This is a genomic window from Mucilaginibacter pankratovii (assembly GCF_014773265.1).
GTDB lineage: Bacteria > Bacteroidota > Bacteroidia > Sphingobacteriales > Sphingobacteriaceae > Mucilaginibacter > Mucilaginibacter pankratovii.
In genome coordinates this window covers 575,814-691,156 of record NZ_JACWMY010000002.1, presented here as the reverse complement: position 1 = coordinate 691,156, position 115,343 = coordinate 575,814, and the positions used below count along the sequence as shown (strand labels likewise).

87 protein-coding genes (2 of these 87 cut by a window edge) are annotated in these 115,343 nt (G+C 46.1%); 67 read left to right on the top strand and 20 right to left on the bottom strand.

The window, feature by feature from the left end:
• From IDJ77_RS05595 to IDJ77_RS05560, 8 genes are all read left to right on the top strand, one after another.
• A protein-coding gene (locus tag IDJ77_RS05595) for a polyketide synthase (RefSeq protein WP_191187936.1) crosses the window boundary here: on the top strand, positions 1–824 show its 3' end. The gene continues 5,866 nt to the left of window position 1, outside the view; 824 of the gene's 6,690 nt are visible here — the last part of the coding sequence; its start codon lies beyond the left edge, outside the window; the stop codon is at positions 822–824.
• 23 nt (positions 825–847) lie between these two features.
• On the top strand, positions 848–4,870 hold the full coding sequence (locus IDJ77_RS05590) for a non-ribosomal peptide synthetase (RefSeq protein WP_191187935.1): 4,023 nt from the start codon (positions 848–850) through the stop codon (positions 4,868–4,870).
• 41 nt (positions 4,871–4,911) lie between these two features.
• Positions 4,912–5,652, top strand: a complete 741-nt coding sequence (locus tag IDJ77_RS05585; protein WP_191187934.1) for a 4'-phosphopantetheinyl transferase family protein — start codon at positions 4,912–4,914, stop codon at positions 5,650–5,652.
• A gap of 135 nt (positions 5,653–5,787) precedes the next feature.
• Positions 5,788–8,856, top strand: a complete 3,069-nt coding sequence (locus IDJ77_RS05580) for a sensor histidine kinase (protein WP_191187933.1) — start codon at positions 5,788–5,790, stop codon at positions 8,854–8,856.
• A 62-nt stretch (positions 8,857–8,918) separates the two neighbouring features.
• Positions 8,919–9,551 carry a response regulator gene (locus tag IDJ77_RS05575; RefSeq protein ID WP_191187932.1) on the top strand — a complete coding sequence of 211 codons (633 nt, stop codon included), beginning with the start codon at positions 8,919–8,921 and terminating at the stop codon, positions 9,549–9,551.
• Positions 9,552–9,628: 77 nt separating this feature from the next.
• Positions 9,629–11,242, top strand: a complete 1,614-nt coding sequence (locus IDJ77_RS05570; protein ID WP_191187931.1) for a hypothetical protein — start codon at positions 9,629–9,631, stop codon at positions 11,240–11,242.
• Between the two features lie 47 nt (positions 11,243–11,289).
• Complete coding sequence (locus IDJ77_RS05565) at positions 11,290–11,826, top strand: outer membrane beta-barrel protein (RefSeq protein WP_191187930.1); 537 nt, start codon at positions 11,290–11,292, stop codon at positions 11,824–11,826.
• A gap of 24 nt (positions 11,827–11,850) precedes the next feature.
• A complete protein-coding gene (locus tag IDJ77_RS05560) occupies positions 11,851–12,582 on the top strand; it encodes a hypothetical protein (RefSeq protein ID WP_191187929.1) in 732 nt (243 codons plus the stop codon).
• A 67-nt stretch (positions 12,583–12,649) separates the two neighbouring features.
• Here IDJ77_RS05560 and IDJ77_RS05555 read toward each other — a convergent pair whose 3' ends face one another.
• Together IDJ77_RS05555 and IDJ77_RS05550 are read right to left on the bottom strand one after the other, a co-directional pair.
• Positions 12,650–13,966: a zinc dependent phospholipase C family protein gene (locus IDJ77_RS05555; RefSeq protein WP_191187928.1), complete on the bottom strand. Its 1,317-nt coding sequence runs from the start codon at positions 13,964–13,966 to the stop codon at positions 12,650–12,652.
• 154 nt (positions 13,967–14,120) lie between these two features.
• Positions 14,121–15,509, bottom strand: coding sequence for an alpha-L-fucosidase (locus tag IDJ77_RS05550; RefSeq protein WP_191187927.1), 1,389 nt, complete (start codon positions 15,507–15,509; stop codon positions 14,121–14,123).
• Between the two features lie 193 nt (positions 15,510–15,702).
• Here IDJ77_RS05550 and IDJ77_RS05545 point away from each other — a divergent pair, with 193 nt between their 5' ends.
• The 13 genes from IDJ77_RS05545 to IDJ77_RS05485 all read left to right on the top strand — a co-directional run bounded on the left by IDJ77_RS05545 (position 15,703) and on the right by IDJ77_RS05485 (position 27,524).
• Positions 15,703–16,122 (top strand): MerC domain-containing protein, encoded by a 420-nt coding sequence (locus tag IDJ77_RS05545; protein WP_224750980.1) that lies wholly within the window; start codon positions 15,703–15,705, stop codon positions 16,120–16,122.
• A 1-nt stretch (position 16,123) separates the two neighbouring features.
• Positions 16,124–16,558, top strand: a complete 435-nt coding sequence (locus IDJ77_RS05540) for a Fur family transcriptional regulator (RefSeq protein WP_191187926.1) — start codon at positions 16,124–16,126, stop codon at positions 16,556–16,558.
• 230 nt (positions 16,559–16,788) lie between these two features.
• On the top strand, positions 16,789–18,243 hold the full coding sequence (locus IDJ77_RS05535; protein WP_224750979.1) for a PhoX family protein: 1,455 nt from the start codon (positions 16,789–16,791) through the stop codon (positions 18,241–18,243).
• 67 nt (positions 18,244–18,310) lie between these two features.
• On the top strand, positions 18,311–20,134 hold the full coding sequence (locus tag IDJ77_RS05530) for a cytochrome c peroxidase (RefSeq protein WP_191187925.1): 1,824 nt from the start codon (positions 18,311–18,313) through the stop codon (positions 20,132–20,134).
• A gap of 95 nt (positions 20,135–20,229) precedes the next feature.
• A complete protein-coding gene (locus tag IDJ77_RS05525) occupies positions 20,230–20,928 on the top strand; it encodes an HAD family hydrolase (protein WP_191187924.1) in 699 nt (232 codons plus the stop codon).
• A complete protein-coding gene (locus IDJ77_RS05520; RefSeq protein ID WP_224750978.1) occupies positions 20,928–21,773 on the top strand; it encodes a phosphoribosyltransferase family protein in 846 nt (281 codons plus the stop codon). Before IDJ77_RS05525 ends, IDJ77_RS05520 begins: the two co-directional genes overlap by 1 nt.
• A complete protein-coding gene (locus tag IDJ77_RS05515) occupies positions 21,763–22,317 on the top strand; it encodes a TerD family protein (RefSeq protein ID WP_191187923.1) in 555 nt (184 codons plus the stop codon). The genes IDJ77_RS05520 and IDJ77_RS05515 overlap by 11 nt, the downstream gene beginning before the upstream one ends.
• Positions 22,318–22,422: 105 nt before the next feature.
• The gene (locus tag IDJ77_RS05510; protein ID WP_191187922.1) at positions 22,423–23,037 is read left to right on the top strand and encodes a TerD family protein; all 615 of its coding nucleotides are present in this window, start codon (positions 22,423–22,425) and stop codon (positions 23,035–23,037) included.
• Between the two features lie 28 nt (positions 23,038–23,065).
• Positions 23,066–24,214, top strand: coding sequence for a toxic anion resistance protein (locus IDJ77_RS05505; RefSeq protein WP_224750977.1), 1,149 nt, complete (start codon positions 23,066–23,068; stop codon positions 24,212–24,214).
• Between the two features lie 273 nt (positions 24,215–24,487).
• Positions 24,488–25,168 (top strand): hypothetical protein, encoded by a 681-nt coding sequence (locus IDJ77_RS05500; RefSeq protein ID WP_191187921.1) that lies wholly within the window; start codon positions 24,488–24,490, stop codon positions 25,166–25,168.
• An 89-nt stretch (positions 25,169–25,257) separates the two neighbouring features.
• Positions 25,258–26,235: a hypothetical protein gene (locus IDJ77_RS05495; RefSeq protein WP_224750976.1), complete on the top strand. Its 978-nt coding sequence runs from the start codon at positions 25,258–25,260 to the stop codon at positions 26,233–26,235.
• A 12-nt stretch (positions 26,236–26,247) separates the two neighbouring features.
• Positions 26,248–27,066 carry a TerC family protein gene (locus IDJ77_RS05490; RefSeq protein WP_191187920.1) on the top strand — a complete coding sequence of 273 codons (819 nt, stop codon included), beginning with the start codon at positions 26,248–26,250 and terminating at the stop codon, positions 27,064–27,066.
• Positions 27,067–27,077: 11 nt separating this feature from the next.
• The gene (locus IDJ77_RS05485; protein WP_191187919.1) at positions 27,078–27,524 is read left to right on the top strand and encodes a phosphatidylglycerophosphatase A family protein; all 447 of its coding nucleotides are present in this window, start codon (positions 27,078–27,080) and stop codon (positions 27,522–27,524) included.
• Between the two features lie 18 nt (positions 27,525–27,542).
• Here IDJ77_RS05485 and IDJ77_RS05480 read toward each other — a convergent pair whose 3' ends face one another.
• The 6 genes from IDJ77_RS05480 to IDJ77_RS05455 all read right to left on the bottom strand — a co-directional run bounded on the left by IDJ77_RS05480 (position 27,543) and on the right by IDJ77_RS05455 (position 32,267).
• Positions 27,543–29,195, bottom strand: a complete 1,653-nt coding sequence (locus IDJ77_RS05480; RefSeq protein WP_191187918.1) for a hypothetical protein — start codon at positions 29,193–29,195, stop codon at positions 27,543–27,545.
• A 38-nt stretch (positions 29,196–29,233) separates the two neighbouring features.
• A complete protein-coding gene (locus IDJ77_RS05475; RefSeq protein ID WP_191187917.1) occupies positions 29,234–29,494 on the bottom strand; it encodes a hypothetical protein in 261 nt (86 codons plus the stop codon).
• A 232-nt stretch (positions 29,495–29,726) separates the two neighbouring features.
• Complete coding sequence (locus IDJ77_RS05470) at positions 29,727–30,395, bottom strand: response regulator transcription factor (protein ID WP_191187916.1); 669 nt, start codon at positions 30,393–30,395, stop codon at positions 29,727–29,729.
• A gap of 5 nt (positions 30,396–30,400) precedes the next feature.
• Positions 30,401–31,198 (bottom strand): sensor histidine kinase, encoded by a 798-nt coding sequence (locus IDJ77_RS05465; protein ID WP_191187915.1) that lies wholly within the window; start codon positions 31,196–31,198, stop codon positions 30,401–30,403.
• The gene (locus tag IDJ77_RS05460) at positions 31,162–31,818 is read right to left on the bottom strand and encodes a hypothetical protein (protein WP_191187914.1); all 657 of its coding nucleotides are present in this window, start codon (positions 31,816–31,818) and stop codon (positions 31,162–31,164) included. Before IDJ77_RS05460 ends, IDJ77_RS05465 begins: the two co-directional genes overlap by 37 nt.
• 65 nt (positions 31,819–31,883) lie before the next feature.
• The gene (locus tag IDJ77_RS05455; RefSeq protein WP_191187913.1) at positions 31,884–32,267 is read right to left on the bottom strand and encodes a hypothetical protein; all 384 of its coding nucleotides are present in this window, start codon (positions 32,265–32,267) and stop codon (positions 31,884–31,886) included.
• A gap of 416 nt (positions 32,268–32,683) precedes the next feature.
• Here IDJ77_RS05455 and IDJ77_RS05450 point away from each other — a divergent pair, with 416 nt between their 5' ends.
• The 5 genes from IDJ77_RS05450 to IDJ77_RS05430 all read left to right on the top strand — a co-directional run bounded on the left by IDJ77_RS05450 (position 32,684) and on the right by IDJ77_RS05430 (position 39,360).
• On the top strand, positions 32,684–33,013 hold the full coding sequence (locus IDJ77_RS05450) for a hypothetical protein (protein ID WP_191187912.1): 330 nt from the start codon (positions 32,684–32,686) through the stop codon (positions 33,011–33,013).
• A 125-nt stretch (positions 33,014–33,138) separates the two neighbouring features.
• Positions 33,139–33,561 (top strand): GNAT family N-acetyltransferase, encoded by a 423-nt coding sequence (locus IDJ77_RS05445; protein WP_191187911.1) that lies wholly within the window; start codon positions 33,139–33,141, stop codon positions 33,559–33,561.
• 88 nt (positions 33,562–33,649) lie between these two features.
• Complete coding sequence (locus IDJ77_RS05440; RefSeq protein WP_191187910.1) at positions 33,650–34,999, top strand: glycoside hydrolase family 140 protein; 1,350 nt, start codon at positions 33,650–33,652, stop codon at positions 34,997–34,999.
• 5 nt (positions 35,000–35,004) lie between these two features.
• Complete coding sequence (locus IDJ77_RS05435; RefSeq protein ID WP_191187909.1) at positions 35,005–36,054, top strand: polysaccharide deacetylase family protein; 1,050 nt, start codon at positions 35,005–35,007, stop codon at positions 36,052–36,054.
• A gap of 570 nt (positions 36,055–36,624) precedes the next feature.
• On the top strand, positions 36,625–39,360 hold the full coding sequence (locus tag IDJ77_RS05430) for an alpha-L-rhamnosidase (RefSeq protein WP_191187908.1): 2,736 nt from the start codon (positions 36,625–36,627) through the stop codon (positions 39,358–39,360).
• Positions 39,361–39,570: 210 nt separating this feature from the next.
• Here the strand turns inward: IDJ77_RS05430 and IDJ77_RS05425 are convergent, their stop codons facing one another.
• Positions 39,571–40,362, bottom strand: coding sequence for a phosphatase PAP2 family protein (locus IDJ77_RS05425; protein WP_191187907.1), 792 nt, complete (start codon positions 40,360–40,362; stop codon positions 39,571–39,573).
• A gap of 406 nt (positions 40,363–40,768) precedes the next feature.
• Here IDJ77_RS05425 and IDJ77_RS05420 point away from each other — a divergent pair, with 406 nt between their 5' ends.
• Complete coding sequence (locus tag IDJ77_RS05420) at positions 40,769–41,341, top strand: fasciclin domain-containing protein (RefSeq protein ID WP_191187906.1); 573 nt, start codon at positions 40,769–40,771, stop codon at positions 41,339–41,341.
• Positions 41,342–41,442: 101 nt separating this feature from the next.
• Positions 41,443–41,934, top strand: coding sequence for a cupin domain-containing protein (locus IDJ77_RS05415; protein ID WP_191187905.1), 492 nt, complete (start codon positions 41,443–41,445; stop codon positions 41,932–41,934).
• Between the two features lie 220 nt (positions 41,935–42,154).
• On the opposite strand, the gene IDJ77_RS05410 is transcribed toward IDJ77_RS05415, so the two are convergent.
• Both IDJ77_RS05410 and IDJ77_RS05405 read right to left on the bottom strand, forming a co-directional pair.
• Complete coding sequence (locus tag IDJ77_RS05410) at positions 42,155–42,784, bottom strand: DUF2238 domain-containing protein (protein ID WP_191187904.1); 630 nt, start codon at positions 42,782–42,784, stop codon at positions 42,155–42,157.
• 57 nt (positions 42,785–42,841) lie between these two features.
• Entirely contained in the window at positions 42,842–43,204 is a 363-nt protein-coding gene (locus IDJ77_RS05405) for a cupin domain-containing protein (protein ID WP_191187903.1), read from the bottom strand.
• 230 nt (positions 43,205–43,434) lie between these two features.
• Here IDJ77_RS05405 and IDJ77_RS05400 point away from each other — a divergent pair, with 230 nt between their 5' ends.
• The 11 genes from IDJ77_RS05400 to IDJ77_RS05350 all read left to right on the top strand — a co-directional run bounded on the left by IDJ77_RS05400 (position 43,435) and on the right by IDJ77_RS05350 (position 61,487).
• Positions 43,435–47,496 carry a hybrid sensor histidine kinase/response regulator transcription factor gene (locus IDJ77_RS05400; protein ID WP_191187902.1) on the top strand — a complete coding sequence of 1,354 codons (4,062 nt, stop codon included), beginning with the start codon at positions 43,435–43,437 and terminating at the stop codon, positions 47,494–47,496.
• 333 nt (positions 47,497–47,829) lie between these two features.
• Positions 47,830–50,775, top strand: coding sequence for a SusC/RagA family TonB-linked outer membrane protein (locus IDJ77_RS05395; RefSeq protein WP_224750975.1), 2,946 nt, complete (start codon positions 47,830–47,832; stop codon positions 50,773–50,775).
• Positions 50,776–50,794: 19 nt separating this feature from the next.
• Positions 50,795–52,420: a RagB/SusD family nutrient uptake outer membrane protein gene (locus IDJ77_RS05390; RefSeq protein WP_191187900.1), complete on the top strand. Its 1,626-nt coding sequence runs from the start codon at positions 50,795–50,797 to the stop codon at positions 52,418–52,420.
• Between the two features lie 38 nt (positions 52,421–52,458).
• Positions 52,459–53,814: a BNR repeat-containing protein gene (locus IDJ77_RS05385; protein WP_224750974.1), complete on the top strand. Its 1,356-nt coding sequence runs from the start codon at positions 52,459–52,461 to the stop codon at positions 53,812–53,814.
• A 2-nt stretch (positions 53,815–53,816) separates the two neighbouring features.
• On the top strand, positions 53,817–55,040 hold the full coding sequence (locus IDJ77_RS05380; protein WP_224750973.1) for a glycoside hydrolase family 88 protein: 1,224 nt from the start codon (positions 53,817–53,819) through the stop codon (positions 55,038–55,040).
• Entirely contained in the window at positions 55,040–56,017 is a 978-nt protein-coding gene (locus IDJ77_RS05375; RefSeq protein ID WP_191187899.1) for a family 43 glycosylhydrolase, read from the top strand. The genes IDJ77_RS05380 and IDJ77_RS05375 overlap by 1 nt, the downstream gene beginning before the upstream one ends.
• A 9-nt stretch (positions 56,018–56,026) precedes the next feature.
• On the top strand, positions 56,027–57,262 hold the full coding sequence (locus IDJ77_RS05370) for a DUF2264 domain-containing protein (RefSeq protein ID WP_224750972.1): 1,236 nt from the start codon (positions 56,027–56,029) through the stop codon (positions 57,260–57,262).
• Between the two features lie 14 nt (positions 57,263–57,276).
• Entirely contained in the window at positions 57,277–58,413 is a 1,137-nt protein-coding gene (locus IDJ77_RS05365) for a glycoside hydrolase family 43 protein (protein ID WP_191187898.1), read from the top strand.
• Between the two features lie 27 nt (positions 58,414–58,440).
• Complete coding sequence (locus IDJ77_RS05360; RefSeq protein ID WP_191187897.1) at positions 58,441–59,595, top strand: galactokinase; 1,155 nt, start codon at positions 58,441–58,443, stop codon at positions 59,593–59,595.
• A 53-nt stretch (positions 59,596–59,648) separates the two neighbouring features.
• A complete protein-coding gene (locus IDJ77_RS05355) occupies positions 59,649–60,446 on the top strand; it encodes a glycoside hydrolase family 16 protein (RefSeq protein WP_224750971.1) in 798 nt (265 codons plus the stop codon).
• Between the two features lie 15 nt (positions 60,447–60,461).
• Entirely contained in the window at positions 60,462–61,487 is a 1,026-nt protein-coding gene (locus IDJ77_RS05350; RefSeq protein ID WP_191187895.1) for a glycoside hydrolase family 43 protein, read from the top strand.
• Positions 61,488–61,630: 143 nt separating this feature from the next.
• Here IDJ77_RS05350 and IDJ77_RS05345 read toward each other — a convergent pair whose 3' ends face one another.
• Positions 61,631–62,071 (bottom strand): hypothetical protein, encoded by a 441-nt coding sequence (locus tag IDJ77_RS05345; protein ID WP_191187894.1) that lies wholly within the window; start codon positions 62,069–62,071, stop codon positions 61,631–61,633.
• A gap of 260 nt (positions 62,072–62,331) precedes the next feature.
• Here IDJ77_RS05345 and IDJ77_RS05340 point away from each other — a divergent pair, with 260 nt between their 5' ends.
• On the top strand, positions 62,332–64,161 hold the full coding sequence (locus IDJ77_RS05340; RefSeq protein WP_191187893.1) for an ABC transporter ATP-binding protein: 1,830 nt from the start codon (positions 62,332–62,334) through the stop codon (positions 64,159–64,161).
• A gap of 53 nt (positions 64,162–64,214) precedes the next feature.
• On the opposite strand, the gene IDJ77_RS05335 is transcribed toward IDJ77_RS05340, so the two are convergent.
• The 3 genes from IDJ77_RS05335 to IDJ77_RS05325 form a co-directional block, all read right to left on the bottom strand.
• Positions 64,215–64,421, bottom strand: a complete 207-nt coding sequence (locus tag IDJ77_RS05335; protein WP_191187892.1) for a hypothetical protein — start codon at positions 64,419–64,421, stop codon at positions 64,215–64,217.
• A 15-nt stretch (positions 64,422–64,436) separates the two neighbouring features.
• Entirely contained in the window at positions 64,437–64,895 is a 459-nt protein-coding gene (locus IDJ77_RS05330; protein WP_191187891.1) for a hypothetical protein, read from the bottom strand.
• A 220-nt stretch (positions 64,896–65,115) separates the two neighbouring features.
• The gene (locus IDJ77_RS05325; RefSeq protein WP_191187890.1) at positions 65,116–65,862 is read right to left on the bottom strand and encodes an SDR family oxidoreductase; all 747 of its coding nucleotides are present in this window, start codon (positions 65,860–65,862) and stop codon (positions 65,116–65,118) included.
• Positions 65,863–65,943: 81 nt separating this feature from the next.
• Between IDJ77_RS05325 and IDJ77_RS05320 the strand changes: the two genes are divergently transcribed.
• The 6 genes from IDJ77_RS05320 to IDJ77_RS05295 all read left to right on the top strand — a co-directional run bounded on the left by IDJ77_RS05320 (position 65,944) and on the right by IDJ77_RS05295 (position 70,506).
• Positions 65,944–66,321 carry a winged helix-turn-helix transcriptional regulator gene (locus IDJ77_RS05320; protein WP_191187889.1) on the top strand — a complete coding sequence of 126 codons (378 nt, stop codon included), beginning with the start codon at positions 65,944–65,946 and terminating at the stop codon, positions 66,319–66,321.
• Between the two features lie 150 nt (positions 66,322–66,471).
• A complete protein-coding gene (locus tag IDJ77_RS05315; RefSeq protein ID WP_191187888.1) occupies positions 66,472–67,521 on the top strand; it encodes an alpha/beta fold hydrolase in 1,050 nt (349 codons plus the stop codon).
• 91 nt (positions 67,522–67,612) lie between these two features.
• Positions 67,613–68,632, top strand: a complete 1,020-nt coding sequence (locus IDJ77_RS05310) for a sensor histidine kinase (RefSeq protein WP_191187887.1) — start codon at positions 67,613–67,615, stop codon at positions 68,630–68,632.
• Positions 68,613–69,377, top strand: a complete 765-nt coding sequence (locus IDJ77_RS05305; protein WP_191187886.1) for a LytR/AlgR family response regulator transcription factor — start codon at positions 68,613–68,615, stop codon at positions 69,375–69,377. Before IDJ77_RS05310 ends, IDJ77_RS05305 begins: the two co-directional genes overlap by 20 nt.
• A 123-nt stretch (positions 69,378–69,500) precedes the next feature.
• Positions 69,501–70,295, top strand: a complete 795-nt coding sequence (locus tag IDJ77_RS05300) for a DUF1223 domain-containing protein (RefSeq protein ID WP_224750970.1) — start codon at positions 69,501–69,503, stop codon at positions 70,293–70,295.
• A gap of 22 nt (positions 70,296–70,317) precedes the next feature.
• Entirely contained in the window at positions 70,318–70,506 is a 189-nt protein-coding gene (locus IDJ77_RS05295; RefSeq protein WP_191187885.1) for a hypothetical protein, read from the top strand.
• A gap of 6 nt (positions 70,507–70,512) precedes the next feature.
• Here IDJ77_RS05295 and IDJ77_RS05290 read toward each other — a convergent pair whose 3' ends face one another.
• Positions 70,513–71,457 carry an AraC family transcriptional regulator gene (locus IDJ77_RS05290; protein WP_191187884.1) on the bottom strand — a complete coding sequence of 315 codons (945 nt, stop codon included), beginning with the start codon at positions 71,455–71,457 and terminating at the stop codon, positions 70,513–70,515.
• Positions 71,458–71,807: 350 nt separating this feature from the next.
• Here IDJ77_RS05290 and IDJ77_RS05285 point away from each other — a divergent pair, with 350 nt between their 5' ends.
• The 13 genes from IDJ77_RS05285 to IDJ77_RS05225 all read left to right on the top strand — a co-directional run bounded on the left by IDJ77_RS05285 (position 71,808) and on the right by IDJ77_RS05225 (position 99,890).
• On the top strand, positions 71,808–74,063 hold the full coding sequence (locus tag IDJ77_RS05285) for an alpha-amylase family protein (protein ID WP_191187883.1): 2,256 nt from the start codon (positions 71,808–71,810) through the stop codon (positions 74,061–74,063).
• A 54-nt stretch (positions 74,064–74,117) separates the two neighbouring features.
• Positions 74,118–75,461 carry a sugar porter family MFS transporter gene (locus IDJ77_RS05280; RefSeq protein WP_191187882.1) on the top strand — a complete coding sequence of 448 codons (1,344 nt, stop codon included), beginning with the start codon at positions 74,118–74,120 and terminating at the stop codon, positions 75,459–75,461.
• A 15-nt stretch (positions 75,462–75,476) separates the two neighbouring features.
• Complete coding sequence (locus tag IDJ77_RS05275) at positions 75,477–78,818, top strand: tetratricopeptide repeat protein (protein ID WP_191187881.1); 3,342 nt, start codon at positions 75,477–75,479, stop codon at positions 78,816–78,818.
• Positions 78,819–78,922: 104 nt separating this feature from the next.
• Positions 78,923–81,133 carry an alpha-galactosidase gene (locus tag IDJ77_RS05270; RefSeq protein ID WP_191187880.1) on the top strand — a complete coding sequence of 737 codons (2,211 nt, stop codon included), beginning with the start codon at positions 78,923–78,925 and terminating at the stop codon, positions 81,131–81,133.
• Positions 81,134–81,310: 177 nt separating this feature from the next.
• On the top strand, positions 81,311–82,375 hold the full coding sequence (locus tag IDJ77_RS05265; protein WP_191187879.1) for an aldose epimerase family protein: 1,065 nt from the start codon (positions 81,311–81,313) through the stop codon (positions 82,373–82,375).
• Positions 82,376–83,027: 652 nt separating this feature from the next.
• Positions 83,028–86,303, top strand: coding sequence for a SusC/RagA family TonB-linked outer membrane protein (locus IDJ77_RS05260; RefSeq protein WP_191187878.1), 3,276 nt, complete (start codon positions 83,028–83,030; stop codon positions 86,301–86,303).
• A 26-nt stretch (positions 86,304–86,329) separates the two neighbouring features.
• Positions 86,330–88,243, top strand: coding sequence for a RagB/SusD family nutrient uptake outer membrane protein (locus IDJ77_RS05255; RefSeq protein ID WP_191187877.1), 1,914 nt, complete (start codon positions 86,330–86,332; stop codon positions 88,241–88,243).
• A 51-nt stretch (positions 88,244–88,294) separates the two neighbouring features.
• Positions 88,295–89,533, top strand: coding sequence for a DUF4959 domain-containing protein (locus IDJ77_RS05250; protein WP_191187876.1), 1,239 nt, complete (start codon positions 88,295–88,297; stop codon positions 89,531–89,533).
• 23 nt (positions 89,534–89,556) lie between these two features.
• Positions 89,557–90,780 (top strand): DUF4998 domain-containing protein, encoded by a 1,224-nt coding sequence (locus IDJ77_RS05245; RefSeq protein ID WP_191187875.1) that lies wholly within the window; start codon positions 89,557–89,559, stop codon positions 90,778–90,780.
• A gap of 263 nt (positions 90,781–91,043) precedes the next feature.
• Positions 91,044–93,800, top strand: coding sequence for a glycoside hydrolase family 2 protein (locus tag IDJ77_RS05240; RefSeq protein ID WP_191187874.1), 2,757 nt, complete (start codon positions 91,044–91,046; stop codon positions 93,798–93,800).
• 444 nt (positions 93,801–94,244) lie between these two features.
• Positions 94,245–96,398 carry a GH92 family glycosyl hydrolase gene (locus IDJ77_RS05235; RefSeq protein WP_191187873.1) on the top strand — a complete coding sequence of 718 codons (2,154 nt, stop codon included), beginning with the start codon at positions 94,245–94,247 and terminating at the stop codon, positions 96,396–96,398.
• Positions 96,399–96,537: 139 nt separating this feature from the next.
• Positions 96,538–97,944, top strand: coding sequence for a 3-keto-disaccharide hydrolase (locus tag IDJ77_RS05230; RefSeq protein ID WP_191187872.1), 1,407 nt, complete (start codon positions 96,538–96,540; stop codon positions 97,942–97,944).
• Positions 97,945–97,955: 11 nt separating this feature from the next.
• A complete protein-coding gene (locus tag IDJ77_RS05225; protein ID WP_191187871.1) occupies positions 97,956–99,890 on the top strand; it encodes a c-type cytochrome in 1,935 nt (644 codons plus the stop codon).
• Between the two features lie 73 nt (positions 99,891–99,963).
• Here the strand turns inward: IDJ77_RS05225 and IDJ77_RS05220 are convergent, their stop codons facing one another.
• Positions 99,964–100,551: an RNA polymerase sigma factor gene (locus IDJ77_RS05220; RefSeq protein ID WP_191187870.1), complete on the bottom strand. Its 588-nt coding sequence runs from the start codon at positions 100,549–100,551 to the stop codon at positions 99,964–99,966.
• 133 nt (positions 100,552–100,684) lie between these two features.
• Here IDJ77_RS05220 and IDJ77_RS05215 point away from each other — a divergent pair, with 133 nt between their 5' ends.
• Genes IDJ77_RS05215 through IDJ77_RS05190 form a run of 6 tightly spaced genes read left to right on the top strand, consistent with a single transcriptional unit; the run spans position 100,685 to position 110,073 of the window.
• Positions 100,685–101,731 carry a FecR family protein gene (locus tag IDJ77_RS05215; RefSeq protein WP_191187869.1) on the top strand — a complete coding sequence of 349 codons (1,047 nt, stop codon included), beginning with the start codon at positions 100,685–100,687 and terminating at the stop codon, positions 101,729–101,731.
• 46 nt (positions 101,732–101,777) lie between these two features.
• Complete coding sequence (locus IDJ77_RS05210; RefSeq protein ID WP_191187868.1) at positions 101,778–105,278, top strand: SusC/RagA family TonB-linked outer membrane protein; 3,501 nt, start codon at positions 101,778–101,780, stop codon at positions 105,276–105,278.
• A gap of 31 nt (positions 105,279–105,309) precedes the next feature.
• Positions 105,310–106,914 (top strand): SusD/RagB family nutrient-binding outer membrane lipoprotein, encoded by a 1,605-nt coding sequence (locus IDJ77_RS05205; protein WP_191187867.1) that lies wholly within the window; start codon positions 105,310–105,312, stop codon positions 106,912–106,914.
• Positions 106,915–106,923: 9 nt separating this feature from the next.
• Positions 106,924–107,931 (top strand): glycosyl hydrolase family 18 protein, encoded by a 1,008-nt coding sequence (locus IDJ77_RS05200; RefSeq protein ID WP_191187866.1) that lies wholly within the window; start codon positions 106,924–106,926, stop codon positions 107,929–107,931.
• Positions 107,932–107,964: 33 nt separating this feature from the next.
• A complete protein-coding gene (locus tag IDJ77_RS05195; RefSeq protein ID WP_191187865.1) occupies positions 107,965–109,305 on the top strand; it encodes a glycoside hydrolase family 18 protein in 1,341 nt (446 codons plus the stop codon).
• Positions 109,306–109,332: 27 nt separating this feature from the next.
• Entirely contained in the window at positions 109,333–110,073 is a 741-nt protein-coding gene (locus IDJ77_RS05190) for a glycoside hydrolase family 16 protein (protein ID WP_191187864.1), read from the top strand.
• A 362-nt stretch (positions 110,074–110,435) separates the two neighbouring features.
• Here the strand turns inward: IDJ77_RS05190 and IDJ77_RS05185 are convergent, their stop codons facing one another.
• The 3 genes from IDJ77_RS05185 to IDJ77_RS05175 all read right to left on the bottom strand — a co-directional run bounded on the left by IDJ77_RS05185 (position 110,436) and on the right by IDJ77_RS05175 (position 113,445).
• Positions 110,436–110,888 (bottom strand): GNAT family N-acetyltransferase, encoded by a 453-nt coding sequence (locus tag IDJ77_RS05185; RefSeq protein ID WP_191187863.1) that lies wholly within the window; start codon positions 110,886–110,888, stop codon positions 110,436–110,438.
• A 656-nt stretch (positions 110,889–111,544) separates the two neighbouring features.
• Positions 111,545–112,573, bottom strand: coding sequence for an alpha/beta hydrolase family protein (locus IDJ77_RS05180; protein ID WP_224750969.1), 1,029 nt, complete (start codon positions 112,571–112,573; stop codon positions 111,545–111,547).
• Between the two features lie 194 nt (positions 112,574–112,767).
• The gene (locus IDJ77_RS05175; RefSeq protein ID WP_191187861.1) at positions 112,768–113,445 is read right to left on the bottom strand and encodes a hypothetical protein; all 678 of its coding nucleotides are present in this window, start codon (positions 113,443–113,445) and stop codon (positions 112,768–112,770) included.
• A 288-nt stretch (positions 113,446–113,733) separates the two neighbouring features.
• On the opposite strand from IDJ77_RS05175, the gene IDJ77_RS05170 reads away from it, so the two are divergent.
• Together IDJ77_RS05170 and katG are read left to right on the top strand one after the other, a co-directional pair.
• Entirely contained in the window at positions 113,734–114,195 is a 462-nt protein-coding gene (locus IDJ77_RS05170) for a hypothetical protein (protein ID WP_191187860.1), read from the top strand.
• A gap of 132 nt (positions 114,196–114,327) precedes the next feature.
• Positions 114,328–115,343: the 5' end (the start) of a catalase/peroxidase HPI gene (katG, locus tag IDJ77_RS05165; protein WP_191187859.1), read on the top strand. It continues 1,252 nt past the right edge of the window; the window shows 1,016 of its 2,268 coding nt (coding positions 1–1,016); its start codon is at positions 114,328–114,330; its stop codon lies beyond the right edge, outside the window.

Sequence of the window (115,343 nt, the reverse complement as noted above, 5' to 3'; positions counted from 1 at the left end):
AATTCCTCAAAAAACTAAGAACCATCACCGCCGATGCAAAAATAGCCCTGGTATTTGATGAAGTGATCAGCGGTTTCCGGATGCACCCGGGTGGTGCCCAGGCTATCTTTGGCGTAAAAGCCGATATTGGCACCTACGGCAAAGTAATAGGCGGTGGCATGCCTGTTGGCGCTATCTGCGGGATAAAAGAATATATGGACGCGCTCGACGGCGGCCAGTGGCAATTTGGCGACCGCTCCGTCCCCGAAGTTGGGGTAACCTACTTCGCAGGAACGTTTGTACGCCATCCGCTTGCTCTCGCGGCAGCAAAAGCGTCGCTGGAATACATGAAAGAGCGCGGCCCCGCCCTGCAGGAAAAACTGACGAGGCTAACCACCATGTTTGCCGATGGCATGGAAGCAAAATGTAAAAAAGAGGGGGTGCCAATTACCATTGTTGGTTTTGGATCTTTGTGGAGGATGAAGTTTTTGGAGGATATCCCTTACAGCGAACTTTTGTTCACTTTGATACGATTAAAAGGAATCCATATATTGGATGGCTTTCCATGTTTTATAACGGATGCACATACGGAGGATGATATCAAAACCATGCTCGCTGCATTTAATGAAAGTATTGATGAGATGATAGAAGCCGGCTTCTTTTCGCCTCAGCAACAACAAGCCGAGCCGGTTTCTGCTGCCGTAGCCCCACAGGCAGAACCCGCGCCCGTAAATGCAAATACACCGCCCGTACCCGGCGCAAAACTTGGGCGGGATAAGGATGGTAACATCGGTTGGTTTATCAGCGATGATAATAACAGCGGCAAGTATTTGCAGGTAAAATAAATTTTTAATTTGTACGGCGTATAATGAATTACGAGCTAATTCCGGTTGAATTTGATCCATTTGCAGGACCCGCGATCTTATTAACGGCACCGGCTACCGAGCCACAAATAGAGATATGGACATCGTGCTTAATAGGCGGTGGTGACGCCAGTTGTGCCTATAACGATTCTGCTTCGCTGCTGCTAACAGGCAACTTTGATAAGGATGCTATGTACCGGGCCCTACAGGCTTTAAGCGACCGCCATGAGTCCTTGCGAACCGTATTCACCGCGGATGGCAAGCACTTTGTAGTTTATGATAACCCGCCGGTAAATATTGATTATCACGATCTTACTTTACAAAGCGAAGCACAGAATAGGTTGTTCATCCAAAACTACGCACGTCAGAATGCCATCACTCCGCTGGATCTGGTGAACGGCCCCCTGTTTAAACCTTCTATTTTTAAGCTGAACAATAACGAGCATTATCTCACCTTCATTGCCCATCACATTATTTGCGATGGCTGGTCGATAGGGATCATGATGCAGGATATGAGTAAGCTGTATACCGCTTTTGCGACGGGCGAACAACCGGATTTGGCACCCGCGCCGCGTTACAGCGATTACGCGTTTGAACAAACCGAAGCCGGCGAGAGCGAAGAAACCAGCCAAACCGAGCAGTACTGGATAGACCAGTTTAACGGCAGCGCGCATTTGCTTAATGTACCCACAGATAACCCGCGCCCGGCCATGCGCACCTATAAAAGCAAGCGTGCCGATTTTACCCTGGATGCCGCTTTGGTTGCCGAAGTAAAACAAATGGCACGCAAGGCGGGTACCAGTTTTGTTACCACGCTGATGGCTGCCTTTGAGGTGTTTTTGCAGCAAATAACCGGGCACGAAGAAATTATATTGGGCCTGCCCGCGGCAGGCCAATCGGCTACCGGCAATTACGGGCTGGTAGGGCATTGCGTAAACTTATTGGCACTGCGTAGCTACCCCAAAGGCGAACTAACTTTTGTAGAATACCTGAAACAACGCAAAACCGAGGTGCTGGACGCTTACGACCATCAAAATTACACCTTCGGTAGCCTGTTGAAAAAACTGAATATCCCCCGGGACGCGTCGCGCTTGCCGCTGGTACCCGTGGTATTCAATATAGATATCGGTATGGATGAGGGTGTGCATTTCCATGGCCTTAAGCACAGCTATATCACCACCGGGCGCGAGTACGAGAATTTTGAGATCTTCCTGAACATTACCGACCATAAAGATGCCCTGGTGCTGGAGTGGTCGTACAACACCCAGATCTTTGAGGCGGCTACCATCAGTCGTATGATGGACGAATACCAGCACCTGCTAAAACAGGTAGTTAAATCGCCCGATATGCTCATTGGTAAACTTCCCTTAATGCGGAAGGATGAGTTGATGGCGCAGTTGAATAAATGGAACGATACCCGGGTGCCTTATCCCAAGGAAAAATCGCTTCACCAGATCATCAGCGAAGTGGCTGCCAAAAATCCCGGCAGTATCGCCTTAAAATTCAATAACGAAACCTTTACCTACCGGCAGCTGAACGAGCGTGCTAATCAACTGGCGGCCGTACTGATAGCCGATGGCGTAAAAGTGGGTGATAAAATAGCCGTATCGCTGGATAGGGCCGCCGAATTGGTGGTAACCCTGCTTGCCGTAATGAAGGCCGGTGGCGTTTATGTACCGCTCGACCCGATATTTCCCATCAACCGCATCAATTACATGCTGGCCGATTCGCAGGCGGTAAAGCTGATCACAACCATCAAATACAGTGGCCAGTACGAATCTAATGCGCAGGAAATATTGCTGCACGAAATTTGGCCAACGCTTGATAACTACCCCACAGCAGATCCCGATGTAATGGTGATCGGTAAGGATCTGCTATATATCCTGTATACTTCCGGCTCAACGGGGCAGCCAAAAGGCGTGCAAATAGCACATCACAATGCAGTAAACTTTTTGTACAGTATGCAAAAAGAGCCCGGTATGACGGCTATCGACAAGCTGCTTGCCGTAACCACCATTAGCTTTGATATTGCCGGACTGGAGCTGTTTTTACCGCTGATAACCGGTGCCCAGATTGTATTGGCGGATGCCGTTACAGCCAAGGATGGTATGGCCCTGTTGGAGATCATCCGCAAGGAAAAGATCAGCGTAATGCAGGCAACGCCCTACACCTGGCGCATTTTACTGGAAGCAGGCTGGGAAAACGAAAAAATAAAGGTGATATGTGGCGGCGAAGCTTTACCGATGGACCTGGCCACCCGCATTTTGGGCAGGGCATCATCCCTATGGAACGTTTATGGCCCTACGGAGACCACCATTTGGTCTACCATTAAACAAATTACTGCCGAAGATAAAACTATCAGCATAGGCAGGCCCATTGATAATACTTACATATATATACTGGATAAATTCCAGAACCCGCTTGCCCCGGGTGCTGCCGGCGAAATTTATATAGGCGGCGAAGGCGTAGCCAAGGGCTATCATGATCAGCCCATCTTAAACTATGAAAAGTTTGTAGAGGATCCCTTTGCTGATGAGCCCGGCGCCATGATGTACCGTACCGGCGATTTGGGTATGTACCTGAATGATGGCAACCTGATGTATCTCTCGCGTATCGACGCGCAGGTGAAGATCCGCGGTTACCGGATAGAGACCGGGGAAATAGAGTTCCACATGGCTAAGGATCCGGACCTGAAACAAGCCGTAGTTATTGCCCGGCCGGATGGTAATGGGGTGGACAGGTTGGTAGCCTACGTGGTTTTCAACGACGACTTTGTGTGCAAAGATTTTAAGGAATGCGTAAGTTATTGGCGCAACGATCTGAGAGGATCGGTGCCCGATTATATGATCCCTGATAGTTTTATACAGGTAGATGCCATGCCGCTTACCCCGAATGGTAAGGTTGATAAGAAGGCATTGGCGGCATTAGGCGCTATCCCTGCAGAACGCCAGGACCTGTATATAGCCCCGCGTACCGATGTGGAGCAAATGGTTGCCGATATCTGGAAAGAGCACCTTAACATAGAAAAAGTTGGCGTTTATGATAACTTTTTTGAATTGGGCGGGCACTCACTGATAGCCGTAAAGGTAATGGCGCAGATAGAGAAGGAAACCGGTAACCGTCTGCCGCTGGCTATCCTTTTCGAAAATTCTACGGTTGAAAAACTGGCGTTGATATTGGGTATGGACGGCAGATCCATCACCTGGGATTCGCTGGTGCCCATTAAACCGAAAGGCACCAAAATGCCTATTTACATTGTGCATGGCGCGGGTTTAAACGTGCTGCTGTTTAACACCCTGGCCAACAATATGGATGCCGACCAACCGGTTTACGGCATGCAGGCCAAAGGGCTAAACGGAGTTGATGAGCCATTGAACCGTATGGAAGATATCGCGGCACACTATATATCCTCCATCCGTGCACAAAACCCGGATGGCCCTTACGCGCTTGCGGGTTTCTCATTCGGCGGTATCATCGCCTGGGAAATGGCGCGGCAGTTAGAGGCCCTAAACCTGGAGGTGCGTATGCTGGCGATGTTTGATACCTATGCCTACCGCACGCCATATTACGACCCATGGCTGGTTAACAAAGTTAAACGGGGAATGTATTTTGGACGGCGATTGTGGTATTCTTTAACCTTTCAGGAGGGTTTTACGAAAACCGTGCAGCATCGTACCAAAGCGGTAAGCCGCATAGCTACCCGCCTGTTATGGAAGCTGAAATACGGCGAGCAGAAGGAACAACCCGTCGGCTTTTTTGGTTACAGCAACAAAATTGATGAGATGAACGACATTGCCCAACAGCATTATAAGATAGAGCCGTACAATATTTCGGTGGAACTTTTCAGGGCCGAGGTGAAATCGTTTTACCTGGATGACTTTGAATTTATGGGCTGGAAACCCTACGCGTTGAAGGGGGTGAATATCCACAAGATCCCGGGGGAGCATAACACTATATTTAAATCGCCAAACGATAAGGAGTTTGCACGAATATTACAGGAATGCCTAAACGCCGCCAATGAAAAGTAAGTTAGCGGTCGGCACTATCACATCACAATAACATTGCGGTTTTGGGTAAGGTACACATTCAATTTCTCGACGACGTAAACTGGCGGCCTGCCCGGCCCGCCGATTTTGTTTTGAATGATAATGAGGTACATGTATACCGGATCAATATCAGTACCAACCTGCATCTGCTGGATGCCTTTTTAGCCACGCTAATGCCTGCCGAGAAAGAACGCGGCGGCAAGTATTTTCAATTGAAAGACAGGCAGCGGTTTATCTTAAGCCGCGGCGCGCAGCGGGATATTTTGGGCCGGTATTTAAACCAACCCGCGGCAAAGGTGGCTTTTGCATTAGGTAACAATAAAAAGCCCTTCCTGGTTACTGACGGCAAGCCCGCCATTCAATACAATATCACCCACGCCGGCGACTGGATCTTACTGGCTGTATCCAACGAAGCTGTTGGTGCCGATGTGGAATTTGTCGACAAAAAATTTCAATTCAACGATCTTTTAGAAGAACACTTTAGCCCGGTGGAGATCGCTTTTATCGGTCAGGATACCCCTGTGGAAAATTTCTACCTGTTGTGGACCCGCAAGGAGGCGCTGTTAAAGGCCACCGGGCAAGGGCTTGGCGAGCACCTCAAAGTTACGCCATCTCTAAACGGGATCCATCCCTTATCGCCCGAACTTTTATGCGCCGATAAAACCTGGGAGGTAAGCAGTTTTAATTTACAGGATGGTTACACCGGCAGTATTGCAAACCTTTACGGCGCTGCCCGCTTAAGCTTTTTTGATATTAGTTTCTAAATAATACTACGTATTTATTCTTATAGGTAATTTATTATTGCACTTAAACTTATTAACTTACTGGTAGTTAATAAGTTTAAGTTTGCCTTGAATTGTAAATATGCTTATATATTAGTACGCCGCTAATATATTTTAATGGTAACCAATTTACCTGCGTTAGTTTCTTTGCAGTATAACCGCGCCGGCAAGCTTTTTTTACAGCTGTTGGCTGGCTTTGTATTGACTTTTATTTCCCCGGACGCCTTTGCCCAGATTATCATCCCCCGGTTTGAAACCATTGGTGTAAACGATGGGCTTTCGCAAAGTTCGGCCTATACCATTTACCAGGATAAAAAGGGCTTTATGTGGTTTGGTACTGCCGATGGCCTCAACCGTTTTGATGGGCATTCTATCAAAGTGTTTAAGGTGAAGGATAATGCCGTTGCCAACTCCAATTATGTACGCGGTACGCTTTGTGAAGATAAGGCCGGGAATATTTGGTACACCAACGAAACCGGCGTTTTTTGCCTGGATGTCGCCAAAGAAACCCTTACCCGCCGCCACAAGCTAACTCAGGATTACCAGGCAAGCGGCGTTTTTATAGACGGGGAGGATAACTTTTGGATGTTATGTTTGAACGGTGTGGCATCCTTTGATATTAAAACCAGTAAATGGCAGCGCTATATCTACAAATTTATCCTCAACGATAAAAACGCCACCGGTTTTAGGTACGCTACGGATTACAAGGACAATATTTGGTTTAAGGTAAATGGCTTTGGCATCTATCACTTCAATACAAAAACGCAGCGGTTTAAACATGCTATGGTTAATATGCCCATTGCCTGCATCAATTACAACAGGGGGAATATTTACTACTGGTGCGATAATACCCTTTACACCGCCGATGCGTCGCTGAAAACCATCAGCAAAAAGCATTTTGATATTGCCGATAAGGTGGATATAATGATTGATATTTTACCCGATAATTACGGGCGTGTTTGGTTCACCACCTCAAGCGCGGGTTTGCTTTGCTATAATAAGGCCACCGGCAAAATGGATATGTTTAGGCATGATAATGCCCGGCAAAAATCGCTGGCCTTTGATATTACACGCTGCCTTTATATTGATAGGTTTGATAACTTGTGGATAGGCACCGATGGGGGCGGCATAAGCCGGCTGGTTCTGAAGCCTGCCAAATTTAATCTCTTCCCACTGAACGAAGGCGATTATGCCTTCCTGAATAATTATTTTATCAAATGCTTTTACGAAGATGAGCGCGGGCGGATCTGGTTCGGTACGCAGGATAACGGCTTGAATATATTTGATCCGCAGGATCGCAGCGTAAAAAACTATCCCGCTAATAACCATCCCGGCAAGGGGATCTCGGGCTCGGTTTCGGCCATTTTCAGGGATGCGGGAGGTGTTTTTTGGATCGGCAGCAGTATGGGCATTTATAAATTTAACGAGCGAGACGGAACCTTTAAAGCCATAGACATCTCCGCTATACCCACCCAATTCCTGCGCTCCAACATTAATTTCGCTATTAAATTCAGGCAGTTAAAAAATGGTGATATATTGGTAGCTACCTGCCTGGGCCTTTACCGTATGCAGAAAAACGCCTTGGGGAATTATAAGGTTTCCAACATCATCGATGAGAAACTGCAGGGATTAACGCTGGATTTTGTAGAAATGGCCGATAGCAGCCTTTACATTGCTGTACCCGGGCTGGCACTCTATCATTATAAAAAACAAGGCGGTGATTACCTGTTGCAGGGCGGCTATTTCAAGGGTTTGGATATAAGAAGCCTGCAAGTGGACGAGTTGGACGGCAATAAAATATGGGTATCATCAGCAGTTGGGCTGATAGAATTTAACAGCCGGCTGAAGACATCGGTTGCCTATAAAATTGCCGATGGTTTAGCCAACGATTATGTTTACGGCGTGCTGGAGGATAAAAAGCATAACCTTTGGATAAGTACAAACGGCGGCTTAAGCTACTTCGACCGTTCAAAAAAAGCCTTTCAAAACTATACGGTGAGCGATGGGCTACAAAGCAATGAGTTTAATACCGCGTCATTCTATAAAAGCCCCAAAGGCACCATGTATTTTGGCGGGATAAAGGGTTTCAACTGGTTTAATCCCGAAACTTTATACAGCGGCAGGCATAAGCCTGGCGTGGCTATCACAGGTGTTTTGGTTGATGATAAACCTTTTGTAAACGATGCAGGCTTGGTAAAAACTAACAACATCGATCTTGCTTACGATAAAAATAGCCTCTCGTTTTCGTTTGCGGCGTTGGATTATACAATGCCATCGGCAAACAAAATTGCCTACATGCTTACCGGCTTGGAGAATAAATGGGTTATCACCACCAATAAAAATGTACGCTATGCAAAGCTGCTGCCCGGGCATTACCGCTTTTTGGTAAAGGCGAGCAATGGCGATGGCATGTGGAGCAATGTACAATCTGTCGATATCAATATAAAGGCACCGTTTTGGCAGCAAACGTGGTTTTATGTGGCTGTGTCGCTGTGCCTTGCGGGGCTGTTGATCTATATCACCTGGGCATTATCGCAGGTTAAAATAAAACGCAGGCTCCGGCTGTTAGAAAGGCGGCACGCTATTGATGCCGAACGTAACCGCATCAGTCGAGATATGCACGATGAGATTGGCAGCGGCCTCACCCATATAGCTCTGCTGAGCGAACTGATACAAACCCAGCATAAAACAGATGCAGCAGTGAAGAATGATGTGGGCAATATCTCGGCATCGGCACGCAAGCTGATCACCAATATGAGCGAAATTATTTGGGCGCTAAACCCGCAGAACGATTCGCTGGAAAACCTGCTGGCCTACACCCGCGAACAGATGCAACAGCATTTTGAACCTTTTGATATGGTGCTGGAGATAGATTTTGCCGATACCGTGCCCGATATCCCGCTCACCAACGAGCAGCGCCGCAATTTATACCTCGTAACCAAAGAGGCCCTTAACAATGCCATGAAACACGCCCGGGCAACACTGGTGAAACTATCGGTAGAAATTGCAGCAGGCCAAATTGTTTTTACCGTGGCCGATAATGGCTGCGGGCTGCCCGATAGTGCCGGTAAACCCAATTGCAACGGCTTAAAAAACATGCGCAAAAGGATGGAAGATATAGGCGGAAATATCAGCATGGCAAGTAACCCGCATGGGCTTACGGTACGTTATGCCCTAAATACTTAAAAGTAAAATACTACTTTTTTACACCGCCAATGCCCGCTTTTAATATTTAGCTTTATAAAGCCATGACCCCGATCATCATTATAGAAGACGACGAAAAAATACGCAACTACCTGGGTGCGCTGCTTGCAGGCTCGGGCGAGTTTAACTTAAACGCGTCGTTTGTGAGCGCGGAGGAGGCGATGGAGTTTTTTCAGTGCGGCCTGGGCGATCCGGTAGAGATAGTATTGACGGATCTGCAACTGCCCGGCATGGCGGGCAGCGAATTTATCAGCTGGCTTAAACCCCTGCGGCCCGATATACAGATAATGGTTTTGAGCGCTTACGATGATGCTGACCATGTATTTAAAGCCCTGCAGGCAGGTGCAACGGGCTATGTGCTTAAAAATACGCCGTCTACCAAGCTTGTAGAATCCATCATCGATCTGCGTAAAGGTGGTAGCCCCATGAGCAGCCAGATAGCCCGTAAGGTGGTAATGGCGTTTCAGCAGCAGGTGCCTTATGTAGACGCTAAAGAAAGCCTGAGCGACCGCGAAAATGAGGTGTTGCTGTGGCTGAGCAAAGGCTTTAGCTACCAGGAAATTGCCGATAAGCTTTTTATATCTATAGATACCGTACGCACCCACATCCGCAATACGTACGAGAAACTGCACGTGCGTAATAAGAAAGAAGCGCTGCGCAAAACCGGTTACCGCTAACATTCTGATTACTACTTATATCACATTTTTTATGCTTTAGTCCGGAGGTATTTTTACGCACCTAATTTATGGACAGCATGAAAAGACTTTTATTAGTAGCAGTTGCCTTCGTATTTTCAACCCTTATCATTAGCGCGCAGGAAACCGTGCAGGATCTTTCTAAAAAGGCCGGCAAGGGTTTCCTGCTTAGCGCAGCCAATGCAGATGGTGCCTACACCATTACCTACAAAATTCCCGGAGATAAAAAGAAGAACGAGATATTTTACGAAACCTACCAATTTGATAACAACCTGAAATTTGTTAAGAATGAGGAAATATCCGAACCAAAGATCTCCGCCGAGGATAAACCCGATAAAACAGTAAGTGGTTTTTATGCCTCGGTAGGCGGATGCAGCTCTTTCGAGATACTGAGCATGAAGCTGAAGTTTACCAAATACAGCGACCTTAAAACCTGGGATTGCCGCAAACAGCAATACGTATTTAAAAAGGGTATCACATCAGAAGTGATCAAACCGAAAAATGGCAACGATAAATATTATGGTTTTGCTGCCTTTAACAGCACGGTAGACGAAAGCCTGTTTGTACTGGCCGGGCTGGAGAGCAGGGCGCACAAGGACGGGATGGATTTCTTTGTGCTTGGCGTAACACCCGAGCTGGAGATAACCGCTAAACCCGTTGATGTAAGCGGCTCGCAATCATTAGTGTATTCGCACCAGTTGGATAATGGCGATGTTGTGCTGGTATTTGCGCCGCAAAAAGGCGAGCCCGATATTACTGCTTATACCTACCTCAAATATTCCGACAAAGGCGAAATGAAAAACAAGGTGATATTTAAAAGCCCGTCGCCAAACCTGTTGATACAGGATGTGAGTGAGGATAACGGTTCGGTGTTTTTCTGCGCTACCTCAACAAAATCAAAAGAAGCCTATGGCGAAGTGTTTGAAAACTACGCGGCATCCATTGTAAACCCCTGCTTTACCGAGGGTAAGAATAAGCTTGATTTTAAATGGTTAAAAAAATCGGGCGAGAAAATGGAAAGCTTCCACCTACTGAAGTTTACCGATAGTAAGCTTGATTTTGCCACAACAGCAGCTATCAGCGATTTTAAATCGAAATTTAAAACATCCCCCGGTGATAAAGGTGCCGAGCCTTACAAAGGCGGCAAATTTACCATACAGCAATTTAAGGTAACCCCACAAGGTGAATACCTGATTGCCGGCCAGTTGAACGACCGCACCAACCTCGGCCTTGGCAACCCGGTTAACACCTATGAGGATGTGGTTTGCCTGCATTTTGACCAGGCAGGGCAGCTAAAGGCACAATACGGTGTTGGCAAGCTAAATAACGACAAGAAAAGCGAGATCTTCCCGATGGTGCAAAAGTTTGTGCCATCTAAAGACGGGAAAGCTTTATACTGGGTAATTATGGAGGTTAAAGGCTTTAAAGGGTACGAAGATTTCTTCGCGGCCTATGCCGGTAATGCCACCTACTTCCCGCGGTACTATCCGCGCATAGCAAAGTTTGACCTATCCAATTCCAGCATAAGTGCCTTCAGCGTGCTTGGCAACGAGAAATTTTATGTTACCAAAAACTTTACCCCAATAGCCAATAAGGCCGATAACAGCTATGTATTTGTTGGCAGCGATGAGGATTATAAAAAGCTATGGGTATCTAAATACATGTTTCAGTAATTCAGTATCACAATTAATAAAACCATTCACTAAATCTCAAACAAATCATGAAAAAATTACTACTCTTCTCCATGTTCCTTGCCTTTGCATTAACAGCCAAAAGCCAGTCGGAAGCGTACAAATCATTTAAAGTGGATATTGGCTTCGGCTATGCCATACCAGCACAAAGCGCAGGCACAAAAGGCGGCGTTACCTTTACCATTCAGCCACATTACCGGGTAAGTGATGACCTGGCACTGGGCTTGCGTTTAGAAGGTGCGGCTTTAGCTTACCAAACCAGCGGTGACGATACGAAGGTGTCGGTATTGGCATCATACAGCGGTACCGCCGAATATTACCTGGCAGATGGCGGTATCAGGCCGTTTATTGGTGCCGGTGCAGGCTTCTTTACCCGGGCATCAATTGATGTGGGCTCCGGCTCTACTACCGTAACGGTTCCAAGCGCAACCAAATTTGGTTTCTTTCCAACCGTTGGTATCGAGGCCGGGCATTTTCGCTTAGCTGCCGATTACAATATCCTGCCGGATAAAGGCGGTTACCTTGCTTTTAAGATCGGTTTCTTCTTAGGGGGCGGTAAAAAATAAACATCATACAAAAAAACAACTACCATGAAAAAATTAGCCATGCTGTTTGTTGCCGCAGCCACCTTGTTCCTATATACGGGGTGTGGAAAATCCGGCTCTAACAAAGATCCTGATTATACCTGTACTACCTGTACCACCACACCCGAAGCCAAAGTGGCAAACGATGCCAGCTTTAAAGGGGTATATAAGGGCGTGCTTATCGGCTCTACCGGTACTATTAAGTTTGATGTAAACAACGCGGGCACCACCCTCACAGCAACACTGGTAATAGATGGTGTTATTAGCACATTAACGGCAACCGTAATAGCCCAAAGCGGCCAAACACCAACTTATGTATCAGACTTTACCGGCACCTTAAACGGGCAGCCGGTTACCATCAAGTTTTCGGTAGGCTCGGGCGGGCAAAACCCGGTGGTAGTATCGGCAACTGTGCCGGGCCACACGGGTATTACCTTTGTACTGGCCAAAGAAACTTCAACAGCGCTGATAGAAGCGTTTGAAGGAACTTACGAAACCACCAAGCCCGAAAGCGGTACATTCAACATTATCTTATCCCGTAAACTGGCTTTGTGGGGTGCCTTAGCGCGTAAAAATGGTAGTACCGAAGTTGATAATGATGCCAATGGCACCATATCCGGTGATAACCTGGTACGTGAAGGTATAACTATTGCCACTATAGCAGGCGACGCGCTTGCCGGGGAATTTACTGATGGTAACAATAAAAAGGTGACGTTAAAAGGTAAACGCACTTTGTAAGATCGTTTTTTTCACCGGGGGCGTGAATTAAACCGGGAAGCTCTTGCGCTTAGGCGCAAGGGTTTTTTTATTGGGTGGATCCCAGCGGATTATCCAATAGCTTAAGGGTGTCCTGCCCTGTAGGTTTAAGCATTTTTATTTGTTTGAGCGATATGATAGCCTTCTTCCATTCTTTGCGCTGCTTCATGGCAGTTTGGGATGTATCAGCATCTTTATAGTAATCAACAATATTGCGCTGTAACTGCGGCGTTACGGTTTTATAATTCTTCTCCCGTAGCTTTATCAGAAGTTTATCATAAGTGTCATCGGCAAGGGGGTATTCGCCAAGCACGGTGGGTTTGCCGGTATCAAAATCTATATCGGGCAGCTTAAAACCACCGGTGCCAATTTGTTTTAAGGCAATTTCATATTTGGTTGTGATGGTATCAAAACTATTGGCAAACAACCGCTCCCCGGCCTTTCCAGGCGAAACATATTTCAACGTTTTTAGCGGGCCAATTTTCGGCATTATCTTAATCAGAAAAACGATCATCTTTGAGAAGAACTTAGACTCCTGCCGCTGTTTGCCATATTCCAGCTGGAATGATTTTTTGCTCATTTTGTACTGGAATTTTTTGGCTGTCATCCCCGGTGTCATTTTCAGGATAGTATCCTTATTGGCCTTAAACGCCGATTTAGTAAGCACCGGGAACAAATTGCGGATGCCCCAGCGAAGCGTGTTGATGCTGCCATTGATGTTGGAGAAGATGCTGCCAAGTTCCTGTCCATAGGTTTCATAAAAAGCCCTTTCCAATACCGGTACGGAGATATTAAACCCGATAAAATCATGATAGCCTTCTGAAGTGTAAGTGCCCCGGCCGGTTTGCAATACATCGTACGAAAACTCCATGCGGCTGTGCGATTTATGGTCGTCGGCATAAGTAACTACATCACCGAATTTTTTTTGCAGCTTGGGATAAATGAGGGGGATATTGCGGTTAGTTGCCAGCGAGTGGCCGTACTGGTCGGCCATGTAATGCGATAAAGCGCCCAGCGCGAAAGAGTATTCGTTGGCATTTTGAGCATCCCTTATCAGTGCTTCCACAAAATCGCCGCTGCGTACATAGTGCAGCAGATCGGTAAAAAAGCCGTTGCCGAATGGCATGTAACCCATATCGGCCACCATGGCACCGCCATAAGCATAGGAGTGGGCCAGTTTTATCTCCGGGCCGGTAAGGTTGGGGTATTTTTGTTTGATAAGCGGCAGCAGCGATGATTTCCACGACGCATCAATAATGGCCTCATGCGCCAGTATAGAGTACGCTTTTGACGACAGCGTGCCAAAAAGCAGCGTGAACGCTACCAGTAAGGTTTTAAGAACGGGGCATCGGCTTATAAGGTTCAATTTGGTAAAATTTGAAATTATAAGTTAATAAACACAGTAGCAATCATAAAGTTTTAAATGGCCCTTTTAGTACTTATAATTTACAAAAAAAACAGCCCTGCTATGTAAAAGCAGGGCTGGCAAATCGTGTGAATCTTAAAATGCTGAATCGTGTTTATCGGCGCTCGTTATAAACCCCAAATTCCGCTATAGATACCTGGTGGTCCGCCTTCTCTATCCAAATCCTTACCTTGTTGCCATAAACTTTGGCAAAGCGGTTCACTTTTACCCGGTTGGTGTTTTCGGTAGTTAAAATAGGTTTCCAAACGCCGTTTTGCATGTACTCTAAACGGTAATTGCTGATATTGGGTTTTTGCTCGGTAATGGTAACGGTGTTAAAATCGGTATCGTGGCCAAAGTCTATCTCGTACCAGGGTTTCTCTACCTTTGAGTTGGATGTCCAGCTGCTTGAGAAATCATCGTCGTTAGCGAAATCCATAATGTTCATGTCATCGCTCCAGCTGGAGTTAGAAACCTTGTGTTTGGCCAGGTTAGAGGAGATGATGGGCTCGCCGGTTGGTGCCAGCTTTGGCGCCGGGCCGTCATTTTTCCATAGATCGCCAATTTGTTTAAGCGCCGCCAGGGCGTTATCATCTACCAAACCATCGCGGTTTGGCGCAACGTTAAGGATGAAATTGCAATCTACCTTGTTTAGTGGAATAATATCCTCGTTCACCAGTTTGGCCGGGTCTTTTACAGGTGTTGTAGGGAAATCGGTCTTCCAAAACCAGGCGCTGTTGATGGGCAGGCAAGCCAATGCCGGCATCCGGTTGGTTTCTTTTGATATGCGTTGCCCGGCACCCATTTCGTAGGTTTTAATATCGGTATAATACAAACCTTCGGCGGGGTATTTGGCGCCGTTAAGGTCCATAATAACGCAATCGGGTTGTAATGATTTTACCAGGTGGTAGATATCCTCAAAGTTGATATCATCGTAAGAGATCCTGCTCCATGGCGCATCCCAGCCGTCTATGATCAGCGCTTCCACCTTGCCATAATTGGTAAGCAGTTCGGTTATCTGCGCCTTCACCATCTCAAAATGTTTTGGGGTGATGCTGTTGGGGCGCAGGCGGTGGTGGGTATCTAATATCGAGTAATAAAGCATCACCTTTAAGCCATTGGCGCGGAAAGCATCCACAAATTCGCGTACCACATCGCGTTTCAGCGGGCTGTTCATTACATTATAATCGGTGGTTTTGGTATCCCAGATGCAGAAACCGCTATGGTGCTTGGTGGTTAAGCATCCGTAGGTCATGTTGGCAGATTTTGCCGCTTTGGCCCATTGTGTTGGGTTTAGTTTTTTTGGATTGAACAGAGCGGGGGAAGCGTCCGGGTCGGGCCAGTCGGCCTCGTTATAGGTGGGCATGTTGTAGTGAATAAACATGCCAAATTTTAGGTCGACAAAGTTTTGCTGCAGTTCGGTTAGCGAACGCTGTTGTGCTGATGCCGGCAGGATAAAGATAACGGCGGTTAATAATGTAAGGGCAAAATGCTTGAATTTCATGGCAAAATGGATTGCGTGTAAAATAAAAGTTAAACATACGGCTTATCATGTTTATTGAGAGATATGCTGCCGGGAAATTTCTTAAACAAAAACAGCAAATATGTAAGCGATTTGGTATTTGTTAAGAAAAGCCAACAACAAAATTTTACAATTGGTAAATGCAATCATGTTGCATTAGTATTATCTTTGCAGCATGAGATCGTTAAAAATAGCCGCTAAACTGGATAATATAGGCATGACAGCTTCTACACTTTGCGCTATCCATTGCGCGGCTGTGCCTGTGTTTTTCACCAGCCTGCCGTTGGTAGGTTTGGGTTTTTTGGCTAATTCATGGGTAGAGTGGACTATGATCGGGGTTGCTTTAATTGTTGGCGTGATATCAATAGCCGGGTCATTTTTAAATTCTCATCACCGGGTTTTGCCTTTAGCATTATTGATCATCGGTTTTGCTACTATTATTTTAGGCCATATCTTTACAAAAGGCTGGTTGGAGGCTATTATTGTACCTGCTGGTGGTATCACTATCGCCATAGCGCATTTTGTAAATTATAAATACGCAGGTACCTGCACATCGGGCGATAGTTTTCTGCATGTAACACATAAGCATCAATAACATGGCACAGGTAAAAAACACCTATCAGTTTGAGGATCTGCTGGAGAAACACCAGCTGAAGAAGACCGGTGCGCGCCTGCGGGTGTTATCTATGATGTACGCCAAAAATACAGCCACTTCGCAACCCGATCTGGAGAGCGTAATGCATGATATAGACCGGGTTACCCTTTACCGCATCCTGAATGTGTTTGAAGAGAAGGGTATTATCCATAAAGTTTTCGATTTGAATGGTACCGCTAACTATGCTGTTTGCTCATCCGGCTGCCATGAGCACCACCATCACGACGAACACCTGCATTTCAATTGCACCGCCTGCAAAGGCGTATTTTGTTTGAACGAACTGAGTTTGCCCTCAATTAACCTGCCGGCAGGTTTCCAGGCAAGCGGCTTTACCTTGTATGCATCGGGCTTGTGCCCCAAATGTTCAGCACGTTAATTTCCCTATTCATAGTTGTTGCTGATTTGATGTTACCGGCGTCCTTCCTGTGCGGTGCAAAACACAGTAGTATCGTACGCAATGAATTATTAACGCTTAGTTTACACTCTTGTGTGTTTTTAAGTTTACCGTAGAATGGTTCTAAATACCCCCTTAACACAAGGTTAAAGGTGTACTTATTCGGTGATTACACTGGCGGGGTAAGTTTGTATGATAATAATTATACAAACATGAAAAACTTTTACCTTAAAGCAATCGGCATTACGCTTACTTCATCAGCGGTAATCACAGCCGGTTTTATCAGTGGTTGCAGTAAAGATAAAAAGGAGGAAGTAACTCCGCCTATTACGTTGCAAAACTATTCTAAAACTCCGGCGCTGGTATTAAAAAAGAGCGGCTTCGAGAGCATGGAAGTATTTTCCCTGTTTAGCAGCGAAGATGCGTTTGAACAATCACCAGCGTACGTGTTTGGTGGCTCAGCCGATGGTGCCGGAACCATTAAAACTGCAGACGGCGGTTTTATAATGATGGTAAATAACGAAGATAACTGGTCGGTATCCCGTATCACTTTCGATAAAAATTTTAAGCCTGTAAAAGGCGAATATTCGCTAAATTCAGATGGTGGCCAGGCGCGTTTATGCTCGGCAACAATGGCTACACAAGAAGTTAACGGCTTTGGTCCGCTTTACTTAAGCGCGGGCGAAAGTAATGTTGAAGCGCAAACGCATGCCCTAAACCCCTTAACTGCCGGGATGCAAACAAATACCCTTACCCAGGGCTTTGGCCATTGGAGCGCGGAAAATGCGGTTCCTTTAACAAAAGAAGCTTACACTGGCAAAACTGTTGTTTTAATTGGTGAGGATGCTGATGATGCATCTGGCGGCCAGTTGGTGCTTTATGTATCAAACACTGTTGGCGACCTGAATAACGGTACCCAGTATATGCTTAAACGTACTGATAACAACCAGATTGAAACCGAAATGACGGCCGGTACCACTTATGATGTTGAATTTGTGAAGGTAGAGAACCACAAAACCATTACCGGTGTACAAACACAGGCATTAGTTGACCCGCTAAAGGCCATTAAATTTGGCAGGGTAGAGGATATCGACTATCGTAAAGGTAGCGCCGAAAACAACAGGGAGATCTACTTTAACGTAACCGGCCAGGCGCCAACAGGTGTTAACGCTGCTAAAGTACGTACAGTATTTGGCCGTACTTACAAGCTTGTAATGGATGCTAATGATATGCTTAAAGGTAAACTGCAGTGTATACTTGATGGCGACAACGATAGCGGCCCGGCTAAAGACTTCCAAAATCCGGATAATATCTGCGTAACTAAAAACTACGTTTACATTCAGGAAGACTCTAACACCTACGGTGCAGAAACACACGATGCTTACATTTACCAGTACAACATTGCTACTAAAGAGGTAAAAGTTGTGTTGGAACTTGACCATCGCCGTACCGATCCTAAATTTGGCGCTACTGCTGCAAAGGGTAACTGGGAATACGGCGCGTTGGTTGATATATCTGATGTAGTTGGTATTGCAGATACCTTCACCTTATCTGTACAGCCGCACACCTGGGTTGGTGACGCATTTAAAAATAAAGATGGCGGCACTAAACGCCCTAATGAGAGCCAGGCCAGCCAGATTCTTGTGTTAAAAGGCTTGCCAAGATAATATCATTTAAGTTATACCAGGTCCCCCGGATATGCATCCGGGGGATTTTTTTGTTTTCGATGTTCTAATGAAGAAACTATTAATTATTGGCTGCCTTTTATGCGTTAGCGTATGGATAGCCTGCAGGCAGCAGAACTCACAAAGTAATGCAGACCAGGTAAAAGCCTTGCAGTTACAGCAAATAGCACAGGCTGATACTTCCCTGAAAACTTTAAGGAACCTGGTACAGGAAGGTGTTAGTGCAGATAAGTTACAAAAGGCTTTTAAACAGGCACGGCTTGATTATAAAAAGGCGGAGTTTTTAGTTGAGTATTATACGCCGGTAACTGCAAAAAGCATCAATGGCGCGCCTATCCCCGCGATGGACGATAACGACCAGCACAGGATAGATCTCCCCGAAGGATTCCAGGTTATCGAGCCGCTTTTGTTCCCGGCTTACAATGCTGCTAATAAAACCGAATTGCTAAAGCAGCTTGATATCACCATCCCGAGTTTTAAACGGCTTAAGCAATTAACAGAAAACCAGGAACTGGCCGATGCCCAAATTTTTGATGCCATGCGGATGGAGGTGTTCCGCATTATAACACAAGGTATAACCGGCTTCGATGCGCCCATTGCGCAAAATTCCATGGAAGAGGCGGCGGCATCTTTGAGTACTTTAAACCAGGTGTTAACTTTCTATAAAACCGCCGTGGAGGAAAAAGATCCATCGCTGTATGGCGAACTAAATTCGCTGATCAGCAGAAGTAGCCGGTACCTGATTAATCACCGTGATTTCAATGGTTTCGATAGGATGGCTTTTATACTTAACTATGGCAATCCATTGTCGGTAACATTGCTTAAAACATCATCCGCCTTGGGTATTAATAAGTTTCCTGAAATACGTGGATTAAATGCCAATGCAAAAACGCTTTTCGATCAAAATGTTTTCAATGCCGATTACTACACAGCCAGTTATGACGACCATAGCAGCCCTGCTAAAATAGCTTTGGGCAAGCGTTTATTTTTCGACCCGATACTATCGGGCACAGGTACCCGTACTTGCGGCAGTTGCCATCAGCCGGCTAAAGCATTTACAGATGGCCTTGTAAAAAGTGAATCTATCGACGGCAAGAAACAGATCAGGCGCAACACGCCAACCCTTTTAAACGCAGGTTTGCAGCCGGCCCTTTTTTATGATAACCGCGTTGCCTACCTGGAAGATCAGGCTACCGACGTGATCAATAATAAAGACGAAATGCACGGCTCATTGCCCGATGCGGTGAATCGGTTGGGTAAAAAAAAGGATTACGTTGCCATGTTTAACAAAGCTTACCCAAAAGCCAAAAGCGCTGTAAACGAATACAACCTGCGTAATGCTTTAGGCAGCTACATTCGCTCGCTTAATAGCCTTAATGCACCCTTCGATAAGTTTATGCGTGGAGACCGTACGCAGCTTACAGCAACTGAAGTGAGCGGATTTAACCTGTTTATGGGTAAGGCCAAATGTGCTACCTGCCATTTTGCGCCGTTGTTTAACGGTACGGTTCCGCCCGATTTCCGGAACATCGAAACAGAAGTAATAGGCGTGCCCTCAAAGTTGGGCAAACCCGGTATAGATTCTGACAAAGGCAAATACGAACTACGAAAGCTGCCTCTGTATCTCTACGCATTTCGTACACCTACGGTTCGTAATATTGCGTTCACCGGGCCGTATATGCATAATGGCGTTTTCACTACGTTGGAGCAGGTGGTAGATTTTTATAACAAAGGCGGCGGCCTTAGCGCAGGTGCCGATCTTCCAAACCTTACACTCCCGTTTGATAAGTTAAACCTTACGCCTAAAGAAGAAAAAGACATCGTAGCTTTTTTAAAGAAACTTACCGATAATAGCGCCGGAACAGGTGATTAACAATTGATTAATACTTAATTAATTGTTAATGATGTGTGTTTGCCGTTTTAGTTTGTATTTTACAAACACTACATAATTATGCTAAATTTTTGCTCATGCCTTACTATCAGCACTATTCGTTCGACCTGTGGTTAACACTCATTAAATCCAATCCCGATTTCAAGGCGAAACGGGCAAAATATTTCCATACACATCATAATGCTTTCCACAAATCCGAAGAGGATGTAGCCAAAATATTCCGCCAGGTAGACTTGATGGTAAACGCCGTAAACGAAAAGAGCGGTAAAAACATAGATGCCGACGAAATGTACCTGATGGTGCTCAATTTTATTCACGATGGTAATATAAACTTTGATGATGTAGATACCGGCCATTTGCACCTGAAAATGGAGGAGTTATTATTTCAGTATCCACCCGCATTGTACAGCCGTGTAACATTTTCGTCCCTTCAGCATCTAAAACAAAACAGTGAGAGCACTTTTAGCTTACTGAGTAATACAGGATACATCACCGGGAAAACATTGAGAAAAGTATTGGCGTTGCATAAGCTGGATGATTTTTTTGATTTTCAGCTGTATTCAGATGAAGTGGGCATGTCGAAACCAAACAAGGATTTCTTCAAGCTGATGTTGACCAATGTCGACATTTGCAGGCCGGGCAGAAGTGCTCCGCTCGGGGATATCATCCATATTGGTGATAACCCAAAGAATGATATCGTACCTGCAACAGCTATCGGGATAGATAGCCTGCTCATCAATTCGAACAAAAAGACCATCCTAAACCTTATTAACTGATGAACGCTACCTATTCATTACATCATATAAACAATACCGATAGCTTTGGTTTCAGCGCCGATGACTATAGTCGCTTTAAATTTGGCGACGGCAGGGTGTCAAAGTCATTCGGCACGGCACTGGCCGATGGTTTTATAACCCAACGCTTGGCCGTAAACCCTATCCGGCAGCAAATTGTGGTGATCTCGAGTCCGTATTCGTTCATTCCAACGGCCACCTTCGCCATGAAGAATTGGTTTGTTTATAGGTTGAACCACTGGCTGGCCCAGCATCACTTCCCGGTAGCGCAGGAAGCAAAGGTACACCGCACCATCACCTATAAAGAGGACTATGGAGAGCTTGATGCCGAGCAGCGCATGAAGCTGATAGGTAACGACCACTTCCACATCGATAAAGATTTTTTGGCAGGCAAAACGCTCATCTTCCTGGATGATATCCGCATTACCGGCAGCCACGAGCGCATGATCATGAAAATGGTAGAGGAGTACGGTTTAACCAATGATATTTACATGCTTTACTTTGCCGAACTGGTGAATAAAAGCATCCACCCGAATGTGGAGAACCAGCTGAACTACCATCATGTAAAATCAATATTTCATTTAGAGGATATAATAAAAGCGGCGGATTTCTGTATAAATACACGGATAGTGAAATACATGCTGAATTATGATTTTGACAGTTTTTGTGTTTTCATACAGGAACAAAACAATACATTTACCGAACAATTATATAATATGGCTTTAGGCAACGGGTACCATACCATCGAAGCTTACCGTCAAAACCTGGATCACATAAAAAAACGTTTACTTTTAGATAATTATAAATTAATAGAATATGGCAATTAGTCTTCAAAAGGGGCAGCGCGAAGCTATCGACGCTCCTAAATTTACTATAGGTTTAGGTTGGGATACCAACAGTTCATCTACCGGAGCAGCGTTCGACCTGGATGCTTCTATCTTCATTATGGGCGATAATAAAAAATTAGTAGCCGATGAGTTCTTCGTGTTTTATAACAACCTTAAATCTCCGGATGGCGCTGTAGAACATGCCGGCGACAACCTCACAGGTGCGGGCGATGGCGATGATGAGCAAATAAAAATCGACCTGTCTAAAGCAGACCCCCGCGTTACCGAAATTTGTGTTGTGGTAACCATACACGAGGCGGAAGCACGCCGCCAAAATTTTGGGCAGGTGCGTAACTCGTTCATCCGTATTGCTGATGCAGCTACCGGTGCCGACATCTTGAAATACGAGCTGGAGGAAGATTTCTCGATAGAAACAGCCGTAGAATTTGGCCGTATTTACAAACGCGATAACAAATGGAAATTTGAAGCAGTAGGCGCCGGTATGAAAGGTGGCCTGCAGGATTATTTGAATAAATACAATTAGTGAGTAGGGAGTGGTGAGTGGTTGCCAAAATCAATACCATTAACTGTTCACCACTCTCTATTAACTACTCACCATTCACTACTCACAACTCATAAAAACAACAAGATGGCCATTAATCTTCAAAAAGGACAGCGCATCAGCCTCGAAAAATCGGATGGTGCCAAGCTGCAAAATATATGTGTAGGTATTAACTGGGGCGCTATAGAAAAGAAAGGCCTTTTTGGCTTTGGCAGCACCAAAGAAGCGGTGGATCTGGATGCCAGCTGCGCTTTGTACGATGATCAAAAAAGGCTTTTAGAAGTAGTTTACTTCGGTAACTTAAAATCTAAAGACCAATCGGTACGCCACAGTGGCGATGACCTAACCGGCGATATGGGCGGTGATGATGGCATAGATAACGAAGTTATTACGGTAGATTTTTCGCGTTTAAGCCCGGCAGTAACCTATGTTGCCTTTGTACTGAACAGTTTCCGCGGGCAGGATTTTGGTGATATACCTTTCGCCTCTATCCGCATTTACGAGGGTACGCCAAAACGCGTTACCGAAATTTTCGCAAAGTATGATATCGCTAACGGCGCCGCCTTTAAGGGTCATGTATCTATGGTGTTGGGCGTGTTTTACAAAAAGAACGGCGAATGGAAATTTAACGCCATTGGTGAGCCAACTAAAGACCGCAAACTGGAAGAAACCGTAAAAACGGTGACACAAAATTATTTATAAGCTGTAAACAGCATCAACATTAAGCAAAATGGAAACTAACCCAAGCAATAACGAGTTGAATTTGAACATGCCGGACCTGAACCTGCCGCCTCAACCGGCGCCGGGTACAACCACGCCGGTAAAATTGGCCAAGGATGGTACGGTAGACCTTACCACTATTACCCCGGCCGAGGAAACAAAGTTTAAAGAGATTGCTAAAACCATCGACCCGAAGGACGTAAACTCGATACTGAACTACGGTACCGAGGTGCAGAATTCGATGGAGCGTTACAGCAATACGTTCTTAACATCGGTGCGTACCTACAACTCGGGCGAGGTGGGCACGTTAATTACCGATCTGCTTCATGAGCTGAATTATATTGATGTGGATGAACTGAACCAAAGCGCGTTCACCAAATTCATCTCCGCCATTCCGTTTTTAAAAAGTATCGTAATGGATACCAAAAAGTTGTTTGCCAAGTATGATACCGTGGTAAACAACATCGATAAAATTGTGAATAAGGTTAAGGCTGGTCGCGTAAACTCATTAAAAGATAATGCATCGCTGCAAACCATGTTTGATAGTAACGTTACCTACATCCACCAGATGGAAGAGCTTATTATCTCGGGCCAGTTGAAATACAACGAACTGAACGAGCAGCTTGCCGTGATGGATGGCAACCCGGCTGCTTACGAGGATTACGAAATTGCCGACCTGCGCGATTTTGTAAATCGCCTGGATAAACGCCTTGCCGACCTGAAGGTGGTGCGCTTTATTATGATGCAGTCGCTGGCGCAGATAAGAATTGTACAGAACAACAATACTACTATTGCCGAGAAAGCGCAGTCCATTGTATCAACCACTATCCCGGTTTGGAAAAACCAATTAACCATTGCCGTTGCTTTGAACAGGCAAAAGGAAAATGTGGAGATGCAAAAGAAAATATCAGACACTACGAACACCATTTTGCAAAAAAATGCCGATTTGCTGAAGCAAAACAGCATAGAAGTTGCACGGGAAAACGAAAAAACCGTAGTTTCGTTAGAGACTTTAAAACGCACCACGGCTTCGCTGATTGAGACGCTTACAGAGGTAAAGCGTATACATGATGAAGGCACGCAAAACCGCAGGGTACTGAACACCGAATTGCAGAATTTGGAATCGGAACTGAAGAAGAACGTGGCCAATGTGAGTTAAACTAATAGGGGAAAGGCTTTTTCACGTATGCGTCGCCAGGCGACTCATCCCCCGCCCCCTCTCTGCTGCGCAAAGAAGGGGAGACATTGGGGGTATTTTTATTCAATCTCTTCACCCTCTTTGCGAAGCAGAGAGGGTCGACGCACGATAGTGCCGTCGGGGTGAGTCAAATATGCGAGCGATAGGAAACACCAATGGCGCGAGAATGACGGGTAGGGCAATCGGAAAAGGCTTCTCGTGCTAACAAGCAACGCTCTTCTATTATAATTCGCAATGCAAACGAACTACAATATACTTAATTGGCCTGAAGCAAACGAGCTGAAATCCCATATGGATGGCGAGGTTGTAGAGCGCGTTTATTTCAACCTAAGCACGGTTTACAAATTGAGTGATGGAACATATTTAGTAATGCCAATCAATCCGTTCGCAAAATGCCTGGCAGCCAAGGACACGGTTTTGTTGGAAAAATGGCGAACAGATTGCTATTATCCTACAAACGAGAAAATCAACGATTTTTACTTTGCAAACAAAGAAAAGTTTGAAAATCTGCTTCAGTTTCAAGAAGTGCTGAATAACGATCTGTTAAAGTATGTAGCTAAATATGAAAATGAATTAACGCAACCGTCAGACCTTGATGAGATATGCAAATTATTAAAAAAGAAAAAAGCTTTTAATAAGTATAAGTTAAATTTCATTGTGCTGGTAGGCAATTATATTATCAATAAACATCCGGATGACGGACTTATTTGGGCAAAGCTTGTAAACAAGCAATTGCTGAATCCACTGGTAACGCTTGTGTTATTAGGAATCGTAAATAACGAAGAGAGGTATTTCGATCTTCAAGAATTGGTTGATGGTAAATGGGGGTATCAAGGGCTCCAGCATATTGAGCACCGTTTCTTATATCCACTGCGGAGGCCGGATGAAATTGTTTCCCTGCAGAAATTTAATTGATATATTTTATTTGGCTTAGCGCACCACCTTTTTCCTATTTAAAATCTGATAAGTGCCTACGATAGTATTTTTGTATTTTTACATTTTAAATGGGCTTACTATTGATGGATGAAAACAGGATAAATATTTTAAATGAATCTACCCGTACCATCAGCAAACTGCAGTTGCTTACGGTGTTCTTTAATAACGATATCATTTATAAAATTTATCTGCGTACCCAAGTAATCCACCAGTTATTTGCAACCAATCCCGATCTGGATATCAATAAACTGGAGTTGTTTCATCTCCAGTTTACTGTTACCCTAATAGATCTGCTGAAAAAGATCAAGAAAAACAACGAGAGCCGGGCCGACTTAATGTTGGATGAAGTTCAGCTAAACAACGAGCTGATAGGGCAGATGGACGATACCATTTTTAGCGAGAACGATTTTGCCAACGATAAACAACGGCAGGCGCTAAAGATGAGCCAAAGCCTGCGCAAGTTGTTCGAGGTGCTTTCCAACGATCTGGAGGATTATCCTTTCGCCAAAAATATCAACCTTTTCAGTTCGCGGTACGCGCCCGATTACTTTTCGGAGATCCCGGTCGAATTGCTGGATGAGCTGCTTCGTTACAACCCGGCCGACCTGTACACGGATAAATACGCCACCATTCAGCGAAAGCTGATGGGGAAACTAAACAAGCACGGTTTTAAGATAGAATTTTATGCAGGCTTAAAAACCGGAGACATTACCATAGAAGTTTATAAATTCACGGAAGTAGCCCTGTACTTTCTATATTCGCCCTCAAATAATATTTTTTTATTTTGCGATATCGCTAAAATTGGCAGTATTTCGCATCAGAGTAAGCTTTCCAAAAAAGAGCGGGTGATGCAGGAGTTGCTGGATAAGAATGTAAGGCTGCAAAGCAGCGCCGGCGTAATGAAAACGCACCTGCCGGCAGAGGTGATAAACCTTTTGGATGAGGATTATAAAAAAATTGCCGATGTTGATTTTCTGCAGCATATGAATAGCTTTGATGTGCAGGCAAACATTTTAAAAACAATGCTTAATACCGATTTAATTTAATAAGACCTATATATGGATATTTTACACACCCTGCTTGGGGAAGATATTAAAGCTGGTTTACTGATTGTACTGAACCTGATCGTTATCGAGAGCCTACTTTCGGTGGATAACGCCGCGGTGCTGGCTACTATGGTGATAGATCTGCCACCAAAACAGCGCAGCAGGGCACTTAAATATGGTATTATTGGCGCTTATGTGCTGCGCGGCGTATGTTTGTTTTTAGCCGCATGGCTGGTAAAAATATGGTGGTTGAAACCACTGGGCGGACTTTACCTGTTATACCTCGCTTTCGACTACTTTAAAGGCAAACTACAAACCAAAGAAGCAGGCGAGGCTGAAAGCGTTGATAAAGAAAAAAACTGGCTGTACAAATCAACCGTTGGGTTGATAGGCACCTTTTGGGCAACCGTTGCATTGGTAGAGTTGATGGATCTTGCGTTCTCTATAGATAACGTATTTGCCGCCGTCGCCTTTACCGATCACGTGTTCCTGATCTATACAGGGGTGTTCATCGGTATATTGGCCATGCGTTTTGTGGCACAGGCATTTGTAAAGCTGATGGAGAAATTCACCTTTTTAGAAACCGTTGCTTTTATTGTGATTGGGGTATTGGGGATTAAACTCACATCATCTTTATACATCCACTTTTATCCCGAGACACCGTTCTCTAAATTTATGGAAGGCGAAACTGCGGATATTGCCGTATCGGTATTTACTGTAGCTATCTTCCTGATCCCTGTTATTACTTCCCTGCTGTTTAACTTCCCTAAAAAACATACGATAGAACCTGAAGTTGCTGAAGCTGCGGAAGATGTTTTAAATAAAAGCTAAGTACCGGGGGTATGAATAAACTGATCGCATCCATATTTGGGATAGGCTACATAAAGGGCGGCGGTACGCTTGCAGCCATTGTAACCTGCCCGCTTATCTGGGCAATATGGCAGCTGAATATTTACCCTTCCTATATCTTATTTTTAGTTACGGTACTCATTACCTTCCTGGGTATTTATGTTGGCAACAAAGTAGAACCCGAATGGGGTAAAGACAGCTATCGTGTGGTGATAGACGAAGTAGCGGGTATGTTGGTGACCATGTTATTCATCCCGGCAAATCTTTACTTGCTGTTGGCAGGCCTGGTGCTGTTCCGTTTTTTTGATATTTTAAAGCCTCTTGGTATCCGCAAAATGGAAGCCTTACCCGGTGGGGCAGGGGTGATGATGGATGATGTGCTGGCTGGCGTGTATGGCAATATAGTGCTGCAGTTGGTGGTGTTTTTCTTTAAGTTTTAAAGCCGGCAATGGCCTTTTTTAATTAATAAGCACTTCGGCGTTTATCATTGGTGAGCCTGTTTTCTCAAAAAGTTCGCTTAAAAACTGCAGCAGCTCCGATTTTTGGCAAGGGGTTAACAGCGCATTCGCAAGTACATCCAGGTTATTTTGCTGCCCGCTTTTGGTGACATATATCACACACCATTTTAATATTCCAAACCTGCGCTGCTCATTAGCAAAACTGGTATTAATTTGCGCTATAAGTTTACTGTCGAAGGCATTGTTGTTTTTCTGCAGTAAGGCTTTGGCTATGGTTAGCTCTAAAAAATTACTGTTTACAAACTCCACAACAGTATGATACTGCAGATTGGCACTGGTATTTAATTCTCTTAAAAAACCAACGCTTAACAGGTCATGATAAGCCGGTGCGCATTGTTTTATCAGGCCGTTTACTTTTAGTTTGTCAACCTCAAATACACCGTTTTTAAAGTCCATTAATTCCACCAGCGCGGTCAGTAACAGTAGCTTATCAGCCGAATACGGCCCCAGGTAAACTTTGTTTAAAACAAATGCAGAGAGCAGCTCATACAAACAAACATGGTTGATATTGTTAAGTGAAAAATCGTCTTTATGTTGTTTGTAGTAAAATTGGAAATATAATGGATGATTAAAATTTTCGGCAATATCTTCAGCTAAACAAACCTCCTCTCCGGGGTTTATCTTTTTGCACAGCTCCTTTATTTCAGCGGCGCTAAATAACGGCACGTTAATTTCCAGGTGGCTGTTATTGGCGGTGAAAGCCGTATACCAGTTATCCGGATTGTTTTGCAGCTGATGTTTATTGTTTACCCAGGTTGCGGCACGCATAGTAAGTATCAGCTTAAACCAGCCGGTATTTTGGTGTAAAGCGGCGATATCATTTACCTGGCTAAGTAATAGCTGAAATTGCTCCGATTTGTAGGAATGATCGTCCAGGCCGTCTATTATCAGGTAAAAATTACCTTCCTTGCGGCGGTCGTTATCAAAAAGCGACCGAAGGTCTACGTCGGTAGCGTACCCGAGTAATCCCAAAAGCCAGTCGTTAAGGCTACGGCCACTTAAAAAAACATTCATCAGCGCGCTGCTGCTAAAAAACAATACAACATCGTTAGTTATACCCGATGCGTTTAGCGCCAGTGCTTCTTCCACCCAATGGCAAAGCGCTATAGTTTTGCCATAGCCTGCCGGTGCCGATAGCACGGTTGCGGTATGATCGCCTCGCGAAAAAGCAGCAAAGTGGCGGTCGATAAATTCCCGTTGTATGGTTTGAGCGTATGGTATACCTGCTTTGTTTTGCAGCGCCTGCACGGTAAAGTTGGTTATTTTGGCAGCATTTTGTTTTAGGGTTTCCCAGTTGGCGTTTGTTGGGTTGTTGCCTGCGTGTTGTATTTCCTGCTTAAGGCAAAAATCATCCCAACCTTCGTAGCCGCAGTATTTGGCCATTGTTTCTATAGTGAACAACGAGGGGCGGAATTTGCTGTACGCAAAACCGTATACACGCTTTAGCGTAGTTTCGCTTATACTGTGTTTAGTACGCTCGAATACTTTAAGAGAGATCACTTTACAATCGCCGGGAGCAATGCTTTTAAAGCCCGAACTTAAAAGTACAGCAGATTTAAGCGCTTCGAGGGAATGAGTTAAAAATGTGGTCATGAACAGATGATATCATTTTAGGTACTATAAGATGTTACTTATACAATAACTAATTCGATGCACTGTCTAACGGTAAAGTTTTTGGATACGGCCCCACGAGAGATACTTCTGCCGGTTTGGTATTCTTCGGCAACCATTTGTAATTTGTTTTCAAGTTTTCTGCACAATTCACCATCATCGTCATAACCTATTGAATGAAGCGGAGTATCAGTTAATAAGTTATAAGCCTTTGTGGCGGGTTTGCCACAAATGGTGAGTATATCATACTTAATTTGATTACTAATGTAAACAATATCCATTTTACCACTTTAACGAATGCTTTTATACGTAAAGATAAAAATTAAGTTGCCAAAAAAATCACCCGTTTTTCTCCTTGGTTGGTGGGTTTTTTATTGTGGGTTAATTAATGGACTGGTGATTGTGTGAGAGAACAGTAAATTTACCAAATCAGCCGTTTTATTAACTAATAATTACATAATAGCGGGATTGCCATTTTTACCCGATTTTAAAAACACGTATAAGTACGTGGTTTTAAAAGGGGATCTCGAAAAGGCCGAATTTGATGGCGAAAAGCACCAAACCAGCGGTGTTTCTGCAGTTGGTTTTAATGATGAGGTTATTGCGGTGGCCTTCTACCGTGCGTACGCTTAAATAAAGCTGATCTGCTATTTCGGCGTTATTAAATTCTTTGCAAATAAGTTCGAGCACCTGTTTCTCGCGCCGGGTTAGCGCTATTTGCAGGCCGCTTAATATAGTTTGCGAAGTATTGCGGTGGTTTGCGCTGTTGCGGATGGCATTAAGCGCGTCGTTATTAAAATAAAAGCCTGTTTTATACACGGTATTAATGGCTAATATCAGTTCGTCTTTATCGCAATTCTTGGCCAGGTACGATGCCGCTCCTGCGTTTATCATTTTGGTAATAAGCGCCTCATTCACATGTACCGATAGGATGATAACTTTTATCCCGGGGTATTGCTCGTGCAGCGCTTTGTTTAGTTCAATTCCATTCATGCCCGGCATATCCATATCTATCACAGCAACATCAACCGGGGCAGTGGTGGTTTTAAGGGTATTCAGAAATTCCTGCCCGCCGGCGCTATCGGTAACAAGCGTAAATTCTTCTACCGAGTTGATAAGCAAAGCTAAGCTCTGGCGGAATAAATTCTGATCGTCTACAATTGCAACGCTTATCTTCTCCATCTTAATTATATTACAGGGCAATTTATTTGTATATGAAAGCCTTCGCCTGGTTTGGTGGTTATATCATAGGTAGCATTTATATTGAGCAGGCGACTCTCTATATTTTGCATCCCCATGCCTTTTTTTAGCTGGCTGCTCGAACCTGAGAGCCCCTTGCCATTGTCTTGATAGGCAATTAACAATTTGCCCGGCGCACTGTTAAATTGTATATCGGCTTTACTTGCACCCGAGTGTTTTATAGTATTATTCAGCAACTCTTCCAGCACACGGTATAGTGCGGTAGCGCTGGCAAGCGGCAGGTTTTCTAAAACAGCATCGGCATCGTTTTCTACATTGATAGTTAACTTGCCCGATTGGTTGATAATATCGCTATGCTCATTAATGGCCGCGGCAAGGCCGTAATATCCCAAAGTAGCAGGGGAGAGATTGTGCGATATATGGCGCACATCCTTTACAATCTTATCTATAGTTAGTTTGCTGGATTTAACGAAATTAAGGTATTGCTGGTTTTTATCGTCAACAGGCTTAAACATTTCTATCAACATTCGTAAACCGGATAAGGTAGTGCCCACATCATCATGCAGATCCTGCCCGATGCGCTTACGTTCAGCTTCCTGCGATTGGATAACGGCACCCAGCAATTCTTTCTGATGCGCAATTTCGGCCTGCTGAAACTGCTGTCGTTGCCTGAGAAGCCTATTTTGGTTACGGATAGAAAACAGGATGAACGATACCACCAGGATGAGGGCACCGCTCATGCCCAGGATCATCTGGACGTAGATATTGTCTGTTGTGCCTTGCATTTGTGAAATCCTATTGCAAATAAAACATATTCTATAACTAAAATGGTAGCGTTTAGGGTCCAGATAACGTACGTCATGATATCGTCCCTTGTTAAGTTATCAAAAAAGATGAACATGAATAACGAACTGCCATAATACAATAAAAGCCCGGCTACTACCCAGTTGCTGGCGTGGTCGGCCCAGCGGCTGTCCAGATCGCTATTATTTTTAGCGAAGAACAACATGCAAAAGATAATAAGGATAATGGCATCTACGGACCGTGCATTGCTATCCATTTTCATCATGCTTTCTATAAAAACCGTATTAAGCACGCAAAAAACGGCGAACGCAGCAATAAGCCCATACAGGATATTCCGGATACGCTTGTTATAAAACTCAGAAAAAAAGGCCGTAATGAAGCCGAATTCAAATGGGGTATAAATATGGTATATACCGGTTGTACGCATATGGTAACCACGTGCCATTACACTGGCTATGGTATTCATCACAGCCGAAAAAATGATAAAAGCTAAAATTATTTTAAAAGCACGGGTTAAACCCCGATAGTTGATAAAGGCGTAGGCGATGGGGATAAGTACGGTGGCCGGGACGATGAATGTTGTATATATAAAAAACAGCATTTGCTAAAAAATTTATAAGCCTTAAAGATATTAAAGCTTATAAACTTCTGAAGAGTAAATTTTAATTAGCTTTCTATGGTAGGGCCGCCACCTGTTGGGCAAACAGGTGGGCAAGCGGTTACCAGGTCAACAGTACCGGGGCGATCCTCGCCGCCGTTTTCGCCGGGTATGGTAAGTACTTCTTCGCCATTAACTACCGACACGATAACCAGCTTAGCAGTCAACGGGTCTGTTTCGTCTTCCATCCCTATATATGCTCTTACACCCTCGGCGTTAGGGCTGTTTGCAAGCAAGGTGTTGATTGAAGCGGTCGGAATAAAAAAAGACCTGCCTTGAAACTCGTCTTCGGAAGTTGATAGGTGGCTGCGCCAGTTTGCCGCCCATGCTTTAGCTGTTTCTAAAGGGATGGTGCCGTCTGGGTTGTCGTTGTTTGTTGGGGTGGTGCTCATAGTAATTAGTTTAAAGTTAATATTAAGGGATAGGTTAATTTTTGCATAGCTATTAGTTACATAATTATATCCGATAGTAATACGCGTTTATAGGTCATTATCGCCCGTAAATATATACTTCCTGTGGGTATCACCCCGGCAATTTATTTGATTAGTACACGATTTTGAATCTTAAAAACACAATGAACAAAATGAATAATTAATAAGCACCATAAATCTCGCGGTGTTAGTTCGAGCGTAAAAACGGGGCTTATTTGCCTTGCAACGCAATTTAGCAGATAAAGCGGCCGCGCCGCTGCAGCAAATTACTTGTTACTTTATTGGCTCCGTACGCTGTTGAAAATTACCCTATCAAACTAACTTGCTTGCAAAATCGTAATATGCACGGTGGCTTTTCCAAACTAAAACTTTGTGTTATGAAGATACATGCAATTACAAGCACCCGGCCAAACCTTAAAACAAAAGGTTTCTCAACCCTCCATATCGAAATATTTATGCTGATACTGGTGGGCAAAACCAATAAAGAGATCAACGATATATTTGGGTATACACAGCGTTCGCATGCTGTTGTAGACCATTCGCGCAAGGTGATGTTTAAGCTGCTGGCATTGGAGAATTTATCCAAACGCGAATACTCCGAACAAGTGGTGTACCCGCGCAGTTACCAGTTTTGGTGGAAGAAATTATTTGATAAGCACCAAAAAGCGCTGATGGCCATGGCTATATCACCGGAGTTTTATGAGTAAGGGCGGCGCTTAAGGTATAATATCGGTTTAGCTGGACTATGGCATTTATATTTATTGGCCTATTTAATTAACGGCCAAAGTGTTAAAATTTGAAACATTAATTTTAACCATTAAAGCAATATAAAATGCCAGGCCCCGAAATTATTTACCAACGCGAAGACACATTAGACCCTCAGGAATTTGTTGATGTATTAAAACGCAGCACGCTTGCCGAGCGCCGCCCTGTAGATGATATGGACCGGATAAAGCTGATGTGCCAAAATGCCAACCTGTTTGTTACCGCCCGTATAGGTGGTAAATTGGTGGGTATAGCGCGTTCTTTAAGTGATTTTGCTTTTTGCACCTACATGTCCGATCTGGCGGTAGACCAGGCATACCAGCGCATGGGCATTGGTATCCGCTTAATAAAAGAAACCAAAAGGCATACCCCAATTGCCAAACTGATATTACTTGCTGCCCCTGCCGCGGTAGATTATTACCCTAAAACGGGAATGACCCGCTTTACGCATAGTTTTTTATTGGATAATATTAATGATTTGAAAGTTTAGCGCTACATCGCAGGCATTCGGCACCTGATTGTTTTCAATCGGCAAAAAAAATAGATAAATTCAAAGGCCAATTGTAAATAACATCCTGATGAAAAAATACCTGCTGCTTGTGTTCTTTTTCGCTTTCTCCAAAATTGCCACGGCCCAGTTTACCGTTAGCGCCGATAAGCATTACATCCTGAAAGGCGGCAAGCCTTTTTTTTGGCTCGGCGATACGGCCTGGGAGCTTTTCCATCGGCTGGATAGGGAGGAAGCTAACCGATATCTAAAACACCGCAGCGAGCAGGGTTTTACCGTAATACAGGCTGTAGTATTGGCCGAGATGGACGGCCTGCACACCCCAAACGCTTACGGCGAAAAACCATTGATTGACGACGACCCCGAGAAGCCAAACGAGAAGTATTTTGAGCATGTAGACTACATTATAGATAAGGCCAACGAATATGGCATGAACATAGCCTTGCTGCCAACCTGGGGCGATAAGGTTTTTAAAGATAAATGGGGTAAAGGCCCTGAGATCTTCACCGAAAAGAACGCGGCAACTTATGCCGCCTGGCTGGCAAAACGCTATAAAAATAAAACCAACATTATATGGGTACTCGGCGGCGACCGCCAGCCCCGTGGCGAGGCAGATATCGCCATTTGGCGCGCCATGGGCCGGGCTATTATGAAGATAACCGGGGGCAAGGCGCTTATTACCTATCATTGCCAGCCAAATCAGCTGGGCTCGGCGCAATGGTTTAGGGGCGAGGATTGGTTCTCATTCAATATGTTTCAGAACGGGCATTGCAGGGATACGCCGGTTTACGATAAGATCTTCGCCAGCTATAACGCCTTGCCGCTAAAACCCGTGCTGGATGCCGAACCCATTTATGAAGACCACCCGGTTTGCTTTAATGTGAACGACCTGGGCACCTCCAGCGCCTATGACGTACGCAAGTATGCTTATCTCGACCTGTTCTCGGGTGCCTTCGGGCATACCTATGGTTGCCATGATATCTGGCAGATGTATTCACCAAAATACGAGCCGTTGAACGGGCCGCATATGTTTTGGTATGATGCGCTCGATCTGCCGGGGGCCAAACAAATGAGCATTGTACGAAAATTGATGGAATCACACCCGCTATTGGACAGGGTGCCCGATCAATCTATCATCCGGGAAAATAATAATGGTCCCGCGGATAGGATCCAGGCCACCCGTGGCACCGATTACCTGTTTGTTTATACAGCCGCCGGAAAACCATTCACCGTTATTGCCCGCAAAATAAAGGGCGATAAGTTAAACGCCTACTGGCTGGATCCAAGAAACGGGAAAATAAAGGAGTTGCCGCAGGTATCTAATCTTCAAAATAATACTTTTACCCCGCCATCTGCCGGTTACGGGCAGGATTGGGTGTTGGTGTTGGATGATGCAGCCCGGCAATACAAAAAATTATAACCGCCATGAAATACCTTTCTTTTACTATTCTTTGCTTGTGCCTGTCACTTTCCTCCTTTGCTCAAAAACAAACGGAACTTGATTACACCATCGCGCCCTGGTTCAATAATAAAAAAGCGGCGGTTAGCTTAACCTTTGATGATGGTATCCCCGGGCAATACGCCGTTGCGGTGCCCTTGCTGGATAAGTACGGTTTTAAGGGGACCTTTTTTATGTCGGTATCTATTGTAAATAGTCAGCACATCAGTTGGGAAACAATTAACAGGGCCGCTTTAGCCGGGCACGAAATAGCCAACCATGCACTAACGCATCCACATTTTCCTAAAATGCCCCTTGATAGTATTGCCTGGGAATGCACCGAATCTAACAAGCAGATGGATGCTCTGCTGCCGGCGCAGAAAATGATCACGCATGCCTATCCCTTTGGCGAAGGCGGTGGTATTACCGAAAAGGATAAGGCTATCCGCAAAACAGTTGCGCCGTATTTTATTGGCGCGCGTGCCACGCAAAACAAACCGTACCCTTACAACGCCTATGATTTTGCCAAAACCAACGATGATTACTACAACATAAACAGCCAAATGATAAGCGATTCGGCATCGATGGCGAATTTTGGGAAGTACATTGATGAAACTATCGCTGTTGGCGGCTGGTTTTGCCCAACATATCATGGTATAGAAGACGGCTGGATCATCACACCCGGCAAAGTTTTCGCGCAGCATTTAATTGAATTAGATAAGCGTAAGGATTCTGTATGGATAGCGCCATTTAAAAATGTGATCCAGTATCATAAGGAGCGTAACTCGGCAAAGCTTAAACTACTGAGCAAAAATGCCCGGCGTTGGACGCTTAGCCTTACCGATACCCTGGCCAACCGCCAAAACTGGACACAGCCCCTCACCATCAACTTCAATACCAACGGCGCTGTAATTAAAAGCATTAGCCAAAAACGTAAAAAACTGTCCTTTAAGCAAAGCGGACAGGTATGTGTGTTTGATGCCCTGCCGGGGAAAGACAATATCGAGGTGCAATTTACCCCTAATGCAACTCGGTAATCCCTAAGTGCCCTTCCTACAGATCATAGCCGTCAACTTAAGGTGTTGAATTTTAAAAGAGCCATCGGCTCGATAAATATTGTAACGGCGGGTTTTAACCCGCCGATGTAGCCCACCGTTTTGATGAGTGCCGTAGGTACGACCCATATTTAGGATTTATATCGGCCGAACCGATGGTTCTTTACGCTGGTGCTATTTTGCGACAACGGATTAAAATCCGTTGCTACAAAATAGGTCGACGCTACGCGTCTGCACTACTCCTTAAGCTGACGGCTATGCTCCTACAGATGGAATATCGCAATCACCCCTGCGCGTTTTATACCCGCTATTGTTACACCCTTTGGTTTTGAAAAAAAAATACCGAAAACTCCTGTAACCATAACAGTGCATGACGGTTATTGTAAACATCTTCTTTACATTGGCAACACCATATATAAAGCTCTATTTCATGTAAAAATCCACTAAAAACATGCTTAATGCGTTTGTAACGCACACGGATAAATGCTACCTTTTGTCGCCCATTCATAAACCTCCGGCGGATGTTTGCACCCCGCTTTTTATCGTATAAAAATGAGAAGAATTTTTACCCTCGTTACCGTCTTTACGTTGGTTGCCACCTTTGCGCAGGCCCAAATTTCTGTAAACAAAATACTTTGCGAAAACCGCACTAACCCCATCGGGCTTGATAACGCGCAGCCGCGTTTTACCTGGGAGCTGGCCTCCGCCGGGCATAACGTAAGCCAAACGGCTTACCAGGTAAGGGTAAGCACTCATTCCGATTTCCGTAAGATCATATGGGACTCTAAAAAGGTTGCGTCCGATTCTTCGGTACACGTAGGTTATAAGGGTAAGGCGCTTTCATCGCATACCAAATACTACTGGCAGGTTAAGGTGTGGGATAACACCAAAAAAGCATCTGCCTGGAGCGAAACCGGCTACTGGATAACCTCGCTGTTTAATGCCAATGAATGGCAGGCAAAATGGATTGGTCCGGGTTTTAAGGAAGATAGTCTGCGGGCCTCGCCCATGTTCAGGAAAACATTCAGCTCTACAAAAAAGGTAGCTTCGGCTGTGGCTTTTATTACTGCGCACGGCCTATACGAAGCGCAGATAAACGGTCGTAGGGTAGGGGATGCCTACCTTACCCCCGGCTGGACGAGCTACGGCAAACGCCTGCAATACCAGGCTTATGATGTTACCGATCTGTTGACCAATGGTAACAATACCATCGGCGTTACGCTGGGTAGTGGTTGGTACCGGGGCACCATTGGCTTTGCCAACAATTCAAACAGATACGGCAAAGATATCGCCCTCCTGATGCAGATGCACATAACCTATACCGATGGCACATCAGAAGTGGTGCTGTCCGACGGAAGCTGGAAATCGAGCACTGGCGAAATAACCTATTCTGAAATTTACAACGGCGAAACCATTGATGCCCGTAAAATAAAGAAAGGCTGGGCGCTTAACGGGTATAACGATACCGGTTGGAACGGCGTGCAGGTAGCGGATTACGGCTTTAAAAACCTGCTGGCTACTTATAACGAACCCATCCGCAAACACGAGACATTTAAAGCTCTGCGGGTAATCAAAACAAAGAAGAACGAGCATATTGTAGATTTTGGGCAAAACCTGGTGGGATGGGTGAAAATAAGGCTAAAGGGAAAAAAGGGACAGAAAGTGACCATATCACATGCCGAGGTATTGGATAAAGACGGTAATTTTTATACCGATAACCTGAGGTCGGCCAAGGCGCAGGATAATTTTATACTCGGCGGGGACGATGTGGAAGTGTTTGAGCCCCACTTCACGTTCCATGGTTTCCAGTTTATTAAAGTTGAAGGGTATAACGGCGACCTGAACCCGGACGATTTTACGGCTGTCACCATATATTCAGATATGGCACCAACCGGCACTTTCAGTTCTTCTAATGCGCTGGTTAATCAACTTCAGCATAATATCCAATGGGGGCAAAAAGGTAACTTTTTAGATGTGCCTACCGATTGCCCGCAACGCGATGAGCGCCTGGGCTGGACAGGAGACGCGCAGGTATTCTCGCGCACCGCATCGTTTAACATGAATGTAGATAACTTTTTCTCTAAATGGCTGAAGGATATCACCGCCGACCAAACCGAAAAAGGTGCGGTACCATTTGTAATTCCGAATGTTTTGGGTAAAGGTGCCGCCGGCAGCGCAGGCTGGGGCGAGGCCGCTACCGTTATCCCCTGGAATATGTACGTTGCGTACGGGGATAAGCAGGTACTGAAAGATCAGTACGGCAGCATGAAAGCCTGGGTTGATTATATGAAGAACCAGGCTAAGGATGATCTGTGGAACACCGGCTTCCACTTTGGCGACTGGCTGTTTTACAGCGTGAACGACGATACCGACGGCACATCTGCCGTAACCGATAAATACCTGATAGCGCAGTGCTTTTATGCCTACTCCACCCAGCTGCTTATAAACGCGGCGCAGGTTTTAGGTAAAACCGACGATTACGAAGCTTACGGCAAAAACCTAAAGCGTATAAAGGATGCCTTTATGCGCGAGTATGTTACTGCCAACGGCCGTATGGTATCTGGTACGCAAACCGCCTATGTGCTTGCCCTTAATTTTGATATGCTGCCCGAGGACCTTCGCCCGCAAGCCGCAGCAAGGCTGGTAACAAATATTAAAAATTATAACAACCACCTTACCACCGGCTTTTTGGGTACACCATACCTTTGCCATGTACTCAGCAGGTTTGGTTATACCGATGAGGCTTATAAACTGCTGCTGCAGGATACTTATCCAAGCTGGCTGTACCCGGTAAAAATGGGCGCAACCACCATTTGGGAACGCTGGGATGGTATAAAACCCGATAAAACCTTCGAAACACCAACCATGAACTCTTTTAACCACTATTCTTACGGCGCCATTGGCGATTGGATGTACCGCGTAATGGTTGGGTTGGATACCTATAATGATGGCCCGGGGTATAAGCATATCAAAATAATGCCGCACCCGGGTGGCGGCTTTACCAATGCATCGGCAAGTTTACAAACGTATTACGGTACGGTAAGCTCGGCATGGGCAATAGCAGATGGCCAGCTTAATTTTGATGTAGAGATCCCGGTTAACACCACGGCATCGGTATATATCCCCGCAAAAGATGCCGCGAACGTGATGGATAGCGGCAAACCGCTAAAAAATGGCAAGCCTTATCAGCCGGCAAACAGCAAAGAAAATTATATTATGGTGGAGCTTGGCTCCGGAACGTACCATTTTACCGCGCCAATAGAGGTGCAGAAGGTGGCCGTGAAATAAAAATTGTGGCCATTGGTTCAGGGCTTGAGTGTTAGAAAGAATAAACGTCATAATAAATAACCGTCATCCTGAACTTGTTTCAGGACCCCACGGGACAGGTAGCCAATATGCATAATCGCCCTGCCTGTTCGGCTACTGTGCATGTGGGGTGCCGAAATAAATTCGGCATGACGAACTGTTTTTTATAGTGCTCGAACCCGCCGCTTCCTCTTACAACTGCTTGGTAAACACAAACCCAACAACGCCATCGCTGTAAGTAGGCATGATCACTGTCTGCTTGTTTGATTTTTCATCGTGGAATAATTTGTTTCTGAATAGCGGATAGATAGCATACGCTGCCTTGGTTGAAAGTATCCCAAAACCTGCCCCGGCAACAATATCGCTAAACCAGTGTTTGTGGTTATAAACCCTTAAAATGGCAGTGGCCGAAGCGCAGGTATAACCAAAAATGCCATACCAGGGCGATTTATCGCCATACTCCTGTGCCATAAATTCGGCAGCTACAAAGGCGCTTCCCGAATGGCCCGAAGGGAACGAGAACCTGTCGGCACCGTTAGGTCTCAAACGGTCGGAAGAACGCTTTAGTCCATAGGTAGCCAAACCAAAAATCCCTTCAGACATGCCCAGGATTATCGAGCGGTCGATAAACGTATTCTTCCCGTGTACGCCCGCGAAATTCAAACCGTACACCAAGGCAATAGGGGCGTACTGTAAATAATTCTCAACAGGGTACAAGTTGCCGGGGTGGTCTTTCTGGGCATCCCTGTCGATACTGTAATCGAGGTTCCGGATAGCTTTCACATTAAAAGATAACGCGCCATATGTAATGAAAACAGTTGGGGGAATAAATGATTGCCAGGTAGTTTGCAGATGCTTTACGGTGTCCGGCAGGGCCAATAGATTAGCAGAATCTGTTTTTAACGAATCTTTTGTACTAATCTTGATCTGCGCGTTAACACTTAGCGATGCGATGCTCAGGAGTATGATGATGATCTTTTTCAAAGAGGAGTTATACTGAAATAAAGAATGCTGCTAATTAAAAAATAAAATCTGTAGAAACTTTGTATGGCGCTACATATTACGTAAAATGACGTAGATATTAACAATTTGTTTTAGTTAGGTTAATATTGAGAACGGATTTAAATAAAAATAACCTCGTTTTTGGGTTAGGAAGCAGATAAGGTTTTGATGTTGATAGTTAGCGGTTTGGCGTAGGCCTATGGGTGTTCTTTTGCATTCAGAAAGGTATAAATAACCGGATGTCGGCACCCAAAATGAATTTTTACTAAACAATCTTCCGCTCCTGTAGTTATCTATGAGTTAATAAACTATAAAAAATCCTGCTATACGATAAACCATTACCCATTAATTAATCAGTAAAACACAGAAAATCTAAAACAGGAACAACATGAAAAGATCCATTTTTTTAGCTGCAGGCTTATTATTATTGAATTTGACGACCAGCCGCGTATTTGCACAAACCACACAGGATACCACCAAAAAAACCACACAGGATACCGCTAAAGCAGTTACTCCTGCGGTAGAAGGCGCAAGCGACGTTGTAGGCGCGCTGGCAAGTAATGCCGACTATAGTAACGCGTTGATAGCTGTAAAAGCTGCAAAGCTCGATTCGGTTTTAAAAACAGGTGGCCCATATACCATATTTGCCCCGCACAATAACTCGTTGACCACCTCCAAACTGGACAGCTTGCAAAAAGATCCAGCAAAATTGGCTTCGATATTAAAAGGCCATGTGGTTAGCGGTAAATACGGTAAGAAAGAAATAGTTGCCGCTTTAAAAGCAGGCAAGGGTAAAGCAGTCGTAACTACTTTAGACGGCCAAACGCTTACGCTTTCCTTAGCCGGCAGTAAATTACAGATAACTAACGCCGCCGGCAGTTCTGCCCAGGTTACCTTATTCGACCTGATAGGCGCAAATGGAATTGTTGACGGTATTAACGGCGTACTATTGCCGAAATAATTGCATATAACTCTATTCAACAAAACCCGGCCAAAAGCCGGGTTTTGTGGTTTAAAAACATCGCTCAATGGCTTACATTTGGCGCTATCAAATTCAAAACGATGCAAGAACCTAATGCCGCATACTGGATACAGCAGCTATCATTATTACCGCACCCCGAAGGCGGCTTTTATAAAGAAGTGTTCCGTTCACAGCAACAGGTGAAAAGGGCAGGCATAGAGACAGTTTTGCAAGCCTGCACCTCTATTTACTATTTATTGGAAGGGGAAGATTATTCGGGCTTTCATAAGATCTCCTCAGATGAGATCTGGTATTTTCATAAGGGTGCGCCGCTCATTGTGCACGTAATAACTGCCGAAGGAGAACATCAGGCGCTGCAACTTTCCGACCAGCCCGGCGGAAACTTATCCTTAGTTGTACCGGCTGGTTTATGGTTTGCGGCAGAGGTGCCCGGCAAAACGGGTTACGCTTTGGTAAGTTGCGCCGTAGCCCCGGGTTTCGAGTTCAGCGAATTTGAAATGGCGAAAAAAGAAGAATTGATAGCAACTTATCCCGGCAACGTAGCATTATTTGAGCGCTTGTGCAGACCCTAACAAATGTGCAGGTCAATGTCGTTTTACTTAAGCTACTAAGTAGCCTCACCTAAACGGCGAAGCCCTCATGCAATAATCCTCTCCAAAGGAGAGGACTTTTAGCCCCTCTCCTTTGGAGAGGGGTTGGGGTGAGGCTATGCAGCAGGCCAAATTTTAAGTAAACGACATTGACATACAGATGGAACTCCAGAATACAATGATGTAGCTTTTAGTCAATATTTTATTTCTTAATCTGCACATCCGCATATTTCCGCATTTGCAAATCTATCATCCTGTCCTGCCATCTGCTAAAAAACATCACCATACAAATAGCGCCGATGGTGGCAAAAAGCATATCGCTTTGAGTATCCCATATATCGCCTTGCGTGCCTAAAAAAGAATCGCCGCTGGAGCCGGAGGTGACCGATACAAACCACTCGATAAATTCATAAGTAACGCTGATGCTCATGCAAACGCACACGGTTAAGAATGCCACCCAGCCTCGCTTCAGGATAACACCGCAGCGGATAAACAGCTCGCGCGCTATGATGGCCGGCACAAAGCCCTGTGTAAAATGCCCTATTTTATCGTAATTATTGCGTGCCTGGTGGAAGTTGTCGCGGATCCAGTTGAAGGCCGGTACTTCGGCATAAGTATAATGCCCGCCGATGAACAGGATATAGCAATGCAGCAATATCATTACATAAGTTAAATACGTGAATTGGAAACGCTTATAAGTGAGCACCAGCACTATAAAGCCAATTATCGCCGGGAAAACTTCCAGTATCCAGGTGAAATAATCGTGCGGGTTAATGGCCGAGAGGATAAGCCCGGCAAAGAAGAGTATAATTAAAATAACATGCTTATTCATGCGGTAAGATATAAAGAAAAAGCAAACAGTTCGCTGCGCAATCCTAAACGGCGCGTATTATCCTTTATCCTCCACGAAATTTACGGGCAGGCTTTCATCAAAAGCTATATAAACACGTCTCCATGGGTCTTCACCTTTCATTTTCCAGCGGTGGGCCGTGCCGGTGGTATCCATGGCTACCAGTATTTCGCCGGGGTTTAATGTAAATGTTTCACCGGGAAACGTCTCAAACTCCAGTGTGCCCAGCAGGTTTATTACATACTGGCAGGTGGGGGCGTTATGCCAATGGTAAAACGAATGCGGCGGCGATTCCTGGAAACGGATACCGGAAGCCTGGTTAAGTATTCCTTCGTTCACTGTTCCTGTTTTAATATGCGAATGTCCGTCTTCGCCGGTATATAGTTTGTAGGCTTTTAGCATGGGGTAATATAAACTGGTGCCAAGCTAAAAATAAATGCCGGCATCAAAAAAAACATCTGCATGAAGCCTGGTATTAGTGATGGCTATCATCCTATGTTTCGCTGGCAATTAATTTAACTGTATCCTGTTAAATGGTAATAAACGGTTACAAGAGGTAATTTTTGGGCATAAAGTTATAGTTAACAATCATTAGGTTTGTTTGCTGTTTAAAACCAATTATAGCCAGTTTAATGAAGAGAGTTTTACTACTCAAATGTGCGTGTTTACTCGTGGCCGGTATTTTACTGTCGGGCAGGTACGCTTTTGGTTTGCAGTCGGTACAATATTTAGGCATCGAACAGGGGCTCTCTAACAACGCCGTTACCAGTGTTTATAAAGACCACCACGGCTTTGTTTGGATAGGCACTTATGATGGGCTCAATAAATACGATGGCAGTACAGTAAAGATCTTCAGGAACGTTTGGCTGGACGCGGGCTCGTTAAACGATAACCACGTTAACCGCCTGGCCGGTTCCGGTAACCGCATCTTCGCGGGTACATTAAAGGGCCTGGTTTACTTTGATTATACCGACTCGCGCTTTCACCCGGTTTATTTTAAAGGTTCGGCAGGTACTGCCGTACAGAAAATTGCTAATAATGTTACCGCCCTGCAAACCGATGCCAAAGGGAATGTGTATGCCGGTACCGATTACGCAGGGCTTTTTATTTGCCGCGCCGGCGATTCCGTCAGCAGGCAAATTCCTCTGCCAAATGGCGATAAAAGCTATAGCGTACAGGCATTCTCTATTGATGACGCAAACAATATTTGGGTGTTTATACGTAACGTTGGCCTTTGCATGCTTAACAGGCAGAATAGTAAGATAGAGCTAATAAGCCAGGCTATAAAATATGCCAACTGCATTTTAACAGATACCAGGCATCAGGTTTGGATAGGTGCTGATAATGGCCTTTTTACCTATAATTTAATCAGCAAGTCATTAACAAAACTTACTGCCGCGAAGCTGAATAACGAGAATATCGTTGATATCAAATTTTCGAGGTCATCGGAATTGTGGTTGGGTACAAACGGCGGCGGCGTAAATGTTTTAGATACCGCCAGCCACGCCGTTAGGTATATTGTTAGTGGCGCGGGCGATAATAATAACCTGCACAGCGATGCCATCAGTATGATTTACCAGGATAACCAGCAGCGCATGTGGATAGCCACGCTTAGGGGAGGGGTAAGTTTTTTAGATAGCAGGCGCAACCAGTTTAAACTCATCACGCATAATCCCTTCAATAAAAACAGTGTGGTGAACAACTTTATCCTGTCGTTTTGCGAGGATAACCTGCATAACCTTTGGATTGGTACCGATGGCGGCGGCCTGAGTTACTGGAACCGCAAAACAAACCAATTCACCAACTATGTACACAGTGCAGATGCAGCTTCCCTGCGCAGCAACTTTGTGGTGAGCCTTATACATGATAAAAAGAAACAGCTCTGGGCCGCTATGTTTAGCGGTGGAATTGATAGGTTCGACGCGCAAACGCAAAGGTTTATTCATTACGATTGCTATAACAGCACCACCAAAACCATTGATAAAAACCTATGGAAGCTTTACCTGGATAGCCACAACAACCTTTGGGCCGGCACCACACGCGGTGGTACGCTTTATAAATATAACCGCCGGGCCGATAAGTTTGAAGTGTTTGACAACCAGCTAACCAATATCCACGCCATTTTTGAAGACCGCATGGGCACGCTCTGGGCGGGCGATTATTCGCGGCTGATAAAAATAGACACCGCAAAAAAGCAGCACCAGTTTATTGCGGTAAAAAACGCTGTTAGATCTATCACCGAAGACGGCGTGCGCAACTTGTGGATAGGCACCGAGGGTGGTGGTCTCTTACGATATAATATCGCGGCCAAAACATTAAAACGCTATACCCGTTCGGATGGCTTACCCAGCAACTCGCTGCTGAATGTTGTGGTTGACGATAGGGGGAAGTTGTGGGCGAGTACTTATAACGGCCTAACCGAGTATAGTGCTAAAACAAACACTTTTAAAAATTTCTACGCGTCGGACGGGCTGCAAAGCAACCAGTTTAATTTTAACGCCGCGGTAAGGTTAAGTTCCGGCGAGCTGGCTTTCGGGGGTATCAACGGCTTTAACGTGTTTTACCCGGATAGCATCAGTCTGCCGCTGCACCAACCCGAACTAAAGTTTACGGGCCTGCAGATCAACAACAAACCCATAGATGGCAATATAAGTTACACTGATGGGAATGCCGTGGTAGATCTTAAACAAATTACAGTGCCCTATAACGAGGCTACCCTGGCTATAGATTATACAGCGCCCGAGTATTCCTTTCCGGATAAACTGAACTATGCCTACTACCTGGAGAACTGGGACCATGGCTGGAACTACGTAGGCAAAATAAAAACGGCTTATTACGGCCGCTTAAACGAGGGTAAGTACATCCTTAGAGTAAAAACAACCAACAGCGCCGGCGAATGGAACGGCAAGCAACTGCATCTGCAAATTATTGTGTTGCCGCCCTGGTACCGTACCTGGTGGGCGTATTTGCTATATATTTCGGTATTATCCACCATTGTTTATTGGTTCTGGCTGTATCGCATCAGGCAAACAAAGCTGAAATACGAGGTAGAGATAGCCAACCTAAAAGTAGAACGCGAAAAAGAACTGAACGAAAAGAAGCTATCCTTTTTTACCAATATCTCGCACGAGTTCCGTACGCCGCTTACGCTGATCATCAACCCCATAAAAGATCTCCTGCAAAGCGACGGTAACAAACACAGCGATGAGTTAAACACCATTTACCGCAACGCCCGCCGCCTTTTAGGCCTGGTAGATCACTTGCTGCTTTTCAGAAAAACAGAAAGTGAGAACGACAGCCTGAATATGGTTAACCTCAACTTTGCCAAACTATGCAGCGATGTGTACGCCTGCTTTTTACACCAGGCAAAAATTAAAAGCATTAAATACAGCTATCATTCTGATGTGCAGGAGCTTATTATAGCTGCCGATCGGGAGAAGATAGAGATCGCCATTTTTAACCTCATCTCCAACGCCATAAAATTTACATCCATAGGTGGCGAGATTGATATTACGCTGGAAGAAACCGATAAAAGCGTTATTTTAAAGGTGGAGGACAATGGCTGCGGTATAGCACCGGGTATCGGCGAAAAGTTGTTTGATAAGTTTTACCAGATAAAAGATAACACCTCGCTAAAAACCGGCTTTGGCATAGGGCTTTATTTATCCAAAAGTTTTATCAATAGCCACGATGGTACCATCTCTTATACAGGTAACAACCGCAATGGTACCACTTTTACGGTTAGCCTGCCCAAAAAGCGCCTGCAGGAATCAAATACCGAACCGGAAAGCGCTGAACTCAGCCAGCATTTAATTGATGAGCTGATAACCGGCGATACCACTACCGAAAAACTTGCCGAAGAAGAAGTAGCTAATTTTGAGCTGTTGATATCAGACAGGCAATCCATCCTCATTATTGATGATAACGAGCAGTTGCGCGATTATATCCGCAAGATATTTAAAGAACATTACAAAATTTTTGAGGCACAAAGTGCCGAAGAAGGCCTGGAGTTGATAAAAAAACATCTGCCCGATCTGGTGATCAGCGATATTTCGATGGGCGCGCTGTCGGGTATCGATCTCTGCCGAATTATTAAGCAGGATTCATCGCTGAGTCACATCCCCGTTATATTGCTTACCGGCGATGGCAACCCCGAGATTAAACTGAAGGGGATAGAAGTAGGGGCAGTTGATTTTGTAACCAAACCGTTTGAGAAAGATCTGCTTGTGGCACGGGTACAAGGTATTTTGAAGGACAGGCGCGAGCTGCAGAATTATTTTTACAATGAAGTAACTCTCAAATCTACCACGCGCAACATCTCCGAAGACCATAAAGAGTTTTTGTACAAGTGCATAGCCATCATCGAAAATTACCTGATGGAACCCGATTTTGATGTAAAAACCATCGCCGATGAAATGGGGATGAGCTACTCCAGCCTGTTTAAAAAAATAAAATCCATCAGCGGGCAGTCGGTAAATAATTTTGTGCGTTTTGTACGCCTGCGTAAAGCCGCCGAGATGATGATCAATACCAATTGTAACGTTAACGAGGCCGCGTTTAACACCGGTTTTAACGATATTAAATATTTCAGAGAGCAGTTTATCAAGCTGTTTGGTGTTAAACCGTCGGAGTTTATAAAACAGCACCGCCAGGCTTTTAATAAACATTATTCGGTAGAGCAAACATTTCGTTAACGAAAACCGCCTGTTTGGTATTAATTGTATAAAAACACTTAATTATCAATTTTACCCCCCCCTCTATTTTACTGTTTTACCCCTCTAAGCTTCCAAATAAATACCCTTATTTCGTCTTAACCAATAACTGTAAGTTCTACATTTAATGCTTACAGTGCAATTATTAAACCCAAAAAACTGCTATGAACTTCAACCGCTCCGGCGCGTACTTGAGTTGCCCCGACCTGTATGGATAAATTTAATCAACTCCCCAAAAAACCAATACACTCTAACAAACCAAATCCAAACAATATGAGAAAAACAATTACAAATTTAATTCGCTTAACCTTACTTATGAGTGCGCTCATTATAGGCTTAGGCGGCGCGGCTTATGCGCAAACCGGGCCTTTTACCGTAAAAGGTACCGTAGTTGATGATAAAGGCATCCCGGTACCGGGGGCAAGCATAGGGGTGGTGGGCACCTCGCAGGGCGTAGTTGCCGATGTAAACGGTAAATTTACCTTATCATTAACCGGGCCATCAACACTTAATGTATCTTTTGTGGGCATGGGCAGCAAAACAGTTAGCGTAAGCCAGGCAACTGATGCGCTTAAAATTACGCTCACCCAGTCCGGTAAAGACCTGGCCGAAGTAATAGTAGTAGGTTACGGTACTCAAAAACGATCGGACGTTACCGGTTCGGTAACATCGGTACCAAAACAGCGCTTATCGCAATTGCCGGTTACCAACGTATTGCAGGCTATTGAAGGTGCAGTGGCGGGTGTAACCGTTACCACTACCTCGTCTGTACCGGGCAGTCAGCCGGCAGCGCTTATCAGGGGGCAAAATTCTATCAATGCCAACTCCGGCCCTTATGTGGTTGTCGACGGGATTCCACTGAGCAAAACAGGTGGTTCGTTAAATGATATCAACTCCAATGATATCGCCTCGGTAGAGATCCTGAAGGATGCATCGGCTACCGCTATTTACGGCACCAATGGTTCTAATGGCGTTATATTAATTACCACCAAGCGCGGTAACACCGGCACGCCGGTAATACGCTACAACGGTTATGCCGGTGTAGAAGATCTTGCACGCATCCTTACCCCGCGTAACGGTGCCGAGTATGTACAAAAATATGCCGACTACCTTAAGCAAACAGGCCAAACACAAACCAACCCGGTGCCAAACTTTGGCGAATTGGCCAACTATAACGCAGGTAAAACTACCGACTGGGTAAAAGAAGCCACGCAGCAGGGTGTGATACAAGACCATAACCTGAGTGTTTCGGGCGGATCGAACGATGTGAAATACTTTATCTCGGGCGATTACCTCGATCAGAAAGGCGTAATAAAAGGATACCAGTTTAAGCGTGTTGCCCTTCGTTCAAATTTGGATGTTAACGTAACCAGCTTTTTAACCATCGGTACGTCGCTTTTTTTATCAAGCAATAATTACGATGGCGGCCGTGCAAACCTGTTGTTTGCTACTGCCATGAGCCCTTATGGCCAGGAGTATAACGCCAACGGCACGTATACCATTTACCCCATGAATCCCGAGCAGTTATACACCAACCCCATGTTGGGTTTAACTACCAAGCAGCTAAGCCGTACAACCAACATCAATGGTAATGGCTACGCCGAGATTAAATTCCCGGGTGTGCTTACCGGCTTAAAATACCGTTTAAACGCGGGTTACACTTTCTTCCCCGAGCGCAGATCCAGCTATACCGGCAGGCTTGCAAATGACATGATTGGTACTGCCAGTAATTTCAACGCGTCAACCAATAGCTACACGCTGGAGAATATCCTGAGCTACGCAAAAAACTGGGACAAACATCACATCGATTTTACTGGCTTATACAGCTCGCAGCAGCGTAAGTACAGCTCAACCACTGCAGGCGCAAGCGGCTTCATCAACGATGAACTGGGTGCCGATAACCTGGGTGCCGGTGCAACACAAACAAGCGGATCATACCGCGACAGGTATGCTTTAAACTCGCAGATGGGCAGGTTGAACTACTCGTACGATAGCCGTTACCTGTTAACCATTACCGCCCGCCGCGATGGATCATCGGTATTTGGTGCAAATACTACCAAATATGGTGTGTTCCCTTCAGCTGCATTGGGCTGGAACGTGAGTAACGAATCGTTTATGAAAGACTCAAAGGTGGTTGATAACCTTAAGCTGCGTTTATCATACGGCCAAACCGGTAACGAGGCCATCCCGGTGTACCGCACCATTACAACAGATGGTACCGCGCGTTCTCCGTTCAATGGTATCAGCACCATTGGTGTGCTTGCCGGTAACCTTGGTAACAGCGCGTTGCAGTGGGAAAACACTAAAACCGCCAACATCGGTGTAGATTTCTCTCTATTTAAAAACCGGGTAAATGGTAGTATTGATGCCTATCAGAATAAAACAAACGGCTTGCTGTTGTTAAGGAGCCTGCCTATTATTACCGGTTATTCTTTGGTATTTGAGAATATAGGCAAAACTCAAAACAGGGGCATAGAAGTTACGTTGAATACACATAATATCGAATCGACCGATTTCCGCTGGGAAACCACCATTGTATTCGCCACCAACAAAAACCAGATCACTTATCTGTATGGCGATGGTAAGGACGACTTAGGTAACCGCTGGTTCCTGGGCAAACCTATCAGTGTAGTGTACGATTATAAAATGACCGGCATTTGGCAAACAGGCGAGGATGCTTCTAAACAAGATCCAGGCGCAAAACCAGGCGACCTTAAATTTGCCGATCTGAATGGCGATGGTAAGATAACCCCCGATGGCGACAGGATGATATTGGGCCAAACCACCCCGAAATGGACAGGCGGTTTAACCAATACCTTCCACTATAAAAACATCAACCTTAGCGTATTTATACAAACCGCGCAGGGCATGACCAAAAACAACCAGGATCTTACCTATGGCGATGAAACAGGCCGTCGTAATACGCCTGCCGAAATAGGTTACTGGACAGCCGATAACAAAAGCAACACCCGCCCGGCTTTATCATACAATAATACAAGAGGTTACGGTTATGCTTCAGATGCAAGCTACACCCGTATAAAAGATGTAACACTGAGCTATGTGTTTGGGCAATCGGTATTGCAGAAACTTCATTTGGGTGGTTTAACAGTATACGCCAGCGGGCGCAACCTGCATACCTTTACCAACTGGATAGGCTGGGATCCGGAGAATAACTACTCAGGCAGGGGCTCCGGCGACTGGACAAACAATTACCCGCTTACACGCACATTTATATTGGGCCTCAACGTGTCATTACGTTAACATTTAAAGAAACATTGATATGAAAAAATATATAACCATACTGGCAGGTTTGTCAGCTTTGTTTTTTGCATCTTCATCATGTAAAAAGAACTTTCTCGACGAAAAACCATTCTCGTCATACACGCCGCTAACGCTAACCGATTCGTTGGGTTTCGAAGCATCCTTAGTAGGGCTGTACAATCACGTAAGTACTATATTCTCCTGGGCCGATCAGCAGGGCTGGCCGGCGGTTTGGGCGGTTGGTACCGATATTGCCAACTCCACCGCAAACCAGCAGGGTGTTGAGATCCCTTACTACAATTACGCCTCGTTAACGCCAACAGATGGCGCCGCAGGCCGTACCTGGAACCGGAATTATATACTTGTGAACCTTACCAACATTATTATTGATGGGGTGGAAAACCCGAGCGTAACCAGCCTGAGTGCAAACGGCAAAAAAGCTGTAAACGCCGAAGCGAGGTTCTTTAGGGCTTATGCCTACAACAACCTGGCAACATGCTTTGGCGCCGTACCATTAGTACAGCACGCGCTTACCGGCCCCAAAATAGATTTTGTGCGGGCTCCGCTAACCCAGGTGAATGATTTTATTGTTGCCGACCTGGTATTCGCCGCAGCCAATTTGCCGGATATTGAAAGTGTTAAAACCAACACAAAAGGTAAGCTGTACGGCCGCGCCAACAAGTTTATGGCTATGCAGTTACTTACCGAGGTTTACCTGCGCATGAATAAAAACGACCTGGCCGAGCAAACCGCTCAAGCTATCATCAATAGCGGTAAATTTAGCCTGATCAAAGCACGCTATGGCGTAAAAACAAGTTTGCCGGGCGATTATTTCTCGGACATGTTTAAATACGGAAACGAAAGAAGATCGCAGGGGAACACCGAAGCCATTTGGGTATTGGAGCAGGAAAACCCAACTGTAGTTGTAGGCGGTATTACCGATAACCCGCAGCAAAGGCGTGTTTGGGGTGCAGCTTATTACAATCTGGCTGGTATGGCAATCGCCGATAGTCTTGGTGGCCGTGGTATAGGCAGGCTGCGCCTAAGCAACTGGGTGCTTTACGGGCTTTACAAGGGCAATGATATCCGTAACTCTGAATACAACATCAAAAGGCACTATTATTACAACGACCCGGCCCCTGCATACGCCGCCAAATATGGCAAACCGGTGCCATTCACCGGGCCCGATACCCTTTTTAAAGTTTGCCCGAGCACTACTAAGTGGGGAGCTTTCGACCCGAATGATACCTTCGGTTACGCCATGATCAAAGATTTTATACTAATGCGTTTAGGCGAAACCTATCTTTTACTTGCCGAAGCACAGGTAAAACAAGGTAAAACCGCCGAAGCCGCTACTACTATAAACGTTTTACGCACAAGGGCAAATGCTGACCTGGTGAACGCATCTCAAATGGACATGAATTTTATTTTGGATGAGCGTGCCCGCGAATTGTTAGGCGAGGAAAACCGCCGCATGACGCTGATGCGCACCGGCACACTGGTTGAGCGTGCGATCCGCCTTAACTCAAACGATGCACAGAAGCCTATTACAGGCCTCGCAGCTAAAAACCTTTTAATGCCTATTCCTTTAGGAGAAATTCAATTGAATAAGGATGCGGTATTAGAGCAAAACCCAGGCTATTAGAGAGATAGTTTATATATTGGTTGTAATGCGGCAGCGCGATGCTGCCGCTTACATTTTTAAACGATGCTATGCTGTTAAACCCAAAGGTTAAAATAACGATATACTTATTTTGCGTGCTGTTTTTAACGGCACCATTTGCCGCGTTTGCACAGGTAAGCACCATCGCTGATAATGGCTGGGCAAACAACTCTGTTAACACGGTTATTTTTCGAAAAAATGCATTGGTTACCTTTAAAGGCACGCAATACGCGGCCTTTTATAATGCAGAGCAATTTGTAGTGCTGGCTAAGAGGACGCAAACTTCTTCTCAATGGCAAGTTCAGCAGACTGCCTATAAAGGCGATGCCGCTGATGCCCACAAGTCCATCAGTATTATGGTTGATGGTGCAGGGTACCTGCATATAGCATGGGGGCACCATAACCAGCCACTTAATTATGCCCGCAGTGTATCACCGGGCAGCTTAGTGCTGGGTGCAAAACTATCCATGACAGGCCAAAACGAGGATAAGGTAACCTACCCCGAGTTTTACAAATTACCGGGCGGCGACCTGCTATTCTTTTACCGCGACGGGCAATCAGGCAATGGTAATCTTATTTTAAACAAGTATAGCGTAAAAACAAAAAAATGGATGCGCGTACAGGATAACCTGATAGATGGCGAAAAAGCCCGCAACGCTTATTGGCAAATTGCAATAGACAGCAAGGGAACCATCCACCTGTCATGGGTGTGGCGCGAATCGCCGGATGTGGCCAGTAACCATGATATGAGCTACGCGCGATCTGCAGATGGCGGCAAAACATGGGCACGTACCAACGGCGAAAAATACAGCCTGCCCATTACAGCAGCCACGGCAGAATACGCGGCCCGCATCCCGCAAAAAAGCGAACTCATTAACCAAACATCCATGTTTGCCGATGACGAGGGAAACCCATACATAGCCACTTACTGGCGCGATGCCAACCAAACCGTGCCGCAATACCACCTAATTTATTATGCTAACGGCCAGTGGCATACCGCTAATTTAGGTTTCAGAAAAACGCCTTTTAGTCTCGGCGGCATTGGTACCAAAGCGATCCCGGTTTCGCGCCCGCAGATAGTGGCCTGGAAACAAAAAGATAAAATTGCGGCAGCACTTATTTTTAGGGATGAGGAGCGGGGCAGCAAGGTTTCGATAGCTGTTAGTAATGATTTGAATAAGGCGAATTGGGCATTGTCTGATATATCCGCCGGATCTGTTGGTTCCTGGGAGCCAAGCTACGATACCGAATTGTGGATGAATAAAAGGATATTAAACCTGTTTGTACAAAATACCACGCAAATAGATGGAGAAGGAACCGCAGCGGTAAAGCCCCAACCGGTGCAGGTGATGGAGTGGAAACCGAAACTAAAATAATAATGCTTAAAGACCTGATGATGATTAAAAAGTTGTTGCCCGCCTTGTTCATAACCATGCTTACGGTTGGCAGCTCATACGCGCAAAAAGCAAATTTTAAGCCGGATGCCAAATTGCTGAAAACGATAGATGCCGATTACAAAAAAGCCGTTACTCAATATAAGTTGATGGCAACAAAGCTCCCGCCGGATCAATTCCCCAAAACCTACTTTTCGGCTACAGATAAATTCGAAACCAGCGGTTCGGGCTGGTGGTGCAGTGGTTTTTACCCCGGCACGTTGTTGTACTTGTATCAGCAGTCAAAAGATCCAGCGCTTTTAAACGAGGCGAACCGTATAATGCAGGTGCTTGCCAAAGAACAATACAACACCACCACCCACGATCTGGGTTTTATGATGTACTGCAGTTTTGGTACCGCTTTAACCGTGGAGCCAAAACCCGAATACAAACAGATCCTGATCAACAGCGCGAAATCGCTGGCTACGCGGTTCGATCCTAAGGTGGGATGCATCAAATCATGGGATTCGAAAAAGTCTGATTACTTGGTGATCATCGATAATATGATGAACCTGGAGCTGTTATTCTGGGCAACCAAAGTTACCGGCGATTCCAGCTTTTATAAGATAGCGGTTACCCATGCCAACACTACGATGAAAAACCATTTCCGGCCCGATTATAGTTCCTACCACGTTATAAACTACAACCCACAAACCGGCGAAGTGCAGCAACGCAAAACCGCGCAGGGCTTTGCAGACAGTTCGGCATGGGCAAGGGGACAGGCCTGGGGTTTATATGGTTACACGGTAATGTATCGCGCCACAAAAGATAAAAAATACCTTGCGCAGGCTAACCACATCGCCAAATATATCCTGAATAGCCCCAATTTGCCTGCCGATAAGATTCCCTATTGGGATTATGATGCGCCCGGTAAACCAAACGCTTTGCGAGATGCATCCGCAGCCGCGGTAATGGCCTCGGCATTTTTAGAATTATGCCGATACGCCGATGCTAAATCAGGAGCACTTTACTTTCGCGCTGCGGAAACCATTATTAAAAATTTATCCGGGCCAAAATATTTTGCCGCTGCGGGAACCAACGGTGGCTTTATCTTAGAACATAGCGTAGGCAGTTTGCCCGCAAAATCTGAAGTGGATGTGCCGCTTACTTACGCCGATTACTATTTTATAGAAGCTTTAAACAGGTATAAAAACTTTAAACGTAAATAATGAATAAAAATAGATTGACATTGAAATGCCTGGCAGCAATGCTGATTGCCACAGCCATATACACCGATGCAAGCGCGCAGTCGGCCGATACCTTGAATGCTCCCGCGCCGGTTTTGCCCGGGGTGTATGCTGACCCAAACATCGCTGTTTTTAACAATAAGTTTTACATTTACCCTACTACCGACGGCACGGTTGGTTGGCAGTCAACGGCTTTTAGTTGCTGGTCGTCAGGCAACCTTATCGACTGGAAAAACGAAGGGGTTATCCTTAACCTGCCAACGGATCTTAGCTGGGCAAAAGCGCGGGCATGGGCACCCACCATTGCCACCAAAAACGGTAAATATTACTACTACTATTCTGCCGATGTAAACATCGGCGTGGCCGTTGCAGATAAGCCAACCGGTCCGTTTAAAGACCCGCTCGGCAAACCGCTCATCAGGAAGGGATTGCTCCCCGGCCAAATGATAGACCCCATGGCTTTTGTAGACGATGATGGCAGCGCTTACCTGTACTTCGGGCAAGGCCAATGCAACGTGCTGAAGCTTAACGATGATATGATAAGCTACGATACCACCAAAATAACTTCCTTTAAACCCGAAGGCTACAACGAGGGGCCTTTTATGATCAAGCGGAAGGGCGTTTATTACCTCATGTGGTCGGAGTACGATACCCGCGATCCGCGTTATTCCATCGCCTACGCTACCTCTAAATCACCGCTTGGCCCTTTTGTTAAGGCTGTGGGGCGCCCAGTGTTAAAAGGCAAAGGCGTGGTAAAAGGAGCGGGGCACCACTCGGTAGTGCAGGTGCCGGGTACCGATAAATGGTACATCGCCTATCATCGCTTTAAGATCCCCGATGGCAACGGTTACAACCGCGAAACCTGTATAGAACCAATGTATTTCGACGCAGAAGGCAATATAAAGCCGGTTGATGTTTTTGGGACATTGAAGCCGGTTAAAATAAAGGCCGCTAAATAACAAAAATTTATGATGAAGAAGATCGCTACCTGTTTGTTGCTGCTTTCTATATCGGTGCTGTCGTTCGCGCAAAAAAAACCTGCGAAGGCGATACCCGTGCGCAAAGTGTGGTTGAATTACCTGGATAAGGTGGCGCGCCCTGTTCTGTCCAACCTTGCCGAAGACCAGTTAAAGTTGAAAATGCAGATGGAGCTTTCGGACAGGATAGACAATAAGGAAAGCCGCACCAAAGCCGGATATCTCGAAGCGTTTGGGCGTACACTAAGCGGGATAGCGCCCTGGCTGCAGGCAGAAGGTGGCGATGCCGACGAGATAAAGCTACGCAACCAATACCGCGAATGGACCTTAAAAGCCATAGCTAATGCTGTAAACCCGCAGGCGAAAGATTACATGCAATGGAACGGTGGTCAACCGCTGGTTGATGCCTCCTTTGTAGCTCTGGGGCTTATCCGCTCGCCATGGTTGTGGAAGCATTTAGATGAAAAGGTGAAACTGCAGGTAGTTGATGCCCTGAAAATAACCCGCAACACCGTACCGGTTTACAGTAACTGGATCTTGTTTTCGGGGATGATAGAGGCGTTCTTTTGCAAATATGATCTGGGGTACGACCCGGTGCGTGTAGAATACGCCGTACGCGAATTTACCCAGCACTGGTACGTGGGCGATGGGATGTACTCTGATGGAATGGAGTTTCATTTAGATTATTACAATAGCATTGTTATCCATCCCAACTTGAGCACCATATTGGATGTGCTGAACCAAAAAAGTAAAAAATATGGCGCCGAGCAGGCACGGGAAGTGATTACCGGCCAGCGATACGCCGAAATTTTGGAGCGGATGATCAATACAGATGGCAGTTTCCCGGCTACGGGGCGCTCCATTGTATACCGCGGCGGGCTGTTTACCCACCTGGCCCATGTGGCCTATAAAAAGCAACTGCCAGCAAAGCTTTTACCTGCACAGGTACGGGGAGCATTAACTGCCCTCATCCAAAAAACACTGGGTGCGCCGCAAACTTTTAACGATGCGGGCTGGCTCAACATAGGGCTGTACGGAAAGCAGCCCGGCCTGGCCGATTTTTATATCACTACGGGTAGCCTTTACATCTGTGCCAACATATTCCTTCCGCTTGGCCTGCCCGATACCGATGAGTTTTGGAGCAGCCCCGATGCCCCGTGGACCTCGGTTAAAATTTGGAGCGGGCAGGATGTACCCGCCGACCACGCCTTAGATATCAAAAAATAACACCTATACGCTACATGAATATCAAAAGAATAACATTTACCATAAGCCTGCTTGCTGGCTTGTTTCTTTTGCGTCCGGTTATTTCAACCGCGCAGCAAACGCAGCCTGTTAAAGCAGCGCAATTTACGCCCGGCACCATCTGGCCCGATAATAACGGTATCCATATTAATGCCCATGGCGGAGGGCTGCTTTTTGATAAAGGGAAATACTATTGGTTTGGCGAGCATAAAATAGCCGGACCTGCCGGTAACAGCGCTATGGTGGGTGTACATTGCTACTCCTCCAAAGACCTGTATAACTGGAAGGACGAAGGCATTGCTTTGCCGGTATCGCCCGATTCTACCAACGATATTGCTAAAGGCTGTATACTGGAGCGCCCAAAAGTGGTTTACAATAAAAAAACCAAAAAGTATGTGATGTGGTTCCACCTGGAGCTGCGCGGGCAAAGTTACAAGGCCGCCCGTACAGGTTTGGCTACCAGCGATAAAGTTGCCGGTCCGTACACCTTTATAAAAAGCTACCGGCCCAACGCAGGGTTTATACCTTTTTATCCTGAAGGTACGCCCGACGCGGATAAAGTGGACTGCGCCAATCCCAAAAACAAAAGCGAAGGCTTCTTTTGTCGTGACCTGCCCGGCGGGCAAATGGCGCGCGATATGAATGTTTTTGTTGATGATGATGGTAAAGCCTACCATATATTTTCTGCCGAGGAGAATTTTACATTGGATATTGCCGAGCTGAATGACGACTACACCGCCCACACCGGCAAGTTTTCGCGGGTATATGCCGGGCATCAAACCGAAGCGCCTGCCATATTTAAGCGCAATGGCATTTACTATTTAATTGGCTCGGGCACAACGGGCTGGGACCCCAACCCGGCGCGCTGGTTTACCGCGAAATCCATTTACGGCCCATGGACCTACCATGGCAACCCCTGCAAAGGTGCCGGTGCCGAAATTACTTTTGGCGGCCAAAGCACCTACGTGCTGCCCATAGCCGGTAAAAAGGATGCCTTTATTTTCATGGCCGATAAATGGACGCCCAAAGATGCTATCGACGGCAGGTACTTATGGTTACCTATCACCTTTAAGGGCGACGACATAGAAATAAACTGGGCCGATAAATGGGACCTGAATGTGTTTAAAAATTGAGACGGCCAAACAAGGCAGATAAAAACCATGGCTAATATAACCGCCGCCGCAGAATTTAATAAGCTGTTTAACAAGCAACCTGTTAAAGAATATTTTTGCCCGGGCTGGGTGAATTTATTGGGCGAGCATACCGTACAAAACGGCGGCTTTCTGATATCATGTGCCGTCGGCATGGGTACTTACCTGTTACTCGCACTCAATAACGACGGGCTACTGCGCTTGCGCAGCCTGAATTACCAGGAAGCGCTGGATATACCTATCGGCGTACCTTACCGGGAAATTAACGGCCTGTGGTATAATAAGTCATTGGCGGTGCTCAGCAGATTTTCGGCAAAGGGACATCAACTTACCGGGGGGCTTGATATACTGTATTTTTCCGACCTGCCATTTGCTATGGAACTAATTTCAACATCATCCATAGAAATTGTGACTGCTTTTGGGCTGAATGAATTATTTAATACCAATTTCAGCAAAGATGAGTTGATGAATTTGGCAGATCTTTATACAGGCAAAATCAGCTGGTTGGCTGCAACCCATAGTGTAAAAGATGCCGCCTTACTCATTAACGGCCAAACCGGGGAGCACAACCTGGTATCTCTGAATTTAGGTGATTATTGCCTGGCTATAATTAGTGCTAAGCGGCAGCGCAGTCAATCCGAATCGGTCTACAACGAAAGAGCGGCGGACTGCAATGCCGCACTTGCCTGCCTGCAACCCGAACTGGGGATAGATAATTTGTGCCAGATTGATACAGTTACACTTCATTGGTACAAATACCTAATAACAGATGAAAATATTTTTAAACGCGCGCTGCATGTCGTCGAAGAAAACGATAGGGTAAAGGCTGCCGCGGAATTACTTGCGCAAGGCGATATGGAAGCTTTTGGTGAGTTGATGTACCAATCGCATCAATCATTAAAAAACTTATACGGGGTAAGTAGTGTGGAGCTGGATACCATTGCAGAATACTGCCGTTTTTATAAAGGTGTAATAGGGGCCAGGATGGCCGGGTATGGCTTTGGGAGCGGTGTGATCGCCCTGGTTAAAACGGATGCTTTTGCTGGTTTTAAAGAGGACATGATCTCCTATTATACCGATTTGATAGGATATCCGCCAACGGTTCATCAAACATCGGTTGGTAGCGGCATTGAAGAACTTATCAAATTAAATTCACAGCTTTGATAAAACGAAGTAATATGAAATACATCAGCCTAATAGCCCTAATATTAATTATAATGCTCAAACAAACAGCGCAATGCCAGTCCGGCGATACCACCGCTTATAAATTGGTTTGGGCCGATGAGTTTAATAACGAAGGCCCCGTAAACGCGAAGTACTGGCGGTTTGAGCATGGCTTTACCCGTAATAACGAATTGCAATGGTACCAGCCCCAAAATGCGGTATGCCATAACGGCCTGCTGGTAATAGAGGCACAAAAGGTGCATTTGCCCAACCCCAATTATGTTGCCGGGAGCAAAAGCTGGAAAACAAACCGCGAGTTTATCGAATACACGGCATCAAGCATGAATACGAGCGGACTAAAAGAATTTAAATATGGCCGTTTTGTAATGCGCGGCAAGATAGACGTCGATTCGGGCTTATGGCCGGCGTTTTGGACACTCGGCGCGAAGGGCCAATGGCCATCAAACGGCGAAATTGATATCATGGAGTACTATCGCGGGATGTTGCTGGCCAACATAGCTACCGGCACAGACGTGGCCTACAAAGCGCATTGGTTTAGCACCACAAAAGAGGTAAAACTATTTGGCCCGGAATGGTGCAAGCAGTTCCACGTATGGCGAATGGATTGGGATAAGAACGCCATTAGCCTGTATGTAGATGATGAATTGCTGAACCGCGTAGAAATGAAAGATCTGAACAACCGCGATGCCGAAAAATTAAATCCTTTTAAGCAGCCCCATTATATATTACTAAACCTGGCGGTAGGCGGAGACAACGGCGGCGATCCATCCCTGACTAAATTCCCCAAACGCTTTGAGGTAGACTATGTGAAGGTTTATCAAAAGCAATAACTCAACTCAAAAAATATGAACATTATCGACATAAAAAAAACAATAGCAGCCACCACAATTGGTGTGATATATGCGCTGGGAGCGATCGCTCAAACACAAACGGTTCAGACTGCCGACTCTGCTCTTCCAAAGATCGGCAAGGATAGTGCTTACCTGTTTGCCTATTTCACCGGGAACGGGAAAGATGAGGAAGCTATCAGGTTCGCGCTGAGTGCCGATGGGTATAATTACCGGGCACTTAATGCCAACAACCCGGTTGTGTCTTCCGAAAAGGTAAGTTCTACGGCGGGCCTGCGCGATCCGCACATTTTACGCGCTGCGGATGGCAAAACCTTTTATATGGTGGCCACAGATATGAACGTTGCAAAGAATGGCTGGGGCGCAAACTATGCCATGGTTTTCCTTAAATCGAAGGACCTTATTAACTGGAGCAGCACCATCGTTAATATCCCGGCCAATATTCCGGAGTTTGCAAATATCAACCGGGTTTGGGCACCACAAACCATTTACGATCCAGCGGTGAAGAAGTATATGGTGTACTGGTCTATGCGTACAGGCAACCAGGCCGATATTATTTACTATGCCTATGCAAACGCAGATTTTACGGGCATTGAAGGCACACCCAAACAACTTTTTTATAAACCCGACGGCGGCGCGTGTATTGATGCCGACATTGTTTATAAGGATGGCTATTATAACCTTTTCTTTAAAACAGAAGGAAATGGGCTCGGCATAAAAAAGGCGGTTTCTAAAACACTAAAAGGCGGTTATGAACTTTTTGATAAAATTTTAAACCAAACTACCGACGCGGTAGAGGGTGCTGATGTTTTTAAACTCATCAACTCAGATACCTGGATATTGATGTACGATGTGTACATGAAAGGCAAATACCAGTTTTGTAAAAGCACCGATCTGGAGAACTTCCGGGTGATAGACAACGAGATCTCTATGGATTTTCATCCGCGGCATGGCACCGTCATCCATGTTTCTGCAAAAGAGGCCCGGAAACTGATAGCGTTTTGGGGCGGTAAAAAAACGTAAGCTGGCAACTGTTTTGTGAAATAAGATATTACTACAAAAAAAAGATTTGTTTTTAAGTGTAAACTAAGCTGATACCTGCATGCCGCCATTTCACCGCAATGCCAACTGGCGGCAAAGCAGCGTTAGCAATAATTTAAGGCTATTTATAAACTATCTCTTTTGTATTCCTCAATCATGCGTTTAACATCGGGAGCACTTTCAACTTGATTTTTTAGCCCGTTTACAACTTTATCAGATAAGTTAACCCTTAAGTCTACACCATTTTTATCAACCACCAGAAAAGATTTTGGCTGGCCGTAATTCAAGTTTTTTCGTTCTGTTATTTTTTGATTGTAGTATCTTTTTAATGCTGTCAGGTATGCTACCGTGTCGTTATCTGCCTGTACACTATCAATCACATTGTTTGGTATAAACTTACCGGTTGATTCGTCGAACTTGTCCTGATAAAACGTGATCACATAATTTTTAAGATTGTCGTTTTTGGCGGTTTCACTTTTAGGTTTGTCATCTTTTGCGTTGCTACCGCTTTGAGTGCAACTTTGGCAAACGATGAACATGGCTGAAATCAGAAGAAATTTTTTCATATTCTGTGATAATAAGGCAGGTGTTTTTTAATTAGTTATAGAAAGCAATAAAAATAGAAATATAAGCTCAATATCGACTTTAAAAGTTAAAAATGCGACAAGCTAATTTGCACTTGTTTGGACCACCAGGAAATGATATCGTCGGCGATTATTCAACAATCTGTTTTGGAACCTGGTAGCAACTTCAATCCTGATGGGTTTGTTTAGGAATATTACCTTGCTCCAACTTTTGCTACGCCTCAAATTTTTAGCTTTGGTACATGGCGAGAACGCGGAACACCATACCCAATAACGATATTACCTTTAAGCAGCGCCTTTCGGCCTTGAAGAACCTGCCCGAGCTTTTTCGGTTGGTTTGGCAAAGCAGTCCCTCCAAAACACTATTGAGCTTTACGCTGCGCATTATCAGGTCGGCTATGCCTGTTTTGCTGTTGTATGTTGGCAAACTTATTATCGACCAGGTGGTGGGACTTAACCGCTCTGGTGGCAGCCAACAACATCTTTGGGAACTGGTTGCTATTGAGTTCGGATTGGCTGTGCTGACCGATGGCCTCAACCGGATGATCAATTTGGTAGACAGCCTGTTGGGCGACCAATTCTCCAATTACACCTCTATCCGCATTATGCGCCACGCCGCTACACTGGATCTCGACCAGTTTGAAGATTCGGTATTTTATGATAAACTGGAACGGGCAAGGCAGCAAACCGTAGGGCGTACCGTATTGCTATCGCAGGTAATGAGCCAGGTGCAGGACCTTATCTCAATGGGTTTTTTGCTGACAGGGCTCATCGCGTTCAATCCCTGGCTGATACTATTGTTGTTGGTAGCCATTATCCCGGCTTTCCTTGGCGAATCGTATTTCAACAGCCAGAACTATGCCCTCAGCCGCAGCCAAACGCCTGAGCGCCGCGAACTGGACTACCTGCGTTACCTCGGCGCCAGCGACGAAACCGCCAAAGAAGTGAAGATCTTCGGCCTGGCCGATTTTATTATCGGCCGCTTTAAAAAGTTGTCGCAGAAGTTTTACGCCGATAATAGCAAACTTGCCCTGCGCCGGTCGGCCTGGGGGACTTTCTTTTCGGTGATCGGCAGTATAGGCTATTACGGGGCCTATGGCTTCATTATTTATAATACCGTAACGGGCAAAACATCTATTGGCGGGCTCACGTTTTTGGCAGGCTCGTTTCGCCAGCTCAGCACTTTGATGGAAAATATGCTGAGCCGGTTTACGTCCGTTTCGCAGGGAGCCATCTACCTCAACGATTTTATCGAGTTCTTTGCCATCCGGCCAAAAATTACGGTGGCCGTAAAGCCATTGCCGTTCCCTAACCCAATTAAAGAAGGTTTTACCTTCGAAAATGTAGGCTTTCAATACCATAACACCGAACTCTGGGCGAACAGGAACCTTAATTTCACCCTGCATCCCGGCGAAAAACTGGCGCTGGTAGGGGAAAATGGTGCGGGCAAAACCACGCTTGTTAAACTGCTGGCCCGCTTGTACGACCCTACCGAAGGCCGCATCCTGTTAGATGGAATAGACCTGAAAGAGTATGATATCGAACAACTGAGGCTCAATATGGGTATTATCTTCCAGGATTACCTGCGCTACCAGATGACGCTTTCTCAAAATATTGCGGTAGGTAATATCAGCGAGATAGATAATGCCGAACTCATTCAAAAAGCCGCGCAGGAAAGCCTGGCCGATGCGCTGGCAGAGAAACTCCCCGGGCATTATGAGCAATGGCTTGGCAGGCGCTTTAATGAAGGCATAGAGCTGTCAGGTGGTGAGTGGCAAAAGGTGGCGCTGGCACGCGCTTACATGAAGGATGCACAGCTGCTTATTCTTGATGAACCCACCGCCGCGCTGGATGCCCGCGCAGAATACGAGGTGTTTCAACGTTTTGCCGAACTCACCAAAGGGAAATCGGCGGTGCTGATCTCTCACCGCTTCTCCACCGCGCGCATGGCCGACAGGATACTGGTGCTTGATAAAGGGACAGTAATGGAAGTAGGTACCCACGCGGAGTTATTGGTAAAAAATGGCCGGTACGCCGAGTTGTTTAAGCTGCAGGCAATGGGCTATCAATAAAACGTTGTTTAAACAGGCGGGAGTTGTTAACTCCCGCCTGTTTATTGCCATGCCTAATAGGTGGTCATGTTATACATTTCAATTTGCTGGCCGGTTGGGTTGGTGCCTCCGTACCAGTGGTTGGTACCTACAAAATAGTAAAATTTATTATAGTAGCTGCCGCTGTTGTTGGTGAGTGTGCAGTTATAAACACCGTCTACATAAATCAACCATGTGAGTATTGTTTGCCCGTGCCTGGCATTTAAACGTGTGGTACCCATTGTCGTTATGCGATATCAACGCGGTAATGTACTGGCCCCGCCTTGCAGATAGGCTTTAAGATCGTTGTTCTCCAGTGTTTTAACAAAGCCCATTTCGTTGCCGTTCCACTGGGTTACATTATCGCATACGAAAACTGCTTCTTCGCTGGCACCGCTGTAGGCATTGCTGCCTCCTTTAAAAGCGCCGTTAAATTGCATCCCGGTGGCGTTTTGCCCCACTTTTTGCTGGGCAGCATCAATATCGGTACTGCAATTACCAACCGGGATAGCGATACCGTTAGTGCCCGAAATGTTGTAAGGGGTACCGTTACAGGTTTTCCAGAGGTTAAACGCGCTTTGTGGCAAAGCAGCGCGGGGCACGGTTGTTTTTGCGCCGTCGCCGGAAGCGACCGGTTTGTTGGCATCTTTTGCGCAACCCAGAACAAGTGTAAGCAGCATAAAGCAGCCAACAGTTAGTTGATCAATTTTTCTCATAAAATTGTTTGTTAGGTGAATAATTGACCAAAGCTATATTGCCTATAACTTAAACAGCTCCACAGGATTTTCTTTTTAGTACACTATTTTATCAGGCGGGAATATTTTACCAATTGATTTGGTTATTAGTAAGATAACCTACTTTATTAAAAAGCCTGCACACCCAAAGTTTGCAGGCTTTTTAATACCTAACTATGGTAACGTTTTAATGCAAGACGGATTATTGTTTCAGGCTCATCCCGCCATCCATAATAATTTCGGCACCGGTAATAAAGTTGGCGGCCTCTCCGGAGAAATAGGCAACCATTTTGCCAATATCCCCCGGTTGGCCAATTTTCTTCAGTGGGATCCGGTCTATCATCCAGTGGTGTATTTGGGTCAATTGTTCTTCGGTATAGCCTGCCTTGTTTAATATTTCAGTCTGTATCGGCCCCGGGCTAACGCTGTTAACGCGAATTTTACTGGGAGCAAGTTCAATCGCTGCGGTCTTCATTATCGAATTGAGCGCTGCTTTGCTGGATGAGTACATAGATGAATTTGCCGCGCTCATTCCTGCAGTGTTTGATGATAGAAATACAACCGATGCCCCATCATTTAATAAGGGGATAAACCTGCTGAGGGTAAAATATGCCCCTTTAAAGTTTACGCCAATAACGTTATCAAACGCGTTTTCTGTAGCATTTTCTATCAGGGTCATTTCCAGCACACCGGCGTTTATGAACAGGATATCAATTTTACCATACCTTAACCCAACCTGCGCTGCAAGTTCTTCTATATCACTAACCTTCCCTTGGTCGGCCAGTAAACCTGTTACGCCGAGTTCAGCGGCAGCCTTTTCAATAGCTTCTTTCCTTCGCCCGGTAATAATTACCTCTGCACCCTGTGCCTTTAACTCTGCGGCTGTAGCGTAGCCAATACCACTATTGCCACCTGTAACTAAAGCTATTTTGCCTTTTAAATTTTCCATTTGTTGATGTTTTGTTAATTCGATGCAAATGTATTGTGTAAATGGTATAATTTTGTAACCAGTATCACAGAGTATACCAATATGAAAAGCGACAATAGATTTGAAAAGGCCAAAGAGATCCTTAGCGAACCCCGTAATCAAAAGGAAGAGGTACAGGCATTACAGGATACTATTTATGTAATAGGCGGGAAATGGAAACTGCCTATTATCAATTCAATCTGCAATGGCAACAAACGCTTCAGGGAAATAGAGCGTAGCATACCGGGCATTACCACCCGGATGCTTTCGCGCGAGTTGAAAGAAATGGAAGCCAATCAGTTGATCGTAAGAACGGTTACGCCGACAACACCGGTAATGGTTGAATACACCTCCTCGGACTATTGCCATTCATTTGGAGATATTATACTGGAGATGATCAAATGGGGTAAAAGCCACCGCGAGCGGATAAAAAACAGCTGACCGGGAAAAATGTCTAACCGGCGGTGTATTCTGTCCGGTTCAGACTGATGTTGGTTTTCAGGGGGTTGAGCTTAGAGTACTTTTGTTATGCCGGATGAGTGATAAGCGCTTGAAGGATAAACAAACAAAACTAAAAACATCCCAGGACCTATGGAAAATAAAACAAACCTTGGCCGCCGTCGCTTTTTGAGCATCGCCGCCCTTACCGTTGCAGCTGCAGAATTTGGTAACATTAACATGCTGAAGGCCGGCACCGGGCCAACTGCTGCTGTCGTTAATCGCAGCTTTAACAACGCTTCGTTTGAGAATATTAAACAAATAAACGCCGGTGTGCTTAATGTTGGTTACGCCGAGCTTGGGCCCGCTACGGGGCAACCCGTTATTTTGCTGCACGGCTGGCCATATGATATTCATAGCTACAAAGATGTTTCCGCATTGCTGGCCGCAAAAGGATACCGGGTAATAGTTCCGCATTTACGCGGCCATGGTACCACGCAATTCCTTTCTGCACAAACGCCAAGGAACGGGCAACAGGCAGCCATTGCAAGCGATATTATCGCTTTAATGGATGCATTGAAAATAGAAAAGGCGATCATGGGCGGTTTCGACTGGGGCGCACGCACAGCCAATATTATGGCGGCCTTATGGCCCGAACGCTGCAAAGCGCTGGTATCAGTAAGTGGCTACCTCATTGGCAGCCAGGAGGCGAACAAGAAACCTTTGTCGCCCGAAATGGAGCTCTCCTGGTGGTACCAGTTTTATTTTGCCACCGAGCGCGGCCAAATGGGCTACCAGGCCAATACGCACGATTTCGCAAAGCTGATCTGGAAAACCGCGTCGCCCGAATGGCATTTTGATGACGCTACGTTTCAGCGGTCGGCCGTTTCGCTGGATAACCCGGACCATGTTGCCATTGTGATCCATAATTACCGCTGGCGCCTGGGCCTTGCCGAAGGTGAGGCCAAATATGATGAGCTGGAAAAGAAACTGGCTGCCGGCCCCGTCATCAACGTACCGACGGTAACCCTCGAAGGTGATGCCAACGGCGCGCCACACCCTAATCCGGCAAATTACGCGGCAAAATTTAAAAGTAAATATGCGCACTACACCCTAAACGGGGGTATTGGCCATAACCTGCCGCAGGAGGCGCCTAAAGCATTTGCGGATGCCATTATAGAGGCTGATAGTTTCACGAAGTAAACTGCCACTCAAATACCCAGTGGTATCGGTTAACACGGATCGCCGGAATATTATAACTTTGCTAAGCTGACAGTGAGCCTATCCTATCTCCATGGAAAAAACATCCTTTAAAATATCACCCGCGGTCATTTGGATCAGCTCTATTTTCCTGGGGCTGCTATCCTCCGTACCGCAAATTGCCGAGCGTCATTTTAACCCTTTAGAGGCGGGCGTAAACGCGGGCATAACGGCCGCATTCGCTTTGCTGATGTGGTACTTTAATATTTTTATGCTTTCGCGGCAACCGGCTACCCGCCGTAAGCAAAGCATCTCCTATTCAAAACTCTTAACCAGTTTATTATTCGGGCTGGTGGTGATGCTGGTGCTCGCTTCGGTTCAGCAACTGATCCTTTCGCATATCAACTTTGGCCCGGTAATGCTAATGGTTGAGGTACGGGGGATTTTGATCAACCTGATATTTTACATGTTTCTGCATTTGCTGCAGCAGAACTACGAGAACCAACACGTAAGCATGGAGCTGGAACGCATTAAAAGTGATAACCTGGGTGCCCAGTACGAAATGCTGAAGCAACAGGTTAACCCGCATTTTTTGTTCAATAGTCTCAATACCTTAAAGTCGATGGTGGAAAGCGGCGACGCGGAAGCGGTTGAATTTATCCTGAAGCTCTCCAACTTTTACCGCTTTACGCTCGAAAGCCGCAAGCACGATCTGATCCATCTCAATGAAGAAATGGATATACTGAAAGCGTATCTTTTTTTACAGAAAGCAAGGTTTGATGAAGGCTTTACCTTTACAAGCGAGCTGGATGAAAAAACATTAAATACGCTCGTGCCGCCCTTTACACTGCAGCTGCTGGTTGAGAACTGCCTGAAGCATAACGTAGTTTCGCTGCAGAAACCCTTGCACATCAGGCTGTATAAAGAAGGTGAAAAACTTGTGTTGGAAAACCCGATACAGTTAAAAACAGGGAATAATAATTCGCTTGGCGTGGGCCTCAAAAATATCGATCTGCGCTACAGCCACTTGCTTGATAAGCATATCGACATCATTAACGACGAAAAAGTATTTCAAATAAAACTCCCGCTTATTTATGAATATCATCATCATTGAAGACGAGCTGAAAACCGCCCAATCGCTTGAGAAAATCATCCTCGATATAAAACCTAGTGCTAAGATAACCGGGCGCTACCAAAGTGTAGAAGAGTCGGTAGAGGGGTTAAGCAACAATGCACAGCCCGACCTGATGTTTATGGATATCCAGTTGGCGGATGGCCTTTGCTTTGAAATATTTAAAGCGGTGAAAATTACCTGCCCGGTGATATTCTGCACTGCTTACGACGAGTATTCGATGGAAGCATTAAAAAGCAATGGGGTGGATTATGTACTTAAGCCATTCTCTAAAAGCGATATACAGGAGGCTTTTAGGAAGGTTGATGAGCTAAAGAACTTCTTCCAGCAAAAGGTAATGCCTGATCTGAACGACCTGCTATTAAAACTTGGTGGCCCACCCGCCGGGAAAACCAGCTTCCTTGTTTTTAAGAATCAGAAGTATACAACCGTGCAAACCGATGATATCGCCTTCTTTTATATCCGTAACGATTCCACTTCGATCATGTGCTTTGATAAGCAGGAATATGCGTTAAACCAGTCGTTGGATCAGATAGCCGGCGCGGTATCAGCCAAGCAATTCTTCCGTGTGAGCAGGCAATACCTGGTCAATTTTAAAGCGATTAAAGAAGTGGAGCATTATTTCCTGCGTAAGCTTTACGTTAAACTGGTGATAGAAACGCCGGAAAAACTGCTCATCAATAAAGAAAAATCAAGCGGCTTCCTGTCCTGGATGGAGGAGCGGTAATTGCCTGCATTTTCGCGCCCACTTTGTCCCGGTTGAGGTGCGGATGTGTCCAACTGAGCCTGTTTTCACTTAGTTTTGACGCCGTCGGCAGGTACTTTTGGATCATAACAAAATCCAAAAGATATGAAAAATCCAATCATCGCAACCATATGCACCTTAGCGGTGTGCATGCTTTCTGCCGCGGCCTTCGTTGATAAAAAGGCCCCCGTAAAAAATAAAAAAGATCTGCCCGCTACCGGAAGCGGCTTCGCCGTTTTAGAGCTATTTACATCCGAGGGATGCTCCAGCTGCCCGCCTGCCGACGAGGTGCTTGCCCGTGTGCAAAAAGAAGCCGGGGACAAGCCGGTATACGTTTTAGCTTACCATGTAGATTATTGGAACCGCCTTGGCTGGAAAGACGTATTCAGCAAGCCCGAATACAGCAAACGCCAATACCAATACAGCCGCCAGTTTGCCGGCCAGGTATATACGCCCCAGGTGATTTTCAACGGCAGAGCGGAATTTGTGGGATCGGACGAGCCGGCGATAAACGCCGCCATTAAAGAGGCCTTAAATACTCCTGCACCGGCATCCTTAAACTTGCAGGGTAAGCAATCCTCCGCAAAATTAGACCTTGATTATCAGGTTACAGGCGATGCTGCTAACAGCCAGCTTATGATTGCCGTCGTACAGAAACATGCCCTTAGTGTTGTAAAAAAAGGCGAGAATGCGGGCCGTACCCTCTCACATGCGCAGATCGTGCATGAGCTTTACGCTATTGATTTGCCGGCCGGCAAAAAAGGCACAAAACAGATCGATCTGCCCGTTGGCTTCAACTCTAAGGACTGGGAAATTATCGGCCTGATCCAAAATTCCGAAACAGGTTTGATCACAGCCGCCGGCCGAGCCAGTCTGAGTGCCGCCGCACCAACCCTGTGATTCAACCTTAAAAATAGTTTATATGAGCCAGTTAATTAAAGATGCACAAAAGCGGTTGTTAACCGCCTTTGTTGCCATTTTTTCGATGTTTTCAATCGCGGCGGCCCAGTTTGAGCCTAATCCTCAAAGCTGCGGAATGATCAATAGCTGGGTAAGTAAGCGTAAGGGAACTTTAGCCGGGGGCTTCGGAAACCTTCCTTCGCATTCGTAAAACTGTTTAACGTTTAGCCCCGGAAGCCGTATCCTCGCTGTTTCCGGGGCTTGCTTTAACCTTCTTTCTGTATTCGTTTGGCGAGATGCCCATCAACTTGGTGAACATCCTGGTAAAATAATACTGGTCCTCTATCCCAAGGCTTAAAGCGATGTTTTTGATAGACATGGTGGTGAACGAGATGTACTGACATGCCTTCTGAACTTTCAGTTGGTTAAAATATTCGATGGGGGAATATCCCGTCTTCGCCCGGAAAATAGCGGAGTAATGCGATGTGGAAAGCCTGGCATAACCGCTCAGGTCATCAAGCCGTATCATGGTATTGATATGGTCCTGCATATACCGAATGGTTTTTTCCACCATATCGTTATCAGCAGGCTTATCATCCACCTGGTTAAATTTATCCTCGTATATCAGCGATGATAAAAAGTGCGAAAAGATCATATTCACGTAGCGCAGGGCATCGCTGCTATACCCTTTTTCCAGGTTAAAACAGATATCCTCGAACAGCTTAATCCGGTTCTCATTAAAGGACAAATACGGCTTATAGTTTTCGGAGTTCTTCAGGATAAGTTCCAAAATAAAGGAAGCTATCTCGCCTTTAAAGTGAATCCAGTAGATAGTCCATGGTTTATCCATATTGGCCGCGTACCTGTGCGGCGTGTTGGCCGGGATAGCTATAAACTGCGAAGGCGATACTTCTACTTTTTTCTTGTTGATCTCTAACCAGCCGTAGCCCTCGGTGCAATAAATAATAATATGCTGGTTAATACCATGCGGGCGTTCGGCGTAATGGTGCATGGCTTTTGGGTAGTAGCCAATATCGGTGATGTATATCTGTTTGGTAACTAAATCCTTACTTAAAAAATTCGTGATTATTTTTTTTGGCAGCACAATCAGTTTTTGTCCCTCAAAACCATCTCTGCGACGTATTACAGTGCTTTTTGCCATGCTAATAAAGGTGTATTATGATGTAAACTTCAGGGTAATTGGTAACGCCCTGGATACAAACATTGATAAAAAATATTAATATATCAGCATCCCGCAATAAATTTAATAAAAACAGGTAAACCGTAATAAAGTCCATCAAGTCCGTAACATTACCTATTTTATTATCCTCTTTAATCTGTGACATTTACACCGTAACCAATTAGCGATACCGATCCTGTTAATGCTTTGTATTATTTCCGCTTGCGTAATTGCCGCGAAATAAAATGTGCTAAGGAATCAGCTTTTATGCCTGCCATTAAACGGGGCTTTAAAGTTTGACGGGGGGACCTGATAAAAAACAACAACCGTAAATGCCGTATTTCAATACCACAATAAGCAATTTTAAAATAACGCAAACCGGGCCGTTCAGGTTGATCGCCCTGTTCGTTTTAACTTTTTTGGGCGGAAGCCTGCAGGCCCAGGAACTTCAAAAAAGAACCGATAATACTTCTATCAGCAACCCGCAGGTAAAAATATCGGTTGATAAAAAAACCGGGATGGTGAATTACGTATTCGGCAATGGCGCGCATATAGATAATGCGGTGGCGTACGTTCAGGATGTAAATTCAGGATACTTGTCAACTACGGCATTATCTAACCATACTTGTACCGTTGAACCGGTAAGCGACCAGGTGGGCAAGGGCTTACGTCTTACGGTTAAGCATAGCGATGCACAGCACGATATCAGTATCACCCAGCGATTTACGCTTTACCAGGGAAAGCATTACGCGCTGGTAAAAGCAAGTGCCACGTCGGCCGGTAAGCCTATCGAAACGAGAAATATTAGTCCTATAGCCATCCTTCCTGTTAACAAAGGCAAGCTTTTTATCCCGGGGACAGAGCCCCGCATACTGGATGTACCTTTTGATAACGATGATTGGACACCTACCCTGGAAAGGCATTGGCCAAAAGGCGCCGAGCCAAAAAGCAAGGGCATCAGCTATGAATTTTTAGCGGTTTACGACCAGTTGAAAAACTCCGGATTGGTTATCGGCAGCGTTGAGCATGATTTCTGGAAAACCGGCCTTAGTTATCAAACCGCCACAGAATCGGGCTATATAGATTCGCTAAACGTTTTTGGCGGTGTAGCTACGGAGGATAACCCCTCGTTGAAGTCGGGCTACGGCGGATTGGATGGCACGCATGACCATACACAACACGGTACCGCGCTTGTCCAAACGGTGAGCTCGCCCACAATTTATATCAGCAGCTCGGATGATCTGCACGAAACATTTAAGGATTATGGCAGGGTAAACTCCATCATCAACGGCAGGCAAACCTGGCAGGCCCCGGCACCGGTATACTGGAACAGCTTTGGAGTAGAAGGCGTGCTGGGTTACGAAAAGGTGATGATGCCACCGGCGGTACACCAAGTCTCCGATTTTCTGCATTCGATGCCCAACTTCAGCGCTTATTCAAAACCGGTGCTCAGCGTCGATTCCTACGATCAGGGTATCTACACCACCGAAGTTCTAAAAGAAATTGGAGAGTATGGCAACAAGAATGGACAGCAAATGGGCTTTTACTTTATCCCCTTTGCCATGTGGAGCTGGAAAGATAATATCAAAGGGCACAAGGTACCCGGCTCTGATTACCTGCTGGAGGACGTTTTACTGCACGACAAGAATGGTAAGCCCATTATGTACAAAGATGGACAATGGGGCGCTTATGCCATGGATCCATCGCATCCGGCTATCCGGTTATACATCATTCAGCAATTAAATAAGGCAAAGGCCATCAACGCTAAATTTATTAAAATAGATTTTTTAACCGCCGGGGCGCTGGAAACCACAAAACGTTACGATCCGAAGGTGCGCACCGGGATGCAAGCTTATAACTATGGCATGAAAACCCTGCGGCATTTGGTAGATTCCATCATGGGTAAGGATATTTTTATCACCCAGGCTATTTCCCCGCTTTTTCCGCACCAGTATGCGCATACCAGGTTTGTATCAACAGATGTTTATTCGCACCTGCGCGATGATCAGAAAGGCTTCCCGGGATGGGGCAGTACAGAGTCATCGCTGGCAACAGGCTCACACATGGGCTGGATCCAGGGAACGTTATTCCCCTATACCAACCTGGATGTAAGCATCATGAAAAACTTCCAGCGCAACCTCGACCTGAACGAGCAGGAGATAAAGGTGCGCCTGTACGCCATGATGGTGATGGGCAGTATTTTGGGGGACGGGTCTGATTACCGCAACCCTATAGCCGCTTACCGCGCACAAACATTTTTAAACAATGAAAATATAGCCAAATTTTTCAGTGACCCGAAGGCATTTACCCCTATTAAAACCGCCGATGGCGAAAGCTTCGATCAGCAGTTGTCTTTTTACCTGCCGGGTGATACCTCGATGGTAGCTCTGTTCAATTTCGATCTGAAAAAAGATTTTAAACAGGTATTCAACCGGGGCGATTTGCACCTTGACGCGAAGAAGAAATACGAATTGCGCGATTTTATGAATGATAGTGTAATTAGCGAATTAGCGGCTGATGCACAGGAGCTTGTCATTACATCCGCTCCGGGTGATGGAGTGATGCTGAAATTAGTTCCGGTAAAATAATCATCAAAATAAATAGTAATATTATGCCACCAGTTAAACTTATACAACCTAAAAATGAGCAGTTCCAAAAGCTTTAACAGCAGTTATATTATCGGCATTTCCTTTATCTCGGCACTCGGCGGGTACTTATTCGGGTTCGATTTCGCGGTCATCTCCGGCGCCTTACCCTTTTTGCGCACACAATTCGCGCTTACACCGGTATGGGAGGGTTTCTTAACAGGCTCGCTGGCTTTGGGCTGTATTGTGGGTTGCCTGCTTGCAGGCAATATTGCCGATAAATATGGCCGCAAACCCGGGCTCATCATTGCGGCATTAATTTTCGCGGTATCATCTATCGGTATAGCGTTCTCGGCATCCTTAACCTATTTTTTGGTGTTGCGCTTTGCAGCGGGAATTGGCGTAGGTATGGCTTCTATGCTTTGCCCCATGTACATAGCCGAAGTTTCGCCGGCCGAAGTGCGCGGCCGCAATGTGGCTATTAACCAGCTTACGGTGGTGATAGGTATATTGGTTACCAACTTGGTTAACTATTTCCTTGCCGACCATGGCGCCGATTCGTGGCGCTGGATGTTTGGCCTGGGCGTGGTACCATCGGCAGTATTTTTAATAGGCGTTACCTGGTTGCCCGAAAGCCCGAGGTGGCTGATGAAGGCAGGTCAGCCTGAAAAGGCAAAGCTGATCCTCAACAAAATCGGCTCACCGGATTTTGCAGATATGACCTTTAAAGCGGTTGAAAAATCACTGGTTGGGGCTACAAAACAATCATACGCCATGGTGTTTGAAAAGGCTGTTCGCCCGGCTGTTGTGGTTGGGGTTACGCTGGCAGTTTTTCAGCAGTTCTGCGGCATTAACGTGGTGTTTAATTATACCTCCACCATTTTCGAATCGGTAGGGGCAAACCTCAACAGGCAGTTATTCGAAACTGTTGCTATTGGCGTGGTAAACCTGGTGTTTACGCTATTGGCCATGTGGCAGGTAGATAAATTGGGCCGCCGCCCGCTGATGTTATGGGGCTCATTAGGCCTGGCTATCCTGTACATTGTACTGGCCGTGCTGCTACAAAATCAATTCCCTGCCGGGCTGGTATCTATGGTTGTGTTGCTGGCGATAAGCACCTATGCTATCTCGCTTGCGCCGGTTACCTGGGTGCTTATCTCCGAGATCTTCCCGAATAAAATCCGGGGTGTGGCTTCGTCTGTTGCCATCGTGTCGCTTTGGGGGGCGTATTTTATCCTCGTATTTACCTTTCCAATACTGGCTAAGATACTGGGTACCTACGGGCCGTTTTACCTGTACGCGGGTATTTGCCTGGCGGGCTTTTTGTTTATAAAAGCAAAGGTGAAAGAAACTAAGGGGCAAACCCTGGAAGAACTGGAAGACAATTTAATAAGACATTAAACTATTATATATAACATGCAAAATTCATCTGTTTCCGTTTGGGAAGAGCAAGTAATTATCCCTACGTACGGTGTTGGCAAACCGGATAAAAACCCTATGTTTTTCGAAAAACGGGTTTACCAGGGCAGCAGCGGGGTGGTTTACCCAAACCCCGTTATCGAAAAAATTGCTGATGAAAAAGAGGACAAGGCGTACACTGCCTTATTCCTCGAGAACAAGTACCTCAAGGTGATGATACTGCCGCAATTGGGCGGGCGTATTCAAACCGCTTTCGATAAAATTAAACAGCGCCATTTCATTTACCATAACCAGGTAATTAAGCCGGCTTTGGTTGGCCTTACTGGGCCATGGATCTCGGGCGGTATTGAGTTTAACTGGCCGCAGCACCATCGCCCAAGCACTTTCGATCCGGTTGATTATAAATTGGAAGAACACGCCGATGGCAGCAAAACCGTTTGGGTGAACGAGGTGGAGCGGATGTTCCATACCAAGGGGATGGCGGGTTTTACCCTGCACCCGGATACGGCCTATATCGAAATAAAAGCAAAGCTGTTTAACCGCTCGGCCCTGCCGCAAACCTTTTTATGGTGGGCCAACCCCGCAGTAAAGGTGAACGACTATTACCAATCGGTATTCCCGCCGGATGTGAACGCGGTGTTTGACCATGGCAAGCGCGATGTATCTGATTTCCCCATCGCAACCGGCACGTATTACAAGGTGGATTATTCCCCGGGCACGGATATCTCGATGTATAAAAATATCCCGGTGCCAACCTCGTACATGGCCATCAATTCTGATTATGATTTTGTTGGCGGCTACGAGCACGATAGCGAAGCCGGTCTGCTGCATGTGGCCAATCACCATGTATCTCCCGGTAAAAAACAATGGACCTGGGGCCACAGCGATTTCGGCCAGGCCTGGGACAGGAACCTCACCGATGAGGACGGCCCGTATATCGAACTGATGACAGGCGTTTTCACCGATAACCAACCCGATTTTAGCTGGCTGATGCCCAACGAAGAGAAAACCTTTACCCAGTACTTTTTGCCCTACCGCGAGTTAGGTATGGTGAAAAATGCATCGAAGGATATTTTGTTGGCGCTCAGCAAAACCGGCGATAAGGTAACGCTTAAAGTGCAGGTAACCTCGGCGCAACCAGGTCTGCAGATCAGCCTTAGCTACAAAGGCGAAGATCTGCTGACACATACCGCAACGCTTACGCCTGAAGCCGTCTTTGTTAAGGACATTACTGTTGATGCAGGTTTGAACGAACAGGAATTATTGTTGATTATCACGCAAGATAGCCGCGAGGTGCTGCGCTACGAACCTGCCAAGAACAAAAAGAACGAGATGCCTATCCCGGCAAAGCCTGCTTTGGAACCTGCGGATGTGGAGAGCGTTGAGCAATTGTTTTTAACGGCACAACATTTGGAGCAATACCGCCATGCCACGTTTTCGCCGGTGCCTTATTACGAGGAAGCACTCCGCCGCGAACCGGGAGATATCCGCAATAACAACGCTCTGGGTAAATGGTATATCCGCAAAGGGCAGTTTGCCAAAGCGGAACCATTTTTGAGGAAGGCCGTAGAAACCAGCATCCAGCGCAACCCAAATCCATACGACAGCGAGCCATACTACAACCTTGGCTTGTGTTTGAAATATCAGGATAAAACAGACGAAGCTTACACCGTTTTCTACAAAGCTACCTGGAGCAACGCCTGGAAGGATAGCGGCTTTTTTGAAGTAGCAAAGACCGATGCAGCCCGCGGGCACTTTGCATTGGCGCTTGACCATATCAGCCAATCGCTGGACAGGAATGCCAACAACAGCAAGGCCTATGTGATCAAAATTGCCGCGCTGCGCAATCTTCAACAATTGGATAAAGCCTTTAAAGTAGTCGATGCAGCACTGGAGCGCGATAGCTTTAACCTTGGGGCCGTTTTTGAAAAAATGCAACTTTATAAGCTGGACGGCAATATGGAGAAAGCCGCCGAAAGCCTGGATGAACTATTGGCTTTGAGCAGGAACGATGACCAGAATTTTATTGAATACGCCCTCGATTACGCTTCCGCTGGGTTATATACCGAAGCTGATGAACTGTTGCAACTGGCTTTAAAAGAACAGGGTAATAACCCGATGGTTTACTACAGCCTGGGCTATATAAACCATAAAAATGGACTGAAAGAAGAAGCTCAAAAATGGTTTGAAAAAGCCGCCGCTGCCGACCCGTACCTGTGTTTCCCGAACCGGTTGGATGAGGTGAAAATACTGCAGCTGGCCATGGAGCTAAATCCATCAGATGCCAAAGCGCCATATTACCTCGGCAACCTGTTTTACGATAAACGCCAATACGACGATGCACTCGGCTATTGGGAGAAAGCCGCTAAGCTGGATGCCCAATTCCCAACCGTGTTCAGGAATTTGGCGATAGCCTATTTTAACAAGCAAAACGATGCTGAGAAAGCGCTGAAGTATTTTGAAAAAGCATTTGCTTTGGATACCACCGATGCCCGCGTATTGATGGAACTGGATCAGCTTTATAAGCGCTTAAACTACCCGGTAAGTGTGCGCCTTAAATTTTTGGAAGACCACCTGCCGGTAGCGGAGCAGCGTGACGATGTTTATTTAGAGCGGGTAACGCTTTATAACCTGCTGGGCGAATATGATAAAGCCTTAGGTCTTCTGATGCAGCGCCAGTTCCACCCATGGGAAGGGGGCGAGGGCAAGGCATCAGGGCAGTATATTTTTAGTTTAATACAACTGGCTAAACAAGCTATAGAAGATGGTGGTTTTGAAAAAGCTATTGCCTATCTCAACCAGGCCAAAAGCTATCCTCATAACTTAGGGGAAGGTAAATTATACGGCACGCAGGAAAACGATATCGACTACTGGCTGGGCTGCGCCTATGAAGGTTTAAATAAGGCTGATGAAGCTAAAGCTTTTTTTAGCCAGTCGACCGTTGGCTTGGATGAGCCTTCTGCCGCTGTTTTTTATAACGACCAGCAACCCGATAAGATCTTTTACCAGGGCCTGAGCTGGAATAAACTGGGCGATAAGGAACGGGCGAAAAGCATCTTTAATAAACTGTTGGCTTACGGCAAAGCCCATGCAAACGATGTTGTAAAGATCGACTACTTCGCGGTATCGCTGCCCAACCTGCTCATTTTTGATGATGACCTGAATCTGCGGAACCTGTGCCATACCAGCTTTTTACAAGGCTTGGGTTTGCTTGGGCTGGAGGATTTTGATGCCGCAACAGAAATGTTTACAAAAGTGCTGCAACTGGATGCCGCACACGCCGGCGCAAAGATCCATTTAGAGATGGCAAAAAAACAAATGAACGTGTCCAGCTACTAAAAACAAAGCAACCCAACAATCAACGATAACCATCGAACCGGTGAAGCTGAAAACTTCATCGGTATTAAAGGGTTTGCGCAACTTCTACCATATCAATTTAAAATATGTATCTATTTTATTCTTTAAAAAAGGCTGCGGCAACATTAGTTGCGGGCTGTTTTTTGGCCACGGCCCAGCCGGTAAACGCGCAGGTGATCACCATTCCTGTAGAGACCGCGCACCATGCTTTTTTACTGCAGGTAGATGGGGAGAAAAACCTGAGCACCGTTTATTTCGGTAAAAAACTGGCAGATGCTAAAGAATATAACGAAGTGGCGGCCATGCACAAATCCTCTGCCGATTACAGTGGGCAGCTCAATTCGGCTTACACTACAGCGGGTTCGCGTAACCTGGCTGAACCGGCCATCGCCGTAACCCATGCAGATGGTAATATGTCGCTCGATCTGAAATATGTGAGCCACCAGCTCACTAAAGTGGATGAAGATGTGGCTTTGCTAACCGTGAATTTGAAAGACCCGGTTTATGATGTGGAGGTAACGCTTTACTACAAATCATACTTCAAAGAAGATGTGGTTGAACAATGGAGCGCCATCAAAAACCTGGAGAAAGGCAATATCAGCCTGCAAAAATTCGCTTCGGCAAATTTATACGTGCAGGCCAAAAGTTATTGGTTAAGGCAGTATCATGGCGACTGGGCCAAAGAGATGCAGCCCGAAGAAAAAGAACTTAGCCACGGCATCAAAGTTCTCGACAGTAAACTGGGCAGCCGGGCCAATTTATTCCAGCCATCGGTGTTCATGATCTCGATTGATAAACCCGCATCAGAAGATGAGGGGACCGTGCTTTACGGTTCACTGGAATGGAGCGGTAATTTCCGCATCGACCTGGAGGTGGATCCGCAGGATAACCTGAGGATCATCGCCGGGATCAATAATTACGCTTCGCCTTATCTGCTTAAAGCGGGAGAAGAGTTTACCACACCGCCATTTTTATATACCCTTTCTGATAAAGGCAAGGGCGAGGCCAGTCGCAAATTACAGCGCTGGGCGCGTGAGTATAAACTGCTGGATGGCAAAGGCTCGCGTTTAACTTTGCTCAACAACTGGGAGGCTACTGCCTTCGGTTTTAATGAAAGTAAACTGAAGGAGCTTTTAAAAGACACCAAAACGCTCGGCGTTGATCTGTTTTTGTTAGACGATGGGTGGTTTGGCAACAAGTTCCCCCGCAATGATGACCATGCAGGTTTGGGCGATTGGCAGGAAAACGTGAAGAAACTGCCAAATGGCATCGCTTCGCTGGTAAAAGAAGCGCAAAACACGGGTGTAAAATTCGGGATATGGATAGAGCCGGAGATGGTAAACCCGCAAAGCGAGCTTTACAAAAAACACCCTGATTGGGTGGTTAAACAAGCCGGCCGGCCCGAATACTATTTCCGTAACCAGCTGGTGCTGGATCTGGCTAACCCCAAAGTACAGGATTTTGTATACAGCATTGTAGATTCGCTGTTTATTAAAAGCCCCAACCTGGCTTACATCAAGTGGGATTGCAACGCGGTTATTTATAACGCTTATTCAACCTTTCTGAAAAAAGACCAGTCACGGTTTTATGTAGAATATGTGCGTGGGCTTTATAAAGTTTTGCAGCGCATCCGCACAAAATACCCCAGTGTGCCCATGATGCTTTGCTCGGGCGGTGGTGGCCGTGTTGACTATGGCGCGCTGCAATACTTCACCGAATTTTGGCCAAGCGATAACACCGACCCGCTGGAACGCATTTTTATGCAGTGGGAATACTCTTACTTCTACCCGGCAATGGCTACCGCTAACCACGTAACCGACTGGGGCAAACAACCGCTAAAATTCCGGGTGGATGTAGCCATGATGGGGCGTTTGGGTTTTGATATCGTTATCAGTAAACTGGCCGGGAACGATCTTGCTTTTTGCCAGGATGCGGTGAAGAACTATAACAGCTTAAAACCGGTGATATGGCAGGGCGACCAATACCGTTTATCAGATCCGGTTACTGAAAGTGTAGCCGCTGTAATGTATGTAGATACTACTAAAACGTCGGCAGTGATCTTCAATTACCTGGTTAATAACCGCTACGGGCGAGGCAACAGGCTACCCATAAAACTGAAAGGATTGGACCCTGCCAAACGCTACAGCCTAAAGGAAATAAACCTTTACCCGGGCTCATCATCACCGATGGATGGGAAGAAAACCTACTCCGGCGATTTCCTGATGACGGTTGGTTTTGATCCGGGGATCAGCACTAATAAAACCAGCGCGGTTGTACAGCTTACCGAAGCTAAATAATAAAAAAGTTTACAAAAGTTTACACAATTTCATTGTGTGTTTAGTAAGGTATTGATAATCAAATAATTATAAAAAACCGAGGTTTACACCGTATCCAGTACCAACATTAGCTTAATAACAAATGCCGGCTAAAAAGATTTAACCTGTATTTGTTAAGTTAAAAACTTATACCTTATCTTGACCTTTAAAACAAACTCTACCATGATCCAAAGCCCCGCCGCTATATCGTATCGCCAGTGGGGCGACCATGCAGGTTGCCCGGTTTACCTGTTCAGGCTACAAAATGCTACAGGCGCTTATGTAGAGTTAACTAACTATGGGGCCACTGTGGTTTCGGTAGTGGTTGCCGATAAGGATGGTGGTTTTGACAACGTGGTGTTAGGCTACCCGGCATTGAACGATTATGTGAACGATACTTGTTACCTCGGCGCTACGATAGGCCGTTTTGCAAACCGGATAGGCGGTGCCGAATTTACTTTAGATGGCACAGCTTATCAGTTACACGCCAACGATGGCCCTAACACCAACCATGGCGGTAACGCGGCGTTTAACACCCGGGTTTTTGACTATGAGTTACATGACGATAGCCTATCCTTCACCCTCCATAGCGAAGATGGCGACGGCGGCTTCCCCGGCAACCTCCAGCTTACCGTAACCTACCGCTTTACGGATGAAAACGAGCTTTCCATAGATTTTAAAGCGCAAACCGATAAAAAAACCGTAGCTAATTTTACCAATCATGCTTATTTTAATTTGTCGGCAAAAGGCGAGGGTGTTTTCGGGCACGCTGTTAAAGTTTATGCTGATAATATGCTGGAGGTAGACGAGTCATATATCCCCAATGGACAAATAAAACCGGCGGGGAAACATGCTTTTAACGGCGAATCTTTGGAGAGTAAAATGATGATTGGCGACCAGGTTACTGCCCTGTTCAATGATTGCTACGTGTTGACCGATGCAGCCAAAGTACTTAAACCTGCTGCCGAATTGATAGAAAAAACATCAGGCAGAACGCTGAAAGTGTATACTACTTATCCATCGGTAATGGTTTATACCGGTGATTATCTTAACGGTGAAGCCGAGGGGAATTTTAAGCGCCCATACAAGCCGTTCGACGGTTTATGCCTGGAATGCCAGTATTATCCGGATAGCCCCAATCACCCCGATTTCCCTTCTGCTGAGTTACATCCGGGCGAGGAATACCATGAAATTATCGTATACAAATTCGGAACGGTGAATTAAAGGATACCGTGGCGTGGTTACTCGTCAAATGGACAAATATCTTCAATTTGGCCTATTAATACCCGCCTCCTAAATTATTCGCCCAAAAAATGTGATAATCGTAATATTGTCTATCTGCAATAAGGGCTTATCCCAAAAAAGGTATTTTGCTCTTTAAGCCTGTTTCGGCTTGTAATCCGATTGTTTTTGCCGGTATTGACTGCAATAATGTTTTACCTGTCACACAAAAACTGAGGGGTTCTTTATCTTTATCCCCAGATACACCCCTAAAGGTTTTTTTTTAAAAAAGTTAAAAATCAGAATATTGTCTATCTTTTTTGAAAGTTAATCCATTTTTTTATCGGCCGTTGCACTATACATTTACAAAACCAATTATTCACTAAACCAATTAATTATGTAAAAAATTGACTCTTATATTTTAAGGGGAAAGCCAACGGGCCACGTAAGCCGGGTCGTAATAATTCCGGGCGAGTGGCCAATACCGCTGTTTTTTATCGCAAGCTGTGCAGTTCAGGAAGCCCTGGGCGATGGCGTTGTATTGCCAAAAAACTTGCAAAGCGCCGATCGATATCCCCGCAACAATTCAGCAGACCTCAAGAAACTGATTGAGTAAACCCGATTGATTAAAAATAAATTTTATGAACAAAACTTTATGAACCAATCTCATATTTTAGGTAAAGCACCTTTAACAGCGCAAAAAAAGCCGGGCAGCCCTTACCAGCGGCGCTGCTTACTGCTTATTGTGTTCTCCTTGTTTTTTGGTACCGCCTTTGCTCAAACCGCAAAAATTACCGTAACCGGTAAGGTTACCGATACCACCGGGATCACCCTGCCCGGCGTTAGTGTTACCGTTGTAAACAACAGCAAAGTGGGCACTTTAACAGATGTGAACGGCCGGTTTATCTTAGATGTAGAAGATGGCGCGACCCTTCGGGTTTCGTTTGTAGGTTTTACATCTCAAACGTTTGTTGTATCTGCTACTAATAAGATCTTTAACGTCCGCCTTGCCGAAACCAAGGGCCAGATTGATGAGGTAGTTATAACGGCCTTCGGTAAAAAGGAGCGTAAGGAGGCTTTGGTTGGTTCGGTAACCAGCATTAAACCCAGCGAGCTAAAGATACCCGCAAGTAACTTAACTGCCGCACTGGCAGGGCAGGCGGCCGGTATTATTTCCTATCAGCGCAGCGGACAGCCGGGGCAGGATAATGCTTCGTTTTTTGTGCGTGGCGTAACTACGTTCGGCTACAAGCAAGATCCCCTTATTTTGATAGATAACGTGGAGCTAACCACGTCAGACCTTGCCCGGTTACAGGTTGACGATATCGCCAGCTTCTCCATTTTAAAGGATGCAAGCGCGACTGCTCTTTACGGAGCAAGGGGTGCCAATGGGGTTATCCTGGTAAGTACAAAGGAAGGTAAAGAAGGCCCGGCCAAGATCAATTTCCGGTCGGAGTATTCTTCATCGCAGGCCACACAAACACCACAAATAGTTGGCCCTATCGAATACATGAACCTGTACAACGAGGCCTCGCTAACCCGCGACCCTGCATTGCCTTTGCCTTTCCCGCAAAGCAAGATAGTTAATACCCAAAATACAATTAACGGCGGCCCCGGCGCCAACCCGTATGTTTACCCGGCTGTAGACTGGCTAAAAATGCTGTTCAACAAAAGGGCTACAACACAACGCAACAACTTAAGCGTTAGCGGTGGCAGCGGATTGGCCCGCTATTACATTACCGGTACTTATAACCAGGATAATGGCGTTTTAAAAACAGATATCCGCAATAATAACAATAACAACGTAAGCTTTAAAAACTACCAGTTACGCTCTAACATTAACCTTGCCTTAACTAAAAGCACCGAGGTTATTGTAAGGTTATCAGGTACTTTTAACGAATACAGCGGCCCTCTCACCAGCGACGGTTCCTTCGCATCGGATCTGTATAACATTGCCGTTCATACCAGCCCGGTGCTTTTCCCGGCATTTTACCCTGCCGATGCAGCTAATGCAAACGCGCAGCACATATTGTTTGGTAATGTAGGCCAGGCCGATGGTGCCGACAATAATAGTATTTTATACAATAACCCATACGCGGCGCTTTTACGGGGACATAAGAATTTCTCCGAGTCGCGGATGTCGGCCCAATTGGAGCTGAACCAAAACCTGAACTTCCTTACCGACGGATTAAAATTCCGCACCCTGTTTAACACCAACAGGCACTCGTATTTCGATTCGCAATTAACTTATAGTCCGTTTTATTACAATATCGGCTCGTATGATAAGGTGACCGATCAATACACTTTAACCTGGCTTAACCCTAAGCCAACGGGCAACAACGTGGCGCAGGAATACCTATCATACAATAAAAACGAACCAAACGCGGATACTTTCATGTATCTGCAAAGCGCTATGGACTATAACAAGCAGCTGGGCGACCATAATATCAACGCAACGTTGATCGGTACCGTTCAGCAAACTGTATATTCCAGCCAAAAAGATCCTAAAACCAATAAAACTACATTACAATACTCCCTTCCGTTCAGGAACCTGGGGTTGGCGGGCCGCTTAACCTACGGTTTTAAAAGCAAGTACTTCATAGAAGGTAACTTTGGCTACAATGGTTCGGAGCGTTTTAATGCCGTGCACCGTTACGGTTTCTTCCCAACCATTGGCGGCTCATGGGTAGTATCAAACGAAAGTTTCTGGAACCCGGATATCATCCAACGCTTAAAAATACGTGCAAGTTTCGGCAAGGTGGGTAATGATGCCATTGGCCAGCAACGTTTCTTTTACCAGTCTGACGTTAACTTTGTCGACGGCCCCAACTACGCGCAATTTGGTTTTAATAATTCCTACGAGCGTAAGGGTGTTTTCATCAACAGTTACGAGAACAACAATATCACCTGGGAAACTTCAAAGCAAACCAACTTAGCGGTTGAGTTTACGATATTGAAAAACCTGAACGTTATTGCCGAGATCTATAAAAATCACCGGTACGATATTTTACGCCAGAGGCTGGTTCCTTCAAGCGAAGGTTTTGAATCGGCTATCAGCTCCAACTTAGGTGTTGTAGATTCCAAAGGCGTGGACTTGTCTGCAGATTACAAACAAAATTTCAGCAGCGGTTTGTGGGCGTCTTTTAGGGGTAACTTCACTTACTCAACCAACAAGTATACTTTTATAGAAGAACCAAACTTTAACGAGCCATGGAGGCACTTTATAGGCCAGCCCATTAGCCGGGGTTATGGTTATGTTGCCGAAAGGTTGTTTGTAGACGACCAGGAAGCAATGAACTCGCCATCGCAGGTATTTAGCGGAACAGGTATTAAGCCGAAAGGTGGGGATATCAAATATCGCGACTTAAATGGCGATGGCAAGATAGATAATCTCGACCTAACCTTTTTGGGTTACCCGCAAACACCGGAGATCGTTTACGGCTTTGGCTTCTCTACCGGTTATAAAGGGTTCGATCTGTCGGCGTTTTTCCAGGGGCAGGCAAGGGTATCTTTCTTTGTCGACCCTACCCGTGTTAGCCCGTTCATTCCAAGCCCGGATGCTTATGTGTATGGTAATACACAGGTTTTGCAGGAATTTGCCGATAGCCATTGGAGCGAAGAAAATCAAGACCTGTATGCTGCTTACCCAAGGTTGGGTACTACAAGGGCAGGGATTGAGAATAACCTGCAGCCCAGCACCTGGTGGCTGCGCGATGCAAGCTTTTTACGGTTAAAATCGTTAGAAATAGGTTATACATTACCTACCCGCCTATCAAAAGCATTAAAACTTAACAACCTGAGGATATATTTTAACGGCTTAAATTTGGTTACCTGGAGCCCCTTCAAGATGTGGGATCCGGAGCAGGGCGGCAACGGGTTTGCTTACCCTATCCAAAAAGTATTTAATGTTGGCCTTAATGTTAATTTATAACCATAACAGATTAAAACAGAGAAGACATGAGATCATATTATAAATATATACTGATGGCCCTTTTTTGTATGACGGGTGTGTCGTGCAAAAAATACCTGGACGTGGCTCCTGATAACGTAGGTACGCTTGATTATGCTTTCAGGAACCGTAACGAGGCGGAGAGTTACCTTTTTAGTTGCTACTCTACCATGCAGCAGCTGAACAACGTAATTTATAACGCCGGGTTCACTACCTCGGCAGAAATTATTTACCCTAATAACCTGGGCGTCACTTTTTTTGATCAGAGCGGATTCAACCTCATCAGAGGCGTGCAAAGCACCGGCTCACCGGTTTTAAATTACTGGGGCGCCGGCGGCGTTGGTAACGTTAACCTCTTCCAGGGCATAAGGAGGTGTAACACCATGCTGGAGAACATTGATAAGCCGATAGATCTGAGCGAGTCGGAAAAGAGGCGCTGGATAGCCGAGGTGAAATTCCTGAAAGCATTCTATCATTATTATTTGATGCGCATGTATGGCCCGATAATCATAATAGATAAGAGTTTCCCGATAGATGCACCTACAGATTCTTTAAAAAGGAAGCGTTCATCTACCGACGAATCGTTTGCTTACGTAGTATCACAGCTGGATGCCGCGATACCCGATCTGCCGCCGGTGATAGAAAATCAAACAAAAGAGTTTGGCCGCATCACTAAGTTTATAGCCATGTCAGTAAAAGCTGAGGTGTTGGCCACAGCTGCCAGCCCCCTGTTTAACGGCAACCCCGATTATGCGGGTATTAAAGATCGTAGCGGCAAACTGCTTTTCTCGGCCGGATATGATGCCACTAAATGGAAGGCAGCAGCAGACGCGGCAAAGGCGGCCATAACCGAGTGCGAAGCAAGGGGGCTGCATTTAAATACCGCGCCACCCACAACCGCAGTAAGCGACGCATCAGACGAGGTGAAGAAACTTTTAACGCTGCAATCGGCTGTAACCGGCAAATGGGAGCAAAACCCCGAACTGATCTGGGCGCTAAACTACGGCTTTGGTTACCAGGGATTTGTTATGCCTAAGTTAACCAGTGATGCTGTTAGTATGGCAAATACGTACCCATCCAACTGGGCGGTGCCAATTGCCGAAACCGAACTGTTTTACACCAAACAGGGCGTGCCTATTAACGAGGATAAAACCTTTGATTACAACGGCCGTTTTACCCCAAAGGCAGGCGACGACGCTAATAAGCATTACATAAAACAAGGCTACGAAACCGCGCAGGGTAATTTGGGCCGCGAGCCGCGTTATTACGCCAGCTTAGCATTTGATGGCAGCATTTGGTTTGGCAACGGTAAGCTTAAGGAAGATGACGCACCTTATGTACAGGCAAAAGGTATTTTTGCAACAGCCGGCCCTAAAAGCTTTAACTCTACCAATATTACCGGCATCTGGCCAAAAAAACTGGCCAATTACCAAACCGTAATGGATAAAACCTTTGATGTGGTGAGCTATCAGCTGCCTATTATACGCTTATCGGGCCTGTATCTTTTATACGCCGAAGCGCTTAATGAGGCCGAAGGGCCGTCGGCAGAGGTATACAAATACATTGATATGGTTAGGGCGAGGGCGGGCCTGCAGGGTGTGCAAGCTTCCTGGACTGCTTATTCAACCAACCCGGGGAAAGCCACCGGTAAAGACGGTTTGCGCCAGATCATTCACCAGGAAAGAAGGATAGAGTTAGCGTTTGAAGGCCAGATAGGCTGGGACCTGCGCAGGTGGAAAGAACTGCAGGAAGTTTTAAGCAAACCATTGCAGGGATGGAACATTAACGAGGGTAGTTCTGCCGCTTATTATCGCCCAAGCACGGTTCTTATCCCGGTATTTGGTGTAAAGGATTATTTATTTCCTATTGCAACGCAGGATGTCATTATAAATGAAAACCTTACGCAAAATCCGTACTGGTAGTAGTTTTATATAATCATGTGTTTGGCAACAACTAATATTAAAATATAAATTATGAAAAAGATATTTAAACGCAGGTACTTCGCATGCTATATGCTGGTCTCGGTGTTGCTTATCGTGCTGGCTTCGCCATCATGCAAGAAAGCCGAATCTAACATCCAGGTGGTATCAACCGATCAGACTAAACCCGGGCCGGTAACCAATGTTAAGGTAGAGAACCTTAATGGTGCAGCCCGCCTAACCTATACCTTACCAAATGAGAAAAACCTGTTATACGTTTTGGCCCGCTATAATATAAACGATACCAGGACAAGAGAGACAAAGGCCAGTTATTATACCGATACCATTATTGTTGATGGTTTTGCAAGAGCTAAGGAATACACGGTAACTTTATACGCGGTAAGCAGGGCCAATGTAATGTCCGATCCGGTTACCGTAACCGTAAACCCGGCCACGCCAAATTACCTGTACATTAACTCTAATTTGACTATCACGCCCGATTTTGGCGGTGCTAACTTCTTTGGGTTTAACCCTAACAAGGTGCCGGTAGCCGTACATGTTATCACCTTTAATTCGGCTACCAATAAATACGATGAGCAAGAGCCTACCTACCTAACCGGCGACACTATCAATGTTTCGGCACTTGGTTTCCCGGCGGCTCCTCAAAAGTTTGGTGTTTTTGTTACCGATAGGTTTGGGAATATATCCGATACGGTTTTCAAAACCCTTACGCCATTGTTTGAGGTTGCCTTGGATAAGAAGAAGTTCTCTACCTTCCATTTACCAACCGATAGCCCTATCGGCTACGGCTGGGAGTTTAAATTCTTTTTTGATGATAACCTGGGCGACCCGGGATGGCATACCACCAGCAACCCTCTAAAAATTGGCACCATTGCATTAGGTGTTACCGCAAAAATAAGCCGTGTTAGGTTATATAACAGGCTGTCGGATATTTATGGCTATCAAAACACAAGGCAGTTCACCATCTGGGGTTCGTTGAAAGATAACCCGGCAGATTATTCGGCCTGGCCGGCAGCAACCACGCCTGTGGGTACCGTACTTGGCGATTGGGTTAACATGGGCAATTTTGTTTATCCAAACCCTCCGTCGGGCTTACCCCCGGGCAACGCAAACGCGGCTGATATAGCCTACGGCGCGGCAGGTGTCGATTTTAAAATGCCAAACACTGCCCCTAAGGCTAAGTTTATCCGTTTCCAATGCACGCAAACCTGGGCCGGGCTCGACTATGTTAACGCAAAGGAGATTACATTATTTGGCGACCCTACACAATAAGCCTTAACTAATAAATTAAAGCAATGAAAAATATTTTCCGTGTTATAGTTATCTTATCCATCATATTTATAGTAACAGGTAGCTGTAAAAAGTATGCCGATGACTATAAAACATTTTTAGATAATCACGAAGTAACTTATCCGGGCCTGGCAACCGGCGTAGGGTATCGCCCCGGTAATTTGCGGGCGGTATTGGTATGGCACCCCAGCCCCGATCCAAGCATTAAAAATTATGTGATCACCTGGAATAACGGCAAAGACTCGTTAACTCTTGATGCTACAAGCCACAGCCCGGCCGACTCCGTTAAAGTATCCATCCCCGGCCTGAAGGAGTATGTATATAGCTTCAGGATAGTAGCGCACGATAACAGCGGCGGTACCTCGGTGGGGCAGGATCTGAACAATGTTCGTGTGTACGGGCCTGTTTACCAGTCTACCCTGCTTAACCGTGGTTATAATATAGCAAACCCGTATATGGTGCGCCCTGATGGATCGGTAGATCTTAATTTTATTCAGCCGGATAGTGGTAACGTATCTACATCCATAGAATACAATACCAATACCGGCGGGTTAAACACCGCAACCTTGCTGCCAAAGAACAATGCCATTAATCTGCCCGATTTTAAATTTGGAACGGTGGTAAAGTATCAATCGGCTTACGTACCAGCCTCCAACGCGGCTGACGTATTCACTACGCTGGAAAAAGCTACCTTCCCCACCATCAGATTTATTGCCGTATGCGATAAGTCGTTATTCAGGGAGAACCCTTTACCTGGCGATGCCGGGATCTACGACTCCAACACCACGGTGCGCAAATTGTGGGACGGGTCGGTTGGCCCGCAGGGGTACCCGGATGTATTCCATAGCGATGGTAGCCATGGCATGCCGCATGCAATAACTTTTGATATGGGTAAAGTGTATAAAAAGCTTACATCGGTAGAAGAAACCGGGCGTAGCTGCTGCAATAATCCAGATCAGTTTGAAGTTTGGGGGATAGCGGATATTACCGGTGCAGAAACAAGCCTGTCGCCGCGCGACAGCGGATGGCCGGCCGAAATGACTGCCAAGGGATGGACACTGTTGAAGGATATACGCAGAACCGATGATGGCCAGAACGCGCAGAAATTTGATTTCGACACGGTGCCTTCGGTAAGGTACATCCGTGTACGCATTAAACACGTAACCACAAACGATAGTAACTATAGCAACATCAGTGAATTTACCTTCTGGAATGAAAAAGTGGATTAGTGCAGGGTAGCCGTTTGCAGTTCAGAAGCATCAGGCTCAGAAAAACAGAATAATTATTGGTTCATATATTGGTTGAGTTAAAGCCGGTAGCGTATTTCGCTTGCCGGCTTTTTTTATGAATAACACAAAACTTCTACAGCCCGGTTATTGCCACAATCGGTAACGATTGCGTAATTTTAATTTACGGTATTCTTTCTTAATTGCAAGGGAGTAATTAATCTTGTTTAGTTTAGGCTTGCCAACCATTACACCTAATAAATATTATGAAAAAAATAGTATTGCAATTATTATTGCTGCTGACGGGCGTTAACGCGTTTTCGCAGGAAACGGTTATTAAATATTTATCCGGTACGGATAAGGACCACACCGTGCAATGGGATTTTTATTGTACCGGGGGCCGTAAAAGCGGCAGCTGGACAAAGATACCCGTTCCCTCCAACTGGGAGCAGCAGGGTTTTGGTACCTATAATTATGGGCACGATAAGGTAAAAGCCAACGAAAAGGGCCTCTACAAATACGAATTTGCTTCGTCGGGCATGCAAGGCAAAAAGGTTTTCATTGTTTTTGAGGGCTCGATGACCGATACCAAAGTAACGATTAACGGCAAGCAGGCCGGCCCCATACACCAGGGCGCTTTTTACCGCTTTAAGTACGATATAACCGACCTGCTAAAACCCGTAGGCAAAAACCTGCTGGAAGTTACGGTTGATAAAACTTCCGCAAATTCATCTGTGAACGATGCCGAGAGAAGGGATAGCGATTTTTGGGTGTTAGGCGGCATTTACCGCCCCGTTTACTTGGAGATAGTGCCGGCAACCTTTATCGAACGGACATCGGTAAACGCCAAGGCTGATGGCTCTTTCCTGCTGAATGTTTTCGCGCGGAATTTAAAAGGAGACGAAACCATTATTGGGCAGGTGCAAAAGCTCAACGGACAAAATGTTGGCGCGCTCTTAACGGTTAAAGCAAATACTACGGCAGACAGCCTGCAATTAAAAGGCAGCTTTAATAAACCGCAGCTGTGGAGCGCCGAATTCCCCAACCTGTACCAGGTAATCGTCAGTATCAAAAATAAACAGGGTGTTGTACACCGTATCAAGCAAAAGTTTGGTTTCCGCACGGTGGAAGTCCGGACTAATGACGGTTTCTATGTTAATGGCGCAAGGGTAATCTTAAAAGGTACTAACCGCCACAGTTTTTGGCCCGAAACAGGGCGCACGCTAAGCAAAGGTGTCCATTTGATGGACGCTAAGCTGATGAAGCAGATGAATAATAACGCGGTACGCATGTCGCACTATCCGCCCGATCATGAGTTTTTGGATGTGTGCGACTCCCTGGGCCTTTATGTACTGGACGAACTCACCGGCTGGCAGGCAAAATATGATACCATAGTAGGCCATAAGTTGGTGAAAGAACTGGTGCTGCGCGATGTAAACCACCCATCGATTGTCTTTTGGGATAACGGCAACGAAGGTGGCTGGAACCGCGGACTGGATAACGATTACGCGCTTTACGATCCTCAAAAACGTACCGTAATACATCCCTGGGAAAAGTTTAACGGTACCGATACAAAGCATTACCCCGATTATAAATATATGGTTAACGCAGCCTCTGCCGGGCAGGAAGTATTTTTCCCGACGGAATTTATGCACGCCTTGTATGATGGCGGAGCAGGGGCTGCGCTTGATGATTTTTGGGGCGCGATGATGAAGCACCCGCACGGCGCAGGCGGGTTTATATGGGCCTTCTTGGATGAGGCGCTTATTCGCACCGATAAGAACGGAGCGTATGACGCTGATGGAAACCACGCGCCGGATGGCATTGTAGGCCCGCATCGCGAAAAGGAAGCCAGCTTTTATACCGTTAAAGAGATCTGGTCGCCGGTTTATGTCGATCCGCAGCCGATTGATAAGCGTTTCGACGGGAAGATCCCGGTGGAGAACAGGTACTCGTTCACCAATTTTAGCCAATGCACCTTTAAATGGAAACTGGTTAAATTCCCTCCGGCAAAAAGTAAAACTTCGGCAGCTATTTTACAGGCCACAGGTGTCCCCGCGGCACTAAACTTAAAACCGGGCGAAAAAGGCGTATTCAATTTAAACCTGCCATCAACATGGAAAAAAAGCGATGCCCTTTACCTCACCGCTTACGATCCGGATAAAAAAGAGATCTTTACCTGGAGCTGGGCTATCCACGCGCCTGTCGCGGCGCCAAATGCTCCGGCAATTGCAAAAACACCGGGCATAAGCATTTCCGAAAGCGATAAAGAACTTACCGTAAAATGCGATGGCATCAGCTATTATTTTGATAAAACTACCGGGTATATCCAAAAAGTAGTGAAGCCAACGGGTACGGTTTCCCTATCGGGCGGGCCGGTACTGGCCGGGGTTAATACTACCTTAAAGGAATTTACTTATAAGGCAGATAAAGCCCAATATATAGTACAAGCCGAATATGAGGGCGCTGCACCGCTGCAAATCAAATGGACCTTTAAACACGGTCAGCCCGTTAAGCTGCAGTATCAGTATACGCAGCAGGGCGATGTTGATTTTATGGGCATCACCTTTAATTATCCCGAAGAAAAGGTTACGGGTATGAAATGGCTGGGCCGCGGCCCTTACCGGGTATGGAAGAACCGGCTGAAAGGTCAGCAATTCGGCGTTTGGCACAAAGCCTATAACAATACCATAACCGGCGAAACCTGGGGTTACCCCGAGTTTAAAGGCTACCACGCTGAAGTAAACTGGGCCGTTATCGAAAATAAGGAATCTCCATTTACGGTTTACATCGCTGATAAAAATACTTACCTGCAAATGTATCAGCCGGCCAGGGAGCAGGCGGCTTTAAGTAATAATAATGTGGAACCCACTTTCCCGGCAGGCAGTATTGGGTTTATGAAAGCGATAAACCCTATCGGTACCAAATTCCAGTCCGCCGACGTGATGGGCCCGCAAAGCCAGAAAAATCATTTGGATGGAAAGCCGGTTAGCGGCACCCTGTGGTTCGATTTTACCAACTGATCAAGTTTAAGTTACCCCACAAAACGGGTAGACTGAAAGAAAGAGGCATCGCCTCGGCCAATATTGTAGCAACGGATTTTAATCCGTTGTAAGAATACGATAGAAACCCGAGAGCCGTAGGCTCGATATATATAAATAGCCATTGCAGCGCGCCAAATATGGATCGTTTCTATGAAACTTGCTTTGTTTGGTATGCTTAGCAAGGGGTTGAAACCCATTGTTACAAGATTTGCCGTCCGCTATGCGGACTCGTAAGTTCAGGAGACTACAAATTTGGTCCAATATTTTATGGGTTAACTTAAAGATAAACAGAATCAAACAATATATCCACGGATAAGAGTTCAATCTGAGCAGAAATAACGATATTGGCGGTGCAAAACCCGAGGGAGCCTTGTAAAAGGAGGGAGATGCACTACATATATCTAATTTTTAATTACTTATCAAATGAGAGGTCCACTCAGAAAATTTGTAAGCATTGCCGCATTGTGTCTTGTTGCAACTGCATCCGTAAAAAGCCAGCCAAAACCGGTTTACACAAAGTATGTAAACACCTTTATAGGCACGGCACCGCTTAACGATCCAAAAATTCTCGGTTACGAATTGCCAAAGGGATGGCGTTCCTGGGCGGGGTTAACGTTTCCCGGCAGTTCGCTGCCAAACGCGATGGTACAGCTAAGCCCGGTTACCGAATATGGTTCGGGCGCGGGTTACCAGTACGAAGATTCCGTTATCCTGGGGTTTACCCATACCAACAAGGGGCACTGGAACCTTTGTAACATCCCCATCCTTCCCGTATCCGGCGGGAACGGCAAGTTTGGTTCGCGGTTTACGCATAAAAAGGAAAGCTCGGCACCGGGCTTTTACCAGGTTTATCTGGATGATTATAAAGTTGATGTGAAACTCACCTCGACACTAAGAAGTGGTTACCACCAATATACCTATCAAAACAACACCAACAGGCAAATACTTTTCGATCTCGGCAAAGCCAACAGCCGGGTAACAACCTGGAACATCAAGCAGGTTGGCGATAACGCCGTACAGGGTTTCCAGGGAGGCGAGAATGTTTACTTCTATGCGGTTATCAACACCAAAATAAAAAGTTTAGACAAGACCGATGAAGGCAAACGCACCGGCAATGCGCTCATCACCCTGGCCAATGAGGGCACCGGGCCAGTAGAGCTTAAAATAGGGCTCTCCTTCGTTAGCGCGGAAAATGCAAAGCAGAATCTCGAAAAGGAAATAGGCAATAAATCTTTTGAAACCATCCGCGCAGAAGCTACCCAAAATTGGGAAAAACTGCTTTCGTTTATCCAGGTAAAAGGCGGCACAGCTAAGCAAAAGACGATGTTTTACTCCTGCCTGTACCGCTCTTTTTTATGGCCGGCATTACGCAGCGATGTGAACGGCGAGTTTACAGATGTCAAAAAGAACGTGGTGAAAACCGGCTTTAACTACTATACCGAACCTTCGCTTTGGGATACTTACCGCAATAAGGATGTGCTTTTGGGCTTGATCAGTCCGCAGGTTACGCTCGACGTCATTAAATCGATGAAGGATGTGGGCGATAAAACAGGCTTTATCCCCACCTTTTTTCACGGCGACCACGGCGCATCCTCTATTGCAGGTGCCTACCTCCGGGGGATCGATAATTTTGATATCAAAGGCACATACCAAATACTGTTAAGAAATGCCAACGTCTCAGGCGGAGCGCGGCCTTACATCGCCGAGTATATCGAAAAAGGTTACATCTCCGACCCGGATATAGCTAACCCAAATGTGGAGACCAAGGCCAAAGCCGGTGTTTCTAAAACTCTGGAATATTCTTATGACGATTATTCGGTAGCGCAGATAGCCAAAAAGTTAGGCGATACCGCCAACTACCGCATCCTGATGGCCCGGTCTAAAAACTACAAAAACATGTTCGACCCGTCCACCCGCTTTATGCGCGGGCGACTGGAGAACGGCGATTGGATAAAAAACTTTAACCCCCAATATCCTTACTACGAGTACATGTATCGCGAAGCAAACGCCTGGCAGGTATCTTTTTTCGCGCCGCATGATATGCCGGGCTTAATTAAATTATACGGCGGGCCAAAGGGATTCGAGTCCAAGCTCGATTCGCTGTTCACCCTGCCATGGAACCCCAGTTACATCGCACGTAACGTAGAAACCATGATAGGCCAGTATTGCCAGGGCAACCAGCCCGACCATGAAGCACCGTTCGCCTATATTTTCATCAACAAGCCGGCGAAATCGCAAAAGATCCTGGATCACATCATGAATGATCTGTATGGTATCGGCAAAGAAGGACTGGAGCTGAGCGGAATGGACGATGCCGGCGAGATGTCGTCCTGGTACGTGTTCAGCGCTTTGGGTTTGTATCCCTTCTCGGCAACCGACCCTAAGTACATCGTTACCGCGCCGCTTTTTGATGAGGTAAAATGGCGCACCAGCAATGGCAAGTTGCTAACCATCACCAAACCTGGAAAGGGCAGGGCCATCACATCAGTAAAAGTAAACGGGGCAAAACTGAACGGATACTTTGTGTCGCACGATCTGTTTAAACAGGGAGGGAAGATCTCTATCGCCTCAAAGTAGTTTAATGCTAAAAATGATCACACGGTAAATCATAATGTGCTACAGGTTCAATATCTTCGTCCTATTGAATATTGGAATGCCATAGCACATTCCCTGCCGGTATAAGTACAGAAAAACAAATAATAAATAAATACCTTACATGAATCTAAACGTCACAAAGGCGGGTCTTACGGCCACGCTCTGGCTTTGCGGAACCGTACTGGCCCTTGGTCAGCGTATCGATCTTAAAGATCTGTCTGCTTTTAAAAACCCCGGTAGTTCCTGGTCGGTAGCCGGGAATGTTTTTGCCGACCTCAACGCCGAAAATGCGCTGAAAACCACCAAAGGCGACGGTATTCTGGTTAACCAGTCCACAGAAAAAAAAGCCGGATCGGACCTGTTCACCACTGCCGAATACGGTGATGTTGCTGTAGAGCTGGATTATTTAACCTCAAAAGGAGCAAACTCGGGTATTTACCTGCAGGGAAATTACGAGATCCAGATAGACGATGCCTGGGGATTGAGAACGTCCACATCGCACAACAATGGTGGTATATACCAGCGCTGGGATGATAGCAAACCCGAAGCCGAAAAAGGTTACGGTGGTGTTGCGCCCCGCCAAAACGCGAGCAAAGCACCCGGCTTGTGGCAGCATATCAAGATCATCTTCCAGGCTCCTAAATTTGACGCAGCGGGCAAGAAAATCGCGAATGCGAAAATAATAAGCATCGACCTGAACGGCGTAACCATCCATGAGAATGTAGAACTGTTTGGCGCGACCCGTGGCGCCGCCGGTGCAGAAAAAGCTACAGGCCCCTTGCGCTTGCAGGGCGACCACGGTTCTGTAGCGTTTAAAAACATCTCCGTTACACCTTTAACAACATTGCCTAAAATGAGGCAGGGTAATGATGACGACCCGATTTACATCAACGCGGAAAGCAACAATATGCTGCGCAGCTTTGTGGATATTGGTAATGTTCGTTCGGTGCATGCCATATCGGTAGGCGGGCCGGAGAAAACGGCCTACAGCTACGACCTGGATAACGGCACCCTGTTGCAGGGCTGGCACGGTGGTTTTGTTGATGCTACCCCCATGTTTCATGATCGTGGTAACGGTACCTCGCTCGCTTTAGGCAGTGTAACCCATTTTACCGCAAAACCTGTTTTAGCTATTAATAAACTGGCAAGCGCACAGGACAAATGGAATGCAGATACCACCGGCACCGGCTTTTTCACCAAAGGATATGTACTGGATAGCCAGGAAAGGCCCGCCTTTAAATATTACATCTACGGCAACACCGTTACCGATGATGTGAAGATACTGGCGAACGGGCAGGGTATAAGCCGCGAGATTAGCCTAGAGAAACCGGCGGAGGGCCTGTATTTCCTACTGGCGAGCGCCTCATCTGTTGAAGATCTGGGCAACGGCCTGTATTTGGTAGGCGATAAAGCATACTACATACAGCTTGCCGATGGATCGGCGAAGCCGGTTATCAGAGATGCTGATGGCAAGAAACAATTGATCGTAGCCATTGGCAGCAAGTTAAGTTACACCCTATTATTCTAAGCCGCACCGCAATGAAATATACATTTAAAACGATACTGACACTGGCGCTAAGCTTAAGCTTTTCAACGCTTTTTGCCCAGGAGACCCCTAAAGAGGAAGATTTTTTCAAGATAAATAAAGTACGTGTACCCGAAGGCCCCGTTTTAGAGGTAGGTGGTTTAACAACCCTGCCAAACGGCGACCTGGCGCTGAGCACCCGCCGCGGCGAGGTGTATATTGTAGAAAACCCAACCAGCGCAAAGCCTTACTGGCGCCGTTTTGCTTACGGCCTGCACGAGATATTGGGTATTGCCTATAAAGATGGCGCGCTATACGTAGCACAACGCGGCGAGCTTACCAAACTGGTTGATAAAGACCAGGACGGCAAAGCCGAGATCTACGAAACCGTTTACGCATGGCCACTAAGCGGCCACTACCACGAATACAGCTTCGGACCTAAAATAATGAAGGATGGCACCTTTATGATAACTGCCAACGTTGCCTTCGGCGATGAAGAATGGTGGAGAGCCGAAAGCCGTGTGCCTATGCGTGGCTGGGCAATGAATATTACCCCAGGCGGCAAAATGACACCTTACGCGGCGGGTTTCCGCTCGCCGGCAGGTATAAGCTCAATAGATAGCGAGTTTTATTATACCGAGAACCAGGGTGACTGGGTAGGCTCGGGCGGTTTATGGAAAGTGAATAAAGGCGACTTTATGGGCCACCCCGCCAGCTTAAGGTGGACCAGCCTGCCAAATTCACCGGTGAAACTACAGTCTGATTTCTTTTACTCGCAGATGGACGAGCGCCGCATCAAAAACGAGCAGGGCCGATACATTAAGCCGGAGAACCGGGTGAACGAATCCTTCAAAACCCTGTTTGAGATGAAGAAGGTATTTCCCGAGCTGAAATTACCATCGGTATGGCTGCCTTATGGTATTTTAGGGATCTCCTCATCAGAGGCTGTTAAGATCCCCGCCAATACCTTTGGCCCCTTTGCAGGCCAGATCCTGGCGGGCGACCAGGGGATGAGCATCATCTCGCGCATCTTTCTCGAAACCGTAAAAGGCCAGGAGCAGGGTGCAGCATTCCTGTTCCGTAAAGGTTTCCGTTCGGGCGTTCTGCGTTTAGAATGGGGTACCGATGGCTCCTTATTTGTAGGCGAAACAAACCGCGGTTGGGGCTCGGCAGGTGACGCTAACGAAGGGCTGGAAAGATTGGTTTATAACAACAAAACACCATTTGAGATGAAAGCCGTAAGGGCAATGCCCGATGGTTTTGAAGTGGAATTCACCGCGCCTGTCGACCGTAAATCGGCCGAAGACCTGGCATCCTACAACGCCGAAAGCTTTATCTACAAATATCACCCGGTTTACGGTTCGCCACCGGTAAATACCGAAAAATTGAAAATCGCGGGCGTTAAAGTTTCTGCCGACGGATTAAAGGCAAGGATCATCGTTCAGGGCCTTCGCCAGTACTATATCCATACCTTAACGCTGGATGGCTTACGGTCGCAAACCGGATTTTATTCACTGGTACACCCGGTAGCCTATTACACCTTAAACCAGATCCCCGATGGCGATAAGCTTTCGATGAGTGAAGTGAGCACTAAAAACTCTGCCACCACACCGGCCGTAACTCCAGCAACCAAAAAAACTACCGCACCGGCAAAAGGCGGAGCTGCCGCGACTAAGGCCACCAGCACCAAAGCACCAACCTTTAAAGAGGTAGAAGGTTTGCTGACCAAAAATACCTGCCTCTCGTGCCATAACCCAACCAAAAGGCAAATAGGCCCGCCATTCGCAGAGATCGCGAAGCGTAAATATTCACCGGAGAAGATCTTCTCGCTGATCCATAACCCGCAGCCGCAAAACTGGCCGGGTTACTCCACCGAGATGCCGCCAATGCCGCAGGTTACCAAAGCCGAGGCATACAAAATTGCGGGTTATATTAACTCGTTACGGTAAACAAATCCAGATATCAACAAAAAGAGGGTTAGCGGAAATGCTAACCCTCTTTTGTTTTAATTTGTTTTGTGGCTTATTTCAATATCTTAAATATAACCACCAGCACAAAAATATCGCGCAGCGCCTTAATGGCATTGTGGAGCGTGTTGTATATTGTGCGCTCAGTAAGGCCGGTTTGTAAGGCTATATCGGCAAAACTCTTCTCATCAAAATAGCGCATCCGGATGATCTCTATTTGCCGCGGCGATAACTGGTTCAGCGCTTTCTGCAAACGTTTCTTGGTTATCTCATCGTGCTGGCTGGCAATCAGGATGTTTTCGTAGGGCTGTTCGGCAGCGGCGGTGGTAATGGTATCCTCATCCAAAGTAGAGGTAAGCGTATTGCGCGTATAAAGCTGGTACGTTTTATAAAGGATGCGCTTATATATGGTAAGCACGTATTGCTGCACATTCTGTACATCGGCCAGTTTATGCTGGATGCGCCAAAGCTCGATAAACAGGTTGTTAATGCCCTCCTTCACCAGTTCCGGGTTTTTATACATGGATAGGCCGAAACGGTACAGGTCGTCGTAAAAAATATCAAAGCACGCGTAAAGCCCTTGTTCGCCGCCTTCTGCAAGCAGCGCCCAATTCTTTTTTTCGCGTGTGATCTTATTACTCATTTAGCTGTTTTACAGGGAGGTTAAGGCCCGGTTTATTAATTAATGATGAAATTAATAAAATCTTTTTAAAATAATTTAAAAAGCGTTGGTAAAAACGAATAATCTTTTGCACTTGTGTGTAAATACCAACTAAATGGACTACAATAACTATAATGTCGAGGATTTTTTAACGGATGAAAGCTTTATTAACTACTGCTACGATTTAAACGAGGCAGATAAAGCGCATTGGGAAAACATCATCCTTACGCAGCCGCTGTTGAAAAAGAAGATTGCCGATGCCCACGAACTTTGCCTGCTCTTGGCCATACGGGTTACCAAAGCCGATAAACACAAAGAACTTGAAAAACTAAAGGCCGCCATTGCCGGCGAAAAACTAAAAGGCGTACCTGTTGCCAAAGTGCGCCGGTTATGGATTCCGCGACTGGCTATCGCCGCTACCATATTGGCCCTGGTAATTGCCTACGGTGTTTACAAATTCAGCGCGCCGGTATCGGGCGTGGTCTTGTACAGCCGGGTTAATACCTCAACGTATCACATGGTTGCCCAAACAGAATCGAGCAGCCGCAAAATTGTGGTACTGCCCGATGGTACGGTGGCTACGCTAAACGGATCGAGCTCGCTGCAACTGGCAAACGACTATGGCCGCAATGATCGCCACGTTGTATTAACAGGTGAGGCCTTCTTCGAAGTGAAAAAGGATAAAACCCGGCCCTTTGTAGTGCTTACCAACAAAACCGCCACCACCGCATTAGGTACCTCATTTAAAGTAAGCAGTTACGCTAATGCTAAAACCGCGAGTGTAATGCTGGCTACCGGTAAGGTAAAGGTGGAAGCCACCCAGCCGCAATCGCCTATTGCTGCCCAGTTCTTAACGCCCGGCCAACAGGTGGTACTAACCAGCGGTGCAAATACCTTCCAAAAATCAAGTTTCGATCAAAATGAAATTAAAAACTGGCTGGGCATTAAAATGGTGTTTACCAACGCCAGCTTTAGCCAGATAGCCGATAAAATAAACTATACCTATGGCGTGCGCCTAATTGCCGATGGTAAAGCAGCAAACAAGATCATGTTCACCGGCCGGTTTGATAACAAAAGCCTTACCGAGGTGCTCGATGCTATCGGTTTCGTAAACAACTTCAGCTACGTGCAGAAGGGCGATACCGTGAAAATTGTGTTCTAAACTCAAAAAACAAACGATACAATCAACAAATCCTAATTCTTAAACTATGCAAAAAAAACTACCCGATCCGCATTTTATCTCTAAAATGTTATTGAGGATGCTTGGCGCGGTGTTCCTGGTAATTTGTACCGGTGCCTACGCCCAATCGTCGCCGCAAAAACTTTACACCTTTAACTGGCAAAAGGTGCCGGTAGAAAAAGTGTTTAAGCAAATAGAAGATGCCACCAAAGTGCACTTCTCCTACAACCCTGCCGATGTAGACCTCAGCCAAAAAATAAGCCTGAAGGTTACCGATAAGCAGCTGGTTGAAATTATGGAAGCGTTGGCTGCCCAGATCCCGGTTAAGTACAAGATCTCGGGCGAAACCGTGCTGATACAGGCGGTAAAAACCAACAAGGGGGCCGCCGTATTTACATTACGCGGTAAGGTGTTAGATCCCGATAAGATGGCACTGCCCGGCGTAACAGTTACCAACACCAAAACCGATAAAATAGCAGTTACCAATACCGCCGGCGAGTTCTCCATAGAGGCAAACAATGGCGATGTGGTTACTTTTAAGATGCTGGGTTTCGAGCCATCATCACTTATCGCCAATGAGCAAACCAACGGCATTGTTGTAAACTTAGCGCTGAGCAGCACCGAACTAAAAACGGTGGTGGTTACAGCATTAGGTATCAAACGCGAGCAGCGTGCCTTAGGTTATGCGTTAAGCGAAGTTGATGGCAACGACCTTAAAAAGGCCCGCGAAACCAACGTGATCAATTCACTTGCAGGTAAAGTGCCGGGTTTAATTATCAATAGCACTGCAGGTGGCCCTGCCGGTTCCTCGAGGGTGATCATCAGGGGTAATACCACTATTACCGGTAACAATCAACCGCTGTACGTGGTAGATGGTGTGCCGATTGATAACTCTAACTACGGCCAGGTAGGCGGTGGTAAATACAGCGGTGGCCAGGATTTTGGCGATGCCATATCTGCCATCAACCCCGATGATGTAGATAAAATAAGCGTACTGAAAGGCCCTGCCGCGGCAGCGCTTTATGGCAGCCGCGCGGGTAATGGTGTTATATTGATCACCACCAAAAGAGGCGGCAACCGCAAAGAATTGGGTATCGAGTTTAACAGCACCTCATCTATAGAAAACCAGCTGACCACGCTCGACGGCAACCAGTTCATCTACGGGCAAGGTAGTGCCGAGCAACTGGTAATTGATGCTGCACAGGCAAAAAATACGCTGTTCAACAACTTCGGCCCGCGCTTAGATCCAAGCCTGAACGTAATAGGCTTTGATGGCGTTTACCGTCCGTTTGCCTTGGTGAAAGATAATATTAAGGATTTCTTCCGCACAGGGTCAACGTTTACTAATACCGTTGCGTTCTCTAATTCAACTGATAAAACATCGTTCCGCCTCTCGATCTCCGATCTGCGTAACCGCGACATCGTACCCGGCAGCAACATCCGCCGTAACACCTTTAACTTTAACGGTACCTCCAAATTTGGCAGTAAAGTTACTTTAGAGGCCAGGGTGATGTACATGAACGAGGATGTAGTTAACCGCCCTTCGCTTGCTGATGATCCGGGTAACATCGGTAATAACTTTATCGGCCTGGCTAATAACGTAGATCAGTCGTACTTCAAAACCGGCTACAAAGACGCCGAGGGCAACTACGTAGAATGGGGCGGCGGCCAGTACAGGCTTGACCCATACTGGGTAATAAACGAGATGAAGAACCAAACCAAAAAGAACCGTATGATAGGCGGTTTGCAGGGTAATTATACCATCACCAGCTGGTTGAGTTTACAGGGCCGTGCTTCAACAGATTTTACTTATTTCGATTACAGCAAATTTAGTCCGCGCTCTACACCGGGCTCCCTAACCGGCAGGCTGGAGACCACCAACCAAAAGGTACAAACTACCGAAGCGGATATGCTATTAACAGCCCAGAAGCAACTCACACCGTCGTTCAACCTGTCGGGCCGTTTGGGTGCAAGTATCTCGCACACATTCAATCCGGGCTACACCGGCAATTATATCAATATGGTGGCTACGGATGTAATAAGCTCTAATAGCTTCTCTGATAAAACCATACTGGATGTATCGCCTCGTGGCCGCGAAACCCGTTCGGTTTACGGCTTATTGAGCGCCGGTTACAAAAGCATTTTATACGTAGATGCAACCCTTCGCCGCGATGCGGTATCTACGCTGCCATCGAGCAATAACACCTACACCTACCCCTCCTTAACAGGTAGTTTTATTTTTACCGATGCGTTTAAGATCGATAAGTCTATCCTTTCATTTGGTAAGTTAAGAGCCTCCGTGGCCGAGGTAGGTAGCGATACCGACCCATACCAATTGAATTTGGTTTATGCGCTTAGTCCCCAAAACTTTAACGGCACACCTATCGGTGGTATCGGCAGTACAATTTTGCCGCCGCTTGGCTTAAAACCAACCCGCACCCGCTCTTACGAGTTTGGTACCGAGCTGAAATTTTTTACCGATAGGATAGGGCTGGATGTAACCTACTACACCTCCAAATCGCGCGACCAGATCAACGTGGTGAATATCCCGCTGTCAACAGGTTTCGCGCAACAACTGATCAACGCAGGCGTTATCAGCAATAAAGGGGTGGAGGTTCAATTGAACACCAAACCAATTGTATTAAAAGATTTCAACTGGGATTTGAATGTGAATTTCGCCCGCAACATCAACAATGTAGAATCGCTGGCAGACGGTGTGCCTTATTTAACCTTATCTGATGCACGCTGGTTGGGTACATCGGTAGTGGCAAGGCCGAACACCGCATACGGCGCTATCCTGGGCTACGGCGCACAAGTTGATAAAGACGGTAACGCCATATTAGATCCGGTTACTTTAGCACCGCTGCAAACTACGGATCGCCAGGTATTAGGCAAAGGCACCTGGAGCTGGACAGGCGGTATCAGCAGTTCGTTCTACTACAAAAATTTGGGCTTAAGCTTTATTGTTGATATCAAACAAGGGGCGAGCCTGTTCTCCATGACCAACCTTTTCAACGTGATCCGTGGCAGCAGCTTAACCACTTTACCGGGCCGGGCCGAATGGATAAAATCTGAAGAGGACCGCCAAACCGCTGGCCAGAGCATTGAGCAATGGACAGCAGCAGGCAATGTTAGGGGCTACGTACCGCAAGGCGTGGTACAAACAGGTACCGATGGAAGCGGCAATCCTGTTTATACCAAAAACACCAAAGCTTTAGATCCGGCCGTTTATTGGGCAAATTACTACAGCGATGGCAACGGTGTGGCAACACCTTTCATCTACGATGCCAGCTACGTTAAAATGCGCGAGATCACTTTAAGCTACCATGTACCATCGGCTATTTCATCAAAATGGGGCATCAAAAACATGACGGTTGCATTGGTGAGCCGTAACCCCTTCATTATCCACAAAAACGTACCCAATGTCGATCCGGATTCCAACTACAACAACGGCAACGGGCAGGGGCTGGAGTATGGGTCGTTACCATCCCGCAAAAGCTGGGGCTTTAACTTAAATGTGAAATTTTAACGAGGTATTTGAAATTGATAATCATAAAAAGATGAAAAGACATATAAATAAATTAACCATCATGCTTTTAACGGTTACCATGATTTTGGGATCGTGTAAAAAGTTTAATGATTTTGGTGACATGAACACCGACCCCACCAAATCGAGCAACCTCGACCCGGTTAACCAATTGGTGCTTACGCAGCTGCGCTATTCGGGTGAGTTGACCATTAATGAGCGTACCGGCATTATCATGACCATGCCGCTGGTGCAGCAAATTGGTGGTGCATATTACACCCGATACGGTTTCGAGTACGTGAAAAACAGGCAGTACATGTCGGAATTGTGGGAGCTTGGCTACCCCAATGATGTGCTGAACATTGTTGACGCGACCGACCGCTCTGCTAAAATGCCCCTTAAACCAAACCTGAACGCCATGTGCCGCATTATGAAGGTTTATATTTTCGACAGGATAACAGATTTGTATGGCGATATTCCTTACAAACAGGCGGGTGCGGGATACATCTCGGGAGTTATCCGCCCAACGTTTGATGCGCAAAAAGATATCTATGATGATTTCTTTAAAGAGTTAACCGAAGCATCTGCCCAGTTAGACGCATCAAAGGACAACGTATCTGCGGATATATTTTACCAGGGCAATATTGCCGCCTGGAAAAAGTTTGCTAACTCCCTGCGCCTCCGTTTAGCCATGCGCCTGAGCAAAGTTGACCCTGAGAAAGCAAAAACACAGGTACTGGCCGCCTATGCCGCCGGTGTATTTACCAGCGCTGCCGATAACTGCATTACCCACCATGCCGATGTGCAAAACAGCTATGCCGATATCCGCGGCAACTCGGTTTCGGTTGCGATAAACCAATACCCCGACGAAGGCCGACCGCGTGTTTGTAATACGCTGCTCGATCAAATGAAGAGCACCAACGATCCGCGCCTGCAATACATTGCCCGTGCTTACTGGGTAAACCCCGATAAACCATCGGAAAGGCTGGACGTTACCGACGGCGTAAAAGCGCAGGTTGGCATCATTGGCGTTGGCCCCGGTAAGTATAACTACGATGATTATTTAGGTGCCATAAATGTTGACCTTGGCGGCGGCCGCGCAGTGCAGGTGCCAAACAACGGCCAAAAAGTACAGTTGGCCAACTGGATGATCACCAATGATGCACCATTCTTCCACATTACGTATGCTGAAACAGAGCTTTTGTTGGCAGAAGCCACACAGCGCTGGGGCTTAAGCCTGGGTGTTAACGCTTCAACGCATTTTCAAAATGGCGTATCGGCGGCTATGAAACAACTGGCCGAGTTTAAAGGCGGCCCGGTGTTAACCGATACCCAGATCCAAAACTTTAAAACGGATAATCCGCTTGCGCCGGGCAACGAACTGAGGCAGATAGATACACAACTTTGGGTAGCCTTATTGCTGAACGGTCCCGAGGCTTATGCCAACTGGCGTCGTACGGGTTTCCCGGTTTTAGCACCTGCTATCACGACAGAATCTACCGCGACCACTACGCCGCGCAGGTTTGAATACCCGCTTACCGAAACCGAACAGAACCTAACCAACATTAACAAAGCCATTGCTTTGATACCCGGTGGGCAGGATGACTGGACCGGACGCGTTTGGTGGGATAAACTATAATATACAACAATGATGAGCAAAAATATTTGGTGCGCCATTTTCCTGGTGATAGCGATGATAAGCTGCAAAAAAGGCGGCGCAAAACCCGAAGTTAAGGTTGATGATAAAATCCCGGCAGGGAGCACTTCTTTTAGAGTAGTAGGCTACCTGCGCGCGCATAATGTGGAGGATGGGCAGGCCATAAAGTTTGATCTGAGCAAGATAACCCATCTCAACATCGCTTTCATCAATCCCGATGCTGCGGGTAATTTTACAACGCTGGATGGTTTGAGCGCTTTGGTTGCAGCGGCACATGCAAAAAACGTAAAGGTGCTGGCATCCATAGGCGGCGGGCTTGCCCCGGCATACTACACCACGCTGATAGCTGATAACAGCAGTCGTGCTAAACTGGTGAGCAGTATTGCCGCGTTAACCGATCAGTATAACCTGGATGGTATAGATGTTGACCTGGAAGGCACTTTTGTTGATGGCAACTACGAGGCCTTTATGGTTGATCTGAAAAAGGTGTTGCAGCCCAAAAGTAAGCTGCTTACTACAGCCATTGCCACGGTTTATGCTACGCAGTACACCAACAAAGCGCTGGCGCAGTTCGATTTTATCAACATCATGTCGTACGATAAAACCGGGCCATGGAAACCAGAGAAACCTGGTCAGCATTCGCCTTATAATATGGCGGTGGAGGACCTGGATTATTGGGCAGGTACACGCGGCATCGCCAAAGAAAAACTGAGCCTTGGGCTGCCGTTTTATGGCTATGGCTTTGGTGCCGGTGTGCGTGAGGATATGACCTTTGCCGATATCATTAAAACCTACCCCGGTGCCGAAGATAAGGATGAGGTAACCGTGGCAGCCGGTGGCACCATGTATTACAACGGCAAAACAACCATCAAAAGCAAAACCACGCTGGCACTGCAAAAAGCGGGCGGTGTAATGGTTTGGCAACTTTTGCAGGATGCCGGTGGCGCAAATTCATTGCTCAGTATTATTGATGCCGAAGTAAAGGCGGCGAAGAAATAAATTAAAGATTAAGAAATTTCAAAACATAAGAAAATGAAAAAGATCTATCAAAAATTATCGTTCCTGCTGGTTTTGCTGGTGGCCCTAAGTGCCGGATGTAAAAAGGACGTGGCGCAGGAGCAGGAGGCGGCTAACCCGCTTCAGCCAAGGATATTTGATATCCTGCGGCAATTCTCGGGTGCGCAGGTGATCAGCGAAGGCGATACCGCCAAGTTTACCGGTGTAGAAATTACCCCGGCAGATAAAGCGGTTGTGAGCTGGCAGGTGAACAACGTAGAAGTATCTAAAGACAAGAAATTTGTATTTGCGCCAAAGGCAGGCGGCGAGTTCACCATCAAACTAAAAGTTACCTACAACGGCGATTCTACCGTGCGCAGCACCAAAGTGTTAGTAAACCCAACTACATACACCTTTAAACCTTACACGCAGATAGCCATGAGCTATTTAACCGGGGACGCTACCGCAGCCAACGTGAATTTTAATAACGTTACCCACATAGCATACAAAGTAGGCCTGGTTTCGCCAGAGGGTGATCTGGATGTATCATCGGGAGAGGTGAACCAAAAAGCTAACGAACTTGTTGCCCGCGCGCATATTGCCGGTGTACCGGTTATTATGGGTATCAGCGGCAGGCTCTCGGGTATCGACGGCTGGGCCATCTACGAAACCAACGATTTTGGTACCGCCATTCGCGATGCTGCCAAACGCGCTAAAGTGATTGCTGCCGTAAAAGCCTATGTTGCCGCCAAACGCATGGATGGAGTGGATATCCTGATGACCGACATCAACTCGGGCAACGCGCCGGATAACATCCACGCCATAGGCCCGTTCCTTACCGAACTGAAGGCAGCTCTGCCGGCTAACGCTATCGTCACCGTTACGGCTACCGTAAACTACCAGCACTGGGAGTACCCGGATCTTTCCGCTGCAAGCTGGGTGAATATCCACGCTTATGAAGATAACGGCCACATCGGGCCTGATGCACCGGTAGATCAATCGTCCAGCTACGATTTTATGGTGAGCAGCGCCAACATCTGGACAAACTTCCACCTGCCTGCCAGTAAAATTGTGGTAGGTATGCCCGCATTTGGTTTACGTTATAACGAATTGAACGCAGCCGGCAACAACGCCAGCTGGGGCTCTTACGATTACGTAACCTACAAAGCCATTATCGCTGCCGACCCGGGTGCTTTTGCAAACGAAGTGACCAATAAGCTTGGCGTAAAAACCTATTACAACGGCGTTCCTTTGATCAGCAAAAAGTCGCTGTACGTAAAGGCCAGCGGCTTTAAAGGCGCTTATTTATGGGGCGGCGATTATGATACCGCCGACGCAAACTCCTTAATGCTCGCTTTATTTAACGGACAGAAGTAGTCACAATAAACACCAATTATAAACCTAATGATGAGAAGATTATTCGGGGCGGCATTTGTATTGTTTTTATTATCCGCCCATAGCAACGTTTCCGCCCAAACAAAAACCATTAAATGGAGCGGCTATACCTGGAACGTAAAGGAACCTGCCGAGCAGGTAGGGCCGGGGCCGAATTATTGGTCGGCCAGTAATGTATGGGTTGACGGGAGCGGCTGGCTGCACCTTAAAATAAGCAAGAATGCCGCTAATGGCCGCTGGGAATGTGCCGAGATCAGCAGTACCGAAAGCTTCGGCATGGGCACTTACCAATGGCAGATGGATGCCGACCTGGATAAGTTTGATAAGAACATAGTGCTGGGATTGTTCAACTATTCGGGTGTTGATGCAAGGGACGAAATGGATATTGAATTTGCACGATGGGGTAACAGCGCCTATCCAAACTTAAACTACACCGTTTACCCAAAAGCGGGCGATCCGCCCAGGCATACCAGCTATTCTACCGAGTTTACTTCACCGAATGGTACCTACACTACGCAAAGGTTCATCCGTACGCCCGAAAGTGTTACGTTTAAAACCCTGTACGGCCACGTAGACGGTGATAACCGCGACAACCTGTTTTTAACAAAGGAGTTTAAAAGCCCTGCGGTATCCATCAGTAGCGTTGCTATGCCGGCTTTCTTAAACCTTTGGTTATTTAAAGGGCTCGCCCCAACCGATGACAAACCGGTGGAAGTGGTAATCCATAGCTTTAAGTTTACGGGAAAATAGCGTGATATTTTAATATCGAACACCGAATGTCCACATCGAATAATGAAGTAAAGTGAAAAGCACTTCGGCGTTCGATATTCAAAATTCATTATTCGATATTCAAAACTCATCGACTTTGTTGGTCTTGCGACTATAGGGTCGGAAGATTAAAAAAGCCAGGGCCATGCGCGATTCCCCTCTTGAGAGGAGCGGAGGGGTGTGTTCTGCACCATGCTTTACGCTATTGCATCGTGGCAAACACACCCCTGCCACCACACAAACCGGCGCGCCCCCTCTCAAGAGGGGAACTAAAAAATCTTCCGATAGGTGTGGCCTTATGACCAACAAACCCGGTTGCCGAACGGCAGCCGGGTTTGTGTTTTTTAATCGGGTTTCCTTACCATTTCGATGTGTTCTATCCCGTCTTCGTCGTAACGGTCGCCATCTTCCACAAAGCCGAGCGAGCGGTAAAACAGCAGCGCATAGGTTTGCGCGCCTATACGAATAGTCTGCGGGCCAAATAGCGTTTCGCAGCTTTGTATAGAAAGCTCCATCAACTTACGGCCCAATCCACTGCCCCTGAAAGCAGGTGAAGTAACCACCCGCCCAATGGACGGTTCTGAATAAGATAAACCGGCAGGCACCAACCGGCTATATGCAGCAAGTTTGTTATCCACATACAACAGCAGGTGATGGCATTGCTGATCCTTATCGTCCTGGTCTAAAAACACACAGTTTTGTTCTACCACAAATACCTCGCTGCGCAGGCTGAGGAGTTGGTATAGCTCATCAACGTTAAGCTGGTGGAAGGGGAGGGTTTTATGGGTGAGGTGCATGAGGAGATGTTTTGGGGCGAAATTAATGAAAATCTGCTAACATGCCCTTTACGTGCCTTTGTTGGTCTTGTGACTAACAATGTTCAAACAATAAAAAGCGGAGGGATGTGCGATTCCCCTCTTGAGAGGGGTGCAGGGGTGTGTTTCTGCCCGATGCATTTCGTGATTGCATGACGGCTAACACACCCCGCCACTACACAAACCCGCGCGCCCCCTCTCGAGAGGGGAACAAAAATAATCTTCCGAACATACCTATGGTCTTATGATCAACAAAGGTACGGTAGACACCTAAACGTCATCCTGAACTTGTTTCAGGACCCCACAGGACGGGTCGCCGATATGCTAAACGATTTGCACGTCGCTACTTTGCAGGTGGGGTGCCGAAATAAATTCGGCATGACGTGGGCGTTCTGCCCTTTGTTAGTCTTGTGACCAACAAAACCGGGTGCTGTAAAGAAATTGAAAGATTTAATATTAGGCTACTGAGGGGCATCTCGTTTGTCGTTGAAGACAACACCAAGGACAGCGGAATTTTACATTATTGCTCTATACAATTGAGTATCGGATCCGGTCTGTGGTGCGGTGATAACATCGACCACAGGCTAAATTGGAGTTAAATATTCTTTAATATATTGATTTTAGCGTTTAGTGAACTGTTATTCCAACAAATATTTTGCAAAGAACGCTATTGTAAGATCAGCATCCTTCGCGTTAAAAACATGGCCCAGGTTGGGCTGTACAACTATATCCAGTTTGTCGGTGGCGTTCCTGGCCTTGTAGGCGTCGGTTACCGTAACGAAACCGATCTGTGCGCCGGGGTATGGGTTGTTAGTGTCCTTGTCCTTACTTAATATCAGTAAAGGCCGCGGCGCGAAAAGCCGTATCATTGACGGGCAATCAAACTCGCCGGTTATGCCGGGCAGTATCTTGTCCCATACGGCTTTTACATTGGCCTGATTAACGGTGCTATCGCCCAGGTCATGGGCGGCTTTTTTATGGGCGTCGCCAATAGTGCCGGCACGGTCTTGCCATTTGTTATTCTCCAGGCTCCATTTAAAGCTTTGTACGGCAATACCCAGCACCGCCGCGTGTATCCTTATATCTACCGATGCCGCCATCCAGGTCTCCACCCCACCCATGGATATGCCGCCCATACCGATACGGTCGGCTTTAACGTCAGGGCGGGTGACCAGGTAATCCACCAATCGCCACAGATCATAAGAGGTATCATACAAAAAAGGATAAGCATGGTGTGTTTGGTCGTTGGTTTTAAAGGCCTGGTAAGCGGCCTCGGTATATTCTTTACTGCCGTGAGCGCCGCCGGGTATGCGCTGGCCATGGTAACGTGCGTCAATAGCTACACCCATAATGCCCAATTTGGCCAGTTTGATAAATATGGCCTTGATGTTGCCCTGATCCTTAGTGCCGCCGGTGCCATGCAGGAATATCGCCGCCGGGAACCTGGTTTGCCCGGCTATTACCGGTTTGTAAATAAGCACCGGCATGCGTTCGTTGGCTTCGGTATAGATACTCCCGGTATCTACCTGTATCGTATCCATGCTTACGTTGCCGAACCGGGGCTTCGGGTCCACCATCGGGCGGTTCAATAGATCTTTAAAATCTCGGGCTACTTTGTCCGGCAATGGGTAGTTCTCTGCCTGGCCAAATGCGACCGCGGCATTCATTATCAATAAAAATAAAAGCGCAGCGAACCTTGTATCTGGTTTGGTCTTCGGCATGATGTGGGAGCTAATTGATAACTAAATATATCAAGTTTCAATATAATGCACAACTTTTTATGCCATTTATATCACTCTCCAATCGCACAACACATTATAAATAATCTTGTAATTACCGGCCTTTGTTAGTAGTGGAGAAATTACCTAACAACTACCGGCAACTCCATCACCCTATCCCTAACAATATTCTCAATCTGTAGCAGCTGTTCGGCGGTTAACTGCTTTAGGTTTTCCTGGCTCAGGATGGTGTTGTTTATTTGGATGTAGTTCTTCTGCTCGGTTACAACGGTGTTGGTGCCGGGTTTGTTGATGGCGCCAACCATTTCAAAATAAAGCCTGGCGGCCCGCATGTTGCCGTTACGGGCAAACTTAAATACGCTGGCCAGCATTTCGTGGCTCATAAATTTAAATTGCTCGGCTTCGGCTATAAATTCCGGGTGCGATTTGTATTCTTTAAAATGTTTGGTCACCGTTTGCCGGCTGAGGCCGGTTTCTTCGGCTATGGCGCTTTTAGTGGGCATAACACCATACTGGCGCATAAAATCCGAAATGGCGCTGCGGATCACCGTATGGTTATGTTCCCACACGTCGTTTTTTGTACTGTCGGGGAGGATCAGTTCTATTTTAGCTAAAAGGTTGTCTCGTTCCACGCCTTTCGAGTCTGCTAATATTTGGGTAAGCCTTTCCTGGAATATTTCCCTTTCGGCACCGGTGAGCTCCTGCACATTTTCTACTGTGATTTTTTTCAGCGCAAGCAGTTCATCCACTTTACGTCGCGCAACAGTTAGCGTTGCCATAGCGGTTGTTTTCTTATTCATGTTATTCTTTATTTATAAAGATAAAATTAAAGAATAATCTTTATAAATGCAAATGTCATTTGTGTTTATTTTTATAAAAAAGTGTAAACTCGCTTAATGGAATAAATGTCTTATAATCAATTAGTTGTAAAATATATTTTTAAATAGTGTAAACTTTTGTAAACCCTGTCGGGTATTTATTGCGCTGCCTTGTTCTGTAGATCTGCGAAACAGATGGTCCGGATGGAAGTGCTATATAAAGGCATGACCAGCTAACAATTTATACAGGATATTACTAAATTTGCCAAAGTGGTAGAACTGAACGAATACGAATGTGAAATGCTGGACGCGGTGCTGGAAGCCTTTGGCATCCCCGACAGCTTAACGCGAAACCAATTGCTCACCCTGTTCGATCAGGACGAAGCCTCCGCCTTCGCCCTTATTCAGATCTTGATTCGCGAGGGCCTGGTAGCCGAAACAGGCAAGCACGGCGATTACGACCTGCCCGAAAAACTGGTGCTGAAGCTAAAGGGCGACAAGTTTTTAAAAGCGGGCGGTTTCCTCAAACGCTACCAGCTGGAACAGGCAAAACCAACAGAGGTAAACAGTATCCTGTCTAAACTACAGCAGCAAAACCTTTCCCTCCAGAACGAAAAGCTCCTGAACCAAAGAATAATTGCCGGCCTTAAAACACGGCAATACATTTGGTGGGCGCTTATGGTGGTAGCCCTCATCATCGGCTATTTTATTGGCCATGCTGTAAAAAAGTAATACCCCGGGTAACAACTATCTCCATAGCTTTTAACTATTTCCCATAGAATAATTCGATTGGGAATATCGCTGTTAATACCCTAATTTTATATTTCTCTGTAAAACCAAATACTTAACAGAAACCTATAAAAAATGGAAAAAGATTCGAACGACATCAGCAAATGCCCGTTTCACAACGGTGAGATGAAACACAATACTGCCGGTGGCGGTACCCGCAACCAGGACTGGTGGCCCAACCAGTTAAAGCTAAATATCTTACGCCAGCAGTCGTCTTTATCAAACCCAATGGGTGATGATTTTAATTACGCCGAAGCATTTAAAAGCCTCGACCTGGAAGCTGTAAAGCAAGATCTGCACGCATTGATGACCGATTCGCAGGACTGGTGGCCGGCAGATTTTGGCCACTACGGCGGCCTGTTTATCCGGATGGCATGGCACAGCGCAGGTACTTACCGCGTAGGCGATGGCCGTGGCGGAGGCGGGGCAGGGCTGCAACGTTTTGCACCACTTAACAGCTGGCCCGACAACGTAAGCCTGGATAAGGCTCGCAGGCTGCTTTGGCCTATTAAACAAAAATATGGCCGCAAAATTTCATGGGCGGATCTGATGATCCTTACCGGTAACATCGCGCTGGAATCGATGGGTTTTAAAACCTTTGGCTTTGCCGGCGGTCGCGCGGATGTTTGGGAGGCGGATGAATCGGTTTATTGGGGCTCTGAAACCACCTGGCTGGGGAACGATAAACGTTACCCGGGTGGTACGCCGGGCGTTGCGGGGCATGGCGTATTGGTATCTGACGAAGATGCAGGCGGAGGCAAGCATGCTCACAACCTGGAAAAACCGCTTGGAGCGGCACATATGGGCTTAATATATGTAAACCCCGAAGGCCCGGACGGTAACCCCGACCCGATAGCTGCCGCAAAAGATATCCGCGAAACCTTCGGCCGTATGGCTATGAATGATGAAGAAACGGTTGCGCTGATAGCGGGCGGCCACAGTTTTGGCAAAACCCATGGCGCTTCCACTTCCGACCATGTAGGCAAAGAACCCGAAGCAGCAGACGTTGATCTGCAGGGCTTCGGCTGGAACAATAGTTACGGAAGCGGTAAAGGCCAGGATACGATTACCAGCGGCCTGGAAGTAACCTG

Bases quoted from the DNA above. Each gene is read 5' to 3' on its own strand.
- IDJ77_RS05590 (WP_191187935.1), top strand. From the start codon at position 848: ATGAATTACGAGCTAATTCCGGTTGAATTTGATCCATTTGCAGGACCC.
- IDJ77_RS05580 (WP_191187933.1), top strand. From the start codon at position 5,788: ATGGTAACCAATTTACCTGCGTTAGTTTCTTTGCAGTATAACCGCGCC.
- IDJ77_RS05575 (WP_191187932.1), top strand. From the start codon at position 8,919: ATGACCCCGATCATCATTATAGAAGACGACGAAAAAATACGCAACTAC.
- IDJ77_RS05570 (WP_191187931.1), top strand. From the start codon at position 9,629: ATGAAAAGACTTTTATTAGTAGCAGTTGCCTTCGTATTTTCAACCCTT.
- IDJ77_RS05565 (WP_191187930.1), top strand. From the start codon at position 11,290: ATGAAAAAATTACTACTCTTCTCCATGTTCCTTGCCTTTGCATTAACA.
- IDJ77_RS05560 (WP_191187929.1), top strand. From the start codon at position 11,851: ATGAAAAAATTAGCCATGCTGTTTGTTGCCGCAGCCACCTTGTTCCTA.
- IDJ77_RS05550 (WP_191187927.1), bottom strand. From the start codon at position 15,509: ATGAAATTCAAGCATTTTGCCCTTACATTATTAACCGCCGTTATCTTT.
- IDJ77_RS05545 (WP_224750980.1), top strand. From the start codon at position 15,703: ATGAGATCGTTAAAAATAGCCGCTAAACTGGATAATATAGGCATGACA.
- IDJ77_RS05540 (WP_191187926.1), top strand. From the start codon at position 16,124: ATGGCACAGGTAAAAAACACCTATCAGTTTGAGGATCTGCTGGAGAAA.
- IDJ77_RS05535 (WP_224750979.1), top strand. From the start codon at position 16,789: ATGAAAAACTTTTACCTTAAAGCAATCGGCATTACGCTTACTTCATCA.
- IDJ77_RS05530 (WP_191187925.1), top strand. From the start codon at position 18,311: ATGAAGAAACTATTAATTATTGGCTGCCTTTTATGCGTTAGCGTATGG.
- IDJ77_RS05525 (WP_191187924.1), top strand. From the start codon at position 20,230: ATGCCTTACTATCAGCACTATTCGTTCGACCTGTGGTTAACACTCATT.
- IDJ77_RS05520 (WP_224750978.1), top strand. From the start codon at position 20,928: ATGAACGCTACCTATTCATTACATCATATAAACAATACCGATAGCTTT.
- IDJ77_RS05515 (WP_191187923.1), top strand. From the start codon at position 21,763: ATGGCAATTAGTCTTCAAAAGGGGCAGCGCGAAGCTATCGACGCTCCT.
- IDJ77_RS05510 (WP_191187922.1), top strand. From the start codon at position 22,423: ATGGCCATTAATCTTCAAAAAGGACAGCGCATCAGCCTCGAAAAATCG.
- IDJ77_RS05505 (WP_224750977.1), top strand. From the start codon at position 23,066: ATGGAAACTAACCCAAGCAATAACGAGTTGAATTTGAACATGCCGGAC.
- IDJ77_RS05500 (WP_191187921.1), top strand. From the start codon at position 24,488: ATGCAAACGAACTACAATATACTTAATTGGCCTGAAGCAAACGAGCTG.
- IDJ77_RS05495 (WP_224750976.1), top strand. From the start codon at position 25,258: ATGGGCTTACTATTGATGGATGAAAACAGGATAAATATTTTAAATGAA.
- IDJ77_RS05490 (WP_191187920.1), top strand. From the start codon at position 26,248: ATGGATATTTTACACACCCTGCTTGGGGAAGATATTAAAGCTGGTTTA.
- IDJ77_RS05485 (WP_191187919.1), top strand. From the start codon at position 27,078: ATGAATAAACTGATCGCATCCATATTTGGGATAGGCTACATAAAGGGC.
- IDJ77_RS05480 (WP_191187918.1), bottom strand. From the start codon at position 29,195: ATGACCACATTTTTAACTCATTCCCTCGAAGCGCTTAAATCTGCTGTA.
- IDJ77_RS05475 (WP_191187917.1), bottom strand. From the start codon at position 29,494: ATGGATATTGTTTACATTAGTAATCAAATTAAGTATGATATACTCACC.
- IDJ77_RS05470 (WP_191187916.1), bottom strand. From the start codon at position 30,395: ATGGAGAAGATAAGCGTTGCAATTGTAGACGATCAGAATTTATTCCGC.
- IDJ77_RS05465 (WP_191187915.1), bottom strand. From the start codon at position 31,198: ATGCAAGGCACAACAGACAATATCTACGTCCAGATGATCCTGGGCATG.
- IDJ77_RS05460 (WP_191187914.1), bottom strand. From the start codon at position 31,818: ATGCTGTTTTTTATATATACAACATTCATCGTCCCGGCCACCGTACTT.
- IDJ77_RS05455 (WP_191187913.1), bottom strand. From the start codon at position 32,267: ATGAGCACCACCCCAACAAACAACGACAACCCAGACGGCACCATCCCT.
- IDJ77_RS05450 (WP_191187912.1), top strand. From the start codon at position 32,684: ATGAAGATACATGCAATTACAAGCACCCGGCCAAACCTTAAAACAAAA.
- IDJ77_RS05445 (WP_191187911.1), top strand. From the start codon at position 33,139: ATGCCAGGCCCCGAAATTATTTACCAACGCGAAGACACATTAGACCCT.
- IDJ77_RS05440 (WP_191187910.1), top strand. From the start codon at position 33,650: ATGAAAAAATACCTGCTGCTTGTGTTCTTTTTCGCTTTCTCCAAAATT.
- IDJ77_RS05435 (WP_191187909.1), top strand. From the start codon at position 35,005: ATGAAATACCTTTCTTTTACTATTCTTTGCTTGTGCCTGTCACTTTCC.
- IDJ77_RS05430 (WP_191187908.1), top strand. From the start codon at position 36,625: ATGAGAAGAATTTTTACCCTCGTTACCGTCTTTACGTTGGTTGCCACC.
- IDJ77_RS05420 (WP_191187906.1), top strand. From the start codon at position 40,769: ATGAAAAGATCCATTTTTTTAGCTGCAGGCTTATTATTATTGAATTTG.
- IDJ77_RS05415 (WP_191187905.1), top strand. From the start codon at position 41,443: ATGCAAGAACCTAATGCCGCATACTGGATACAGCAGCTATCATTATTA.
- IDJ77_RS05410 (WP_191187904.1), bottom strand. From the start codon at position 42,784: ATGAATAAGCATGTTATTTTAATTATACTCTTCTTTGCCGGGCTTATC.
- IDJ77_RS05405 (WP_191187903.1), bottom strand. From the start codon at position 43,204: ATGCTAAAAGCCTACAAACTATATACCGGCGAAGACGGACATTCGCAT.
- IDJ77_RS05400 (WP_191187902.1), top strand. From the start codon at position 43,435: ATGAAGAGAGTTTTACTACTCAAATGTGCGTGTTTACTCGTGGCCGGT.
- IDJ77_RS05395 (WP_224750975.1), top strand. From the start codon at position 47,830: ATGAGTGCGCTCATTATAGGCTTAGGCGGCGCGGCTTATGCGCAAACC.
- IDJ77_RS05390 (WP_191187900.1), top strand. From the start codon at position 50,795: ATGAAAAAATATATAACCATACTGGCAGGTTTGTCAGCTTTGTTTTTT.
- IDJ77_RS05385 (WP_224750974.1), top strand. From the start codon at position 52,459: ATGCTGCCGCTTACATTTTTAAACGATGCTATGCTGTTAAACCCAAAG.
- IDJ77_RS05380 (WP_224750973.1), top strand. From the start codon at position 53,817: ATGCTTAAAGACCTGATGATGATTAAAAAGTTGTTGCCCGCCTTGTTC.
- IDJ77_RS05375 (WP_191187899.1), top strand. From the start codon at position 55,040: ATGAATAAAAATAGATTGACATTGAAATGCCTGGCAGCAATGCTGATT.
- IDJ77_RS05370 (WP_224750972.1), top strand. From the start codon at position 56,027: ATGATGAAGAAGATCGCTACCTGTTTGTTGCTGCTTTCTATATCGGTG.
- IDJ77_RS05365 (WP_191187898.1), top strand. From the start codon at position 57,277: ATGAATATCAAAAGAATAACATTTACCATAAGCCTGCTTGCTGGCTTG.
- IDJ77_RS05360 (WP_191187897.1), top strand. From the start codon at position 58,441: ATGGCTAATATAACCGCCGCCGCAGAATTTAATAAGCTGTTTAACAAG.
- IDJ77_RS05355 (WP_224750971.1), top strand. From the start codon at position 59,649: ATGCTCAAACAAACAGCGCAATGCCAGTCCGGCGATACCACCGCTTAT.
- IDJ77_RS05350 (WP_191187895.1), top strand. From the start codon at position 60,462: ATGAACATTATCGACATAAAAAAAACAATAGCAGCCACCACAATTGGT.
- IDJ77_RS05345 (WP_191187894.1), bottom strand. From the start codon at position 62,071: ATGAAAAAATTTCTTCTGATTTCAGCCATGTTCATCGTTTGCCAAAGT.
- IDJ77_RS05340 (WP_191187893.1), top strand. From the start codon at position 62,332: ATGGCGAGAACGCGGAACACCATACCCAATAACGATATTACCTTTAAG.
- IDJ77_RS05335 (WP_191187892.1), bottom strand. From the start codon at position 64,421: ATGGGTACCACACGTTTAAATGCCAGGCACGGGCAAACAATACTCACA.
- IDJ77_RS05330 (WP_191187891.1), bottom strand. From the start codon at position 64,895: ATGAGAAAAATTGATCAACTAACTGTTGGCTGCTTTATGCTGCTTACA.
- IDJ77_RS05325 (WP_191187890.1), bottom strand. From the start codon at position 65,862: ATGGAAAATTTAAAAGGCAAAATAGCTTTAGTTACAGGTGGCAATAGT.
- IDJ77_RS05320 (WP_191187889.1), top strand. From the start codon at position 65,944: ATGAAAAGCGACAATAGATTTGAAAAGGCCAAAGAGATCCTTAGCGAA.
- IDJ77_RS05315 (WP_191187888.1), top strand. From the start codon at position 66,472: ATGGAAAATAAAACAAACCTTGGCCGCCGTCGCTTTTTGAGCATCGCC.
- IDJ77_RS05310 (WP_191187887.1), top strand. From the start codon at position 67,613: ATGGAAAAAACATCCTTTAAAATATCACCCGCGGTCATTTGGATCAGC.
- IDJ77_RS05305 (WP_191187886.1), top strand. From the start codon at position 68,613: ATGAATATCATCATCATTGAAGACGAGCTGAAAACCGCCCAATCGCTT.
- IDJ77_RS05300 (WP_224750970.1), top strand. From the start codon at position 69,501: ATGAAAAATCCAATCATCGCAACCATATGCACCTTAGCGGTGTGCATG.
- IDJ77_RS05295 (WP_191187885.1), top strand. From the start codon at position 70,318: ATGAGCCAGTTAATTAAAGATGCACAAAAGCGGTTGTTAACCGCCTTT.
- IDJ77_RS05290 (WP_191187884.1), bottom strand. From the start codon at position 71,457: ATGGCAAAAAGCACTGTAATACGTCGCAGAGATGGTTTTGAGGGACAA.
- IDJ77_RS05285 (WP_191187883.1), top strand. From the start codon at position 71,808: ATGCCGTATTTCAATACCACAATAAGCAATTTTAAAATAACGCAAACC.
- IDJ77_RS05280 (WP_191187882.1), top strand. From the start codon at position 74,118: ATGAGCAGTTCCAAAAGCTTTAACAGCAGTTATATTATCGGCATTTCC.
- IDJ77_RS05275 (WP_191187881.1), top strand. From the start codon at position 75,477: ATGCAAAATTCATCTGTTTCCGTTTGGGAAGAGCAAGTAATTATCCCT.
- IDJ77_RS05270 (WP_191187880.1), top strand. From the start codon at position 78,923: ATGTATCTATTTTATTCTTTAAAAAAGGCTGCGGCAACATTAGTTGCG.
- IDJ77_RS05260 (WP_191187878.1), top strand. From the start codon at position 83,028: ATGAACCAATCTCATATTTTAGGTAAAGCACCTTTAACAGCGCAAAAA.
- IDJ77_RS05255 (WP_191187877.1), top strand. From the start codon at position 86,330: ATGAGATCATATTATAAATATATACTGATGGCCCTTTTTTGTATGACG.
- IDJ77_RS05250 (WP_191187876.1), top strand. From the start codon at position 88,295: ATGAAAAAGATATTTAAACGCAGGTACTTCGCATGCTATATGCTGGTC.
- IDJ77_RS05245 (WP_191187875.1), top strand. From the start codon at position 89,557: ATGAAAAATATTTTCCGTGTTATAGTTATCTTATCCATCATATTTATA.
- IDJ77_RS05240 (WP_191187874.1), top strand. From the start codon at position 91,044: ATGAAAAAAATAGTATTGCAATTATTATTGCTGCTGACGGGCGTTAAC.
- IDJ77_RS05235 (WP_191187873.1), top strand. From the start codon at position 94,245: ATGAGAGGTCCACTCAGAAAATTTGTAAGCATTGCCGCATTGTGTCTT.
- IDJ77_RS05230 (WP_191187872.1), top strand. From the start codon at position 96,538: ATGAATCTAAACGTCACAAAGGCGGGTCTTACGGCCACGCTCTGGCTT.
- IDJ77_RS05225 (WP_191187871.1), top strand. From the start codon at position 97,956: ATGAAATATACATTTAAAACGATACTGACACTGGCGCTAAGCTTAAGC.
- IDJ77_RS05220 (WP_191187870.1), bottom strand. From the start codon at position 100,551: ATGAGTAATAAGATCACACGCGAAAAAAAGAATTGGGCGCTGCTTGCA.
- IDJ77_RS05215 (WP_191187869.1), top strand. From the start codon at position 100,685: ATGGACTACAATAACTATAATGTCGAGGATTTTTTAACGGATGAAAGC.
- IDJ77_RS05210 (WP_191187868.1), top strand. From the start codon at position 101,778: ATGCAAAAAAAACTACCCGATCCGCATTTTATCTCTAAAATGTTATTG.
- IDJ77_RS05205 (WP_191187867.1), top strand. From the start codon at position 105,310: ATGAAAAGACATATAAATAAATTAACCATCATGCTTTTAACGGTTACC.
- IDJ77_RS05200 (WP_191187866.1), top strand. From the start codon at position 106,924: ATGATGAGCAAAAATATTTGGTGCGCCATTTTCCTGGTGATAGCGATG.
- IDJ77_RS05195 (WP_191187865.1), top strand. From the start codon at position 107,965: ATGAAAAAGATCTATCAAAAATTATCGTTCCTGCTGGTTTTGCTGGTG.
- IDJ77_RS05190 (WP_191187864.1), top strand. From the start codon at position 109,333: ATGATGAGAAGATTATTCGGGGCGGCATTTGTATTGTTTTTATTATCC.
- IDJ77_RS05185 (WP_191187863.1), bottom strand. From the start codon at position 110,888: ATGCACCTCACCCATAAAACCCTCCCCTTCCACCAGCTTAACGTTGAT.
- IDJ77_RS05180 (WP_224750969.1), bottom strand. From the start codon at position 112,573: ATGAATGCCGCGGTCGCATTTGGCCAGGCAGAGAACTACCCATTGCCG.
- IDJ77_RS05175 (WP_191187861.1), bottom strand. From the start codon at position 113,445: ATGAATAAGAAAACAACCGCTATGGCAACGCTAACTGTTGCGCGACGT.